At 42.3% G+C, this 115,343-nt stretch carries 90 protein-coding genes and 1 other RNA gene (2 of these 91 running past the window's edge); 44 read left to right on the top strand and 47 right to left on the bottom strand.

The window, feature by feature from the left end:
• The 4 genes in view from FRX45_RS02860 to FRX45_RS02845 are tightly spaced (at most 23 nt apart) and all read left to right on the top strand, a layout consistent with a single transcriptional unit that may run on beyond the window.
• Positions 1–72, top strand: the 3' end of a protein-coding gene (locus tag FRX45_RS02860) for a DUF1553 domain-containing protein (protein ID WP_152266868.1). The gene continues 3,132 nt to the left of window position 1, outside the view; 72 of the gene's 3,204 nt are visible here — the last part of the coding sequence; its start codon lies beyond the left edge, outside the window; it ends in the stop codon at positions 70–72.
• A 23-nt stretch (positions 73–95) separates the two neighbouring features.
• Positions 96–1,562 (top strand): DUF1501 domain-containing protein, encoded by a 1,467-nt coding sequence (locus FRX45_RS02855; RefSeq protein WP_152266867.1) that lies wholly within the window; start codon positions 96–98, stop codon positions 1,560–1,562.
• 19 nt (positions 1,563–1,581) lie between these two features.
• Complete coding sequence (locus FRX45_RS02850; protein ID WP_152266866.1) at positions 1,582–2,694, top strand: NHL repeat-containing protein; 1,113 nt, start codon at positions 1,582–1,584, stop codon at positions 2,692–2,694.
• Between the two features lie 17 nt (positions 2,695–2,711).
• Positions 2,712–4,094: a c-type cytochrome domain-containing protein gene (locus FRX45_RS02845; RefSeq protein ID WP_152266865.1), complete on the top strand. Its 1,383-nt coding sequence runs from the start codon at positions 2,712–2,714 to the stop codon at positions 4,092–4,094.
• Between the two features lie 310 nt (positions 4,095–4,404).
• Here the strand turns inward: FRX45_RS02845 and FRX45_RS02840 are convergent, their stop codons facing one another.
• Positions 4,405–4,788 (bottom strand): DUF3037 domain-containing protein, encoded by a 384-nt coding sequence (locus tag FRX45_RS02840; RefSeq protein ID WP_152266864.1) that lies wholly within the window; start codon positions 4,786–4,788, stop codon positions 4,405–4,407.
• Positions 4,766–5,563: a HipA family kinase gene (locus FRX45_RS02835; RefSeq protein WP_152266863.1), complete on the bottom strand. Its 798-nt coding sequence runs from the start codon at positions 5,561–5,563 to the stop codon at positions 4,766–4,768. The genes FRX45_RS02840 and FRX45_RS02835 overlap by 23 nt, the downstream gene beginning before the upstream one ends.
• Before the next feature lie 277 nt (positions 5,564–5,840).
• Between FRX45_RS02835 and FRX45_RS02830 the strand changes: the two genes are divergently transcribed.
• Together FRX45_RS02830 and FRX45_RS02825 are read left to right on the top strand one after the other, a co-directional pair.
• The gene (locus FRX45_RS02830) at positions 5,841–6,575 is read left to right on the top strand and encodes a class I SAM-dependent methyltransferase (RefSeq protein ID WP_152266862.1); all 735 of its coding nucleotides are present in this window, start codon (positions 5,841–5,843) and stop codon (positions 6,573–6,575) included.
• A gap of 294 nt (positions 6,576–6,869) precedes the next feature.
• Positions 6,870–7,508 carry a hypothetical protein gene (locus FRX45_RS02825; RefSeq protein WP_152266861.1) on the top strand — a complete coding sequence of 213 codons (639 nt, stop codon included), beginning with the start codon at positions 6,870–6,872 and terminating at the stop codon, positions 7,506–7,508.
• A 43-nt stretch (positions 7,509–7,551) separates the two neighbouring features.
• Here FRX45_RS02825 and FRX45_RS02820 read toward each other — a convergent pair whose 3' ends face one another.
• Positions 7,552–8,925, bottom strand: a complete 1,374-nt coding sequence (locus tag FRX45_RS02820) for a Gfo/Idh/MocA family protein (RefSeq protein WP_152266860.1) — start codon at positions 8,923–8,925, stop codon at positions 7,552–7,554.
• Between the two features lie 641 nt (positions 8,926–9,566).
• Positions 9,567–10,103 (bottom strand): hypothetical protein, encoded by a 537-nt coding sequence (locus tag FRX45_RS02815; protein WP_152266859.1) that lies wholly within the window; start codon positions 10,101–10,103, stop codon positions 9,567–9,569.
• A 123-nt stretch (positions 10,104–10,226) separates the two neighbouring features.
• Between FRX45_RS02815 and FRX45_RS02810 the strand changes: the two genes are divergently transcribed.
• Positions 10,227–10,406, top strand: coding sequence for a hypothetical protein (locus tag FRX45_RS02810; RefSeq protein WP_152266858.1), 180 nt, complete (start codon positions 10,227–10,229; stop codon positions 10,404–10,406).
• A gap of 11 nt (positions 10,407–10,417) precedes the next feature.
• Here FRX45_RS02810 and iolE read toward each other — a convergent pair whose 3' ends face one another.
• The 8 genes from iolE to iolB form a co-directional block, all read right to left on the bottom strand.
• Positions 10,418–11,320 carry a myo-inosose-2 dehydratase gene (iolE, locus tag FRX45_RS02805; protein WP_152266857.1) on the bottom strand — a complete coding sequence of 301 codons (903 nt, stop codon included), beginning with the start codon at positions 11,318–11,320 and terminating at the stop codon, positions 10,418–10,420.
• A 4-nt stretch (positions 11,321–11,324) separates the two neighbouring features.
• On the bottom strand, positions 11,325–13,187 hold the full coding sequence (iolD, locus tag FRX45_RS02800; protein ID WP_152266856.1) for a 3D-(3,5/4)-trihydroxycyclohexane-1,2-dione acylhydrolase (decyclizing): 1,863 nt from the start codon (positions 13,185–13,187) through the stop codon (positions 11,325–11,327).
• A 32-nt stretch (positions 13,188–13,219) separates the two neighbouring features.
• Positions 13,220–14,170 (bottom strand): class II fructose-bisphosphate aldolase, encoded by a 951-nt coding sequence (locus FRX45_RS02795; RefSeq protein WP_152266855.1) that lies wholly within the window; start codon positions 14,168–14,170, stop codon positions 13,220–13,222.
• A 77-nt stretch (positions 14,171–14,247) separates the two neighbouring features.
• On the bottom strand, positions 14,248–15,858 hold the full coding sequence (locus tag FRX45_RS02790) for a sodium/sugar symporter (RefSeq protein ID WP_152266854.1): 1,611 nt from the start codon (positions 15,856–15,858) through the stop codon (positions 14,248–14,250).
• A gap of 114 nt (positions 15,859–15,972) precedes the next feature.
• A complete protein-coding gene (iolG, locus tag FRX45_RS02785; RefSeq protein ID WP_152266853.1) occupies positions 15,973–16,992 on the bottom strand; it encodes an inositol 2-dehydrogenase in 1,020 nt (339 codons plus the stop codon).
• A gap of 172 nt (positions 16,993–17,164) precedes the next feature.
• On the bottom strand, positions 17,165–18,631 hold the full coding sequence (locus FRX45_RS02780) for a CoA-acylating methylmalonate-semialdehyde dehydrogenase (RefSeq protein WP_152266852.1): 1,467 nt from the start codon (positions 18,629–18,631) through the stop codon (positions 17,165–17,167).
• 183 nt (positions 18,632–18,814) lie between these two features.
• The gene (gene iolC, locus FRX45_RS02775) at positions 18,815–19,831 is read right to left on the bottom strand and encodes a 5-dehydro-2-deoxygluconokinase (protein WP_152266851.1); all 1,017 of its coding nucleotides are present in this window, start codon (positions 19,829–19,831) and stop codon (positions 18,815–18,817) included.
• Between the two features lie 10 nt (positions 19,832–19,841).
• Positions 19,842–20,717, bottom strand: a complete 876-nt coding sequence (iolB, locus tag FRX45_RS02770; protein WP_152266850.1) for a 5-deoxy-glucuronate isomerase — start codon at positions 20,715–20,717, stop codon at positions 19,842–19,844.
• Positions 20,718–20,847: 130 nt separating this feature from the next.
• Between iolB and FRX45_RS02765 the strand changes: the two genes are divergently transcribed.
• A complete protein-coding gene (locus FRX45_RS02765) occupies positions 20,848–21,876 on the top strand; it encodes a LacI family DNA-binding transcriptional regulator (RefSeq protein ID WP_152266849.1) in 1,029 nt (342 codons plus the stop codon).
• A 55-nt stretch (positions 21,877–21,931) separates the two neighbouring features.
• On the opposite strand, the gene FRX45_RS02760 is transcribed toward FRX45_RS02765, so the two are convergent.
• The 13 genes from FRX45_RS02760 to FRX45_RS02700 form a co-directional block, all read right to left on the bottom strand.
• Positions 21,932–22,369, bottom strand: a complete 438-nt coding sequence (locus FRX45_RS02760) for a DUF5004 domain-containing protein (RefSeq protein WP_152266848.1) — start codon at positions 22,367–22,369, stop codon at positions 21,932–21,934.
• Between the two features lie 488 nt (positions 22,370–22,857).
• On the bottom strand, positions 22,858–23,619 hold the full coding sequence (locus tag FRX45_RS02755; RefSeq protein WP_226804895.1) for a 3-keto-disaccharide hydrolase: 762 nt from the start codon (positions 23,617–23,619) through the stop codon (positions 22,858–22,860).
• 12 nt (positions 23,620–23,631) lie between these two features.
• Positions 23,632–24,729, bottom strand: a complete 1,098-nt coding sequence (locus FRX45_RS02750) for a Gfo/Idh/MocA family protein (protein ID WP_152266847.1) — start codon at positions 24,727–24,729, stop codon at positions 23,632–23,634.
• Positions 24,730–24,820: 91 nt separating this feature from the next.
• Positions 24,821–25,987 (bottom strand): glycoside hydrolase family 172 protein, encoded by a 1,167-nt coding sequence (locus tag FRX45_RS02745; RefSeq protein WP_152266846.1) that lies wholly within the window; start codon positions 25,985–25,987, stop codon positions 24,821–24,823.
• Between the two features lie 78 nt (positions 25,988–26,065).
• Positions 26,066–28,687, bottom strand: a complete 2,622-nt coding sequence (locus tag FRX45_RS02740) for a GH116 family glycosyl hydrolase (protein WP_152266845.1) — start codon at positions 28,685–28,687, stop codon at positions 26,066–26,068.
• Positions 28,688–29,367: 680 nt separating this feature from the next.
• Entirely contained in the window at positions 29,368–30,201 is an 834-nt protein-coding gene (locus FRX45_RS02735) for an endonuclease/exonuclease/phosphatase family protein (protein ID WP_226804893.1), read from the bottom strand.
• Positions 30,202–30,217: 16 nt separating this feature from the next.
• Positions 30,218–31,984 (bottom strand): RagB/SusD family nutrient uptake outer membrane protein, encoded by a 1,767-nt coding sequence (locus FRX45_RS02730; protein ID WP_152266844.1) that lies wholly within the window; start codon positions 31,982–31,984, stop codon positions 30,218–30,220.
• 22 nt (positions 31,985–32,006) lie between these two features.
• Entirely contained in the window at positions 32,007–35,594 is a 3,588-nt protein-coding gene (locus FRX45_RS02725; protein WP_152266843.1) for a TonB-dependent receptor, read from the bottom strand.
• 168 nt (positions 35,595–35,762) lie between these two features.
• Positions 35,763–36,992: a FecR family protein gene (locus FRX45_RS02720; RefSeq protein WP_152266842.1), complete on the bottom strand. Its 1,230-nt coding sequence runs from the start codon at positions 36,990–36,992 to the stop codon at positions 35,763–35,765.
• Between the two features lie 97 nt (positions 36,993–37,089).
• On the bottom strand, positions 37,090–37,683 hold the full coding sequence (locus FRX45_RS02715; RefSeq protein ID WP_152266841.1) for an RNA polymerase sigma-70 factor: 594 nt from the start codon (positions 37,681–37,683) through the stop codon (positions 37,090–37,092).
• A 213-nt stretch (positions 37,684–37,896) separates the two neighbouring features.
• Complete coding sequence (locus FRX45_RS02710; protein WP_152266840.1) at positions 37,897–38,988, bottom strand: DUF3810 domain-containing protein; 1,092 nt, start codon at positions 38,986–38,988, stop codon at positions 37,897–37,899.
• A 162-nt stretch (positions 38,989–39,150) separates the two neighbouring features.
• On the bottom strand, positions 39,151–39,570 hold the full coding sequence (locus tag FRX45_RS02705) for a bactofilin family protein (RefSeq protein ID WP_152266839.1): 420 nt from the start codon (positions 39,568–39,570) through the stop codon (positions 39,151–39,153).
• 19 nt (positions 39,571–39,589) lie between these two features.
• Entirely contained in the window at positions 39,590–39,988 is a 399-nt protein-coding gene (locus FRX45_RS02700; protein ID WP_152266838.1) for a hypothetical protein, read from the bottom strand.
• 125 nt (positions 39,989–40,113) lie between these two features.
• Between FRX45_RS02700 and porW the strand changes: the two genes are divergently transcribed.
• The 4 genes from porW to FRX45_RS02680 all read left to right on the top strand — a co-directional run bounded on the left by porW (position 40,114) and on the right by FRX45_RS02680 (position 47,502).
• Positions 40,114–43,101, top strand: coding sequence for a type IX secretion system periplasmic lipoprotein PorW/SprE (gene porW, locus FRX45_RS02695; protein WP_152266837.1), 2,988 nt, complete (start codon positions 40,114–40,116; stop codon positions 43,099–43,101).
• A 114-nt stretch (positions 43,102–43,215) separates the two neighbouring features.
• Positions 43,216–45,609, top strand: coding sequence for a penicillin-binding protein 1A (locus tag FRX45_RS02690; RefSeq protein ID WP_152266836.1), 2,394 nt, complete (start codon positions 43,216–43,218; stop codon positions 45,607–45,609).
• 47 nt (positions 45,610–45,656) lie between these two features.
• Entirely contained in the window at positions 45,657–46,790 is a 1,134-nt protein-coding gene (locus FRX45_RS02685) for a glycoside hydrolase family 76 protein (protein ID WP_152266835.1), read from the top strand.
• Between the two features lie 43 nt (positions 46,791–46,833).
• Positions 46,834–47,502 carry a YdcF family protein gene (locus tag FRX45_RS02680; RefSeq protein WP_152266834.1) on the top strand — a complete coding sequence of 223 codons (669 nt, stop codon included), beginning with the start codon at positions 46,834–46,836 and terminating at the stop codon, positions 47,500–47,502.
• Positions 47,503–47,630: 128 nt separating this feature from the next.
• Here the strand turns inward: FRX45_RS02680 and FRX45_RS02675 are convergent, their stop codons facing one another.
• The gene (locus FRX45_RS02675; RefSeq protein WP_152266833.1) at positions 47,631–47,912 is read right to left on the bottom strand and encodes a hypothetical protein; all 282 of its coding nucleotides are present in this window, start codon (positions 47,910–47,912) and stop codon (positions 47,631–47,633) included.
• Between the two features lie 275 nt (positions 47,913–48,187).
• Here FRX45_RS02675 and FRX45_RS02670 point away from each other — a divergent pair, with 275 nt between their 5' ends.
• Positions 48,188–48,766 carry a DUF4142 domain-containing protein gene (locus tag FRX45_RS02670; protein ID WP_152266832.1) on the top strand — a complete coding sequence of 193 codons (579 nt, stop codon included), beginning with the start codon at positions 48,188–48,190 and terminating at the stop codon, positions 48,764–48,766.
• A gap of 58 nt (positions 48,767–48,824) precedes the next feature.
• On the opposite strand, the gene FRX45_RS02665 is transcribed toward FRX45_RS02670, so the two are convergent.
• The 4 genes from FRX45_RS02665 to FRX45_RS02650 form a co-directional block, all read right to left on the bottom strand.
• Positions 48,825–50,183 carry an MATE family efflux transporter gene (locus FRX45_RS02665; protein ID WP_152266831.1) on the bottom strand — a complete coding sequence of 453 codons (1,359 nt, stop codon included), beginning with the start codon at positions 50,181–50,183 and terminating at the stop codon, positions 48,825–48,827.
• 200 nt (positions 50,184–50,383) lie between these two features.
• Positions 50,384–51,043, bottom strand: coding sequence for a fructose-6-phosphate aldolase (fsa, locus tag FRX45_RS02660; RefSeq protein WP_152266830.1), 660 nt, complete (start codon positions 51,041–51,043; stop codon positions 50,384–50,386).
• Positions 51,044–51,108: 65 nt separating this feature from the next.
• Positions 51,109–51,207: signal recognition particle sRNA small type (ffs, locus tag FRX45_RS02655), an RNA gene on the bottom strand.
• A 182-nt stretch (positions 51,208–51,389) separates the two neighbouring features.
• Positions 51,390–52,682 carry a type IX secretion system plug protein gene (locus tag FRX45_RS02650; protein ID WP_152266829.1) on the bottom strand — a complete coding sequence of 431 codons (1,293 nt, stop codon included), beginning with the start codon at positions 52,680–52,682 and terminating at the stop codon, positions 51,390–51,392.
• A 43-nt stretch (positions 52,683–52,725) separates the two neighbouring features.
• Here FRX45_RS02650 and FRX45_RS02645 point away from each other — a divergent pair, with 43 nt between their 5' ends.
• Positions 52,726–53,961 carry an ABC transporter permease gene (locus tag FRX45_RS02645; protein ID WP_152266828.1) on the top strand — a complete coding sequence of 412 codons (1,236 nt, stop codon included), beginning with the start codon at positions 52,726–52,728 and terminating at the stop codon, positions 53,959–53,961.
• 26 nt (positions 53,962–53,987) lie between these two features.
• On the opposite strand, the gene FRX45_RS02640 is transcribed toward FRX45_RS02645, so the two are convergent.
• Positions 53,988–54,668 carry an ATP-binding cassette domain-containing protein gene (locus tag FRX45_RS02640; protein ID WP_152266827.1) on the bottom strand — a complete coding sequence of 227 codons (681 nt, stop codon included), beginning with the start codon at positions 54,666–54,668 and terminating at the stop codon, positions 53,988–53,990.
• 370 nt (positions 54,669–55,038) lie between these two features.
• Between FRX45_RS02640 and FRX45_RS02635 the strand changes: the two genes are divergently transcribed.
• Positions 55,039–55,629 (top strand): Uma2 family endonuclease, encoded by a 591-nt coding sequence (locus tag FRX45_RS02635; protein WP_152266826.1) that lies wholly within the window; start codon positions 55,039–55,041, stop codon positions 55,627–55,629.
• Between the two features lie 175 nt (positions 55,630–55,804).
• Here FRX45_RS02635 and FRX45_RS02630 read toward each other — a convergent pair whose 3' ends face one another.
• From FRX45_RS02630 to FRX45_RS02620, 3 genes are all read right to left on the bottom strand, one after another.
• Positions 55,805–57,166, bottom strand: coding sequence for an aminotransferase class III-fold pyridoxal phosphate-dependent enzyme (locus FRX45_RS02630; protein ID WP_152266825.1), 1,362 nt, complete (start codon positions 57,164–57,166; stop codon positions 55,805–55,807).
• A gap of 267 nt (positions 57,167–57,433) precedes the next feature.
• Entirely contained in the window at positions 57,434–59,032 is a 1,599-nt protein-coding gene (locus FRX45_RS02625) for a DUF4832 domain-containing protein (protein ID WP_193311559.1), read from the bottom strand.
• A 21-nt stretch (positions 59,033–59,053) separates the two neighbouring features.
• Positions 59,054–60,283 carry a M14-type cytosolic carboxypeptidase gene (locus tag FRX45_RS02620; protein WP_152266823.1) on the bottom strand — a complete coding sequence of 410 codons (1,230 nt, stop codon included), beginning with the start codon at positions 60,281–60,283 and terminating at the stop codon, positions 59,054–59,056.
• A 329-nt stretch (positions 60,284–60,612) separates the two neighbouring features.
• Between FRX45_RS02620 and FRX45_RS02615 the strand changes: the two genes are divergently transcribed.
• The 5 genes from FRX45_RS02615 (at position 60,613) to FRX45_RS02600 (ending at position 65,778) form a co-directional block, all read left to right on the top strand.
• Complete coding sequence (locus FRX45_RS02615; protein ID WP_152266822.1) at positions 60,613–60,849, top strand: hypothetical protein; 237 nt, start codon at positions 60,613–60,615, stop codon at positions 60,847–60,849.
• Between the two features lie 37 nt (positions 60,850–60,886).
• Positions 60,887–61,219: a hypothetical protein gene (locus FRX45_RS02610; RefSeq protein WP_152266821.1), complete on the top strand. Its 333-nt coding sequence runs from the start codon at positions 60,887–60,889 to the stop codon at positions 61,217–61,219.
• A 261-nt stretch (positions 61,220–61,480) separates the two neighbouring features.
• Positions 61,481–61,603 (top strand): hypothetical protein, encoded by a 123-nt coding sequence (locus tag FRX45_RS23685; protein WP_262884195.1) that lies wholly within the window; start codon positions 61,481–61,483, stop codon positions 61,601–61,603.
• A gap of 338 nt (positions 61,604–61,941) precedes the next feature.
• Positions 61,942–64,596: a CehA/McbA family metallohydrolase gene (locus FRX45_RS02605; RefSeq protein WP_152266820.1), complete on the top strand. Its 2,655-nt coding sequence runs from the start codon at positions 61,942–61,944 to the stop codon at positions 64,594–64,596.
• 348 nt (positions 64,597–64,944) lie between these two features.
• A complete protein-coding gene (locus tag FRX45_RS02600; RefSeq protein WP_152266819.1) occupies positions 64,945–65,778 on the top strand; it encodes a PIG-L deacetylase family protein in 834 nt (277 codons plus the stop codon).
• A gap of 41 nt (positions 65,779–65,819) precedes the next feature.
• Here FRX45_RS02600 and FRX45_RS02595 read toward each other — a convergent pair whose 3' ends face one another.
• Both FRX45_RS02595 and FRX45_RS02590 read right to left on the bottom strand, forming a co-directional pair.
• Positions 65,820–67,448, bottom strand: a complete 1,629-nt coding sequence (locus FRX45_RS02595) for a hypothetical protein (RefSeq protein ID WP_152266818.1) — start codon at positions 67,446–67,448, stop codon at positions 65,820–65,822.
• A gap of 154 nt (positions 67,449–67,602) precedes the next feature.
• Positions 67,603–68,475: an AraC family transcriptional regulator gene (locus tag FRX45_RS02590; RefSeq protein WP_152266817.1), complete on the bottom strand. Its 873-nt coding sequence runs from the start codon at positions 68,473–68,475 to the stop codon at positions 67,603–67,605.
• A gap of 386 nt (positions 68,476–68,861) precedes the next feature.
• Between FRX45_RS02590 and FRX45_RS02585 the strand changes: the two genes are divergently transcribed.
• From FRX45_RS02585 to FRX45_RS02505, 17 genes are all read left to right on the top strand, one after another.
• Complete coding sequence (locus FRX45_RS02585; protein ID WP_152266816.1) at positions 68,862–69,500, top strand: RraA family protein; 639 nt, start codon at positions 68,862–68,864, stop codon at positions 69,498–69,500.
• Positions 69,397–70,281: an SDR family NAD(P)-dependent oxidoreductase gene (locus FRX45_RS02580; RefSeq protein WP_152266815.1), complete on the top strand. Its 885-nt coding sequence runs from the start codon at positions 69,397–69,399 to the stop codon at positions 70,279–70,281. The genes FRX45_RS02585 and FRX45_RS02580 overlap by 104 nt, the downstream gene beginning before the upstream one ends.
• A 38-nt stretch (positions 70,282–70,319) precedes the next feature.
• On the top strand, positions 70,320–71,306 hold the full coding sequence (locus tag FRX45_RS02575; RefSeq protein ID WP_152266814.1) for a DMT family transporter: 987 nt from the start codon (positions 70,320–70,322) through the stop codon (positions 71,304–71,306).
• A gap of 44 nt (positions 71,307–71,350) precedes the next feature.
• Positions 71,351–72,472 (top strand): mandelate racemase/muconate lactonizing enzyme family protein, encoded by a 1,122-nt coding sequence (locus FRX45_RS02570; RefSeq protein WP_152266813.1) that lies wholly within the window; start codon positions 71,351–71,353, stop codon positions 72,470–72,472.
• Positions 72,473–72,506: 34 nt separating this feature from the next.
• On the top strand, positions 72,507–74,867 hold the full coding sequence (locus tag FRX45_RS02565; protein WP_152266812.1) for a hypothetical protein: 2,361 nt from the start codon (positions 72,507–72,509) through the stop codon (positions 74,865–74,867).
• 468 nt (positions 74,868–75,335) lie between these two features.
• Positions 75,336–78,383, top strand: a complete 3,048-nt coding sequence (locus tag FRX45_RS02560; protein WP_152266811.1) for a SusC/RagA family TonB-linked outer membrane protein — start codon at positions 75,336–75,338, stop codon at positions 78,381–78,383.
• 137 nt (positions 78,384–78,520) lie between these two features.
• Complete coding sequence (locus FRX45_RS02555; protein ID WP_152266810.1) at positions 78,521–80,107, top strand: RagB/SusD family nutrient uptake outer membrane protein; 1,587 nt, start codon at positions 78,521–78,523, stop codon at positions 80,105–80,107.
• Positions 80,108–80,213: 106 nt separating this feature from the next.
• The gene (locus tag FRX45_RS02550) at positions 80,214–83,018 is read left to right on the top strand and encodes a hypothetical protein (protein ID WP_152266809.1); all 2,805 of its coding nucleotides are present in this window, start codon (positions 80,214–80,216) and stop codon (positions 83,016–83,018) included.
• 70 nt (positions 83,019–83,088) lie between these two features.
• Entirely contained in the window at positions 83,089–85,209 is a 2,121-nt protein-coding gene (locus tag FRX45_RS02545; RefSeq protein ID WP_152266808.1) for a hypothetical protein, read from the top strand.
• Positions 85,210–85,269: 60 nt separating this feature from the next.
• Positions 85,270–86,655, top strand: coding sequence for a GH39 family glycosyl hydrolase (locus FRX45_RS02540; RefSeq protein WP_152266807.1), 1,386 nt, complete (start codon positions 85,270–85,272; stop codon positions 86,653–86,655).
• Positions 86,656–86,691: 36 nt separating this feature from the next.
• Entirely contained in the window at positions 86,692–87,552 is an 861-nt protein-coding gene (locus FRX45_RS02535; RefSeq protein ID WP_152266806.1) for an amidohydrolase family protein, read from the top strand.
• The gene (locus FRX45_RS02530) at positions 87,552–88,547 is read left to right on the top strand and encodes a zinc-dependent alcohol dehydrogenase (protein WP_152266805.1); all 996 of its coding nucleotides are present in this window, start codon (positions 87,552–87,554) and stop codon (positions 88,545–88,547) included. Before FRX45_RS02535 ends, FRX45_RS02530 begins: the two co-directional genes overlap by 1 nt.
• Before the next feature lie 19 nt (positions 88,548–88,566).
• Positions 88,567–89,718, top strand: coding sequence for a mandelate racemase/muconate lactonizing enzyme family protein (locus tag FRX45_RS02525; RefSeq protein WP_152266804.1), 1,152 nt, complete (start codon positions 88,567–88,569; stop codon positions 89,716–89,718).
• A gap of 76 nt (positions 89,719–89,794) precedes the next feature.
• Positions 89,795–90,475: an RraA family protein gene (locus tag FRX45_RS02520; RefSeq protein WP_152266803.1), complete on the top strand. Its 681-nt coding sequence runs from the start codon at positions 89,795–89,797 to the stop codon at positions 90,473–90,475.
• A 13-nt stretch (positions 90,476–90,488) separates the two neighbouring features.
• A complete protein-coding gene (locus FRX45_RS02515; protein ID WP_152266802.1) occupies positions 90,489–91,196 on the top strand; it encodes a PIG-L deacetylase family protein in 708 nt (235 codons plus the stop codon).
• Positions 91,193–91,999, top strand: coding sequence for a hypothetical protein (locus FRX45_RS02510; RefSeq protein WP_152266801.1), 807 nt, complete (start codon positions 91,193–91,195; stop codon positions 91,997–91,999). Before FRX45_RS02515 ends, FRX45_RS02510 begins: the two co-directional genes overlap by 4 nt.
• A gap of 18 nt (positions 92,000–92,017) precedes the next feature.
• Positions 92,018–93,622 (top strand): SLC5 family protein, encoded by a 1,605-nt coding sequence (locus FRX45_RS02505; RefSeq protein ID WP_152266800.1) that lies wholly within the window; start codon positions 92,018–92,020, stop codon positions 93,620–93,622.
• 96 nt (positions 93,623–93,718) lie between these two features.
• Here FRX45_RS02505 and FRX45_RS02500 read toward each other — a convergent pair whose 3' ends face one another.
• The 6 genes from FRX45_RS02500 to FRX45_RS02475 form a co-directional block, all read right to left on the bottom strand.
• Complete coding sequence (locus tag FRX45_RS02500) at positions 93,719–95,842, bottom strand: M56 family metallopeptidase (protein ID WP_152266799.1); 2,124 nt, start codon at positions 95,840–95,842, stop codon at positions 93,719–93,721.
• A 17-nt stretch (positions 95,843–95,859) separates the two neighbouring features.
• Complete coding sequence (locus FRX45_RS02495) at positions 95,860–96,240, bottom strand: BlaI/MecI/CopY family transcriptional regulator (RefSeq protein WP_152266798.1); 381 nt, start codon at positions 96,238–96,240, stop codon at positions 95,860–95,862.
• A gap of 184 nt (positions 96,241–96,424) precedes the next feature.
• Positions 96,425–98,098 (bottom strand): T9SS type A sorting domain-containing protein, encoded by a 1,674-nt coding sequence (locus tag FRX45_RS02490; protein WP_152266797.1) that lies wholly within the window; start codon positions 98,096–98,098, stop codon positions 96,425–96,427.
• 465 nt (positions 98,099–98,563) lie between these two features.
• Positions 98,564–100,774 carry a sodium-translocating pyrophosphatase gene (locus tag FRX45_RS02485; protein ID WP_152266796.1) on the bottom strand — a complete coding sequence of 737 codons (2,211 nt, stop codon included), beginning with the start codon at positions 100,772–100,774 and terminating at the stop codon, positions 98,564–98,566.
• Between the two features lie 70 nt (positions 100,775–100,844).
• Positions 100,845–102,362, bottom strand: coding sequence for an NAD(P)H-hydrate dehydratase (locus FRX45_RS02480; RefSeq protein ID WP_152266795.1), 1,518 nt, complete (start codon positions 102,360–102,362; stop codon positions 100,845–100,847).
• 128 nt (positions 102,363–102,490) lie between these two features.
• Entirely contained in the window at positions 102,491–103,654 is a 1,164-nt protein-coding gene (locus tag FRX45_RS02475) for a serine hydrolase domain-containing protein (RefSeq protein ID WP_152266794.1), read from the bottom strand.
• A gap of 73 nt (positions 103,655–103,727) precedes the next feature.
• Between FRX45_RS02475 and serA the strand changes: the two genes are divergently transcribed.
• Positions 103,728–104,966 carry a phosphoglycerate dehydrogenase gene (gene serA, locus FRX45_RS02470; protein WP_152266793.1) on the top strand — a complete coding sequence of 413 codons (1,239 nt, stop codon included), beginning with the start codon at positions 103,728–103,730 and terminating at the stop codon, positions 104,964–104,966.
• 153 nt (positions 104,967–105,119) lie between these two features.
• Here serA and FRX45_RS02465 read toward each other — a convergent pair whose 3' ends face one another.
• The gene (locus FRX45_RS02465) at positions 105,120–105,668 is read right to left on the bottom strand and encodes a hypothetical protein (protein ID WP_152266792.1); all 549 of its coding nucleotides are present in this window, start codon (positions 105,666–105,668) and stop codon (positions 105,120–105,122) included.
• A gap of 111 nt (positions 105,669–105,779) precedes the next feature.
• Here FRX45_RS02465 and FRX45_RS02460 point away from each other — a divergent pair, with 111 nt between their 5' ends.
• Positions 105,780–106,829, top strand: a complete 1,050-nt coding sequence (locus FRX45_RS02460) for a phosphotransferase enzyme family protein (RefSeq protein WP_152266791.1) — start codon at positions 105,780–105,782, stop codon at positions 106,827–106,829.
• A 125-nt stretch (positions 106,830–106,954) separates the two neighbouring features.
• Here FRX45_RS02460 and FRX45_RS02455 read toward each other — a convergent pair whose 3' ends face one another.
• The 4 genes from FRX45_RS02455 to FRX45_RS02440 all read right to left on the bottom strand — a co-directional run bounded on the left by FRX45_RS02455 (position 106,955) and on the right by FRX45_RS02440 (position 110,571).
• Positions 106,955–107,461: an FKBP-type peptidyl-prolyl cis-trans isomerase gene (locus FRX45_RS02455; RefSeq protein WP_152266790.1), complete on the bottom strand. Its 507-nt coding sequence runs from the start codon at positions 107,459–107,461 to the stop codon at positions 106,955–106,957.
• Positions 107,462–107,513: 52 nt separating this feature from the next.
• Positions 107,514–108,032, bottom strand: coding sequence for a hypothetical protein (locus FRX45_RS02450; RefSeq protein ID WP_152266789.1), 519 nt, complete (start codon positions 108,030–108,032; stop codon positions 107,514–107,516).
• Between the two features lie 123 nt (positions 108,033–108,155).
• Complete coding sequence (ctlX, locus tag FRX45_RS02445; protein WP_152266788.1) at positions 108,156–109,058, bottom strand: citrulline utilization hydrolase CtlX; 903 nt, start codon at positions 109,056–109,058, stop codon at positions 108,156–108,158.
• A 58-nt stretch (positions 109,059–109,116) separates the two neighbouring features.
• Entirely contained in the window at positions 109,117–110,571 is a 1,455-nt protein-coding gene (locus FRX45_RS02440) for an arginine deiminase family protein (RefSeq protein WP_152266787.1), read from the bottom strand.
• 181 nt (positions 110,572–110,752) lie between these two features.
• On the opposite strand from FRX45_RS02440, the gene FRX45_RS02435 reads away from it, so the two are divergent.
• The 5 genes from FRX45_RS02435 to FRX45_RS02415 all read left to right on the top strand — a co-directional run.
• Entirely contained in the window at positions 110,753–111,223 is a 471-nt protein-coding gene (locus FRX45_RS02435; RefSeq protein ID WP_152266786.1) for a hypothetical protein, read from the top strand.
• A gap of 63 nt (positions 111,224–111,286) precedes the next feature.
• Positions 111,287–111,805: an azurin gene (azu, locus tag FRX45_RS02430; RefSeq protein WP_152266785.1), complete on the top strand. Its 519-nt coding sequence runs from the start codon at positions 111,287–111,289 to the stop codon at positions 111,803–111,805.
• 213 nt (positions 111,806–112,018) lie between these two features.
• Complete coding sequence (locus tag FRX45_RS02425; RefSeq protein ID WP_152266784.1) at positions 112,019–113,245, top strand: trans-sulfuration enzyme family protein; 1,227 nt, start codon at positions 112,019–112,021, stop codon at positions 113,243–113,245.
• A gap of 58 nt (positions 113,246–113,303) precedes the next feature.
• Positions 113,304–115,112 (top strand): serine hydrolase, encoded by a 1,809-nt coding sequence (locus FRX45_RS02420; RefSeq protein ID WP_152266783.1) that lies wholly within the window; start codon positions 113,304–113,306, stop codon positions 115,110–115,112.
• Between the two features lie 170 nt (positions 115,113–115,282).
• Positions 115,283–115,343 carry the beginning of a GNAT family N-acetyltransferase gene (locus FRX45_RS02415; RefSeq protein WP_152266782.1) on the top strand. Its footprint extends 410 nt past the window's final position, so 61 of the gene's 471 nt are visible here — the first part of the coding sequence; it begins with the start codon at positions 115,283–115,285; its stop codon lies off the right edge, out of view.

Genomic DNA, 115,343 nt, shown 5'->3' with positions numbered 1-115,343 from the left:
CAGGCATTGGCTGCAACAACGGTAGTAGTGAGTACTATTATGAACTCCGATGCATTTATAACCAAAAGATAACGGTTTGCTGTAAACGAAATGATATGAATAAAGAAATTGAACAGCTTGTAGCCAGCCATCTCAACCGGCGGTCTTTTCTGTTAAAGGCGTCACTGGGATTGGGCTCCGTAGCCTTAGGATCGCTTTTAGCAGGGCAGGATGTTTTATCGCATAAGGCAAAAGCTATTGCGGGGGCCAGCGGTATAACAGGTATGCCCGATATACCTGCAAGAACCAAAAGAGTGGTATATCTTTTTCAAAGTGGCGGTCCCTCTCAATTTGAGACTTTCGATTATAAACCCCTGCTTGAAAAAATGCACGGACAGGATTTACCCGACTCCGTTAGAAAGGGGCAAAGGCTTACGGGCATGAGTGCACAACAATCTGCACTGCCGCTGGTGGGTTCCTCTTTTCAATTTGCACAGCGCGGGCAAAGTGGTGCGTGGGTAAGCGAACTTATGCCGTATACCGGCGCCGTAGCGGATGATCTGTGCTTTATTAAATCCATGTATACCGAACAGATCAACCACGACCCGGCTTTAACTTTTATGCAAACCGGTAACCAGTTGGCCGGCCGGCCCAGCATAGGATCATGGGTGCATTATGGCCTGGGATCTGATAATGATAACCTGCCCGCGTTTATTGTACTTGTTTCAAACAATGCACCAAAGGATCAGCCTTTGTATGCCCGGCTTTGGGGCAATGGGTTTCTTCCTTCCAAATACCAGGGCGTGCAGTTTCGTTCCGGCGCCGATCCCGTGCTTTATCTCAATAATCCCAAAGGATATGAGGCTGCTGACCGTCGTGAAATGTTAGATGCATTGAAAGCGTTAAATCAATCGCAGTTGGAAACCTTCGGTGATCCCGAAATCGGTAACCGTGTAGCGCAATACGAGATGGCATTCCGCATGCAGGCTTCCGTGCCTGAGATAACGGATATGAGTGACGAGCCCGATTGGGTGTTTGATCTGTATGGTCCCGACTCGCGTACGCCCGGCACCTATGCCGCCAATTGTTTGCTGGCAAGAAGACTGCTGGAAAAGAATGTAAAATTTGTTCAGTTGTATCACCAGGGATGGGATAATCATGGCAATTTGCCTTCGGCGCTTACCCAGCAGTGTAAAGCTACCGACCAGGCGTCGGCAGCGTTGGTAAAGGATTTAAAACAAAGAGGTTTATTAGATGATACATTGGTGATATGGGGCGGCGAATTTGGACGAACAAATTATTCACAGGGAAAACTCACCAAAGATAATTATGGCCGTGATCATCATCCCCGCTGCTTTACCATGTGGATGGCGGGAGGCGGTGTGCAACCGGGTTTGACATTTGGTGAAACCGATGACTTTGGATATAATATTGTGAAGAACCCGGTGCATGTGCACGATTTCCAGGCCACCCTGTTGTATTTAATGGGTGTAGACCATGAGAAACTTACATATGAAGCCGAAGGTAGAAGATACAGGCTGACGGATGTGGAAGGCAAAATTGTAAAAGCTATTATTGCATAAATCTTTTAATTATATCTATATGTCAGACCATAACAATTATCCCCGGAGACAATTTATTAAAAAGACCTCACTGCTTACCGGCGCAGCTATTGCAGGATTTAATATTATCGGCAAAGCCAGCCCGGCCAGCGATAATATTGTTGGTCATGGAAATTTCAGGTACCGTGTAAACAAAGCATGGGGAAACCTTGATCCCGCAAAAACACCGGTGCTGGATTGCCACGAAATGGTAAATGATTCAAAAGGCCGTCTGGTGATGATAACTGATGAAGTAAAGAACAATATTATCATCTACGACAGATCGGGCAAGCTGCTTGATACATGGGGCACACGATACCCCGGGGGGCACGGACTTACCTTATCTGCCGAAGGAGGTGAAGATTTTCTTTTTATTACCGATTGCGGGTATTTTCTGGGAAAGGATAATAAATGGCAGTCCCAGTCGGGCAGCGTATTTAAAACCACAGCAGATGGTAAGCTTGTATTTGCATTAGGACATCCGGCTACCATTGGCATATATAAAAAAGATGAACCTTTTAAACCCACGGAAACAGCCGTTGCGCCCAATGGTGATTTTTATGTAGCGGATGGTTACGGATCGGATTATATCATTCAATACGATCACAACGGAAAATACATCAGGCATTTCGGCGGACATCATAACAGCGATGCTGATCATAACCTGAACAACGCTCATGGTGTGGCTGTTGATTTGCGTGATCCTGCATCACCCAAACTTATTTGTACTTCACGCAATGACAATGCTTTCAAATTTTTTACATTAGACGGTCACTATATCGAAACGGTTAAATTGCCCGGAGCCTATGTATGCCGCCCGGTGCTGGACGGCGAAAATATTTATGCCGGCGTATGCTGGTCTAATTTCAGGGACACCGGAAAAATGGATGGCGGCAAATCGGGATTTGTTACCATATTAGATAAAAACAACAAAGTGGTTTCCAATCCCGGCGGAACACAGCCCGAATATAAAAATGGTGTACTGCAGCCCATGTTTGCAGATGGAAATATTTTTTATCACGGTCATGATGTTTGCGTGGATGCAGATAAAAATGTATACATATGTCAATGGAATGCCGAAAAAACCTACCCGGTTAAATTAGAGCGGATATAGCAAATACTATTTTAGAAATGCGTACAGACTGGTCATTGTTTTTTGGCAGCTTTCATCCACTGATCGTTCATATTCCCATTGGTATTTTATTGTTTGCGGCATTGCTGAATAGTATAGCAGCGTATAGAAAAAATAAGACGCTGGAATTTTCCGCTGGTCTTGCTCTGCTGGTTGGGTCGCTGGGTTCCGCACTGGCAGCAGTATCCGGTTATCTGCTTTCTGCCAGTGGCGGATACGATGCAGACACATTGTTCTGGCATCAGTGGATTGGCATTGCTTTGGCGATCATAAGTTTTTGTGCATGGTGGATTAGAAGAAATCAAAAAAAAGATATTTTTCTCCTCAAAACAAAGCTTAGCACATGGCTGCTGTCTTTGTGTGTATTATTAATAATTGCAGGCGGTCACCTGGGTGGAACGCTCACGCATGGAGAAGGATATTTAACGGCGCACATGCCTTCGTTTCTCAAATCTCTTTTCCCTGCTACACCGCGTGAGCAACTGCAAAAACTTCCCCCGCAACTTGACTCGGTGCGGATCTATACCAACATCATTCAACCGATCCTTCATGCTAAGTGTGTGAGCTGTCATAATCCGAACAAACAAAAAGGCGATCTTGTTTTAAATTCAGCCGAAGGTATCATGAAGGGAGGTAAAAGTGGCAATACCCTTGTGCCGGGCGATATTGACAAGAGCGAGCTGATACACCGGGTAACTTTAGATCCGGACAATTCTAAATTTATGCCCGCCAATAACCAACCGCCACTTACCACTGTTGAGTTAGGGTTAATGAAATGGTGGGTAGCTTCGGGCGCCGATTTCAATAAAAATATCGCTGAAAGCAAATTAGATGAAAAGACAAAATTTCTTTTTGCTTTTTATCTTGGCTTTGATGAAGAAAGCAATAAGGAAATTGTTTTGCCCGAAGTAGCTCCTGCCGATTCCGGTATCGTGCGGCAGTTAAAAGAAATGAAATTAATTGTTCGTTCTCTGGCTGCACAAAGTAACCTGCTGGATGTTTCTTTTGTAATGGTTCAGAAAAGCAGCCCTGAACAAAAAAAGAAAATCTTACAAAAACTTTTATCCGTAAAGGAACAGGTGTATCGCCTTGATGTAAGCAATTGCGCACTTGGCAATGAAGAAATGAAAATGATTTCCGGTCTTCCAAATCTTAATAAATTAGAATTACAAAAAAACAATCTCACAGATGAGACTGCAGCACCACTGAAGGCTCTGCAACAACTGGTTTCTTTAAACATCGGGCAAAACGCCATTACAGATAAAAGTATTGCTGTGTTTAAGCAAATGACAGGCTTGCAAAAGATCAATCTCTGGCAAACGCAATTTACGGAAGAAGCTGTGAAAAAACTGCAGGACGATGGGGTAGTGGTAGAGCGGTGAGAGGATAGGTTGCATGTTACAGGTTGCAGGGAAAACCCGTTTCAATGTTGGGTTTATACTTTACGATCTGTGGTTTATAGTGAGTGGTGAGTAGTGAATTGTGAGATGTGAAAAGTGAGAGGTAAGTGGATAGGTTGCATGTTACAGGTTGCAGGAAAATCCGTTTCAATGTTAGATTGTAGTTTACAATTTGTGGTTTAGGTAAGTGAGAAGAGGTAAAACGCGGAAGAAGGATTTAGCTCATCGTTAGTATGCTTTAGCCGATAGCTGACGGCTGAAAGCTGACTGCTCAGGAGACATATGAGATGAGTTACAACACCAATTGGTTAAATAATCTTTCAAGCGCTTCTTTGGGGTTTGTGCAAAAACCGGGATGAACTTTAGAGCTTTGTACAATAGTGCTTCTTGTTGCCGTAAGCCAGCGAAAGCGGGAAGCCATATCTAATCCTGCGATAGGTCCGCCATCGGCAGCACCCATACAAATCCTTTCAAAAGAACGGAGATGTGCTTCCACCTCTTCGATATCTGTTTTGCCGGATAAAGCACGCAGGCGTTCCTCGTTCAGATGGAACATGCTTTGTAAAAATTTTTGTTTGGAAGCGTACAGAATAACGCCCACGTTCAAAAATTCTTCACGCTCCACCCTGGGCACGATTCGAATAACGGCGTACTCAAATAAGTGATTGTCTTGCATGCTGCGCTTCTTTTACAAATATTTCTGAATGATGAAGTCGTGTTGTTAAAAATTGAATGTATACCTGTTTTTTTTCGACCGCGGATCCGGGTGAAGCTCCTGTTATCAGCCATTCATCCGGAATAAGCTCAACAATAGAACGGATCCGTTCAGGGGTTAGCATGGAGCGGAATATTTCATTTACAGATTCCAGTTCGCTTGCCCACGGCAGTAATACATGATCTTTGACCTGTGTAAATGGCCGAACAGCCTGTTCCTCCCAATTATCCCATGAATGATGGAAATAAAGAGCAGCCCCATGGTCAATCAGCCATAATTCTTTATACCACATCAGCATATTGGTATTGCGGGAGGTGCGGTCTACATTTGTTATGAGGCTGTCTAACCAAACAATTTGTGAGGCAAGTGTTGCATCAATTTTTGTAACAGCCGGATCAAAGGCGATAGCGCCCGAAAGATAATGAAGGGCAAGATTAAGCCCCTCGCTGAATTTCAGCAGGTCCTGTATCTCTTCATCGGGTTCTGTGCGGCCAAAAGCTTCATCAACATTTGCAAAGACAATTTCAGGCACTTTTAATCCCAATGCACGCGCAATTTCACCGCCAAGCAGTTCGGCTATAAGCGCCTTAATACCCTGTCCAGCTCCACGAAACTTCAGCACATACAAAAACCCGTCATCCGCTTCGGCAATAGCAGGTAAGGAGCCGCCTTCCCTTAAGGGTGTAACATAACGGGTAACATTAACCGTTCTTAATTGTGGTGATGTATCATTCATCTGCAAAATCTGCATTTATATCTTTCGCTCTATATTACATTATTAATGTATGAGCCCTGAAATTAATCCTTTTTTTGGGAAAAATATTTTGAAGCAGGTCATTATAGTGGGCGGTAACAATGATAGAATTAAGGATGCTGTCCTGTTGTTTACTTAACTTACCAATTTTACACGCTATGCTGTAAATAAAAGGTAACTGCCTGTGAAAAAGCAGGCTTTCAGATAATTTTAGCTCGTTCTGTTTACAATACGGAACTTTAACCTTCAACTACCATGTATGAAATTAATATGGCTGTTATTAACCGTTTTCAATTTGTTTTGTACAACAGGTTGCAGGTCCCAGCAAAAACGGGCGGAGGCAAAACCAGTAAATGATGCGGTATACACTTATGGTGATACTACTGCAGACGGTATAGGAAAATATTACTTAAGCCGGGAGATAGCTCATGTGATGGGTGCTGCAGGTTCGGCATGGCTGGAAAGAGAAGACCGGCAGCAGGAAGAAAATACAGCGCTGGCTATTGCAAAAATGGATTTATCTCCTTCAGCAATAGTTGCCGATATAGGCGCCGGCACCGGTTATTATAGTTTTAAATTGTGTGAGAAATTACCGCAGGGTAAAGTATATGCCGTGGAGATCCAGGACGAAATGATTGCCGCGCTTGAAAAGCGAAAAGCGGCCTTGCGTAACCGTAATGTAGAAATAATAAAGGGAAGCGTGATGTCGCCTAACCTGCCCGATCATTCGGTAGATCTTGCCATTATGGTAGATGTATACCACGAACTGGAATATCCGTATGAAATGTTGCAATCCATAAAAAAGGCATTAAAAAAAGATGGCAAAATTTTACTGATCGAATATCGCGGCGAAGATCCCGCGGTACGCATTAAGCCCCTGCATAAAACCACTGTTGCGCAGCTTAACAAAGAATTGGCGGCCAATGGTTTCAGCTTATATTATAACGGTAATTTTCTGCCTATACAGCATTTCCTGCTGTATGAAAAGAAATAAAAGTGCGTTGTTTACTTTAATTGTTTGCCCAAACCTTTTCCCGAAAAGATTCGTATACATAATATTAGAAGAACGAAAAGACTGTATAGAATTTTGCACACTGCAATAAGTATTTGCTCTTACAAACTGAATATTTTTAATCGTTTAATGCATATGCTTTAGCAATAATGTATATTCATATTATATATAAAAACGATTTGGCTTAGTTTTTGAATACTCTGAAACAATTCGTCACAACAAACAGGAACCATCCTCTATAATTTGCTTTTACATTAAATCACAAACTGCGTTCATATGCGATTGGGTTTACGCTGCATTTTGAAAAGCCATGCCTTCCTGTTTATTCTTTTGTCGTTTTCCTGTAACAAGGAAATTGACCAGCCTGTTCAGCCCGACCGCGAAATAACCGGTGAATGGATATTTATGTCGAACACGGTCTCAACCGAAACCATTACAACATATACCGTTGACAGCATTGTGTATAAAAATAAATTAACTGCTGATTATATTACCTACAACAATAACGGGAATGTAATTATAACGGAAGGCAATATAACGGGCACTGATCTCAGGTTTGATGTAATAACAACTGCTTATTTTTCATTTTATCTTGGGGAGGACAATGAGGAAGATAGTGTAGAAACACCATTCACTAATTATATGGATTCTGCCTACCAGTGCCAGAAATTATTTCAGCGTATAGGAGAGGATTCTGTTTACTTCCCCAACGGAATTATCATGCAGTTGCCTGATATTAACGGGGATGAAACAACATCAATGAATTTACCCCAGGGCGGAAGTATAAGACGATTTGACAATTCATTATTAATAGCCACTACTTCACTACGTGATTCCTCCTATGAGGAAGACGGTACAATTTATTATATCACTAAAAAGGAAAAGGTTGATATGGCTTTTGAGCGGCAACGCTGATCTTTCAAAACCAGCATGACGCAATAATTTTCCTGCACTGCTGCTATACTTTTCCCGGTGAAGGATGTATCCACGGCTCCCGGTATGGCCTTTGTAATAGTTTAGTAGCTTCCGCATCGCCCACAATCAGCTTTTTTACAGGATCGTAAATGAGGGGGCGTCCGAGCTTCATGGAAAGGTTGGCGATGATGCAACTTGCCGTAGAAATATGGCCTTGTTCAATATCGGCTATGGGTCTGGTTTTGTTGTCAATGGCTTTTAGAAAATCCAGCATGTGCAAACGTGTAGCCGGAGCCGCATTCAGTTCAATATCGGGTTCTGTAAGGTCTTCAGGATATTTTTCCTTTTCGTATACCACATCCTTATGAATTTTTTCGCCCTTGCCCTGTGGTATAAAATCATATTGCATGGTACTGGCACACAAAGTGCCTTTTTCGCCGTACAGCTTAAACGACCAGGGATATTCCGGATCAGCAGGCGTGCCCCAGCTCCGGTGCTGCCACACGCAGTTAAGCTCATTGTATTCAAAAATAGCCGACTGGGTATCGGCAATATTGCTTTTACCGGTTTTATCAACATATATGCCCCCGGTTGAACTAATGCGGTTGGGCCAGCCTAATTTCAGCATCCACCTAACGGTGTCGAACATGTGAATACACATGTCGCCCATAATGCCGTTTCCATATTCCATGAAGGTGCGCCACCAACGTACATGCGGCAATCCGTCGTAAGGACGCATGGGGGCGGGGCCTGTCCACATTTCGTAATCAAAAAAGTCAGGCACCGGTTGCACGGGAGGATTGCCATTATTACGCATGTGGTAATAGCAGCACATTTCTACATGCGATATTTTTCCCAGTAAGCCGGTGTCTACTATATTTTTCTTTGCATCAATCAAATGCGGTGTGCTTTTGCGCTGTGTGCCCACCTGCACAACGCGGTTGTGTTTACGCGCTGCAGCCACCATGGCTTCTCCTTCCATAACATCTACGCTTATGGGCTTTTGAACATACACGTGGGCGCCGGATTGTATGGCCTCAATGGCCTGCAGGGCATGCCAGTGATCGGGGGATCCGATCAATACGATCTCTGGCTTTTGTTCAGCCAGCAGCTTACGGTAATCACCGTACGTAGCCGGCTTTTTATGATTGGATTGCCGCTGGCTCACCATTTCTGCGGCTTTCTCTAATTGGTGTTTATCCGGGTCGCACAATCCTACTACTTCAACGGGCGCAACCTGCATCAGCCGGAACAGGTCACTCTTACCATACCACCCGGTACCGATCAGGGCTACACGCCGGGGTTTTGCTGAAGGGGACACTAAAAAATCCATGCCATTGGCCTGAAGAGAAGCGAGGGCAAGGGCTGCAGAAGTGCCGCGAATAAACTGACGGCGGTTAAAATTGTGCTGGCTCATATAAGAAATATTAGAATTAAAATGCAATAGCTTAAAGATAACAAGCTTTATCGTTTTTTCTTTAGTTGTTTCCGTCATTTTGAATAAGTCACCCGGTTATAGGGTTGAGGATAATTTTACACGCATGAAAAATTTGCAGAGATGGTGCTTTATAAAGGGATATTGTAAGCTATGTGCAGGTCTGGCTAAGCTGTATGCGTGGCGTCAGAGCAAAACCCCGACGAAACCCAAAATAAAATAAATAAGCCATAGCCGCTTGTATCGGATGACTCGGAGACATAGGTGACTCACAACATTTTTATCCCACGAGACTACAGAGTCCCACGGAACATGCTTCATTGTACAAAAAAATCGTGCAATCATTAACGCTTTTGTTATTATACCTAACCATTTGCCTCTTATATGGCAAATGAAAAGCGGGTGTAAAGCAGATCCGGTTCAAAGAGATTTTTTGAAATTTACGGGCAACGTAAAAAAGCGCCGCTGTACGATGTCTCCGGCTTCGTTACTTCTATGTTCTTCCTGGACTTTGTCCCGGTAATACAATTTTCCCGGATCGCCGTAGGCAATAATAAATAAATGCGTGGCGAGCCTGCCTGACGGCAGTCAGAGGATGCCATGCATCGCAATAGCTGCATTAACTATTTATACCTGATAATTTTATCCTGCTCAAGTAAAGCGATAAATTTTTTTGTTGTTTTTTCTATAGCCATGGAAATACCATATTCTCCATATGCTTTCATGTTGGCCCTCCATATGGGACGCTTTTCTTTTTTGTCAAATAATTTCAAATCAAAAGCGCCTGCCATAGAGCCTTTCCCGGTTCCAAATCCAAGTCTGCCGTCAACCAATGCTTCTGTTTGCTTTATGACCAATACAACATCGGCTTTATGGGCGTTGATTTTATCATCTATTTCTTTTTGTGTTTCCAATGAAAGCCTTCCTTCCACATGTACTTCAGTGTTTGTGCCTCTTTCTGTAATGGCTTGTTTTATTTTTTCGGCAAAACCTTCAATAAATTTATCGGCTCTCGGGGAACCGTTAATCAGGATAAACATCCTGTTATAAGGACCCTTTACATTATTGCTTTCACCGGATTCTATCGAAGCAGTTGTACATCCACTGAAAAGAATAATGATTAGCCCGACGCATAGGAATGTTGTACAATTTTTTTTCACATCGATCATGTTTAGGGTTAAGGTAGCAGAGGATAAAGCCAATAAGTATTTAGTGTTACAATAGGATTATAGCCCAATATAAATGAAACCAGCCTTTTTGTATGTAAAAGGTTCAATCATTCAATGCCAGGTGGACTACAGTATATCCAACGCGATGTAAGTTTCAGACTTCGTAGCCGCGATATTCTTACGAAATGGTGTCCCGGTAATACAATTTACCGGATCGCAGGAGGCGATAATAAATGGGTGGCGAGCCTGCCTGACGGCCGTCAGGCAGGCTCGCCACCCATAGCTAAATTGTAATGAGATATGTTTTACAAGCCTGTTACTTTTCTTATATACTGCCTCGCTATCAACGCATACTCCAGCGGGTTAGCTTTGGCGGGGTCCTGCTCGGCTTCCACCACCATCCAGCCTTTGTAATCGCTTTTTTTGATAGCAGCAGCTAATGCCGGAAAATCAATACAACCTTCCTCATCGCCGGGCACGGTAAATACACCATCTTTCACGGCATCTAAAAAACTCATACGCTTATCTTTTACCTGCTGTAAAACTTTTGGGCGGATGTCTTTCAAATGTATATGCGCGGTGCGTGATATAAACTGTTCAAGACAGGCAACAGGATCTTCGCCCGCAAAATAAAAATGGCCGCAATCGTAATTCAGGTAAACATTTTCAGGGCCGGTTTCATTCAGCATCCTTTCCGTTTCCTCACGCGTTTGTATGCAGGTGCCCATGTGATGGTGAAAGGCTAATTTAATACCCCGGTCACGGGCTATTTTGCCCAATTCGTTTAAGCCATAAGTAAAGTTCTTCCATTCTTCGTTGCTGTTCAGCATGCCCTTGCCTTCCAGCACCGGAACATCTTTCTTTCCCTGGCAGCTATTGCCGGTTTCTCCGCCACCAATTACTTTGGCGCCCATCGTTTCTAAGAAATCAAGCAATTGCGTAAAGCTTTTTTTGTTCTCTTCCAGCGACTTAGTTGTTAGCTCATAACTGTTCCACTGGTTGCAAATTTGCAAACCTCTCAGGCTGAGCGCTTTTTTTAAAGTGGCAATATCGCGTGGAAATTTGTTGCCTACCTCACAACCGGTAAAGCCCGTCAGCGCCATTTCGCTGATGCATTGCTCAAAGGTATTTTCAGCGCCCAGTTCGGGCATATCATCGTTGGTCCAGTTAATGGGGGCTATGCCCAACTGTATGTTCTCAAAGTTCATATGATCAGAATATGCGTTGTTGTTTTTTGTTTTCTTTATAGGTTTCATAGGCCTTTTGTACCGAAGGCGATGTGGATACTTCAGCAACCGGTACTTCCCACCAGGCATTGTATCCTTTTACGGTACGGTGCAAATGCGTTTCAATATAAATTACGGTTGTGCGTTGCTGTTGGGTTGCCGATGCTAACGCGGCTTTCAGTGAAGCTGCATCCGTAGCCTTTATTACCACAGCGCCCAGACTTTCCGCATTTTTAGCAAGGTCCACGGGTAATATTTCACCGCTTAGCTGCCCCGACTGATCCTCCCTGTACCTGTATTTGGTTCCGAATCTTTCGCTGCCTATACTTTCCGACAATCCGCCGATACTGGCATACCCGTTATTGTTCAGCAGTAAAATGGTAAAGCGTACGCCTTCCTGTATGGATGTAATGATCTCGTGGTTGTTCATCAGGTAGCCGCCATCACCGCAAATAACATATACTTCGCGTTCAGGCGCCGCCATCTTTGCCCCAAGTCCGGCCGCAATTTCATAACCCATGGTGGAGTATCCATATTCGAGGTGGAAACTTTTAGGGCTTGTTGCTCTCCATAATTTATGCAGGTCGCCGGGTGCACTGCCCGAAGCATTGATCATAATATCTTCCCTGTTCATAAAGCTGTTGAGCGTACCAATCACTACCGCCTGGTCAATAGGAGGAACGGTTCCGTTACCTTCCGCGTAAATCTGCGTTACTTCATCATCCCATGCTTTACTCATTTCGGATATCCTTTTCCGGTAGGTATCATCTGCCTTGTAATTCCCAAGTGAAGAAAGCAATTCTTCCAGTGTAACTTTTGCATCGCCGGTTAGCGGGAGGGCATTGTGTTTATGGGCGTCAAATTCACTTACATTGATGTTGATGAATTTAACATCAGGGCTTTTAAAAATGGATTTGGAAGCCGTGGTGAAATCACTGTAACGCGTGCCAATGCCTATTACTACATCTGCTTCATTGGCAATTTCAATGGCGTATTTAGTGCCAGTAGCGCCCAGGCCGCCAACACAATACGGCGCATCATACATTACCGAACCTTTGCCTGCAAATGTTTCACCCACCGGTATACCAGTTTGTGTGGCAAACTGGTGCAGCACATCACTTGCCCCGCTGTATATGGTTCCTCCGCCTGCAACGATAACAGGATTTTTGGACTTGCTGATCCACTCCGCTGCTTTTTTCAACAGGCTGCTGTCCGGCCTGGAGCGGGGGATATGCCACACTCTTTTTTCAAAAAGCGAAGCGGGAAAATCATAGGCATGTGTTTGTACATCCTGTGGCATGGAAAGGGTAACGGCTCCTGTTTCGGATGGAGAAGTAAGCACCCGCATCACTTCAGGCAATGCATAGATCAATTGTTCGGGGCGGTTGATCCTGTCCCAGTATTTGGAAACCGGTTTAAAACAATCGTTCACCGATATATCCTGCGTAACAGCGCTTTCTAATTGCTGCAATACAGGAGCAGGTTCGCGGGTGGCAAAAATATCTCCCGGTAATAATAATACAGGGATGCGGTTGATGGTTGCCAGTGCAGCGCCGGTTAACATATTGGTAGCGCCCGGGCCAATGGACGTAGTACAGGCAAAAGCGCTTAGCCTGTTCTTTACTTTCGCATAGGCAACAGCAGTATGTACCATGGATTGCTCGTTGCGGCACTGGTAATACCTGAAGTCGGGGTTTTCCTGTAAGGCCTGCCCCAACCCGGCCACGTTACCATGCCCGAATATGCCGAAACACCCTGCAAAAAAAGGCTGTTCAACGCCATCGCGCTCTGTGTACTGGTTTTTTAAAAATGCGATGGTTGCCTGCGCAACGGTTAATCTTTTTTTCATGATCGAAATTTTTATCTCTTAATGATTTTAAACTATAAATCACAAATCACAAACTCTAAACTCTTTCCCACCGCTTCCATCAATTCAAACTTCTTCAGCATAAACGCTTTATACGTTTCCATAAATATTTTGCCAGGTGTTGTGGGTGCAAATTCATCCGGGCGGTCGCGGAAAAATTCGCGGTTTACCATTGTCCATAACAATCGGGTATCGGTAGCAATATTTACTTTACAGATACCGAGCGCTATCGCTTTTTTCAGCTCATCTTCCTGCACACCTTTAGCATCTGTTTTTAATTTGCCACCGGCAGCGTTTATCCTTCGCACTACTTCCTCATTTACATTGGATCCGCCATGTAATACCAAAGGAAAACCAGAAAGGCGTTGTTGAATTTCTTTGAGTATTTGCAATTGTAAGCCCTGTCCGCCGGAAAATTTATAAGCGCCATGACTGGTACCTACAGCGATGGCCAAACTATCGCAGCCGGTTTGGTTTACAAAAGTTTCTACATCTTTTGGATTGGTATAAAAAGAATGGGCTGCCTCCACCGTCAGATCATCTTCCACGCCCGCCAGCACACCCAGTTCCGCTTCCACACTTATATTTTTGGCGTGGGCTTTTTCTACAACGGCTTTAGTGCGGCCAATATTCTTTTCCAGATCATCGTGCGAAGCGTCAATCATTACAGAAGTATAACCTCCGCTTTCAATAGCATCCCATATATGCGCTTCATATCCATGATCAAGATGGACAGCATATACGGTTTGCGGATATATTTTCGCTGCCGCCTGTATCATTGCCAGTAGCATGTGTGCATTCGCATAGTCGCGGGCAAAAGGTGTGGTTTGCACAATAAAAGGCGCTTTGGCTTCCTGAGCCGCGGCAAACAATCCATGTATCTCTTCCATAAAAAAGACATTCACCGCCGGCACAGCATATTGCCCGTAACATTTGCTGAATATTTCTTTTGTAGTTAGTAACATTGTTTTATTTGTGATTTATGGTTTATAGTTTGTGGTTACCTAACTATAAACCCTAAACTATAAACTTTCAAATTTGTTTACCAGAACGCCGTATACAAAGCTGCCAGGATACCGCATATGATAGTAGCGCCAACAATAAACGAACGGCTCAGGTTAAACGAAGGCATTTCTATCTCAATCTGTCCCTGGTTGTTTTTGGTTTTTGAAGTGAGGCTAATAATGACCATTACCGCCGATAAGATCAGGAAAGCGATACCCATCCTGTTTAAGAAGGGTATTTCCGGTAACCAGAATTTGAATGCGGTGGATAGCGGTATGGTTAGCAAGGCGGTAGTTAATGCCGCAGCGGAGGTAGCCCTTTTCCAGAACATACCGAAAAAGAATATTGCAAATACACCCGGGGTAATAAAGCTTGAATATTCCTGTATGAACTGGTATGCCTGTTCCAGCACTTTTAGCTGTGGGGCAATCAAAACCGCGATGAGCATGGACACCCAAACGGCGAGACGGCCCACACGGATCAGGTGTTTTTCGGAAGCGCCAGGTTTGATGTATAGTTTATAAATGTCTAAAGTAAAAATGGTGGAGATGCTATTGGCCTTGCCTGCAAGTGATGCTACGATGGCGGCGGTTAGTGCAGCAAAGGCTACTCCTTTTAAACCCATGGGCAATAAGTTCAGCAATACGGGATAAGCATGGTCTGGTTTTACCGTTCCTGCGGCATCAACCATTTCCTGCTGGAACATGCCATTTTGATGCAGTACAAAAGCGGCTATCCCTGGTATAACAACGATCAATGGAACGAGCAGTTTTAAAAAAGCAGCGAACAAAATTCCTTTTCTCGCTGTTTCTAAGTCGGCGCCCAGTGTGCGTTGTATAATATATTGATTGCAGCCCCAGTAGTTCAGGTTGTTGATCCACATAGCGCCAATGATAACAGTTAAACCCGGTAAATCCTTGTAGTACGGATTATCCTGTTTCAGTATCATGTGGAAATGCGTATCGGCCTGTGTTTTTAATGTTCCGAAAGCACTCAGTATATCCGGTTTGCCAAATTCTTTTGCCACCAGGTCAAGCGCTAAATAAGTAGTGATCAGTCCGCCAATAATAAGCACTATTACCTGCACTACATCCGTATACCCGATCACCTTCATGCCGCCAATGGTAATTAAAATGGCGAAAAGCGCTAAAGCCACAACTGCTACATTAAAATTGATGCCGGCGGTTACTTCTAAGGCCAGTGCGCCGAGGTAAATGATGGAAGTGAGGTTAACGAATATGTACAATAATAACCAGAATACCGCCATTGTAGTGGCTACAACAGGGTTATAGCGCTGCCGCAAAAACTGGGGCATAGTATATATCTTGTTCTTAAGATATACGGGCAAAAAGAAAACGGCAACTACGATCAATGCAGCCGCTGCCATCCACTCGTACGATGAAATGGCCAAACCAATAGCAAAACCGGAGCCCGACATACCTATGAAATGTTCGGCCGAAATATTGGAAGCGATCAGTGATGCGCCAATAGCCCAGTAGGTAAGCGAACCTTCAGCAAGGAAAAACCCCGAAGCGGTATTGGATTTGTTGGTTTTCTTTTTATATATCCAATATCCGTAACCACCAATGATGGCGAGGTACAGAAAAAAAACCAGGTAATCTAATGTGTGCAAGCCAGTTTGGTTCATCGTTAGGGATTATTAAGTGAGTGGTGAGTAGTCAGTGGTGAATTGTGAATAGTGAGTTGTGAGTTGTGAATGGTAAATGGCGAGTTCTTTCATCTTTCACTTCACACATTATCATTATATTTTTATTATTTCATCCATCCTCACAGCCCTGTTTTCTTTTAAAGACAAACCTGCGGCAAGTCCTATGGCGGTTGCCATAAGCCCATCGTGCGCATCTACAGGCGAAGCTGTATCGTTTAGCACACAATCTATAAACGACTGCATGCAGGTGCGGTAAGCTTTTTCATAACGTTCCAGGAAAAAGTAGAGTGGTAATGCAGTTTGCCCGCCTTCATTTCCGTATTGCATTACATTATCCGGCGTATTATTTTCTGCTTTTGCCATTCCTTTTGAACCAAATATCTCGAGCCTTTGATCGTATCCGTACACCGTTTTACGGCTGTTATCAATTACACCAATAGCGCCGTTCTCAAATGTAAGTACGATTACGGCTGTATCTATATCATCATACTGTTTAATACGGGGATCTATCAGTGCATCTCCCTTTACAAATACTTCTTTTACTTCACTGCCCGTAATAAAACGGGCCATATCAAAATCGTGGATGGTCATATCAAGAAAAAGACCGCCCGAAATTTTTACATATTCCAATGGCGGAGGTGCCGGGTCGCGGCTGGTGATCCGCAAAATATGTGGTTCACCAATGGCGTCATTCTTTACGAGTGACCCAATCCTGGCAAAATTCGGATCGAACCTGCGGTTAAAGCCCAGCATGAGTTTTACGCCGTTTTCCTTTACCGCTTGTTGGGCAGAAAGAATAGCCGGAAGCGTAACATCCAATGGCTTCTCGCAAAATACATGTTTTTTCGCCTGTGCGGCAGCGATAGTATAAGGCACGTGCTGCGGTGTAGGAGCACAAATAATAACCGCCTCCACATCCGGATGATCAATCACTTCTTCTGCGCGGGTAGTTACCTGTGGTACGCCCAGGCGTTTGGCATATTCATGCGCACCGGGGGAAACATCAGATGCAATGATCACTTCCGCATTTTGTGTATTGTACAGCAGGTTGGAAAGATGTATCTGCCCGATACGTCCGAGCCCGATTACGCCGGTTTTTAATTTTTTTGACATGTTATAATTTGAGATTTAACATTTGAAATTTGATGCCTTTTTGCTATTTCACACCCGCCTGCCCGACTGATCCATTCAGGCGGGGATGACACCACTTGGACGGGGGGAAAGGGCACAAAGGAAGCAAAGTACGCAACGGAGACATTGATGCCTTACCACTTACGACTTCCCACTAAAACTTCCTGGTCCATTCCTTCAGCCATCTTTCGATCACCACTTTGGTTTGTGTAAAAAATTCAATGGCATGTTTACCCTGCCCGTGCAGGTCGCCAAAAAAACTTTCTTTCCATCCACTGAAGGGAAACTGCGCTACCGGCGCCGCAACGCCTATATTAATACCTATATTACCTGCGTCTGCTTCATTTCTGAATCTGCGGGCGTGCAACCCGCTGCTGGTAAATATGCAGGCCATATTGCCATATTTATTTCCGTTTACATAAGCAATGGCTTCTTCAATAGTATTGATATGCACTAAGCTCATTACCGGCCCAAATATTTCGGTGCCCGCTATTTCACCATGAAGAGGGATATCTTCTATAATAGTGGGCTGTATAAAATTACCTTTTTCGTAGCCGGAAATTTTAGCATCTCGGCCATCTAATAATAATCTGCCTCCTTCCTGTATGCCTTTTTCTATAAGACTGTTCACACGCGTTTTGCTATCGGCCGTAATTACCGGCCCCATTTGTACGCTTTCGTCCAGTCCAAATCCGGTACTGCGTTTGCGGCTCAGTTCTACCAGGCTTTCGGTAAAATTGGCATGTTCTCCAACCGTTATAATCGTTGATGCAGCCAGGCAACGTTGCCCTGCACAGCCATATACGCTGTCTACCACAATTTGCGTAGTCATGTCTAAATCGGCATCGGATAAAATGATCACCGGATTTTTTGCACCACCCTGCGCCTGTACGCGCTTGCCGTTAGCGGCGCCTTTGGCATATACATAACGGGCTATAGCAGACGAACCCACAAAACTCACCGCCTTAATACCAGGATGTTCGAGCATGCCGTCTACAACGGATTTGCCGCCATGTATCATATTGATTACTCCGGCCGGTAAATCTAATTTCGCTACCAGTTCCATTACTTTCGTCATGGTAAGCGGCACTTTTTCAGAAGGTTTGATGATGAACGTATTTCCGCAGGCGATGGCATAAGGCAGAAACCAGAAAGGTATCATGCCGGGGAAATTGAAGGGCGAAATGCAGGCACAAACACCAAGAGGCTGGCGGATCATATATTCATCAATGCCCAAAGAAATATCTTCCGAAAAATCGCCCTGCATCAATGCGGGTATGCCGCATGCATTTTCTACATTTTCAATAGCGCGAACCCATTCTGCTTTAGATTCGGCATATGTTTTTCCCGATTCCAGCGTAATGGTTTTGGAAAGCTCATCAATATTTTCTTCCAGTAATCTTTTTAAATGAAAAAGGTACTGGATGCGCTTTCCTGCCGGCAAACGTTTCCATGTGGCAAAAGCATTTTCAGATGACTGAACTGCCGCATCCACATCGGCGGGAGTACCCGAAGGAACCTGGGCAAGCACCTCCTGGCTGGCAGGATTTACTACATTCACATACGTGGTTGCACTGCTGCTTACCCATTGTCCGTTGATATAATTTCTTAATTTTTCCATATTGATTTTATGTTTTTTTAGCTATCAGCTATCGGCAATCAGCTATCAGCGGCATTGAACCCTGTTACCCTTTCACTTACTTCGGAATGCTTTTTCCCCCTGAAACCTGCAACTTGTAACCTGCACCCTGCAACAATCCCCCGCGGTCTGACGCTTCTTCATCGCGTACCGACCACAGCATTTTCACAGCCCACCCCGTTCATCTGTAAATTGCATAACCTCTTCCAGCGTTGGCATAAAGTTAGCGCAACCTTCCCGCGTAACAATAATGGCGCCGCAGGCATTGCCTATGCGCACACTTTTATACAGATCCCATCCACTCAGGTAACCATATGAAAATCCTCCTGCAAAGGCATCTCCCGCGCCAAGCACATTCAATACTTCTACCGGAAAGCCGGGAACCTTCACTTCTGCTTTTCCTTTTTCAAATACGGAAGCGCCGTCTTTTCCTCTTTTCACGATAAGGGTATCAACGCCGGTATCTATGATATTTTGTATGGCTTTGTTAATATTGCCTTTGATTTCAGGAGCAGATATTTGCTGGTGTTTGATGGATACCTGGCTGATATCGGTAAGATAGGCAGCCAGTATTTCTTCTTCAGTACCTATTACTATATTAAACTGTGGTAAGATCGTGCGGATAACTATACCAAAAGCACGTGGGTCGTGCCATTGGTCGGCCCTGAAATCAAGGTCCAATAGTTTTATAACAGCATTTTTCTTTGCCAGTTCCAGGGCATAAAACATAGCGGTACGGCTGGGATCCTTGCTTAAAGCCGTTCCTGAAAAAATGGCCGCTTTAAAATCGCTGAAAGGAATTTTGTCCATATGCTCAATATCCAAATGTATATCTGCGCAGTTGTCGCGGTAATATACCAGTGGAAATTTATCCGGGGGTTCAATGCCAAGTATAACAGCCGAACTTCGGGTACCCTCTATCGTGGGTATAAAATCCGTGATTACATTTTCTTTTTGTAAAAAGTGTTTAATGAAAGCTCCTACCTGGTCGTTACCAATGCCGGTAAGCAGGGCGGTTTTTAATCCAAGTCTTGTTGCCCCTACCGCTATATTGGTTGGGCATCCACCCACAAATGCATTAAATGCCGAAATATCAGTGAAGGGCCTGCCCACATTAGCGGAATACAGATCAATAGAAGACCTTCCAATAGTAAGCAGATCGTATTTTTTTGTCGCATTCATAATTATAATCTCAAATGGTATTGTTCATTTCCGCTGTTACCATCGGAAGCCGTGGGTCCTGTCCCTTCCATGTGCCAAAAATCCATTCCTGCTGGGGGTCGGGGGTATTTGCTAAAGACTGATCGCTGCCCGCAAGAAAGTTTAGATAATATACATTATATCCATGCCCTGCAACAACCGGATGATAACCCTTTGGCACCAGCACCGCTTCGTTATTGTGCACCTTTATTACCTCATCTAATGAGCGGTCATCTGTATATACCTGCTGAATGGCAAAGCCGTTTGGCTTATCTATTTTATAAAAATAAATCTCTTCCAGTTCCGCTTCCAACAGGTTGCCATTGGAATCTACCTTGCGCTCATCGTGTTTATGCGCAGGGTAAGAACTCCAGTTGCCTGATGGTGTATAAACCTCCACGCATACAATTTTATGACAGTTGAACCCCGGTTGAAGCAAACTATTGATTTGACGGTTGGCATTATCGCCTCCCCTGAACTCAATCGTTGCCTCTTCGGGCCGCTTTAAATAAGGAGGATGATCTTCATTGGTAGCTACCCGGCATATAGCTATATCCGTATTAGCGGTTTGCGCGGTAAGCGTAAAATTGGTGTTGCGGGAGAGGTATAAGGTATGGGCAATGCCACTGAATACGTTTTTTCTGCCATTACGGGTTTCCCATTCGCCTTTATTGGAACTTACTTTAAAATTACCGCCCAGTAAAACAATGCAATATTCATAGTCGCCTGTGTCTTCTGAGAATGTCTCATTGTTATCTAAGAGCCTTGTTTCAAAGTTAAGGTAGTTCCAGCCTGCATCCTGTGCAGTGAAATGATGATACCTCCGGTTTCCCGGATCGGGCCTGACAAGCAAATTTTGATGTGGCATCAGTAATTTTTTACTCCGGTAAACTTACCATTATAATTCTATTTAAACGGTTTAAGTGGTTCGCAAACGTTTGAAATTTTTTGAGTTAAGAAAAAAACGGAACTTGGGCTGTGATTAGGTCAACTAAAATATGAATAAGCCCGTTACTATAAAAGACATTGCCAGAAAATTCAGGTGCTCGCCTTCAACAGTGTCGAGAGCGCTGAACAATCATCCTTCTATTAATGAGGATACAAGACGCAACCTGCAGGAGTATGCACAAAAAGTAGGTTACCAGCGTAACCAGGTTTCATTAAACCTGCTCAATACCAAAACAGCAAGCATTGGTGTTATCGTTCCTACCATCAATAATTATTATGAATCGGCCATTATTGAAGGTATTGATGCAGTGTTGCATCCATTGGGTTATACGCTGAATATATGTGTAACCAATGAGCGATACCTGCTGGAATCGGAGTATGTAACAAAACTATTGTCGAACCGGGTGGAAGGTATTTTCCTTTCTGTTTCGCAGGAGACCTATGATTCGGGGCATTATGAGCACCTGGAAAACGTGGGTAAAAGAAATTTACCATTGATTTTTATTGACCGCGACTATGAAGGATTTTCTGCAGGAAGTGTAACCATAGATGATTATCATGGTGCTTTTGCGGCGGTGGAACACCTGATCAGTACCGGGCGCAAGCGTATTGCTCATTTGAAAGGTCCCAATGGAATGGCTGTTACCGAACAGCGGTTCAGGGGATATACCGAATGCCTTACAAAACATGGATTACCTGTGGAGGAAAGACTGATCATCAATACCAATTTTAAAGTAGAAAGCGCATTGGAACCCACCGCTCAATTGCTTGAACTGGATCATCGGCCAGACGCTATTTTTGGCGTAAACGACCAGGTAGCAATAGGGGCTATGAAAGTAATAAGAGAAAAAGGCTGGAGGGTTCCGGAAGATATTGCCGTTGTAGGTTTTGATAACTCTCCTATCTCAGCCTATATTTCGCCTTCGCTTACCTCGGTAGGCAGGCCCGGAAGACAGATTGGAGAAGAAGCCGCCAGGATTTTTTTGAATTACTTAGACGCCACAACTAAAAAAGATGTGCCGGTACATATTGTTTTGCCTTCGGAACTGATCGTGAGAGATTCTTCCCGGGGAATTTGAAGATGTTATAAATGAATACCGCAAAGCGGTTAAGCATTGTGGTATTCATTTTGTTTTAGCGTTGTTTGGTAAAAGTAGAAGTATATTTAAATGAGATTCCATTTTCGACGCCTTCTGAAGTAATGACGAGCGTAGTGCCGTCAAATTTTTCAATAGTTGCAGTCTCGCCATCAAGGGTTATTATGTTTCCCGCTAAGTTCCATGTGCCGGTGTCATCACCCGGTTCCTCGCATTTTGTTCCTGCATCGGTATATAGCACTGTAAAATCTGTTTTTAATGTAACCTGGTCGTCTTTTTCACAAGGCAGCATCATGTCATACAAGTTAAGCGTTTGTGACCCGGTCAAAGCTGTCGTGGCTGTAGCGGCCTTAAGTACATAGGTTCCGGAAATATTTTCTTTTGTAATTTCCGTGGAGGTTTTCTCTTTCTTACAGGCAGTAAAAAATAGAGCAGCAAATAAGATAAGAGAAACTGGTTTTAACTGATTCATCATAGGATTGTTTTTATGCTGAAATAAACCCGTAAAGCGTGTTTTTTATTGTTCAAAATGCTGTAAAATAATAATGGTTAAGGGGTTTTAAAGAAAAGTCAATTTCCTATAACCTGATATTAATTGTGCTGCAGCCTGATCTTTATCATTTTCTTAGAAGGGTTAGTATTTTAGTTTTGCTGCTGAATATAAACGCTGATCTGCGTATGGAAAAACAGTGATACGGCTGTAGGTAAATGGCAAAAGTATTCAGTAATGCAGAATGTCACTCCCTTACGGTAGTGAATAACGGTGATTGAAAAGCATAGTTATTTCTACCGGTATTATGAAGTAAATGCCGACCAGTATAAAATAACATGAGAAAACATCCCTAATCCTTTAAAGGCCGTATCAAACTTTTGATACAGCCTTTTTTAATTTTGAAAAATGAATCCATCGCCTGCTTGTGCAAAAAAACAAATAGCAGGTTTTCTTTATATGCGTTAATGCGATTATAATTCCCTTATTTTAATATTCCTGTAATACGCTTTATTACCATGATCCTGTAAAGCGATCTTTCCTGTTTTTGCTTTTGCATAGTCAGGGTAATCTTTCCATTTTCCTTCCGTTCTTTTTTTATTCCAGTCATCACTGCCCGCTTCAAATTCCACAACTTTCTCTCCATTCAGCCAATGTTCCACATGCCCGTTATTGTAAAGGATGCTGCTGCTGTTCCATTGCCCAACTGGTTTTAATTGTTTTTTATCATTGGCAGGTGTCATGGCATAATCAGCACCCGCTTTCTGCCAGTCTTCCAGCTTTTCCGGAAAGCCAATATCGTCAATTACCTGGTATTCGGGCCCCGTTTCATAAGGCGCTTTGTATTTGGCATCTTCTATTACATGGTACATTACGCCGCTGTTGCTGCCTTTGTCTACTTTCCAATCCCAGGTAAGCTCAAAATTCCCATATGTTTTATCAGTAACCAGGTCACCGCCATGCGCATCTTTTGCTGCGCCCAGGCAAACCAATGCACTGTCCTGCACGGTCCAGTTCTTTACTTCGCCAGTTTTATTATAGCCATGCCAGCCGCCCAGTGTTCTGCCATCGAAGAGGCTTACCCACTCTCCTGATGTTTTTGTTTGACTGGTTGTGGCAGCTGTATCAGGGCTAACCGCTGCAGAACTATCATTTTCGCTGCCGGCATTTCCTCCGCAGGCGATTACTGTTGCAGTGATGCCTATGAATACCAGCCGGTACATTTTACTTTTCATTGATTATATATTTTAGTTGTTCAAAAATACCGTTTTTCCTGTTTGAGCAGAGGTTCGGGCAGCTTCCAGTATACGCACCACAGTAACATTATTGGGTAGCGCGTAGAGTCCGTCGTCTGTTACCGTAATTTTCTTTCTCACTACATCTGACAGGTAAGTAAACGGATTTTCATATACAGGGATATCTTTTGCTGTGTATTTGCGGCTTTGTTCCACTTTGTCATTCTTTTGTTTGATGCGGATATCACTGTTGTTTGCTGTAATTACATATCCTGTATTGCCATACAGTTCCATGTCTTTCCGGCCAAAAGGCCAGTTCCATGAAGCCTGAATGATAGCCTGTGCTGTGGGATATGTTACGATGATGGTTGCTTCGTCATCTACCTTAGGATATACATCGGGTTTAAACTGCCGGGTAACAGCGGTTACCGATAAGGGTTGTTGTCCTTTCATGAGCCATGTCATCAGGTTGGCGCCATAGCATCCAAAATCTATAATAGCGCCGCCCCCGTTTTGTATGGGATCGGTAAGCCAATCTAAAAATTCCCTGCTTACGCCAATTTCCTTCGGACCCTCATGCCCGTGATGAAACACTGCTTTTTTTAAACCGCCTGTATAATTGCTGTCGTTTACCAACTGGTATGCTTTTGCCGTAGCAGGATACCACGAGGTTTCATAATTGGTGAGGAGGTGAATATTATACTTACGGGCAAGTGAATCCATTTGCAAGGCATGCTCCACGCTCACCGCCAATGGTTTTTCCACCATCACATGGATGCCTCTTGGCGCACAGGCCTGCACTACAGCAAGATGATCATAAATAGAGCCGAAAGCAACTACCGCTTCAGGTTTTACCGCATCTAACATTTTACCCAGGTCATTAAACAGCATGTTATTGTCCAGTCCGAATTTCTTTGCAGATTGTTGCAGCAATTGTTTATTGGGCTCATAAACGCCCACAAGCGTAATATCGCTTTGCGGCTTTCGTCCCAGTATCCAGCCGGAATGACCATGCGAGATGCCGGCAACGGCTACACGAACAGGCTGAGCATTAAGGTATGCCGATGCAAGCAGACATATCCAGCAGAAAAGATAACGTACAGTTTTCATGAATTTTTTTTAGTGAGATGTGAGTTGTCAATTGTCAGTAAAGAAGTCAGCCATTAGCAAAATACCTCAGCTCATGGCTGGTAGCTCTTAGCTAATTCACTTCCAGTTCATTTTTTGAAGGAAGTGCCGGAAAATGTGCATGTGGTTCGCGCTGGTACCAGAATGCTACCGAAGCAATATCGGAGTGTTGTGGCAAATAGCGTCCGCCACTGCGCCAGCCCAGGTCCTGTATGGTTACTTTCAGATCCTTTTCAAAACGTACAGGATCCATTATATGCCAGCGGTACAAACCAAAGCGCTGTTGCGACTTATATAGCCCATTGGGTTTTATTACCTGCGATAAACCGGAGTAAGGCGTGGTAAATGCTTCATATTCGTGCTTAACCTTGTTCTCAAAATTATAGGAACCGCAAAAATAATCTTCCGTGCCTGTGCCGCATATGGTAGGGAATTTAGTATCGCCATCCATAAAAAATTTTATTTCGCCTTCGCCCCACCATCCATTATTATTCACTCCCCAGGCCATATATACGCCAACATATTGTCCTTTTCCTTTAATGCCATCCACAATAGTGTAATCGGATGTGTTGTTGGTGTTGGCACGGCGAAACTGTGCATGAAAATAACCTGCGTCTTCAGGTACTTCGGTAAGCGTATAATCTACCTGGTAATACAATACCATATTTTCTGTATTGATATTCTCCATGGTAATTTTGCATTTCTTCCGGAAAGGCATTGCCCAGTAGCAATTAAATGCGCTGCCCGGGTTTACGCATACGGCAAGCGACCTTAACGGCGCATACTCACCCCAGCCCATGCCAAAGAAGTCTCCCGCAGGACATTCAACAGATGCTTCTTTTTCATCGTCCCAGTAAATGCGCAGAATAGAATTGCGCCATACACCGGTGGGTGTCATCCAGATATGTTGTATAGCACCGGGGCCCTCCATTTCGGCAATGGTAATGGTTTCGCCCGCATTGATGATGATGTATGGATTTACCTTCCAGCCCTGTCCAAGATCGCGGGCAGCATTATGTGCGTTGGCGGTGTTGCGCTTGTCTTTATCAGAGGGATTGGCCATGCCGCCCTTTCCTTTTTGGCCTGTAAGGTTTTCCGGACTTATGGAACGCGTTTTCGCATCCGACAGGCGAAAGAGGTTGCCCATATTCATATTCAGCCCATCGAATTTATTGTTTTGAGCAGGGCTGATAATGGCAGCAAAAAGAAAGACAGACAAACAATAAAGCAGTTTTTTCATGACAGATCAGATTGAAGTTTTAAAATAATTTTTTTGCGGGCATTACAGCCTAAAAGACGCATTCCTTTCGTATATCATTTATGCAGTTTTTGCCAGTTTTCCCGAGACCATTATTTTTTCAGCAGGAATGGTGCCATGCAGTACTTTTATGGAAGGCGTTCCATTTTTCAGCGATACATTTCCAAAACCCGTTTCTGTGGAAAGGAAGGAAGTAAAATCGCCGATTTTTGAATCAATATATAATGTACGGTCAACTGCATCAAAGCGTACACCAGTGAGCCCCTGCAATAAACCATAACTGGATAGCGCTCGTCCATACCAGCTTCCGCATTCGTATTCGTTAAAGGGATTTCGGATTTGACCATCATACCGCTGTCGGCAGGTGCGTACAATGTCGAGCCCTTCTTTTACCTGTCCCATCAGCATAAGGTGCGACGCCACCTGGTATTCTATACCCGTCCATACTTCATCACTGTATACAAAAGGAAGTGATAGTTTTCCGCCCTTCGGCCAACTGCATAGTAGCAATCCACCCTCATTGCCTACGGCATAGGAAGGACGTTGCGGATTGGCATGTTCACTCAGGTCTTTTTTAAGGTTGTATTGATGAACGGCGAGCAAATGATTTCTTATCTTTTCTGCATCCACAGGATTATCCAGTCCGCACATTCGCGCAATCCACCCACCCAGTATGCCATCGGAAAGACAGCCCGTCCCGTACTGGTATTTCGGTCCTTCCTTTTCCAGGAGCGCAATGGCTTCGGCTGAGTATTCCCCGCCAAAGGTTTCTTTTGATGCTTTAACGGGGTCGGGTGCATTCAACCCCTTATACCGGATCTTTTGTATAAAATATTCGCCGTTGTACAATTCATTCTCCATGAATTGCTTTCCTTTTTCAAACAGTTTTTGATAAGCGGTAATATTCTGTTTGAGGTGTTTGCCCATTTTGATGAATGCTTCCAGCGCTCCGAGATAAAAACTGGTGCACATGCCATCCGGTCCCCAGAATTCAATATCATAGGTGTTGTGGTGTGGCTCTTCCACAATGCCCTTTTGTCGCGGATCCCAGGTGCGGATGCAATAATCCATGCTTGATTTAACGAGCGGAAACATTTTTTTCAGCCATTCATTGTTTCCATAGATCCGCCATTCACGGTATATTTTCATAATGCCACCCAGTTGCCCGTCGGCTGCAGCATAAAATTGGTGAGTAGCAGGACTGATGGGTATATTGGAACGGAAATTCTGGTGGCCTTCTGCATTCTGGCTCTCGCAAAACTCTGTATGACGCAACGTGCGTTCCAGCGAAGGAAAGAGATGGGCAATAGCCTGGGCGTAATTCCATACATGCGTGCAGGAGCCGTGGCAACATCCGCCTTCATCACCACAACCTTCAAAATTCCACAGCCTGCCATCGTACTGGCGCATAACCGTTGGGGTTTTAAGAATAGTAAGATTGGCAGCTATGGCTTCCATTGCTTCAGGAGGAAGCGTACTGTTGAAGAATGCTTTGGTGAAAAGCGATGTCTTTTTGTATAAGTCATTGTATTCATCTTTCCAGTAAGCCGCTACTTCGTGTATGTTTTTAAAACGGCTGCTATACCAGGGACGGTACACGGTTTGATCATTATTAGCGCTTACACCCAGTTCTGCAGAAGTATTGCAACAATCCGGAGCTGCACAATTTTGTGCCTTGTCTTTATTTACATCACCTATATGCGTATCCGAAAGTGGTACATACCATGCCATCATAACCCTGATCGTTTTCTTTTCACCGGGCTGTAATGTAAACGGTACAAACAATGATGCTCCCGGGGCATCAGCTTCTACCGGCGGGGTGCTTTTTATTTCACCGTTTTTAATGGTGTTCCATATCATCGTTAAGGGATCCCACCATCCGCCACGGAACCAGCAATGATCTGTTACTGTGTTATTATCGTCTGTATAAATGGCAAAATCGCCCTGCAGTTGTGGCTTTCCGGCAGAGCCATTCTGAGAAAGTATAAAGCCGTTCTGTATTTGTTTGATAGCACCTTTTTGATCCTCCGTAAGCATGAAGTTCCGGGAGTTGTAGGAAAAAACCGCTTCTGTTGTTTGCGTTGAATGATTGATAAACTGGTATTCCAATGCGCCTGCGGGTAAACTTGAATTGTCCGCATCGCCTGGTATAAAAGGACTCCAGCCCGTTAGTTCAACCTGCAAAGGGATATCATCGCTTTTAAATTGTATGGTGCTGAAAGGAAAGCGGGGCAAAAATGTAGCTTCATCCAGGCGGGGTAAACCGTAGGTGGTCATAGGTGCGCCATTGCCTGTATTCGGACGTCCGAATATTTTCCATTCGGGTACAGGTCCCTCTATGATCCTGGCCGTTTTTCCTTTTACATACAGGGCGGCAAACATAGTAGGCTCATTAAATAGCTGTGGCCGATGGCGTACCGACAGGTGAGATATAGCCCCCGATCCTTCGATGCAAAACATACCGGCGCCTATGCCGCCTATGGGAAAGGCAATGCGGCGGAGATTGGTGCCGGAGTAGGACTGATTAAAAGCATGATCTCCTTCTTCTGGATCGGTAGCAGCAACAGGAATTTTTTGCTGTATAACTGTTTTGCCAATGGCAATGCCCGGGAGTATGGAGGCACCCAAACCGCTTAGTGTAACGTTTTTAAGAAATAGACGGCGGTTTTTATTTTCTTTCATAATGCAATAATTGAGGTTGGCCTTGGATCTTTCAGAAATGATAAGCAGAGTTCAGAATGTATTTCGAGGTTAGGAGGTGGTTCGGTGCTCAGGGCACTTCGCCGGTCTATAGTAACAGGTAATATTTTATAGCTTAAAGGTATTGCATAAAATATAAATCATAACAGGCGCTTCGTCTTTCAATGCAATAAAGAAGGCGGGCCGGGATTTCCCGCTTAAAGTGGGAGAAGAATCTGTCGCTGCGAGCAAACCATAAATTGCGGAGAGGCAATACAGATGGTTCGTTCCCCACGGCCGCAGGCTGCCAACGGTACATCATGTTGTTGGTTCTTTTTCAACTGCTTGTAAACTATGCTTTTTATCGTGTAGTTATAAACGTTTAGACCCTTACAGGGTCAATACAAAACCTTATACATAAAGTGGCGAACACCCAATGCAGGAAGATCAGACCGCTTTCGGAATGTCCTTTTATTCCTATCCTGAAAGGATACAAGGTCTATAACAAAAGGTGAAAAGTTTTGAGCGACTCCAAAGGACTTGAAGTTTCAAAAACGGAGAGGAATAAGGGTTGGGGACAAGCTGCCGGTAGCAATACATGGAAAACATTCTATGACTTAAAAATATTGCATAAATTGTTTGAGAAAGCATTGTAATGAATGAAGCATAATTACTTCATTCCATCATTTAATCTTAAATTCTGCTATAACAGGTAAATGATCCGATGCATAGGTTTCATTAATGGTTTGTACATTCAAGGTTTCAAAGCTTCCGGCGGGTCTGTACATGATATAATCAATAGTGCTTCTGGGGTTAACCACCGGAATAGTGAGCGGACAATCCGTAATACAGCTCCTGGTAAAGTATTGATCAAGTAAGGCGATGGTTTTACTATCCGGACGTGCATTAAAATCTCCCGCAATAATAAAGGGTAGCTGAAGGGATTCAACTACCTCAATAATTTTTTTTGCCTGCCATAACCGATTGGTCTCATCTTTTGTTGCATCAAGATGCGTGGATGCAAAATGGATATCCTTCTTACCGGGCAGTTTTACTTTTATTATGCCTACTGATCTCACTTCTCCGCTAAAGCCGTTTTGCGGCAGTAGTTCAAAATGCATGGTATCCAAAATAGGAAAACGTGATAATACCGCATTGCCATACTGCCCGCCCCTGTAATCCATGGAACGTGAAAAATAATAATGCATACCTGTTAACCTTCCCAATTCCTGTGCCTGGTTTAAATTTACGCCCGAACGCGTGGTGCGGTTATCTACTTCCTGGAGCGCTACCAGGTCGGGATTTGCTTTAATAATAACATCCGCAATCGCCTGCATATCAATCGTACTGTCTTTTGCTTTAGAGGGCGGGTTAGCATGATGAATATTATAACTCATCACGCGGATCACACCGGAGGGATCGCCTGTTGCGGAAGCGGCGATTTTACTATTACGACAAGCTGAAATGTTGGGCAGTAATATTACCACCCAACATGCATATATTATGATTGATCTCATTTCCATTTTTTATTTTTTACCAGCCTGGGTTTTGACTAAGCTCCGGGTTTAATAACATTTCCTGGGTGGGAAGCGGAAACAGGTAATCTTTTGCTTCATCGAATACTTTTACTATGTTCCCGTTAATAATCACTTCTCCCGAACCATTCTTTAAAGAAATGTCACTACCCAGTTTAAGATATTGAACACCCGGTTGGGTAGGTGGCTTGGTATCTGTATAAAGCACCACGTCTGTATCTGAATCTCCGTCAAGGTCGTACGAACCGGCCCCGGGAAAATATTCTCCGTAATATTGTTCCGCCAGCAAGTGGCCTTCTTTCCAACGCATCAAATCATTCCATCTAAAACCCTCCATCACCAATTCTATTCTTCTTTCTCTTCTTATTTCCAGTATCACGCCTTTATTGTCGCCGCTTACCTGTGCGTATTGTGCAGCAAGATAAGGGTCAGGATTTGCATTTGCCGCAACTATATCAAGATTGGGCATTGCTACCCGATCGCGCAACAGCTTAATAGATCTGTCAATATCATCCTGCGTTATTGTACCTAACTCCGCTTTTGCTTCTGCATAATTCAACAGCACTTCCGCATAACGAAAAATAGGCAGGGGGACAAAGGAACCGTTGATCTTATCACTGGAAGGATCTGATACAAATTTTATAGGTTGATATCCTGTTACCGTAGCACCCAGGTCGGGCGCCAGTGGCACGCTGCGGCCCATCCGGGTATAGCCAGGCGTACGAATGGTTGAAGAAAGGCGTGGATCGCGGTTTTGTACTTCCTCAAAAAATTGGATGGCATTATAGCCGGGCAAATCAGTAAACCTTGAGCCATCTTTCATAAGGTAGCTATTCACCAGTTTTTTTTCCAATCCTGGTTTTCCATAAGATGGTGATACCGTATAATAGTTTACATTATGAACGACCTGAAGATCAGTACTGAATGTTCTGGCCAAAATAATTTCACTTGAAATGGGAGTTGGGGAAGTAAATAAGTCCTGGTATGCTTTATCGGGTGAGCTATTGTAAATGCTGTAATTCCCGCTGGTTATCAATTCATCTGCCGCATCGGCGCTTTGCTGCAGCAGCTCTGTTGCGCCGGTAAGCGCAGTGCCATAGCTGTCTTTTCCAAATGCATCATTAGCATGGTATTTTCTCCAGGTGCCTTCAAAAAGACATACTCTTGATTTATATGCCAACGCTGTCCATTTGGTTACCTGGTCGGTTGATTTACCAGTTGGCAGGTTAGCGATGGCGTAATCCAGGTCGGCGATCACAGAGTCCATAACAAGCATTCTTGAATCGCGTGGTTTTTGAAGCAGTGTAGAGTCATCAGCTTCTATTGCTGTTGAAAACCAGGGTGAGTCTCCAAACCGGACTACCTTATCAAAATAAAAATAGGCTCTAAAAAACTTTGCCAGTCCCACGTACGGGGCTGTTATATTATCTGCTAAATTGCCTTTCTGATAATTCTGCAGAAAGAAGTTGATGTTTCTTAAATCTCCCCAACTCCAGCCACCGCCATTTACCGGAATATTCCTGGTACCCTTTAATTCATCTGTAAGGGTGCTTGTAATAATGTTATCCACGGTTTCATCGTACAAGCTAACGGCTGTGGGAAATATATCATTATAAAAAGAGTTGGTATAAAGTTTTAACTGGTTTTCGCTGCTAAAGCTGCTGTTGGGCGATAGCTGGGAAAGGGGTTCCCTTTGTAAAAAATCTTTATTGCAGGAAACAAGCATTCCTGATATAAGTGACATTATAAAAATTATTTTTTTCATGTAATATGCTTTTAAATGAACACTAAAAAGTGATACCCAGTCCGAAGGAATAATTCTTGAAAAACGGATAATTCCGGGCATCGTTATCACCTCTTCCCCCCGTTGGATCGGCAGACACCTGTTCGGGGTCTACATATTTGGATTCAAATGGAGTTGAAATAAAAATATTCTCTCCACTAAAGTATACCCTCACTTTATCTATATTCCATTTTTGAAGCAGAGATGATGGCAGGCTGTACCCTACTGTCAGGTTTTTCATCCGGATATAGGCTATGTTTTGCATGTATTTTGTATTCACTACCCTTAGCGCCGCATTGCCATCCCTTGCAGCATAACCTCTCAGTTTTGGAAAATAAGCATCCGGATTATCGGGAGTCCAAATCTGTTCCCTGAAATTTTTTGGTATAAAGGAATAATATGGGCGGCCATATACTCCCCAATAAAAATAGGTTTCACTTCCCGGATACCAGTCCTGGTGGCCTACGCCCTGGAAAAATACCGACAAATCAAACCCATTCCAGTTTGCTCCTCCTGTAATGCCAAAAGAGTATCGTGGTAAACTATTACCTATTACACTTAGGTCTCCGTGATCATCAAGCGTATTTTTGCCATCATTAATTATGTTATTGCCATCTATGTCAACAAATTTCAAATCTCCGGCCTGCAGCTTACTGGCATCGCCTGGCGAACGCAACCTGGTTCTGTTAACATAATCCTGGTTTACCTTATAGTTAGCAGCTTCATCATCTGAGAGAAAATATCCATCTACGGTATATCCCCAAAGTTGGCCTATCCGTTCTCCTACATAATAATTATTGAGTAGTTTGGATGGGTTGTCGAACTTCGTGATGTACGATTTCGAATCAGACAAAACGATGCCTGCATTATAAGTAAAAGGTTTTCCGCCTACGTTTGTGCGATCTTTCCATTGAACAGATAAATCAAATCCTTTGGTTTCAAGATCGCCTGCATTTTCCCGTGGTGAGCTTGCTCCAAATACTCCGGGAAGGGTTTTGCCTGCAATAAGCATGTCGAGTGTTTTACGCTCGTACCAGTCAAATGTTACGTTTAGTTGATTGTTAATGAATCCGAGGTCCGCACCAAAATCTACAGAGGTTGTTCTTTCCCAGGTTAGTTTGGGAGAAACCGGACTTCCCACTCTCAGGTATTGCGAATTATTTCCGTTCATTAGCCAGGGCGATAAACCTGTGTTCATTACGGGGATATAAGGATAGTTAGAGCCACGGAGGTTTGTGCTGAGTGATTGATTACCCAATGAACCGTAGGAGCCGCGTATTTTTAATTCGGAAATTACATTCCTCAATGGTGTAAAAAACCCTTCTTCGCTTATGCGCCATCCGGCTGATACCGAAGGAAAAAATCCAAAGCGGCTTCCTTCCGGGAAATGAGAGCTGCCATCATACCTTCCGTTTAATTCCAGCAGGTATTTATTGGCGTAACTGTAATTTATTCTTCCAAAAATGCCTCGCAACGCCCATTCCACCCTGTCGCTTCCCACCTGTTGATCGCTGGTTCCGAGATCAAGCGCATTCAGATCTTCAGACAGTAAATTATTGGCGCGTCCGTTTATGTTATAATATTTCTTCAGTTCCTGGTTGTATCCGCCCATTATTTTTAAGGAATGATTGCCCAGGTCTTTGGTGTAGGTTGCATATGCATTAATTACATGATACTGATCGGTGCTGGACGATTCGGTATAATAATCATTGCCATTGTAATCAATTTGTCCCGGGTAAACAGACCAGGGATTAACAGTGCTGCGATGAAAATTAGAATAAGGATGCAGGTCGTAACTGTAACTGCCCACGATGCTGATATCCCTAACGGGCCGGAGTGTAACACTAACGGTATTGGTCAGGTTATATTCCTGCTCCTGCGATTTGGCTTTCCCATATTGCAGCTCAAGATTTCTGCCATCTGCAATACCGTAATTATTAAGCTGGCTTCTGAATGTAAAAGTGCCATCCGGGTTTACAGGCGAATAAGAAGGCAGGGCATGTACACCCAGGTAAACGAAAGAAGTATTGATGTCGCCGCGTGAGCCGGAGCCCGGGTAATCATAATTATTTGCGGCGAACTGTATGTTGTTGCTGATGGTTAACCAGGGCGTAAGCCGTGCATTTATTTTGGCACGCAGGTTATAGGCGCTGTATTTATCCCTGTTCATCCGCATCATACCAAGTTGCTGGTAATAACGGCCTGAGATCGCAAAATCTATTTTTTCTGATCCCCCGGAAACCTGGAGCGAATGACTCATGGAAGGCATTTCTTCACGGAAAAAATAATGCCACCAATCTGTATTGGCATATCCAACATATTGATCACGTCCGTTACGATTCTGTATAACAACAGACGGTAAAGAATGGTCTGTTTGTCTTTTTTTCAATTCTGCGTAATCATCATCTGTATATCCCGTATAATCGTTTCCGGTGGTAACCTGAAAAGCCTCATCAATCAATTTACCTGTTTCATAGCCATCCGTCATAAATTCATGACTGGTAGTGGGTTTAGCCACAGAAAAATTATTACTGTATGTTACCTGTAGTTTACCCTGTTTGCCCTGTTTGGTGGTAACCAATATTACACCATAAGCAGCACGGGCGCCATAGATAGCGGCTGAAGAAGCATCTTTTAAAACAGAAATAGTGGCTACATCCAAAGGGTTAAGGAGGTTAAGATCACCCGGAACGCCATCAATAAGTATCAATGGGTTGCCTCCGGCAATGGAAGTAAATCCCCTGATATTGAACTTTGCGTTACCTCCCGGGCGTCCATCGCTAAAATTAACATTCAGGTTAGGCACCACACCCTGCAAGGCCTGTCCTACATTACTTATGGGCCGGTCTTCCAGTATCTTTGAATCTATCTGGGCAACCGCTCCTGTTAAATTTGATTTTTTCTGTGTGCCATAACCTACGATCACTACATCATCTAATTGAGCCTGGGCAGCTACCAGAACAATATGCATAGCACCCGTTGCTGTAGCTTTTATTTCCTGGGTTTGATAGCCTATGAAAGACACTACCAGTATTCCCCCATCATCCGGAATTTGCAATGTAAAATTGCCATTTCCGTCTGTAGTGGTACCACGCTCAGTTCCTTTCAATTTTACAGAAGCCCCATTCAACGGATTGCCTTCTGCATCGGTTATCCTGCCCCTGATATCAACGGGTGGCGGAGGAGAAGGCTGTGTTTCAACAGCAGGTGCTGCAGTAGTTTGCTGTTTCAACTGCACCACCACGGTATTACCAACAATGGAATAAGTGAGCGGCTGATTCCTGAAACACATGTCTAATGCTTTCTCCAATGGTACTTCTTTTACCTGAATGGTTACTTTAACCGACAATTGTATCCATGATTCATCAAAAAAGAACCCGTAGCCGGTTTGTTTTTTGATCTCCCTGAATACTTTTGTAAGTGTTGTATTCTTTTCTGAAAGGGTTACTTTCTGTGAAAACCCTTTGGCACTAACCTGAAGAGCGGCTGCCAGAATAAGGATGGCTGTAAGCTTCATAAACAACAGCGCCTGCCTCCCCGGCAGGCAGGTTTTGATTGGTATCCTGTAGTGGATACACGGAACTTTTTGCATAGTTTTGAACAGTTTTTGGTTAAACAATGAGCAGTTCGTCGAAACAATTGCTATCCCGATGCCAATCGGGGTTGATAACCTGAACTTCCGCCGCTCTGACCTCAATTCAGGGCGGCTTTCGTTTGGATCATCCACTATCTTATAATAATGCCCGGACTATTTTACGGGTCAGGGCATTACAATTATTTTTTTCCCTTCTATAGTACAGTGCACTTTACTTTTTTCAAGAATTTTAAGTACCTGCGATGCGTTGGTATTTCTTGATATTTCGCCGCCAAATCTGCGGTCCGGAATTTCACCCCTGTATTCAATATCCACATCATACCATCTTGATATTTGCCGGAAAATGGCTGCCAGGTCAGTATTGCCGAAAGAGAAATACCCGTTCTTCCAGGCCATTACAGCATCCACATCTACTTTGTTGATGATCAGAATATCCTCCGGAAGGCGGTTTTTGATCTGCGCCTGCTGCCCGGGCGAAAGCATACGAAAACTGGCGCCTTTTACTACTTTAACCGAACCTTCCAACAGAGTGGTTTTAATTGTTGTTTCGTCTTCGTAGCTGTTTACATTAAAATGGGTGCCCAATACCTGTATTTCACCCCTGTCTTTGCCTTCACCGGATACTATTTTTACGGTGAAAGGAACTTTTTCTTTTTTCATGATCAGTGGTGCTACTTCAAAATAGGCCTCGCCGCTTATTTCCACTTTTCTTTCCTTGTCTGGAAACGCTGCGGGATAGCGGATAGAAGAGGATGCATTCAGCCATACCTTAGTGCCATCAGATAATACCAGTTGATATTGTCTTCCCCTGGGGGTTGACATCGTATTCAGTAAGAATTCCTGTTTGGCTTTGTCTTCCGCATCATATACAATTTGCCCGCTCCTGCTCATTACTTTTGCTTTGCCCTGTATAGCCAATATTCCATTGCCTGCACTATCTAATATAATTTGTTCTCCATTTGCCAGGGTTAATACTGCTCCGTTAATGCCGGGGGTTAAATCATTGGTGTTTTGGTGAACCGGTGTTTGTGTGATACCTGCTTGATGATTGTTTTTTTGGAAAAATATGAAGTAGCCGCCGCCAAGCAGGGCAACAAGAACTGCCGCTGCAATGCTGCGGTATATCCGGGGTGATACGCGCTTCTTTTCTATACCAAGAACCGGGTTGCCCCGCCTGGCTTCTTTCATCATTGCTTCAAACCTGGCATCCCAGTCGTTACCGCTGCTACCGGTTTTTTCTTTTGCTTTTTGCCAATGGCTTTGCAGTACCGGCATTAATGCATCTATATCTTCTTCTTCACTTGCTTTTTGAAGCAATAGATCCAGTTCTTCTTTAGAAATAGTATTTGCCAGATATTGATCTACTAAGTATTGCCATGTGTTTTTATTTGTCATTTATAATAAATCGTTGGTATGAAACGGGGCCGCTTATATTAAGACGAAATAGTAAACAGGGATAACTATGCTGAAAGAAAAAAATAAAATAAACAGGTTAAACGAGGGATGCAAAAAGAATAAACATGGTTAGTTCCATGTTTTTAACAAGATAGGTGCGGATAAAACGCTGTGCTTCCACTATGTGATTGTTTACTGTAGCCTTGGAAATGCCTAATTGGGCGGCAATCTGGTCATGGGTAAAATCCTGCTCACGGCGTAAATGATAGATCCTGCGCCGTTGTGGTGAAAGTAAAGCGATGGCCTGCCTTAGTTTTTCTTCATATTCTTCCAAAAGTACAGCAGTATCTGCCCTTTCGCCGGAAGCAACCTGGATCTCTTCCCATAAAAATGTTTTCAAATGCGCGTCATTCGCGGCTGAGCGGAGAAAGTCTATGGATTTGTTGTGGGCAATGCGAAAAAGGAATGCATCAAAATTATTAATCTGTAAAATAATGTCCCTGCCGGTCCATATTTTCATGAATGTGTCCATCACCAATTCTTCAGCAACCTGGTCAGACTTTATAAAACGGGAGACATAATAAAATAAGCGCTGGCGATACCTGTCGAATAAGGTTTTAAAAGCCGCTTCGTTTCCTGCAGCAATTTGGAAAAGCAGGGTCTTATCGGTATGTGCAGTTGGTAATGGCAAGCAATAATTCTATTGTATGCAAGTTAAACAATAGTTTCTGATTCATTTGTATATACATAATTCATCTGGCATTGTAGTATAAACACTTTTTTATATTCTAAATAGCTGCAGATAGTTATATGACATAGTAAAACTACATACAGTTTCCGGTAAAATATTTTCGCCTGCGTTATCTTTAAAATAAGTTTTGATCAATAGCTTACTTACAATTTTTTAGCCTCCCGGTTGCCCGTATTTTTTATGCCAGGCAATTACATCGGCCACTACTTCACTGTATGTAGTCATGCCCAATGGCTGATCATTGGCCTCCAAATATTTCCCATATATCCATCTGAATACCGGTTCTGCAGGATTTTCATATTTTTTATAATAGGCCTTAAGCGTTTCTATATCTTTTTTAACGCCCGGATGCAGTAATGCTAAAAAATGATTCGCAGTAACAGAGTCTGTTCTGTATAAATTGCGGTTGGCGTACAAAAAAAGATCGAAATAGGCCGAATACATAAAAAGAGAATCCCCTGAAGCCGTAGCCACTATATAACCGGCAAAGTTGGCTTCATTTTCTTTTGCGTAACCTAACTGGTGCGAAATCTCATGACAGTTAATATAGGGCTGAAGAAATGGCGGAACATCGGTATTAACCTGCGCTTCGCCTGTAAAAGGATTGTAGTAACCCGAAAATCCAAAATAATTTCCTATGAAATTAAAAAAAGATGGCTTTACTGAAGGATGTGAATACCCGAGAAAAGGATATTTTTTTGCTGCCTCTGCAAAAGCTTGATTTGTTTTTATAAACAGATCTTTGGTTGAAGGATAAGATATGCGCTGACGGAGCAAAGCTTCCTTGCAGGCATTTACCTGTTGCAGCAATACATTGTTTATGTTTATTACTTCTTCTTTTGAATATTCTTCACGCTGGAAGTTCATTTGATAATGAATTCCTTTGCGGTCATAATTCAACCCCCACATTAAATTAAAAATAATATAGAGCAGCAAAAAAAAGCTAAAGGTTTTTAGCCAGGCTATTTTGGGAGGAAACCCCGATAGCTTTTCCTTTCGTAATCTTCTTAGCCATTGCGCCGCCTTCCACCAAGCAAATAAAAAAAGAAAACCGTAAAGCACATCACCTGCACTAAAAGGAAGCGGACCAAACAGTCTTCTTAAAAAAGAGCTGATATAAGGATAAATGCCCGAGGTATATGATGATTCAACAATTTCGGGGCTGGAAGCATATAAACGTATGCCCAATGCTATGCATATAAGAATGATAACGGATAGTATACTACACCTGTCGGGTTTTTGCATATTTGCTGTCGCCGGAAATCCTTTTGATATTAAAAACCTAAAAGTAAATTGTTTTTGTATAGCAAATGCATCAGTATTTTATTGAAATAGACAATAAAATCCCTGCACGGTTCGTATGAGTCGTGCAGGGCAAATAAAACATTTTCCGTTTAATGGGAAAAATTATTGTGCGATGGCGTGTTCCTCATCAGCAGGCATTTCTACAACATTGGCCACACTGCCTTCACCAACATGGCATTGGCCATTAAAGCTCACAGTAGGCTCGACCTGTAATTTACCCGCGCTGATATTGCCTTTTATAGCAGCTTTACCCCTGAGGTTCAATAATTCCTTGATGATGATTTTACCGCTAACTTTTCCAAGTATATCGGCCTGTTGTCCTTCAATGTCGCCTTCAACAACACCTTCGGCGCCTATCAGCACTTTTGCAGAACCGGAAATGTTTCCTTTCAGCGTTCCGTCTATACGAATATCTCCGCTGCTTATCACATCGCCTTTAATAATTGTACCGGCGCCAATCAGGCTTGTGCCGGATGAAGAAGCGGGTATCTCGATTTCAGATTTGGATTTTGATGAAAACATAGTTATTGGTTTTAAATGATTAATCTTCGCTTTTTTCTTCTGCGGGAATATTTAACTGGGTTGTATCCATAACCGCCGTTGTATTTCCTTTCAGCACATTTTGTATATTTTCCATGTATTTATCACGGTAATTCATTTGCTGTTCCAGTGAATCAACCTGCATTTTCAGTGTTATCATTTCTCTTCTGTCTGATGCGGTTCCATAACCCGGTACATAATAACGCAACGGCGTAAACACCAGCAAAGCCACCGTTACGCCTACCAGAGCTACAAATATGGTGCATAACGTGATGTAAACACTGAGCCGCGACAGCCGGAATGTAACTACTTCCTCGTAGGTGTCGTCATTCATTACCACCAGCCGGTATCGGTTGCGCAGGTGTTGCAGGGTTCCATCCGTATCAAATATCTTTGCCATTATCAGTTATTTGTGTTAAAAATAACCACTTTGGCCTGGTTGTGGGAACTAAAGCTTGAAAAAATGTACAATTAAAAATAATTTCGCTGAAATTTAGTTTATTATACCGAACGAACTACACATGCATGTCTTATAGTAAATTCCTTTTAACGGTTATACTCACTATTTTATTTTATTGTTGTCATTATTCATCTGTAATGGCACAAAAAGACGCAACCCTTGATGTAAAGAAGCCGGAGAAATACGAAAACCGCATACTGGGATCAGATAAAACCTTTACCACCAAATACACGATACCACGCAGGATCATGCAGGGCATGAGTACACATTATAATTTTTTCTTTAATGCAGATGTCAAACTAACAGAAGTGGTTGCTGGCGCTAAACAGGGTTTTACAGATGATTATACCGAATTATTGCCTTTTTACAATTATACGCTTGAGGCTACGGCATCGCAAAAAACAGAGCTGGATTCCGTACTTCAAAAGTGCAATGCAGGCATTTTACTGCACGACCTGAGAAATGAGTGGATTGATGATATGTATTTTTTGATGGGCAGGGCATATCTCTTCAAAAAGCAATTCGATTCCGCCGGTATAGCTTTTCAATATCTCAATTATTATTTTCAACCTAAAACCGAAGAAGAGCTGGGATTTAAAAAATACATAGGCAGTAATCTTAATGATGAAGGCAATATATATTCTGTTTCTACCAAAGAGAAGACGAGCATTACTTCTAAAATGTTCAGTGAACCGCCACGCCGCAATGATGCCCTTGTATGGCAATTGAGAAATTATATTGAAGACAGCACTTATAACGAGGCTTCAGCAATGATACAAACGCTGAAACGTGATGAACTGTTTCCCCGCAGGTTAAAACCTGCGCTGGAAGAAATGCAGGCTTACCTGTTTTATAAAAATAAAATGTGGGATAGTGCTGCTCACCATTTGATACCTGCATTGGATAATGCTGAAAATATTGGGGAAAAGGCCAGGTGGGAATACCTGATAGGACAGTTGTATGCATTGGGTAAAAAACCAACTGAGGCAGACGCTTATTTTGATCAGTGCATTAAGCATACCATTGACCCGGTAATGGAAGTATATGCAAGGCTGAATAAAATAAAACTGGCCCGTGGCGACAACGAAGAAAAGATCATTGATGAAAATGTGAAGCAATTGCTTAAAATGGCAAGGCGCGATAAGTATTACAACTATCGCAATATTATTTATTATATGGCTGCACAAATGGAAATGCAGCGTAATAATTTTGCAGCGGCTAAAACATATTTGTTAAAAAGTGTTAAGTACAATAATGATAATGTTGATCAGCGCAACCGCTCATTTTTATACCTGGCTGATCTGGCTTTTGAAAAAAAGGAATACGAACTGGCATACAGCGCTTACGACAGCCTTGATATTAACAGCCCGGTAGTGAAAGATGCCGTAGCTATTTCACATCGGAAGGATGCATTAAGCGGGGTGGTTGCCAAATTACAAACCATCAGGGTGGAAGACAGCCTGCAAAAGGTAGCCGCTATGCCGGAGGCCGACCGGGAGAAATATGTAAAAGCTGCCGCCAGGCGTTTGCGCAAAGAAAGAGGATTAAAGGAAACAGATTCACTTAACACGAATACGAACAATCCTTTTGCCAACAAAACAACTACAGATATTTTTTCGGGAAATGAAGGAAAGGGAGATTGGTATTTTGATAACAATTCATTGAAGTCAAAAGGGTTTACAGCTTTTCGCAATAATTGGGGATCGCGGCCAAATGCAGACAACTGGAGACGTATGGCGGATATTACGGCACAGTTTAAAGTACCAGAACCGGGAAAAGTTAACGAAGCCGGCGCAGATGGAAGAGTGAGCGACATAGAAAATCCTGAGGATATCAGTTATGAGGGGCTCATGAAAAATCTCCCGCTTACCCCCGGGGCGGTACAGGTTTCAAACGATAGCATTCAGTCGGCCTTATTTGGGTTGGGCAGGGCATTTAAAGATCAGGTTGAAGATTATGCCGAAGCGATAAAAAATTATGAAGCACTGCTGAACCGTTTTCCCGATACCCGCTACCGGGAAGAAGCCGTTTTTGACCTGCATTATTGTTATACCAAACTGAACCTGCCTGTTAAGGCAAAACAATACAGGGAAATACTTGCTAAAATTGCTCCTCAAAGTAAATACATTGAATATATTGACGATCCCGGGGCTGTTGAGAAACGCAAAACCAAATTAAAAGACGATGCTACCCGGAATTATGAAAAAATATATGATCTTTTCCTGGAAGGCAAATTTGAGGAGGCCATTATACAGAAGGCAAAAGCCGACAGCATTTATGGAAATATTTACTGGACGCAGCAGTTGTTATATATAGAATCTATATACTACATTAAACAAAAAGATGATAATTCGGCCATTAATGCACTTCAAAATCTTATTCATATTGACAGGGAAGCGGGTATCTCCAAAAAAGCGGAGAACATTATCAATGTATTGAAGCGGCGCGACGAAATAGAAAAATATCTCTCCAACTTAAATATAGAAAGAGCAAAAGAAGATTCTGCTGCTGTTGTTGCAGACAAACCTAAACCCAAAACGGGCGTGCAGGAGCAGGTTAAGGCATCCGGCGCACCTAAAGCGCCGGAGGTAGCTGCTGCAAAAGAAACTGTTATCAGACCTTCCATAGATTCATCGGTGTTCAATAAGCCCAAACCCGCACCACAATCCGGCTTCAGCTATAATCCTGCCGAACAGCATTATGTGGCCATAGTGCTCAATAAAGTAGATATTGTATATGGTAACGAAGCTAAAAATGCTTTTAACCGGTATAACCGTGAATCATTTAATGACCAGCCCATAGAGATAACGATATTGCCCTTAGATGATGAAAATAAACTGATGCTGATGTCGGGATTTTCGGATGCAGTTGGTGCATTGGACTATATCAATAAAACAAAACCCGTTGCGGGTGCGCAGGTGGTGCCCTGGTTGGCTGCGGATAAATATTCGTTTATTGTTATTTCTGCAGGCAACCTTGAAGTGCTGAAAAATAATAAGGATCTCAGCGGGTATAAAAAGTTCGTGGAGGCCAATTACCCGGGTCAGTTGTAAGAAATTATCTTAAAATTATATATACAATAAGGATTAACAGGTTAAGCATGGAATTTGCTTTTACATTTGTTGAAGTAACCTGTTTCCGGCCATTATTCATCATAAGTGTAAAATATGACAAAGGCAGTAAAGTATTTCTGGAGAATTTTCTTTATCGGGCTTGGTTTTTCCGTTTTATTCCTCCTGTTGATTTCATGGGGTGTTTTTGGTAAGCTTCCGTCCTTATCCGAACTGGAAAATCCTTCCATTCTTTCTGCCTCGGAAGTATTTGCTGCCGATGGAAGACTTATGGGCAAGTATCTTATAATAGACAGAACCAACGTACCCTATAGTGAAATTTCACCCAATGTAATTAATGCATTGGTAGCTACAGAAGATGAAAGGTTTTACAAGCATTCGGGTATTGATGCAAGGAGCCTGGGAAGAGCCATTTTCTTTTTTGGCAGTGAAGGCGGCGCCAGCACCATCACACAGCAACTGGCAAAGAACATGCTGGGCCAGGGAAGCAAAAACACGATAGCCAGGGTCATTGAAAAATTAAAGGAGATGATCGTGGCTATTAAGCTGGAGCGGAATTTCACCAAGGAAGAGATCCTCGCGCTGTATCTTAATACTGTTGAATATAGTGATCACGTATATGGCATACGAAATGCTTCCCGTACTTTTTTTCAGAAAGATGCATTCAGGCTTAATGTTGCAGAGTCCGCCGTGCTGGTAGGAATGCTTAAAGCAACGGGCACGTATAATCCCCGGGTAAATCCCAAACAGGCATTGGACAGAAGAAATACGGTAATAGATCAAATGGTTCGCAATAACTATTTACCTGCGGCAGAGGCCAATAAAATTAAGCTGGTACCTATAAAGCTCGACTATGAAAAAATGAACCAGAACACAAACCTGGCGCCCTATTTCATTGATGTATTGCGAAATGATATCCGCCAATGGTGTAAGGATCATAAAAATCCCAAGACGGGAGAAGCATATAATATCTATAAAGACGGGTTGAAAATTTATACTACCATTGATCCGCGAATGCAGCTATACGCCGAAATGGCCGTGGCGAGGCATATGCCCAATCTGCAAAAAGTGTTTAACGGGCAAAAGAATATTAAAGACGGGAGCGTATGGAAAACGAAGGATGGAAAGGCTGTACTGGAAAGAGCCATGAAAAACAGTGAACGCTGGCGCAATTTATCGGATGACGGCGTAAAAGAAGCTGAAATCCGGAAATCATTTAATGTAAAAGTGCCTATGAAGGTATTTGCATGGAATAATAAACGGGAAAAAGACACCACGATGACGCCTATGGATTCTATCAAATACCATAAGCAAATGCTGCAGGCTTCTTTTCTGTTAACCGATCCATTAACCGGCGAAGTGAAAGCATGGGTAGGTGGTATAGACTTTAAAACCTATAAATTCGACCACGTTAATTACAATACGAAACGACAGGTTGGTTCTACATTTAAACCCCTGTTGTATACCCTGGCTATTATGAATGGTTATACGCCGGAAACGCCTGTGCCGGTGGATCCTGTTGACCTGGGCGGCAAATTGATCGGCGATACCAAATATTCCGGAACACGCCCATTGAATTATTGCCTGGCGGCTTCTATCAATCCTGCTGCGGCAAATCTCATGAATGTAATAGGTGTAAACAGAACGGTTGATTTTGCAAAACAATGTGGTATAACCAGTAAAATTCCTCCTTATCCTTCGATTGCACTGGGTTCTGCTGATATTTCATTAATTGAAATGGTAAGCGCGTACAGCATGTTTCCCGCGGGAGGAATGAATACCAAACCCATTTATATTTCACGGATAGAAGACCGCAATGGTAACGTGCTTCAATCTTTTACTACTTCGCATACTGAAGTGATCAATGAATCGGATGCTTATATAATGACAAGAATGATGCAGGGCGTGGTTGATTTTGGAACAGGGCGTTCGCTTAGGGGAACCTACGGCATTACCAGCGAGGTAGCCGGCAAAACAGGTACCACAAACAATAATGCAGACGGATGGTTTATTGGGTTTACGCCCCAGTTGCTCGGCGGTGCGTGGGTAGGCGCAGATGATCCTATTTTGCGCATCTCCAATAACTATGTGGGTCAGGGTGCGCAAATGGCCATGCCCATATGGGCCTATTTTTTCCAGGAAGTATATAAAGACAAAACGCTGGGTGTAGACCGTAATGCAAGGTTTGTACAACCCGAAAGTTTTAAAAATGAAATGATATACGACTGGACAGATCCTTCCATGTCTGACACTCCTATACTGGAAGGAGAAAATTCCGGGGGAGACGGCAGTCAGTATATTGATGTGCCGGTAAGTGATGGCAGGGAAAAAGTAACAACAGAGTCGCAGCTCAACGAGGAGGAAAGAAAGATTCTGGAAGAGGCAAAGAACGCGAACAGGAAGAACGATAAAGTGCAACCCGATTCTACAGACAAAAAAAAGAAGGGTTTCTTCAGGAGGCTTTTTGGAGGTAAGAAAAAGAAAGATTAAGCACACCGTAAATTCGCGTTTCCTGTATTATTAGAATTTTAGCAACGATGTATTGTTTCTTCATAAGACCTGTTCGTTTTTTGCTTCTCTTTTTATTGCTCTTTGGTACATGTGCCGGCATATTTGCGCAGGACAATCAGAATAAGCCAGGAAACAAACCCGGTTATTATCAAAAGCAAATGCTGCAATTGCAGCAAAGTATCCGGCACTATTTTTATGATTCCGCATCGGGTTACTACCGCGAAAGCATATACCCGGAGGAGAATAAGAATCCCGCTTCCTACCTGTGGCCCTTATGCGCTTTATTGCAGGCTTATAACGAGATAGATAAAGTAATACCGGCCAGTCAGCATTTATTTGATTCCACTTTTTCGCTTATCCGAAAATATTATGATACTTCAGCTCCCGCTCCGGGCTATGCATCTTATATCCCTGTGCTTGGAGGTGGGGACAGGTTTTACGATGACAATCAATGGATAGGGATTGCATTAATGGATGCATATAAGCGTACAGGCAAAGCTGCTTACATTAAGGATAGTAAAGAAATATACCGGTTTATGATGACCGCTTTCGATACGGCAACGGGCGGCGGTTTATATTGGCAGGAAGGCAAATTAAATTCTAAAAACACATGTTCGAACGGGCCGGGAATTATACTTGCCCTGCAATTGTATAAGGCAACTGGAAACAAAAAATACCAGGACACCGCTTTGCTCCTTTATAACTGGGTGAACAGTTATTTGCAGGCTCCATCAGGATTATACTACGATAACATATCTGCTACGACCTATAAGGTAGATGAGAAAAAATATTCTTACAACACCGGCACAATGATGCAATCGGGGCTCTGGTTATATGAGCTTACCAATGATCCGCAATATCTTGAAGCAGTTATAGCGGTAGCAGATTCGTCCATGCATTATTTTTTAGATTCGGCAAAGTTCAGGGACAGCTATTGGTTTAACGCGGTATTGCTCAGGGCTTACCAGCATTTGCTTTTGCATGTTAAAGATCTAAAATACATCAGGGCTTTCAAAAAATGCACTGATTACGCTTTGCTCCAAAAGAAAAACAGCCAGGGATTAATGGAAAATAAAAAGGTTGTTGATTTGGTTGGGCAGGCCGGTATGCTGGAGATATTGGCCCGGTTAGCCTGGCTTGAAAAGAAATATTCGTTGTAGCGTATCGTTTTTCTGTTGCTGTGCTTTAATCGTTATTCTTCGTATGCGTAGAATTATTTTATTTATGCTTCCCGCTGCAGTTGTGCTTGGTGCGTTGTCATGCAGTTATTCGGCCAAAGCAACCCGGCAATTGTTACAAAAAGCCAAAAGCAGCGGCCCGTTTGATGTAATTATTGTTCCCGGCGTTCCTTTTGAAAACGGCAAATGGAACCGTACGATGAAGGGAAGAATCTACTGGTCTAAATACCTGTTTGATAAAGGGATTGCCAAAAATATCATGTACTCCGGTTCGGCAGTATATACCGCTTATTATGAAGCGGAAATAATGGCGATGTATGCAAAAGCCATTGGCATTCCCGCAAAAAATATTTACACTGAAACAAAGGCAGAGCACAGTACCGAGAATGCTTATTATGGATATAAAAAAGCACAGCAATTGGGTTTTGAACATATAGCGCTTGCTTCCGATCCTTTTCAAACAAAATTATTGCGGCGCTATGTTCGCAAAAAAGTAAATTCAGAGATGAGCTTCATTCCAATGGTGATAGATACTATGAAAGTCATAGAGCCGGCAATGATTGATCCTGATATAAAATACCAGGAAGCCTTTAAACCCAATTTTATTTCAATTAAAGAGCGGGAGAGTTTCTGGAAAAGGTTGAAGGGAACGCTTCGCGGAAATATAGATACAACAGCTTATGGAGCTAAGTAACCAATAAAGTGCAACAGCCAAATTTCGCAATCCGGCAACAATACTTTTATGCGTGAAAATGATCCCGCCGATTGAATAAAAAAAGTGCAACGATATGCACTTTTCCTTATGTCATAGTCGCGCTTTATCTATTCGCGCACTTCGGTTGTGGTTACTTGCTTAACATTTCCATTGTCGTCTTTTATAATAGTGGTTGTTTTACGCCTGGAGCTGTTTCCGCTAAAAAGAAAGATCAGTAGCAGCAAAATAGTGCCGCCGGCAATCCACATCCAGTTTCTGCCAAACCAGGAGCTCACTTCCTGTTCATTTATTTGCACTTGTTCCTGAGCAAAGATCACCATGGGCAGCATGGAAAATAACAACAGGGTTCCAATATAATTGATAAGCCGCTTAAGCATGAAATGTTTCATATAATAGTGTTTTAATGAATAATAACAAACTGTGTCAATAAATGAGCCATCCGTCCATACAGATAAAATAAGTTGCTTATCAGGCTGTAGTGAGTTGTGAAATTCACCTAACTGTGTATGATTTTCCCCGCTTTCACCCAAAATCCGACGACTATTAGTTGCCCGGTGAAATAATACACAGGGAATCTCAATAATAGCATATTGGTATTCATTGTTGCAATGGCACGGAATTTTCGATACCAATACCGGGCTCTTTGATTTTTTAAATCCACGTTATGGAAAGCAAATTATCTATACTCATAACTATTGTAATAGCATTCACTTCCTGCAATAATAATCCGGGGAAGGATATCGCGGAGAAAGCGGATTCAGCGAATACTGCAAATTATGATGACAACCTGAAACAGGATGCAGCGCCTGTTGATAAAAAAAGTGCTGATTTCCTGGTGAATGCTGTGAGTGGAGGCATGACTGAAATGCAGCTTGCAAAACTGGCGAAAGAAAAAGCGATAAGCAGGAACGTAAAGGACTACGCAGATATGATAGTGAATGATCACGGCGTTCTGAACGACCAGTTGCAGGCAATCTCTTCAGGATTACATGTTGTGCTTAAGCCCCCACCGAATGAAGAGATGCAAACGAAATTACAATTGCTGAATAAGCACAAGGCGAAAGATTTTGATAAGGATTTCCTGGATATGATGGTTAAGGGTCATGAAAAAACGATTCAATTATTTGAGCATGCATCAAAGGATGTAAATAATGCAGAGGTAAAAACGCTTATTGACAATGCTTTGCCTCAATTAAATAAACACCTCGATTCTGCCAGGGTACTCAAAAAAATGTATAAATAGAACAACAAAGCACCACAGTTTAAGTCAGATATGCTCTTTGGCCTAACCGATGCAGAAGTCAAATAATTTTCTTCTTCCAGCGCCCGCTTTTAATATACAGGTATGATAAAAGAAACATGGTGCTCCAGTATATCCATTCTGCTGCCCATCCCCATGTAATAGCCATCTGCAATTTTTCCAATACCACATAAGCATATATGCTGTATAGTGCGATAGCGATAAATTCAATAGCAAGATTTATTATTGTATTGCCTGTGCCGGTAACTGCATTAAGCCAAACTGTTGCAAACGACATCAGGATAAGCGCGCTTGAAACGATCCGCAATACGGGCATGGCCGACTGTATAAAATCTTCGCCCTGGCCATAAACCGATAAAAATAAATGTGGAAAAAGATTTAATGCGATACAGGTTGTTACGGCCAGTGCAATGCTAACGTGAACGATTTTATGAATAAGGGGAATTACTTTTTCTTTAAGCCCCTGCCCGATTATATTGCTCACCATGGTATTGCTGGTGGCGGCAAAGGCCCAGGTAAACACTCCAAAAAAGCCAAATATATTGCGCATGGTGTTTGAAATAGCAAGATCGCGTTGTCCATGGTGCTCTATCAGAATATAAAAGAATTGCCAGCTAATAATGCTGATAGCATACTGGAAGATCAGGGGGGAAGACTGCACCAATATTAATTTTGTAACAGGCTTGTCAAAATTCCGGTGCTGATATAAGGAAAAGATTTTGTGGAATCCTTTCCAGTGAATTACGGCAAACACTACAAACATGCCTGTAAATTCAGCAATAATAGATGCAATAGCGGCGCCATTAAATCCCAATTGGGGGAATCCCCATTGGCCGTATATCAGTACATAGTCAAAAAACACGTTAGCAATCGTTTCTGCTACGGTGCCGGCAATAAGGTAACGGCTATGGTTAGTGCCCACTAATAGTGCATTTCGCATCTGGTACAAATACAAAAAAGGAAGTCCCCATATCCGTATCTTCAGAAACCCCATGCACATGTTGTAGGTTTCTTCTGAATGAATAGTAAGCCGGAAAATAACGGGTGCAATAAGATAGGTGGATAGTATGCCAATGCATGCTATGGCCAAAGCAATGAATACGCCCTGTGAAAAGATTTTGCCGATATCGCCTATCCTGTTTTCTCCGGCACGCCGTGAAATTAAAGCTTGCAAACCATTATTCAGTCCAAAGCCAACGCCTGCAAATATCAGGTAGAAAACGCCTGTTATACCGGCCGCGGCCAATTCGCGTTCACCTAAACCACCTAAAAAAATATTGTTGGTAATAAAATTAACCTGGGGCACCAGTAATGCAGCGGAAATAGGCAAAGCGATCTTTAATATCTGCCTGTAAGAAACTGTTAGCCTGAGATCAATATTGTCTGATTTGCCGGACATATATATGTGGGGCGCAAACCTACAGTAAAATAGTGAAAAGAAAGGAGGAGGGAGGGGTGAAACGGTAGCCTGCTGTACCGGCGAACCAGCCACCCGGTTTTAGCTATTCCCCCGGCAGCAATAAAAAAAGCCCGGAATGCGCTCCCGGACTTGTAATTTTTTTTGAACATGCTCACTACTCACTATTCCCCTTTATCCCATCAATGCTGCATTTTTTTGGCATCTTCTAAAAATTTGGCTAGGCCAATATCGGTTAAAGGATGTTTCAGTAAACCTAAAATGGGTTCCAATGGGCAGGTACATACGTTGGCGCCTAATTCGGCTGCTCTTACAATATGCAATGAGCTGCGAATGGAAGCCGCTAATATCTCTGTTTTAAATCCCTGCAGGGCGTATATCTGTGCAATTTGCCCAATCAGTTCCATGCCATCCCAACTGCTGTCGTCTATTCTGCCAATAAACGGAGACACATAATTGGCGCCTGCTTTGGCGGCCAGAATAGCCTGCCCGGCAGAAAATACCAGTGTGCAATTGGTTTTAATGCTATTGTCGGAAAACCATTTTAATGCTTTTATACCATCTTTAATCATAGGTACTTTTACTACTATACTAGGGTGAATAGCCGCTAATATCTTTCCTTCGGCAACAATACCTTCAAAGTCTGTGGAAATTACTTCCGCGCTCACATCTCCTCCGTCTACCAGTTCACAAATGGTTTTATAGTGATTTCTTATAGCTTCATCACCTTTAATGCCTTCTTTAGCCATTAAGGAAGGGTTGGTTGTAACGCCATCTAATATACCTAATTCGTGGGCCTCTTTAATTTGCGCCAGGTTGGCTGTATCAATAAAAAATTTCATAACCTTAATATTTGCTTTGATTCGTTTAAATGTTGTATAAATAAGAGAACGAATATAAGAATAAAAAAAGGCAAGTTACTTACATCGCACCGCTCAACCACCTACCCTTGCTACCTTCCGGTCCTGGGGGAGTTCAGCAGGAGCTGGTCGTATAAGACTTGCCGCTGCAAAGATACGAAGGAAGCACCAAAAGACAAATTCCCAGAAGCGAATAAAATCCGAAATCACTAAATTCGAAATCCAAAGGGGCTGTCAGATCAGCTATGAGCAGCAATTACTGCTTATGTATGACTCCGGAGTAGGATGCAATCTCAAATATTAAATTTCAAATTTCAAATTCTGATTCCTAAAACTGCCCGGGCCGGTTCATCATCGAATTGATTACCGTTACATTCATCAACTGGTCATACCTTCCGCCCAGTTCACGGTAATATACCAATATGCTGTATTGGTTCTCTGTTTCCCATATATTGCCTTCCGTTTCATCTGTAATAAATTTGGGAGGATTGCTTTTACCATCTGCCAGGGCGTAAGCATAATCATAGTAACCCTGTTTAAGTTGCAGCGTGGTCTCGTAGGCGCTTTGTTGCTGGTTCCAGCGCATTTTAGCACTATCGTCCGTTCCATAATTGGTAATTTGCCCAATAAGATACAGATCTTTGGTATACGGTGTATTGGTAGGCGTTTTATATGTAAAATGCACCGTAGCATAATCGCCATTCCAGTAGGGATTTACGTTTTCATTGGTCAATGCCGCATATATGCCATTATAATCTTTATAATAAATATACCGCTGGGTATTACGCGATGGATCGGGTACCACATACAGATCATAAGCAGTATTGGTATTCTCCTGGCGCCTTACCCTGTCACTAAGCAAACGAAAACTGGTAAGGTCGAGCCATCGCCATTCCCGCATGGCGGGCATAATACCATCTTTCTCGGTATTGTATTCATACATATTGTTACGTACAATACTGGGCTTTATATTTTGTATGCGGTTATCCCAACGGTTGTTTTGCAGGATCACCACTTTTATTTGCTGTTGCGGGTAGCTTACATTTAACCTGCCCGCATTTACTGTAAATTGTACTTTCTGGTGTGTTCTGAAAAACTGCTGACCAAAGGGCTGCTGAACCTGCGCCGATACTGCTATGCCCGCATCGGTAACTAAAAATCGCCTGGTGAATGCCAGTTTTGAAGTGTCGCCATCTAAAAAAACCTTTAGTACATAATTTCCGGCTTTGGTGGGCATAATATCCCTGCCCGGAAATACCAACTGGTAATGGGTATACCTGGTAAGCACCTGCGCCGAACGGCGGTAGGTAGATATGCGCTGATTGGTATATCCTTTGGCATAATCAAAATAACCCATTTGCACGGCCGACCAATCCGCATTACGCAATTCAATATTGTAGTAATAGTTTTTGATATCGCCGTCCATGTCATCAAAATCCAGTTGCAGCATATCGCCGCTGTTCAGTTTTATTATGGGGTAAGCCGTTTGATCCCCGTACAGGTTAAGCTGAACGGTTTTGATATTTTTTTGAAATATCTTATCCGGCTCCCGCTGCGCATACAATTTTATACAAAAAAGCAGGCAGAAAACACAGCACGCAACAAAGTAACGTTTATACATCGGCTAATTCTTTTATCTTCACAATTTAGTAAAATCGCAGGGATTGAATATAGCTTCATTTATAGCAAGGCGGATAGCATTTAACAGGGAGCGCTCGTTTTCGCGTTTTATCATCAGGCTGGCAATAGCCGCAACTGCTATCAGCGTGGCGGTGATGATTATGACACTGGCTTTTGTAAATGGTTTCCAGGAAGCGGTTAGCCAAAAAATATTTAGCTTTTGGGGGCACTTGCGGGTACAGCATTATGAACAGTATAAAGCGGCCATTGCGGAAGAATCGCCTATCCTGAAAAATGATACGATTGTTAGTGAATTATATAAAATAGAAGGGGTAAAACAGGTGCAGTCTTTTGCCACCAAGTATGCCATTCTTAAAACCCCGGAATCTATTGAGGGCGTTCTTTTTAAAGGTGTAGGCAATGAATATGATTTCAGCTCCATGCGGCAGTTCCTTACTGCCGGAAGGTGGGTAAAATTCAATGATAGTTCTTACAGCCGCGAAATTGTAATATCGGAGTATACGGCAAAGCAGTTACAACTGAAAGTAAATGACAGGGTATTGATCTATTTTTTTAAAGGTGAGGATCAAAAGCCGCGTCCGGACAAACTGACTATTGTAGGGTTATATAAAACCAATATGGAGGAATACGACAAGTTGTATGCCATTGGTGATCTGACGCTGGTACAAAGGCTGAACGGCTGGGATGGTGGTGAAATAGGAGGGTATGAAATTTTTTTAAAGGATTACCATGCAATGGACCGGGTAAACAATGAAATATTTGAAGCCCTGCCCAGTGAATGGGGAAGCAAAACCATCAGGGATATTTATCCAAATATTTTTGACTGGCTGCAACTGCAGGATGTTAACCGCGATGTAGTGCTTGGCGTAATGATCATTATTGCCATCATAAACCTCATAACCTGCTTAATTATTATGGTGCTGGAACGCACCAGGATGATCGGTGTTTTAAAAGCAGTAGGCGCAACAGACTGGACGGTGCAGAAAATATTTACAATGCAGGGCGTTATCATTACGGCAGTGGGCATTTTCCTGGGATTGGTTATTGGTTTGGGAATTTGTGTATTGCAGCAAAAAACAGGGTTTCTTACGTTCTGGGATGAGAATGCTTATTACATGCTGGTAGTACCGGTTAAAATAATATGGTGGCAGGTGTTGCTTGTAGTTGCTGGTACACTGCTGGTGTGTACACTTACTTTATTAATTCCTTCATTGGTTAGCCGCAGAATACAGCCAGCCAAGGCGGTGCAGTTCAGGTAAAGGCAGCGGGTGTATAGTTATGGAATTTACATGTTATTTCCATACTGCCTGGCGGGGAGATAGCCTGCAGCAGACAGATCATATTCATCATTAACGGGTATTATTTTCCCGGATTTCATCAATAATTTTTTTGTGGCAATATCCAGTACATCTTTATAGTAGTGATCGGTTATTATAAACCCTTTTACTGTTTGCAGTTCCCGTATCTTTTCTTTGATGATCTCCCGGTACGCGGGTTGCACCATGGAGAAAGGTTCATCTAATAAAACAAAAGGATGATTTAAATGAATGATCAGTAAAAATTGCAGGTATCGCTGCTCTCCCAATGAAAGATGACCCACTTTGGTAGTTTCCATATGGTGTACACCGGGTGAATAGAATATTTTATTCTGATCTTCCCCGGCGGGGAAATACAAGGGGATCACATTTCTTACAGTGATATTTTGAGGCAGGAATATTTCCTGGTGGCTATAACTTATTAGTTTCCGGATGATGTTATTCCGCTGAAGCGCATCATTTATCCGTATACTTCCTGATGCAGGTTTTAATGTTCCAAACAGTATATTCAGCAGGGTAGATTTACCACAGCCGTTTCGCCCGAAAAGTCCTGTTATATCACCTGTGCGGCATTCGAAACTAATGTCTTCCAGTATCTTTTTTGTACCGAAGCAATGGCCGATTGCGCTTATGCTTAGCTGATGAGTCATGCGGTTATTAAAAATATAAGCATTGAAAGTATTGCATTGACGACTGCTACCTGCACCATTAATTTATTTTTGGAAAGTCCCGCGTTGGCGTAAAAGTAATATTGGATGTTGTAATAATAACGGTATATGATAAACGAAGCCACCATTCCAAAACTGCAAAAACTGATAATGCTCGCCGATGGACTTTGACCGATTATTAATACAATGAGTGATATAAGCAGGTTGAACTTATTGACGTCTGTATAATATTTTAAAAACAGGAGCAACTTTTGGTTGATTCAAATTGAAATATACTGATCTAAACTATAAAATTTCGGACGACTTCGTAATGCTATCTTTTTTAAAAATAATTTTGTAAATTGATAGCATTATGGAACTACGTGAACCTACTGTAGCTTACGGAAAAAATAAATTAACACCCGAAGAATACTTAGAATGGGAAAGCACTGCCCTCCAAAAGCATGAATATTACAGGGGAGAGCTATTTGCTATGGCAGGAGCCAGCGTGAGGCATAATGTGATAGCAAAGAATTTAATGATAGGTATTGGTATGCGGCTGCAGGGGAAGCAATGCCAGCCTTATGGCAGCGATTTGCGGATTCATATTCCTGAAAACACATTGTTTACCTATCCTGATATTTCAATTATTTGCCGGGATGTAATTGAAGAAGAAACAAGCGATGACTATACCATTGAACCAACGGTGATCATTGAAATACTGTCGCCTTCCACCAAGGGCTACGATCGTGGTGAAAAGTTCAGACTTTACCGTGATATTCCTACTCTTGAAGCATATATCCTGATTGATTCGGAAAGTATTGCGATAGAGGCCTTTCGCATAAACGCCTCCGGTCACTGGGAACTGGAGGACTATAAATCGTTAAATGAAGTACTGGCAATTCCTGTAGTTGATCTTGCCATACCCCTGCACGATATTTATGAAGGAACAAAACTGTTGTAGCTTCATTTAGATTTTGGAGAGGGATGGAATCCCCGTATATACCACAGGTACTTGAAGGAAGTCAGCCTGCCCGTTCAAGGCAGATCATTATCAGCAAATAGGAAAGGATATTGTTTTTTAACGGCCGGCGGTACGCCGGTCGTTTTTTTGTTGTATTTTATATACCTGCTGTCGTTTATAAATAGCAATGCTTATCCGCAATCTTTAATGCTTCGGAAATAATAGTCAGCCCTTCTTCAATTTGTTCAACGGTAATGCAAAGTGGTGGCGCAATAAAAATATAATTCCACCGCACAAAAGTATACATACCAAGTTTTCTCAGGCAGGCGGCTACTTCATTCATTATACTCATTTCTGATGCGGTAGCATTATACGGAGCCATTGGTTCTTTTGTAACCCGGTTTTTAACCAATTCAATACAACCCAATAAACCGGTATTCCTAAAATCGCCAATGCACGGGTGAATAGCTTGCATTTCCTTCATACGCCTGTCTATATACCTTCCCATCTCCGCCGCGTTGGCAATCATGTTCTCGTCTTCATAAATTTTTAATACTTCCAGCGCCGCAGCACAGCTTACCGGGTGCGCGGAATAGGTTAATCCAAGCCATAATACCTGGTCATCAAACCGGGCAGCAATTTTATCGCTCACCATAAGCGCTCCAAGTGGCAAATAGCCGGCCGTTATTCCCTTTGCTGTTGCAATCATATCAGGTATTACACCGTGAGCGTTAACGGCAAACCAATGACCGGTTCTTCCAAAGCCACTCATTACCTCATCTGCAATAAACAGGATGTCATATTTGTCGCAGAGCGCTCTCACCTGCTTCAGGTATCCTTCAGGATATTTGATACAACCCGAAGTACCACTTTCTCCCTCCATAATAATGGCAGCGACGGTTTCAGTACCTTCAAATTGTATTACGCGTTCGATATGGCTTACACATTCACGGCCGCAGGTATCCGGTCCGGGTTGCGACCAGGGACAGCGATAGCAATAAGGATCTTCTATATGAACAATGTTTCCAACCTGTTGACTGTCGTGTGGTAACTTTCTTGGATCTCCGCCAGCACTCATCGCACCATAAGAAGCGCCATGAAAGGCGCGGTACCGGGCCAAAATTTTATGTTTGCCTGTATAGAGTCTTGCCAGCTTTATAGCATTTTCAATTGCTTCCGCACCGCCCGTAGTAAATAAAGTTTTGGTTATACCTGGCGGTGCAATTTCGGAGAGTTTTTTGCCGAGGTCTCCACGTACTTTTGTTGCGCAAGACGGTGTAACATAGCTCACCTGGTTCATTTGCTGCAACACGGCAGCCGCAACCCGCGGGTGCCCGTGCCCAATATTGACATTCATTAACCCGGATGAAAAGTCAAGGTATTTTTTCCCTTCATAGTCATAAAAATAAACACCTTGTCCTTTCTCCACCAGTATAGGATTAATTCCTTTTTGCTTACTCCATGAAAACAGGGTATAATCCAGGTTATCCCGGAGTATATCTGAAGACAGTGTTTGTGGTGGGATATTTTCAGTCATTTTGATTATCTTTTTTTTGTGTGTTAATATCCATACAAAATTAAAGATCAAGCTCTGTACGATGCCTCCTTTTAAAGCTATCTTACGGACATCAAAAATAAATACGCCGTTGACTTCATTTTTTTATAATTCACCTGGTTTTTTTGAAAAATATAGAAGCATCGAAACATAGGTACACATAGTTTTTGGAACAAAACAATATCCTATGCTTTTCTATGATCCTACTGTGTCTATGTGGTGAAAAAAGACATGTAGGGCCTGGCTTAATTAGTTTATTACAATTTCTCCTATCTTATACAATCCTCCCTCCAATTTCCTGCTATCTTTCATGGGCAGCTCAATAGCTTTGTTATGAAAGCCACATTCATCCCGTAAGCCGATGGCTATACCGTAAATGCCTGGTTGCATGTTTTTATTTATAGTAAGGGGGTGCTGTTCGGCAATGATTTCCCCCGGCAGCCAGTTTCGGCAATCCGAACCCGTTAGTTTCTGCACAAACCTTTTTCCACCTGATTTACTGATCAGCGCCACAGACAGGATGAACCTATGATAGGCGGGCGCCACGCCATGATTTTCCCATGTGAGCCGCAAATAATTATGCTCACTGTTTTTGCGCAAGGTATCCGGCAGCATAGCGAATTTGGGGAAATACCAGTAGCCGGCAATGTTTGTTATCTTTTTTGCATAATCGTAATTTTCTTTAAGCCATTCCCGGGGATAATAGTGAAACCCCACAAGCGAAGCATGCGTTTCGTATACCGCTTTCAGCAGACCTTCACCATTATTCCACATATTGCCTTCAACAACATCTCCGTAATGATCCGACTCAAGCACCACAGGAAGTTTTTTGTATGTAGCAGAAAAAAGTTCCGGCGTACGGATGCACGATGGTCCGAATCCCAGGGTTTTATACCACTTCACATTCCCGCTGTCATCCCTGAATCCAATACCGTTTTTTAAGGCGTAGTCAAATATGATATAATCCGATCCGTCATCCGTATCGCGCTGCCCTATTGCATCATCGCTGATGATAAGGGTTGTTTTCTTATACCAGCGTTTATACATGTCAATATGTTGTTTCAGAATCTCTACCGGGATATCCTTCCAGCCTGAATATGCAGTGTGCGCTTCACCCCAGTCGCCTAAGCTGCCAATATCAACATACTCCACCCAGGGTTTGCCATCGTAACGGTTAGCAAATGCTTTATGAAAGTTGTTCAGCTTCTGCATAAAAACCGGGTCATCATAATCCGGCGCCCAGGCTTTTATTTTGAGATCGGGATGATTGACGAAGGTTCCTTTGGCGCCTGCAAGCCTCACCCATTCGGGAGTGGCGTATACGATATTCGTTTCTTTGCAGGTAATGCGAAAGGAAACGGTATGCCCCCATTTTACCCATTTTTGAATAAGGGTATCTATCAATGTCCAGTTATAAACGCCCTCCTTTGGTTCGAGATAGCTCCATGCCAGCCTGAAATAAATATCATTCAATCCCGGGAAATCGGGCAGGGAATCGTTGGGCGCCAGGTGGTTTCCATAGTTTGATATACTATTACTGAAATAATGAACGCTCCATCCTTTGTGCGGATTCGAACAAACTTTAGCCGTATCCCAATATCTTTCGAGATTGAAAAATGTGCGGTTTTTGTAAGTGCCCCTGCCTTTTTCAGGATCCGTACCCAGGGCTTGTGAGAAAGAAAATGAATTGAACAGCAATAATAATAAAGTGAAAAAACCAACTTTTTTTATGATGCTTTTTTTATGCTCAATAGAGAACAGCGTGTTGAAGAGTGCGACGCAATTGGGTCTCATAGTAGCAATACTGTTAGGTTCATCATAAAAACTATCCTCTGATTGATGGTTCATGCAAAAAAAATTGTACATATGCTACCTGTTTTTTAAAAAATAGTCTGTAATTCCCAGCCCAATGCCTTTGCCATAATTATAATAATCGTCTATCGTGAGATATGCTTCATTTTTAATTCTTGATTGTGGTATTTCAAAGGTACCTGAAGAGATATGAAACTCCTTTGCCAGGCAATCGTTCAGCGATCCTGAAAATTCCATAGGAATATATTTTACAGGCCAATACTTATTAAAATGTGGGGTGAGATCAGCTAACATGCCTTCGGGTGTATGCAACAGGTTCATAGCGCCTTGTTGTCCCTGGCTGTGAATATCGAGAGCCAGGTCAATATGTCGTCCTGAACTTCGCCAGCCGCGTATCCATTTTTTTACGCAGGCTGCTTCAGGTTCAACAGGCAGATGAAGGGTATCGGTAAAGTCATCATCCCATTCCTGGTTCAGGTCTTCATAGTTGCCATTGAACCTTGTTATGCCATGAAAAATACCATCAGGATTCATCATAGGGATGATCTTGTAAATTGTAGTCTTTCTTGCAATAGCGGCATTTTCATCATCAGAAAGAAGAAAATTGAGAAGTCCTGATACTACATATCCGCCACAGTATTCACCGGCGTGTTGCAGTGTTGTAATAAACACTACTTTCTTTCCGGCATCCGGAATCGAGGTATCCGTAACCGTTAGTAAATGAATATTTCTGCGCTGCTGGGTTGTGCCTAATGTTTCAATGGTTAAAAATGGTTTGCCGGAAATGGAATCAATCAACGCTGATTCCTGTCCATAAGAAAATGGGTGGGCATACGCTATCCAAACGGAATCTCTGGTAAACAGATTACGGAATGTGAGCGTATGGAGTTTCGTATCGTATTTCACATCCGCTATTCTATCCCAGTTTTTTTGATCATAGGAATAAACAGGCTGGGTGGCTTTGGTATAAATAAGGTGTGGACCACCCCTGTAAATACCCGCCAGGCTATCTAATGTAATGGTAATATCCTTGTTGACTACATTATTGAGTTTGAAATAAAACCAATAGTATTGATCATCGCTGCTGCTTTTTTGTTTCCAGTGTATAGGCCAACCGGAGAGAAAATTCGGTTTTGATTCCCACAAAGTATCAATACTGCCCGAATCAAAATCGCTGCTTACTGCAATAGGGGATGAGTTGGCAGCATGGCTGCTTTTGGCAGACTTACAACCCATACCCGAAAATGCAACAATAATCGTTATGTAAAAAAATACCCTTAACTCCATGGGTCAAATTTATAGGTAATGCATACGCGATTTTTCATCTATTTCAGCTATTCATTATCTTATTTTGTTCAAAATAGTATATAAAACGCATAACCGCGATATGAAAAACACGATTATAAAAATCCATTAAGCGTGTATTTTTTCTATCTTTCGTCTGAAGAGTAGGGAAAAGCTAAACAATGATAAACCCTAATTAAATGAACGCAGTCATTTAAGAGCAGAAGAAAATTGCAATTGCTACTTAAACTGGAAGATATTAAAATGGACAAACCAATGGATAAAGAAACAGTGACTAAAGTATTTCAAGAGTTAGAGGCACAACTTTGAACTTGGAATTCACTAATACTTCGATAATAGAAATCAAAAACATATATAGGAAATCAAGAGAAATCGCATATAAACTTGATGACAGAGAACATCTTGATTTTTGTTTGAGAGAACTACAGGAAGTGTTTGAAGATGAAATAGAAATGTTTAGTGAAAACCCTTCTGATGAGTGGTATTTTGATTCAGCTAAGTCTGAATTATTAGCGGTATTAAATGACTGTAAAAAGGGACATCTATGACCCCCCATAGTAAAAGCAGTATTTAAATAGTTCAAAAATGAAATTCTCTCCTCAAGTGATCATATACGTGGCTGTTAAAAATTATCTCACGGAAGATCAAGCCGAAGTGTTAAAAAATGAACTTGCCAAGAAAAAGGTAATGGGTGATAAGATATTCATGGACACCATTAAAAAGCATTTTGATATTGAATTTTTCAGGACTAAGCCATTTATATGGCAAGATATATGGCTCTATAATTACCTAATATACGAATTAAGAAACACGAAAATGCCAAAACGTGGTTTGATTGCCAAATATGAAAAGGAAATTATCATACCACAGGAGGAAGTATTAGAAGAAGCAAGAGAACTTGTGGTAAAGCTAAACTAAGGTTTCATGTTGCCATTTCTTTAAAAAAAAGAGCCTCCCAGTATATAATTTATTGTTGATGAAACGGTATGGGAGCTATGGATAGCTGTTTGAGCAAGATTTTCGAGGTTCTCAACCAATGTGTATATCTGTACAGGGAATTCAGATCAGCGCCGGATTGCATATCCGGTTAGCGATTATCATCAAAAGCCGTCCTTTCTGCAGTTTTCGATATTTATGCGATTAAATTATAGTTAACTATAAAAACATCGCCTCTATTTTATGCTTAACGATAAAAAAGCAAGTTTTCCGAAGTCGTTTGTAGAAGCGTATAAGCCATCAGGGACTGCTGTTATTCACCGCGACAATTATATGGAATGGCTGAAACCACGGTCGCAGGAATAATGAATGTTTATTGCAAAGGACTTCTCTGTATAAAAAAATCGCTGAAAATAGAATACTCTTCTGGCATTGCCGAATAGCATTGCCGAACGTTGAAGAGTGCGACGCCAGTCCGACCAGAGTCATCCGGGCGGGCAATTGGGCTTCATAGTAGTAATACTGCCTGGCTTATAGTAATAAATATGCTTGGATTGATACTTCCCCTCATAACGTAAAGACAAAATAGGTTACTACTTTGTCCAAATTGATTAACAGTTGATATATTGATACGTTTAATTTTGATTAGGTGAAATATGGAACGACGAGTAGAAGAAAATTAAACATTATCAAACAATTTCTATATGCCTGTAAGGTTTACTTTGCTGATTACCTGTTTTGTTTTTAGTACATATACTTATTCGCAGCAAAACATTAAAATGGCTGTAAATGGGCTTAACCGGTTGCAGACTATAGATGGCATAGGCGTTAATATCAATTCGCGGAGTTGGAAAGAGGATGAGCTGAAGCCTGCTATTGATTTGTTGGTTGACTCCATGCAGGCAAAAATCTTTCGTGTAATTGTAGAAACACCAAAAGAATGGGAAGATGTTAATGATAATGACGACCCGTTTGTATATAACTGGAAATACTACGACAGCCTTTATGCAACAACAAAGTTTACCAGCGTATGGAAAACAATCGCCTACCTCAATAAAAAAGGCATCTCTCATAATATCATGATCAACCTGATGGGATATCTCCCCGCATGGATGGGAGGGGAGACGGTAGATCCCAGGCAGGAAGATGAGTTTGTAGAAATGTTTGTTTCTTTTTTACAGTATGCCAGGAATAACCAACATTTAAAATTTGGACTGGTAGCCCCTTTTAACGAATCTGATATTCAAAAAGAAGGTCCAAGGCTCAATGAATTCAGGTATGTGGCCATCATGAGAAAAATTATAATGCGGGTAAAGCAAAGCGGGATGAATGATATCCGCTTTGTTGGCCCGGATGCGGCCGGAATGAACAATAGCGTTGACCGCTATATCCCGGAAATGATGAAGGATTCGCTCATCATGTCCCGCATCAGCCGCTTTGCCGTTCATAGTTATAGCGGTTATTATGCTCCTGTAGATTCCCTGATAAAGCACTCTGAATTTCCTGATAAAAAATTCTGGGTTACCGAATGGAATGCATGGAGAGATGGATTGGATGACGGCATTATGACTGCTTATAATTATCAGTTCGCGGCGCAATGCATGGGATATTTGCTGGATCTGCTGAAGAATGGCGCGGCCGCGGCAATGGTATGGGAAGGGTATGACAGTTATTATGATCATCACGCGCCCAGCCTGTTTAGCTATTGGGGAATATTGGGATACAATAAAGAAAATAAAACCTATACTCCCAGAAAACATTTTTTTGCCATCTCCCAAATATCAAAATATGTAACCCCCGGTTCATGGCTGATAGAATTGCAAAGCAGCGATAGTAAAGCGCCTGCGCTTGCTTTCTTCAATCCCTCGCGGAATGCACCTGTAATAGTTGGGCTTAATCCATACAATAAGGCAGCGAAGATTGAAATATCATTGGATAATTTTCCGGGTATTGAATCGGTGCGGCTCATTTTTACAGATAGTCTTAATAATCTCAAAACTCAAAAAACATATTTGCCTGGTAAGAATGGAAAATTAAAAATAGTAGTTCCGGCAAATTGTATATACACACTGGTTGCTGAACCTGCTACTACTTCGGGTGCAGGAACACTCAACAACAAATTAAAAGAGAAAGGATGGTATGCGGGCGACATACATATGCACAGGAATTGCGGTGGAGGCACTCCCGTATATTCAGTAGATTCTTTAACCGCTGCTATGAAAAAGAATGGACTGTCGGTTATTTCCGTGCTTGCAGATATGGGGAATGGTGAAGTATACAACGCCGAAACAGATCTGAAACTGGTTACAGGTAAAGACGCGGCACAATCCACTCCCGAAGCCATTGTTCGCTGGGATGCCGAATGGCACTGGGATGCAACGTATACGAATTTCGCTAAACAGGCATTGGGCGGACACCTGGTATTGCTTGGGTTAACGCAGGCGGAACAAATGTGGGCGGAATCTCCCTATACAATATTAGAATGGGCCAAAAAACAAAACGCGGTAAGAGGCTTCGCTCACCTGGAATATCTCAATGAAAATATACCTGCGGAGCTGAACTGCTGCATTCCTGTTGACCTGCCGGTGGAAGCGGCATTAAAGAATATTGATTTTGTTTCAACAGATGTTTTTGGATCGTATTCTCCGAATGGCGGATCATATTTTGGGAAACAATCTCTCGATGTATACTACAGGATGCTCAACTGCGGTATCAAGCTGGGGCTTGCTGCGGGCACGGATTTTCCATGTAATAATTTTGAGCCGCTGGGAACCGTACGAACTTACGCCCATGTTAATACCAATCTCACTTATAACAACTGGATTGAAGCGATACGCGAAGGGAAGACGGTCATATCAAGGTTGGGTGATAAAGAATTTATCGATTTAAAAGTGAATGGTGATCAAGCACCCGGTGCGTCAATTCAGTTTCCTGGAAAGCAAAAAATAAATATTGAAGTTACATGGAATACGGAGAACGGTTCAAAAGGGGAAATTGAAATATTATGTAACGGAAAAGTTATTGCAAATGCCGCAGGTGGTGCTGCTACTCCCGGCAAACCTTTTGCGCTGAAAACAAGCTATGTGGTTGATAAAAGCTCCTGGATTGCCGCCAGGCGGGTAAGCGGAAACGAATATCATACGCATACCTCTCCGGTATATGTATATATTGGTGGCGAAAATATCATGGCGGACAAAGAAGATGCGATGTATTTTGTGAGATGGATAGATCATATATTAGCCAATATTGCTAATGAAGGAAAATGGAAAAAGTTTTTTCCTGAAACACTTGACCAGGTGAGGATGCATTATCAGCAGGCGAGAGATTACTATACCGGTATTATGAATACCGGCAGGTGATTGGATAATATGAAATTTTGCAATAACATACATACCTGTATAAAAACATGCAGTAATTCAGCGTATAGACCCCTCGTGCCTCGGGGTGGCAAGCAACAGGAGGATGATTGAGCTGTGGCAGAAATGTTCAGTAATGTATATTGCCGAACTTCTTCAATACAGATTATAGTAGCACCACAGCTTGTCATTCCGACTTTGGAGGAATTTATGTTGCACTTATGCTAAAATATGTAGAGATGCCTTCGCGACCTCAATGCCTAACGCTATAAATCAAAATAAACCTATGTGTTCCTGCGATCCTGCTGTGTATGCGATAAAAAAATATTCGTCAATTCATAACTAAAACAAATGAAAAATTATTTCCTGTATGCGGCATGTATTCTATTTTTTAGCTGTGACAACAAACAACAATCCTCTTCAGAAACTACAACAGAAAATAACGCTACACATAAAACAGTGATGGCAGTGTTTGCGCATCCCGATGATGAGATTGACGTGAGCCCATTGCTTACAAAGCTTGCATCGCAGGGACATAAAGTGTATTTAACGATTGCTACCAGGGGCGATAGGGGCGTTAGGGAACATGCTAAAATACCGGCGGGAGATTCGCTTGCCAATGTTAGGGCCGGGGAAACGGAATGCACGTGCAAAACGCTGGGTATAAATCCACCCATTATGCTTGGTTTGGGAGATGGCAAATTAACCAACTGGAATGCGCTTTCCATTTTAAGGGAAAGATTAGACAGCGTCTTTACTATCTATAAACCGGATATCGTTATCACATGGGGAGCCGAGGGTGGTTCAGGTCATCCCGATCACAGGATGGTTGGCGCGGTGGTTACCGAAATTTTCCAGTCCGGCCAGTCTTCACATTTTGAAAAATTATTTTATACTGCCATTCCAACAGAACATTGGAGAGATGAACCTGCGTATAAGTCCCAGATATCAATGGATTATCACAGGGGTTATAAATCAGTAGAGAAAAAGTATTTGCCTATTCGTATATGGTGCAGCAAAGATGAAAATAAAATCGCAAGAGAAGCCATGCGTTGCAACACCTCTCAGTATCCTCCTGAAGAATTAGATGATAATGAACTTTGGATGAATAATATGAATAAGGATACTGTTTATTTAAGACCTTATACGAACGCCGGTTACGTAAGTAATGATATTTTTAAGTAACAGAAATACACTATCCTATTTCCAATAACTGAACGCCACGATCATTCTATAATGATTTGCCCTGCCTTTGCCCTGTTGACCGTTACAGCGTAATCTCCACCTCCAAGTGACCTTATTGAATAACCAGTGTTTTTGTTTTGATCAGCAATACGCTGCCCGTTTAGCAAAATCTTTGCGGGTTTGAACGACAGGCGCAGGAATTCTGTGCCATTTTCATCAGTTGCAGTATATTGAATTTTTTTAGCTTCATACAATACGTCTTTTAATATACCCTGCGAGTACAATATGTGGTTTTCATGTGTTGGCGCCCATTCAGGAATAGCAGCTAAAGCATGATAAAACATTCTGGGTCCTTCTCCATAGCAATCCGACCACCAGCTCGAAACGCCCTTGCTTACGGGGCTTTCAAATGCAAGTCCTGTTGAATCGCTGCAATAGGTAACCCAGTTTAAAGAACGATAGGCTTTTTCCTTATATGCGGTATCTCCCGAAACAGCATACCATTTGGCACATTCCGCGGCATACCGCGCTGTTTGATAATCCATCTTTGGCAAAAAATCATCCTGCTCACCTACAAGGTTAGCTCCCCATTGCGTGGCAGGTTCACCTTCCACACAACGCGTTACAAAATTGGTTTCCGTCCATTGTATCATTTGAGGCACATGTGTTTTCCATTCCGGATCGAATGACGGATTATCCAGTATATATAATGCCGTATTACTTTTGCCCATATTGCTTTTATAGGCATTGCTTTTTATATCGGTATCCGTATGCCCGTCGGCCCAGTATCCTGTTTGCATGGGAAACCGGAGCATAAAATCCCTCACTTTATCCATCGTGCTGCTGTACGCTGCTGTGTTACCCATTTTTGCTTTTACCAGGTGCTCAAGAAGAGAATAGGCGCCTATCCAGTTGGCGCCATATGGAGCCGTTACTTCACCTGTATTCATTACCACGCGATAAGGCCAAACTGAGCTATCCGCGTTTCCTGTTCTCGCCTTGTTTGCAAGGGTATTGGCAATGCCAATCGCTGCTGTTTTATATTTTTCCTTACCTGTATATAAATAAAGACGATAAAATGCTAACCCCATATCTCCCGCATGGTCAACCTGCACTTCATGTAATACAAAACGTTTGGCAGCGTCAAAGCCTTTAAATTCCATATCGCCGGCGTTGGTAGTAGTGTATGGAAAATTCGGCCAGGCAAATGTAGCAGGTGTTATGCCATGATCAATCGCATACTCCGCAAGCTTTTCTACAATATGCATTACCGTTGTATCGCCGGTATACGCGTAATACAGATGGGCCGATTCGAACCAGTTAGGGATTTTTTCACCAATATCATTCATCCATGCGTCAGGTTCCTGCAGAATTTTTCCATTGCCTACTTTGTAAGCGCAGTAAAAATAATATTGCGGATACTGAGATCTCGGTGGTGGTCCGGGACTATACGGCACGGATGTTTTTATAAAGTTCCACCGCTGCCTCAGAAAGATATCATAAGCCCGGGATTGTGGCCGGATCCACGAAATTAGTTTTAATTGATCATCCAAAACAACTTTATGAGTAGCTATCGAGTCGGGCTTGTTTGAGTAGCGGTTTGACTGGCGCTGTGCGCACAGGGAACTTGCGATTAAGCAATTGATAATAAAGAGTGTTGTTTTATTCATGTGTAAAATCTTGAAGGATTTTTTGAACTCAAACAAACTTATTACAATTGTCAGGTTATTTTCTACCTGATTTGGTACAATCGTTAGCTTATTTTGTAGCAGATTGTTTTAAGCAATCGTATTCTTAAAACACGGATAATAAATGGCAGGGAAGTTATGCCGGTTGATACGCAGCTATTTTCTGATAATTCATCCTATACGTTTTGGGTTGACAATCTTTGAATTTTTTAAACTGCCTGTAAAAAAATGGAATGCTCTCAAACCCTGAAGCGTAGCATATTTCACTTATTTGTTTATCGGTTTCAATAAGCAGCTTGCATGCGCGGCTAATTTTATATTCATTCAAAAATTCAAAAAAAGGTTTTTTCATGGTTTTACTGAAATACCGGGAGAAATACTCTTCACTCATGTTTAGCCTGGAAGCAATATCTGCAAGAGAAACCTGCTCCTGGTAATGCGTTTGAATATAATTGTAAACGGTATTGATGCGAGTTTTATCTGTGTCATCAAAATCGCAGGTGAACTCCTGTTCACATAAAAACCTATACTCCTGGTTGTGGGAGAGATATTCAAGCACCTGTAACAAAATCATCAGCTTTTCAAACGGGGATGCATTTAGCAGATCATAGAATTTTTGTTTAAGTTCCGAAGCCACTTTGTTGTCAACTTTTATCCCTTTATTCATCAGCGCAGACAGATTCCTTATCCCTTCAAATTCGATGCTCTGCATCCAATTTTTGTCAAAAAATTCTTCCTTCAGATAAATAACGATAGCGTTTACCGGCTGTTCCTGATCGGTAGTAGTATTCCAGGAATGCGGTAAGTTAGAGCCCAGCAAAACAAGATCCTCTTCATAAAAATTCTCAATGGAATTACCCACATATCTTACGCCTTGTCCGCTTAATATAAAGGTCAGTTCAAGTTCAGCATGATAATGCCAGGGATAATAGAACTCCTTACTGGTTTTTTGGAATTCAACTTTGAACAATTTAGATTCCGATGGTATAGGTTTATAGTGAGGCTTCATTTCTTAAATATATGGTAATTTGTATTCTTTTTCTCAATTTTTCTTTGTATCGCGACAAGATAAGGTAGTAATTGGATAAAATGCGATAATAGATGATTTCTGAAAACAGTTGCTATTTGTACAGATTTGGCAAAGGAGCCCAATCCTTCATTCAACATGATGTACCACTTTAATTTGGAAAAAGCATTCAGCGGTGGGTTAATGTATAATGGCTTATTTGTTCGTTACTGAGTTTGTTTTTTTAAGTCATACAAAATAGGGAAAGGATTGGTCAATATCAGATAAAACGCCCTTCGTATATAAAACTAAATTTGTTAATGACAAAGGTTGCTTAAACTTGAACTGACAATGAACCGGGAATATCAAATTATAAATACTATCTAATTATGAAAGGACTGTACGTAGCTGTAGTATGTGACATACTCGATGAAATGGGTTATCGCAACCAGGCTATGCATCAACGATTGAGACCGCTTTTACCAGATATAAGGAATTGTGGGTTTATTGGCAGGGCAAAAACATTGAAATGGAAAGAGGTTAATAGCGTGGATGAGGGAAATCCTTACGGGTTGGAAATTGAAGCTATGGATTCGCTTATGGAAGGCGATGTTGTTGTTCATTCTACTGATCATAATGGTACAAATGCGCCCTGGGGTGAACTAATGTCAACTATTGCAAAACGGAAGGGGGTTGCCGGTTGCGTTTGCGACAGTCAGATAAGAGATTGTATTAAGATCATTGACATGGGTTTTCCGGTATATTATGCGGGGATAAGACCTCTGGATTCAAAAGGACGGGGCCTTGTTATTGATTATGACGTACCCGTGCAATGTGGTGGAGTATTGGTTAATCCCGGCGATTTGATTTTTGCCGATTTTGACGGCATTGTTGTTATACCAAAAATGCTTGAAAATGAAGTAATTGGAAAAGCCAAAGAGAAAGTTCTTGCTGAAAACTTATCAAGAAAAGAACTGCTTAATGGAAAAACACTCAGTGAAGTATTCGATAAATACAAAGCTTTATAACTTAATCATTATGAATCTGCAAAATCGTTCAGTTGTAATAACAGGATCGGGTTCGGGCATAGGAAGGGCCTGTGCGTTTGAGTTTGCAAAAGAAGGCGGCAGTGTAGTTGTAGCCGATATACAGCTTGATGCCGCAGAAGAAACCGTGCGTCAAATAGCAGCAGCAGGTGGAAAGGCTTTTGCCTGCCAGGTTGATGTTTCAAAACCGGAATCTGTAACCGCACTGGTTAATAAAACCATTAAGCTGTGTGGAAAGATTGACGTACTAATCAATAATGCAGGTATTCAGGTAAACAAAACAATCGCTGATACTTCTTTTGAAGAATGGAACGCACAAATGTCGGTAAACGTTGGCGGTGTTTTTCTTTGTTCCAAATTATTTTTACCGTACTTAAAAAATACTCAAGGTAATATTGTGAATATGTCTTCTGTGAATGCATATTATGTTGAGCCTTCGTGTGCAGGATATTGTTCCACTAAAGCCGCTATCATCGGGCTAACCAAAGCAATGGCTATTGACCATGGCCCGGAGGGGATTCGTGTTAATTGCATTTGTCCCGGATATATTGATGCCGGACTGGCTGAAGGTTATTTTCAAAGTCAGGCAAATCCTGCTCAGGCTCGTGCTGAAGCAGGGAAATTACATGCATTATGGCGAATCGGGAAACCGGAGGAAGTTGCACAGGTTGCAATTTTCCTGGCAAGCGATCGTGCTTCTTTTGTAACTGGCTCCGCTTATATAGTGGATGGTGGTTTTGGTTCCGGCCTGCCGCCTAAATAATGACAATTTTTACAGCAAAATGATAACTTAAAAGGAGTATGCTCAAAATTCAAAAAACCCGGGATTGGTTATTAGTCATCTTAGTTAATTTTATTTGGGCAACTCAGGTACCTGTTATACGATTGATTGGAAACAAACTTGGCCCTATGACTGTCGCCTTTGTTCCAATGCTAATAAGCACTTTACTGTTTATCCCTTTTTTATGGGCCGAGAATAGAAAAAGAAAAGATTCCGGCCGGCGTACATGGAAAGACCTGAGATATTTTATTTTACCGGGGTTGGTAGGCATATTTTTAATGCAATACCTTTATACACTCGGTTCTACATTAACACTGGCATCCAACGCTGGTATAATTACTTTAACTATCCCGGTTCTGGTAGTCATCTTCGCCTCTGTTTTGCTGAAAGAAAAATTAAACATTGTACGAGTAATAGGATTTATAATTGCAATTGCCGGTGTGTTGTTAACTTCTTTACCTGATATTAAGGGAGCTAGTTTTTCAGAAAGTATATATTTTAAAGGCAATCTTATTTTTCTTTTGGCATGTAGTTGCGCTGCTTTTTTTAATACCTACAGCAAGTTGCTGGTTGACAAAAAATTTACAGAACTTGAAATACTGGTATATAGTTCATTGGTTGGCAGTATAGCATGCATTCCTTTGTTAATTTGGGTGGAACCATTTAGTTTTTCCGAAATTATCCATTCCGGCAGAATAGCCTTTTTCGGTTTGCTGCAGTTGAGTTTGATGGTGTATGGTGTATCCATGCTGCTATTTTTTTATATACTAAAACGCATGGATGTTTCCCAGGCAATACTAGGAAACTATTTATTACCGTTTTTTATTTCCCTGCTTGGAATTATTTTGCTGAATGAAAAGATTACTGCTTTTATGCTTACCGGTGGCATAATTATTTTTGCTGGTACGCTTATGGTAACGGTTTACGAAAAGCAGCTTTTGTCGTTATTCAACGGAAGAGGTAAAAACGGACTAATTGAAGCTGAAGAGGTTCAGAAAACATCTTAATACCGGATGCAATATTAAAATAATCAATAAACAAAATATAACAAATGAAAATTACAAATGTAACAGCTACTGTTCTTCGCCTGCCTCAAATTTCAAGTGCTGCAGACGGAACGCAGGATGATTTGATTATTACAGTAGAAACGGATGAAGGGATCACCGGCTATGGTGAAGTTGATACAGCGCCTTATGTGGGCAAAGCGGTAGTAGATGCTTACATGTCTCATGGAACCTGCTATGGGCTTCGGGAAGTGATAATTGGAACAGACCCGTTTGACTATGAACAAATATGGAACGATATGTGGTCGAAAACGTATTACTATGGCCGCAGCGGACCTGTAATGCACGTAATGAGCGGTATTGATATGGCGATATGGGATATAATGGGGAAGGCCGTAGGGAAACCCGTTCATAAATTATTAGGGGGTAGTTATGCAGATAAAGTAAGGGCTTATGCCAGCGCCCTGATGCCTGATACGCCTGACGAAGTAAAGAAAATGACCGGGGAATATGCATCGCAGGGTTATACAGCTATTAAATTTGGATGGGGCCCTTTGGGCTATGATGTTCATAATGATATTGAGTTAATCAAAACTGCACGAAAAGCAGCCGGGGATAAGGTGGATATTATGATAGATATTGGAAAACGTTACCGCTTAAAAGAAGCGATATATGTTGCTAAAGCATTGGAGCAGTTAAATATTTATTGGCTCGAGGAACCATTGCCCGCCGAAGATTATATTGGTTACAAAAGACTCACGGAATCAACAACGATGCGAATTGCAACAGGGGAAGAAGAAAGCGGCCGATTAGCTTTTGCCCGGCTGATAAACGAAACACATATTGATGTTGTGCAGCCGGATATGTCGCGTTGTGGCGGATTAACGGAAGCAAAAAAAATTGCTATGATGACGGCTGATGCTAATGTCCTCTGTGTGCCGCATGCTTTTAAAACGGGAGTACTGGTGGCAGCTTCTATACAATTTATCGCCTCTGTTCAGCATGCCCCATTTCTTGAATTTTCTGTAACCGAATCTGCTATCCGGAAGGAATTATTGCTTAATCCATTTATACAAAAAGATGGATTTGTTGAAGTTCCCCAAACGCCGGGATTAGGTATAGAATTGAACCCGGAAGTTATTCTGAAGTATGGTGTAAATATTAAATAAATGCACTGTTTTGAACAGGAAATATAAGTATTGCATGCCTGAAAAAATAAATTATAACGGTTGGCCAAATTGTATAAGGCTTAGTAATGATGAAATAGAATTAATCGTTACTACCGATGTTGGCCCCCGGATAATGAGATTTGGATTTATTAATGGGCAAAATTTGCTTTACCCTGTGCCTGAACATGCTGGTAAAACTGGTGGTGAGGAATGGCGCATTTATGGCGGACACAGGTTATGGCTCGCTCCGGAAGCATTGCCATTCAGCTACAATCCCGACAATGATGAGGTTGAATTTGAACTGCAGGATAAACACATTAAACTAATACAGGCAAAGGAAGCTATTACAGGTATTGTGAAAGAAATAGAAATCACTTTATCGCCGGATAAAAATGAGGTGAAGGTTTTACATCGCCTGATAAATCAAAATTTGCGGGAAGTGGAATTAGCTGCATGGGCTATTACGATGCTTGCCCCTGGTGGAAGAGCAATTATACCCCAGGAACCTTATGGTGAAGGGGATGATTATTTGTTACCATCCCGTTCTTTAGCGCTTTGGCAGTATACAAAAATGAACGACCCCCGCTGGATTTGGGGTGAAAAATATATTCAGGTTAAGCAGGACCCATTGTTTACTTCAGAACAAAAAATTGGTGTAACAAACAAACAGGGATGGATAGCTTATTACCTTAAAGGCGAGGTATTGATAAAAAAATTTGATTTTGATCCCGCTGTTGTATACCCGGATTATAATTGTAATAATGAAACATATATTAGTGCAAACTATCTTGAAATTGAGACGCTTGGTCCCTTAACAAAGTTAGCTCCTGGCGGTATGGTAGAACATACGGAACATTGGCTCCTGGCAAAAGCAACAGCAGATGAAACTGACAAATCTATTGATACTAACATTTTGCCAATAGTCAGTTCCTTTCAAATGAAAATGATTATTTCGATAGTAAGCGCTTTTATTTTTTGGTGCTTTTTACCTTACGGGGCTATAAGCCAGCCCAAAAATGCTGGTGCTGCCGTAAGCCTGCAATTTGACGGAGCTAAAAGGTTGCAGCAGATAGACGGTATTGGAGTGAATGTTAATACCCGTAGCTGGAATGGTAAAGAGCTGGAGCCTGCTCTTGAACTTTTGCTCGACTCCATGCATGCAACAATTTGGAGAGTTATTGTAGAAACAGTGGAGAAGTGGGAGGAGGTTAATGATAATAGCGATCCCTTTACATTTAATTGGGATTATTACAACAAACTTTACGGAACGCCAAAATTTCAAAAAGCATGGGATATGATTCAATATCTCAATGAGCGTGGAATAACAGATAAATTAATGGTCAATTTTATGGGATTTGCGCCTGAATGGATGGGTGTAAAAGTGATTCAACCAAAATATGAGGACGAATATGTAGAGATGATCCTTTCTTTTTATTATTATGCGATTAAAACCCGGCATTTAAAATTTGGTCTTATCGCACCTACTAACGAGTCAGACCATCATAAATACAGCGAAGGCCCACATTTAAACGGAAAACAGCATGCACGTATCATTCAAAAATTAATAGTACGGATGGATGCACTGGGTCTGGGAGACATTCGTATTGTTGCTCCGGATAATGCCGGCATGGAAAGCAGTTTAAATGAATTTGTACCTGCACTTATGGCTGACTCAATTGTGATGTTGCGAATGGCTCATTTTGGATTTCATAGTTATAACGGATATTACCCGGGATTAAAGGAGTATCTTCTTAAATCACCTTATCCCAAATCCAGCTTTTGGATAACGGAATGGAATGCCTGGTGCAATGGTTGTGATGATGGGATACTGGGTGAATACAATTATGATTATGCCCGTAAATCCGTGTATTTTCTTTTAGATATTTTAAAGAATGGAGCCAGTGCCGCGCTTGCATGGGAAGGCTATGATAGTTATTACGAACACCATGCGCCGAGTTTATTCAGCTATTGGGGGTTGCTTGCTTATGATGCTGAAACCAGAACATATCATCCCCGGAAAACTTTTTATACTATTGCCCAGGTTTCAAAATTTGTTCCTCCGGATTCATGGCAGATATCGGTTTCAGCAAATCCCGGCAGCCTTATGGTTTTGTCGTTTTATGATTCTGCTTCAAATAGAATAACCATTGTTGGAATCAACAATAAAAATCATCCTGTTACATTAAATGGGTCATTAAAAAACTTACCTGCCATCAGTAGTTTTGAAATGTATTATACTGATAGTGTTCAAAATTTACATAAAAATGATGATGTAGCAGTATACGATAATGCCTTTACTGCCACTGTTCCTTCAAATAGTGTGTATACTTTAACCGGATTGGGAAAGAAAAATGATGTAGCGGAAAATGCGATGAAGCCGGAGCCGGCGAATTGATATGCAAATGATGTACATGTACACCTCAATTGTGGAGATGACAGCATATTATAATGGAATTCCTTTTTCATACACGACCTTTATACAGTGCAGCAACGGTACATAAAAGGCAGGAACATATATAGCGCCAATTGTGGCCCAATCCGGTAAGTGAGCACCCGGCAAAAGCTACTCTTCATGAAAATTTTCAATGGAATTATCTGCATATCTTACCCCCTCACCGCTCATAATAAAAGTCAGCTCCGGTTCTGAATAATAGTGACAGGGATTACTGGTTTTCTGAAATTCAACTTTGAACAATTTAGATTCCGCTGCAAAAGAAAAGCAAGATAGGATACGGAATAAACAAGATTGTGTAATGATGCTGTTTGCTCAGTAAATATTTTTGTAGTATAAAATCGGAACATAGTTTATTTGTGCCGGTTTGAATGATGTTATAAAGTAAATACACAAAACAAAACAATTGCTATGAATTTAAAACTATTAGCATTTCCAGCTCCACAAAAAGCATTTCTATTGCTGTTGCTTTTTCTTTTTTTGGCAGGTGGCGTTTTTGCTCAGGTAAATTTTACGCTTACGGGTAAAATCACTGATGGAGAAACACCATTAGCAAATGTGTCTGTTCAGGTTAAAGGTACCGGTTCAGGCACAAAAACCAATGATCAAGGAATGTTCAGCATCAGTGTTGTGAAAGGTCAGGTACTTGTTTTTACGTATGTTGGATACGAAACCCGGGAAATGGTAGTGGGTAACCAGCGGGATATTATGCTCAGCCTTACCCAAACCGAAGCCAATGTACTGGATGATGTGGTAGTGGTTGGATACGGCACAACAAAAAAAGTTAACCTCACAGGATCAATTGCCACCGTCTCTTCTAAAGATCTGAAAGGCAGACCAATCAGCAACTTGTCATCTGCTTTGCAGGGTACTATGCCAGGGGTAACAGTTACTGTAAACAACGGGCAGCCCGGAAACGATCAGGGTACCATAAATATCCGTGGTATCGGAACCTTAGGTAATAGCGATGCCATGGTTTTGGTAGATGGGGTGGTGTCGAGCATGAATGATATCAATCCGAATGATGTAGAATCTATCACTGTGCTGAAAGATGCTGCTTCGGCTTCTATTTATGGATCAAGAGCTGCTAACGGAGTAATACTGATTGTTACAAAAAGCGGAAAGAAAGGGGAAACAGTTGCTCATTACAACGCAGATATCGGCAAGCAGGCAATGACGGTGCAACCTGATTTTATTGATTCATGGCAGGCGGCAACACTATATAATGAGGCTTTGGTAAACGAAGGCAAATCTCCAAAATACACTGATGCTGAAATTCAAAAATTCAAAGATGGTTCTGATCCCGAACGTTATCCCAATACCGACTGGTATGATCTGTTCTGGAGGGGTAACGGGCTGCAGCAAAACCATTCCCTGGATGTAAGCGGTGGCGGCGAAAAAATGAAAAGCTACCTGTCGGTGGGATATTTTTCCCAGAATGGCATTGTAGAGGGTTCTTATTTAAAACGGTACAATACGCGGTTTAATACTGAATATAAAATAAACTCCCGCATTAAACTAACCGGCAATATCGCTTATTCGAATCAGGAATTCAGGGAGCCGGTAAGTAATATTCACGGCTTGGATTTTGGCCAGTTAATGGCAACGCTTCTTCAAACAGGCAGGGTGGTTCCGTATAAGATAAATGGCTACTATGGCTATAGCGATGAGGGCAACCCTGTTGCCGTATTGGAAGGGGGGTCAAATAACCTTAACAAGATGCATCGCCTGTCGGGAGTTTTTCAGGCCGACATTGAGATCATTAAAGATCTGCATGTGAAGCCCATGCTTGGTTATACCGGTAATTTTATCCGGGCAAAATCAAGGATCAATGACCTGCAATACTATGATGTATTTACCGGTGCACCAACGATTTGGGAAGGTCCGAACATCGTGGCATCCAATAGCAGCTTTACAGACAACCTAACCCTGCAAACATTGATAGAATACAGCAAAACGCTTGGTGACCATGCGTTTAAAGTGCTGGGCGGATATTCAAGCGAGCAGAACCAATCCGATTATTTATTTGGCAGCAGGCGCGGGTACCTGAATAATGCACTGGACCAGTTGGATCCTGGGCCACTGGCAGGTATGCAGAATGCCGGTAACGCATCAGAATATGCTTTGGAATCGGCGTTCGGGAGGATTAACTATTCCTTTAAGGACAGGTACCTTGTAGAGGGAAATATCAGGTACGACGGCTCATCCCGTTTTGCTCCAGGCAACCGCTGGGCAACATTCCCTTCTGTATCTGCGGGTTGGCGTATTTCTGAAGAATCATTTTTTGAGCCGCTCAGGCATATTTTTTCAGAGCTGAAGATCAGGGGATCATGGGGTATGCTGGGTAACCAGAATATCGGCACATATCCTTACCAGGCTACAATCTCAACAGGCTATAATTATATATTCGGAGGGCAGATTGCTGATGGCATTGCTCCAGGTAAGGGCGTTAATACCAATATTAAATGGGAAAGCACCACCACCAAGGGCATAGGATTAGATGCCGTTTTACTGAATGGAATGGTAACCTTTACCGGTGATTACTTTATACGCAATACTTCAGATATACTGTTGAGTCTTCCCGTAGCAAGCACTTTCGGTTTATCTGCCCCGGTGATAAATGCAGGTAGTGTGCAAAATAAAGGAGTTGAGCTGAGCGCAGGGTATCATTTTAGAAAACGCGATTTCAGCTTTGATGCGAATGCCAATTTTTCTGTTATAAAGAATGAGGTAACAGATTTAGCCGGTACCGGTCCTTTCCCCAATGGTTCTACTATACAAGGCGTAGGGTTACCGATTAATTCTTTATATGGCTGGGTAGCAGATGGACTATTTCAGTCGCAGGACGATATAGATAAACATGCAGATCAGAGTGGGATGGGCGGACCTGTTGCCCCGGGCGATATCAAGTATAAAGATCTGAATAATGATAAAGTGATTGATGGCAACGACCGGCATTACCTCGGTACCTATTTCCCTAAGGTAACCTATGGTCTTAGCCTTTCTGCGAGATATAAAGGATTCGATGCTGTCTTATTCCTGCAGGGAGCGGGAAATGTTAAGTCATACGTATCTGGTCGTATATTAGGTTCACTTTATGATAAGAACGGAGATCCAACAAGTATCTGGCTCGACCGCTGGACACCAGACAATGCTGACGCGAGTTTCCCCAGGGTATGGAACTCCAACTCACAGAATGATCCCGGGTTAACGCCTTCCTCTTTCTGGGTACGCAGCGCAGGTTATCTAAGACTTAAAAATGTACAGGTAGGCTATACAGTAACATCGAGGATGTTATCAAATGCAGGTATCGGATTACGTGTTTTCTGGACAGCCAGGGATCTGCTGACATTCACCAAATTTTACAAATGGGTAGACCCTGAAGCACCTATAGGCGGGAACAGCTACAGTTATCCAATGGTGAGAGTAAATTCGGTTGGTGTCAATTTAACATTCTAATGCCGTGCCTGACGTGAAACCTGAGAAGATAGAAGTGAGACGTCAAACGTGAAACATTTCTTTCACCTCTCTCTTCTCACTTTTCACGATATAAAATTTGATTTACTTAACACTACTTCATTACTAATAATATTGTTATGAGAAATAAATTAATTATAATAGTTATCCTCTTGTCGGTATTAGCCGGTTCATGTAAAAAAGATTTTTTAGACCGGCAACCGCTTAACGAGTATAGTGAGGCAACCTTATGGACCGGGGTAGGTGATGCTACTGCCGCATGCAATGCCTGCTATTCGGGTTTTGAAAATGGACAAAGGGTCACTTATATGGATGATGCGAGCGACAATGGTCATAATCCTTATCCCTGGGAAGGATGGCAGCAGTATGGGAATATGCAGCTTCTTTCACCCAATAATGCAGGCAGCCAGTACAGCTTTGCTACTATCACACAATGCAACTGGTTTTTGGCGAGTATTGACAAAACGCCCATGGACCAGGCACTGATAGACAGGATGAAGGGTGAAGTAAGATTTCTAAGAGCTTACCAGTATTTTGTAAGATCACAGTTGTATGGCGATTTTCCACTGATAACAAAATTGCTTACGCCCGAAGAAGCCAATACCATTGAGCGGACGCCGAAGGCCCAGGTAGTGGATTTTGTATTGCAGGAATTAGATGCCGTGAGCCAAATATTGCCCAAGTCGTACGATGGAGACGATCTTGGCCGCATTACTAAGGGGGCCGCATTGGCGTTAAAAGCAAGGGTAGAACTTTTTAATAATAAGTTTACCGAAAGCGCGGCAACAGCTAAACAAGTAATGGATCTTGGCGCATATTCATTGTTTACCGACTACCAGGAACTTTTCAGGATGAAGAATGAATATAATTCTGAAATTATTCTTGACAGGGCTTATACTGAATCCAACCCGAATCTTACTATTGGGTTAATGGTTTTAGCTCCTGAGTCTACGCCGGGCGGAGGATGGAGTTCTGTAAATATCAATCAATCGCTGATTGACACTTATGAAATGAGCAACGGTAAAACAATTGATGACCCCACATCTGGTTTTAATATTGATAAACCTTTTGTGAACCGCGACCCCCGATTGCTGCAAACTGTGATCATACCAGGCGCTGAATATGCCGGCATCATCTTTAATCCTTTTGACCCTAACTCACTCGACTATTGGCCCACGTATAATTATACCGGCTATGTTGGCAGGAAATATATACATTTCAAATCCGATTACGCGGATCTGTACAGAGCAGGTTTGAATATACCCCTTATACGCTACGCCGAGATATTGTTAACCTATGCGGAAGCAAAAATAGAATCGAACCAGATAGATAATACTGTTTATAATGCTATTAACGAGGTACGTTCACGTGCCGGGATGCCCGATGTTGATCAGGCCAAGTATGCTACGCAGGATCAACTGAGAACACTTATCCGCAGGGAGCGCAGGGTGGAATTAGCCATGGAAGGTTTACGCTGGTTTGACATTCAACGATGGAAGATCGGTGAGCAGGTAATGAATGGCCCCGTATATGGAGCCCGCATTAGTGAAATAGATGCCAACGGAAATGTAACCTATACTTCTACCGAGCATATTAAGATCGAGGACCGGGTATTTGATCCCGCGAAAAATTACCTTTGGCCTGTTCCTCAGGGGCAAAGAGATCTCAACAAAAACCTGTCACAGAATCCCGGATATGGTAATTAGTTGTCAATAAGAAAAAGCATAGATTGGCAGGCAATTTTCATAATTTTTAGCAGGTAACGGCACGGAGAACATTATGCACAGGATAACACATTTCGCAATTGGGGCTATGATTATACTGGGAATAACAGGCGGGACCATAGCGTCTCAGCCTGCTATTACCCCGGAGCAATCCGGTAACATAGAAAATGTAAAAGTCATTCTTTCTTTTGGCTATACGGCGCCTTCCCGTACAGCCCGTTCTGTACAATTGATCAGCGGCTCCCCGGGCCTTACCGTTTCAGCACTTTCGGGTAAGGGAATTGAAAAGAACGATGAAGTAGCAACCATATCTGTGCTCAATTGTGGAGCAGGTGATACAGACGAATTGATAGCGGATATAAATTGGCCAACACCTTCCGCACCGCTAAGGAAGTTAGCCGGTTGGAAGGATGGCTATTCAGTGAATGACGATGCCATGTGGGGATACCTGATGATACATGGTTCGCCCGGACAGTCAGCGCGTTTAAAAGATGATCCCTGGAATAAACCTGATGCGCCTTTACTTACCGTTCAATTAGACAAGGAAGGCGCACAGGGTTTTACTATAGGATTGGAGCAACTCATCAGGCATGGCGCTATGTGGCTCCCTGAACAGGATGTGTTTATTACATTGGCTGATAAGCCTGTTGATTTTAAAATGCATATCGCTTCATTGAAAGGACAGCGAGTACTCAATGCCGTTGCAGAACAGCCAGACGCGTCATTAGAAGCGTTCAATAAGCTGTGGCCCGATTTTGGTAACCCGCTGCAATGGGATAAATCCTGGCAAACCAGGTGGATGGGCACAACAGGGCATCTTACCGTAACAGCCGCCGCCCATGGGTCTGTTTATAAATTTGCTGTTGACAGGTGGGGTAATATTCGGCCGGACTTTGCTTCTCCACATAAATTCAGGCTTGACCTGCTGTGGCCGGAAAGCCAATGGAAACGCCAGCGTATAATGGATGGACTGCCGGTTATTGTTACCAATCTTGAAAGAAATGGCCAGCTTGCTGAAATAGAACAGTTTGCCGCGCCCCTGGTTGATTTGTCTACTACCATACGTGGTTATATACCCAGTGTAATGTTTACCAAAGTAAGCATATCGGGAAAAGCCGGGGCATTTAATTTCGGTATTTCGCTGCACAATGAATTAAAAGATCACGAAGTTGAGGCCATACAAATTCAGGACAACTGGGCCATTACTGATAAACAAACGGGCAATATTTTTTTGTTGCTGGAAACAGGAAAAGGAATTACGGTTAAAACGGGCGATGCCATATCAAACAAAAACGGGCAACAAATTGAATTAACCATTTCCGGTGATCTTTCAGAAGGGGAAACTGCGGCGTTTGTAGCGAAGCTGCCTTCACCTGCTATTGTTTCATCCGAAAAAACAAGAATAAGTAATCTCGGTTTTGCCGCAGCAAAGAAAAATATAACGGACTATTGGGAAGGCTGGATCAGTAAGGGCGCTCATTTTGAAGTGCCTGAAACAGCGGTGAACCAACTGTTCCGCGCTAATATCTGGCATTCTCTTATTTTACCCCGCCACACACTAGATATAGATGGAAAAGATCACATGGATTTGCCTTATGCTAATACAGCATACGGACAAAGAAATGCGGATTGGCCCATTAACCAGGCGGTGTATGTAGATTATATGATCTATGGTTTACGCGGCTACGAAAAAGTTGCGCAGGATGAATATGCGGCCATGTTTAAAAGTCAGCTACAACCGGATGGACGAATAGGCGGGTTTGCCAACTGGGGCGTGTATTCGCCGGGGCAATTATATGCTATTGCACAAAATTTTTTGTTATCCGGTAACAGGGAACAGTTTGAACAACTGCTTCCGAATTCCCTGAAAACGCTCGACTGGTGCCTGGCCCAGGTGGCTAAGGCCAATGAAGGAGTCAATAAAACAGGGCTGATCCTCGGGCCACTTAATGATCTTACCAATGCGGAAAGAGAGTGGGCTTTTAACCAGGCATATTATGTGGGCGGATTAGAAGTATTTGCGAAAGCGCTGTCTGCGTTTAACCATCCCCGTGCCGGAGAAGTAAGCAACATAGCATCGAAAATGAAAACAGATGTGGTGAAGGAGTTTGCCCGCAGCAGTGTGAAGTCGCCGGTAGTGCAATTAGAAGATGGTACATGGATCAACTATGTTCCAACCGATGCCCTAACGCACCGCCGTATGATGGATCAGTGGTATCCAACCGATGTAGATACCGGCCCTCTGCATCTCACGCGCTTGGGTGTTATTGATGCCCGTAGCTGGCTTACAACTGCTATGCTGCACGATCATGAAGACAATTTGTTTTTTAAAAACCAGGGCGCGGCAAATGAACCGGTATATGTGCAGCAGGCTACTGCTTATTTGTTAAGAGATGAACCCAAAGCGGTTATCCGTGCGTTTTATAGTTTGATGGCCTGCGGGTTCTCGCATGAACAGTTCACTTCATTGGAACATCGCTGGGCCTGGGGCCAGTACTATGGGCCACCGAGTACGGATGGCGCATGGTTTGAAATTTACAGAAGGATGCTCATTAATGAGTGGGGAGACGATACGCTGATGATCGGTCAGGCTATACCGGGGGAATGGCTGGAGAATGGGAAAAAAATTGAGGTGAAGAATGCGCCAACATATTTTGGAAATACATCTTTTTCTATTGAGGGATTAAACCCGGATAATGAAATTAAAGCAACGGTTGAAGCGCCTGATAGAAATGCGCCACAGCAGTTGCTTGTTCGTTTTCGTCATCCTTCGGGGAAACAGATCAAATCTGTAATGGTAAATGGTAAACGCTGGAAAAATTTTGATGTTAAAAAAGAATATGTCAGCATACCTGCACCCTCGGGGAAATACGTCATTTCAGCCAGGTATTAAAGCGATTTAACTTTATTAATTGGTGCGTTATTTAGTGATATAATTAATTGTCTATTTATTAATACTTCACATGGATAGAAGAGGTTTTTTGAAGCTTACCTCTGTTGGTTCTGCGGGCATAACAACAGAACAATGGTGGGGCGGAGATGGAAATATTATGAGTGCCGCACAGGCCGATGATAAGGCTTCTGATGTGATGATTGACCCAATTGTTCCCATAAGGTTTTTTACCAATCGAAAAGATAAGATACTGCAGCAACTTATAGAACTTAAAAAAGTTTATGGTTTAAAAAGATTTCTTTTTGCTGCACCAATGGAGGATATAAGATTAACCGGTTTTCCAGGCCGGGAAGTATATCAGCAAATCGGAGGTACCATACTTGAAGCAAAACAGGCGCTCCGGTCGTATGGCATTAGTATCGGTTGGTGGTGTGCTCCTTCAATTCGCTCCGGTTACGACAGCCGGTTTCAATATATAACAGATTTAAGTGGGTTTGTGTCAGATAGTTCACCCTGTCCGCTTGACCATTTATTCAAAGAAGAGTTTAGTAATAATATTGCTTTAGTTGTAAATATTGCCAGGCCTTTTGTGGTTCAGTTTGAGGATGATTTTGAACTGAGCTGGCAGCCGAACTGGCGGCCTCCCAATGTAAACTTTGGCTGTTTCTGTCCACTTCACCTGGCTGAATTTTCTAAACGACAGGGACGGTTATTTAAACGGGAGGAACTATTGGAGCTGTTTAAGAAGAGCGATGACGCAACGGTGGACCTTCGGCGGAGTTGGGCCGAATTAAGCCGGGACAGCCTGGCAGGATTTGCAAAGTTGATAAGAGAGAAGGTAGATAAGGTGGCGCCTGAAACCCGGATTTCTCTTTGCCAGGCAGGTGTTTCCGATTTTGACGGAGATTTTACCGAATCTGTTACGCGGGCTTTTGCCGGAAACACCAGACCAATGGTTAGGCTCTACGGATCAAGTTATTCTTCCGATGAACCGGTTTCATTACCCGGAAGTATTTTTCATGCATTATACAGCCGGCAACACCTTCCTGCAGATATAGAATGTTTGCATGAATCCGATACCTATCCTCATACGCGTTTTTTTATGTCGGCCGCTAAATTGAGAAGTTTTATGACAGCGGCATTCGCGTATGGGTTCAACGACTCCTTACTCTATGCAACCCAGTACTTAGATAATTTATTGGAAGAAAGCGGGTACCTGGAAATGTTTAAAAGGGAGGTAAAACGCTTTTCAAAGATCAAAGAAGAGGTTGCGAATGCACCGGTTGCCGGATGTGAAATAGTGCATCTTCCCTTCGCTCATACAGCAGTGCCATACAGGAGTGGAACGCCGGGTGCACCCCAGAATCCGTGGATCAGTGTGCTGGGAAGATTTGGAATACCATACACTTCAAAGAATGGAAAAGTTAAAGTGGTATCCGGTGCGTCTTTGAAAATCATGAACGATGAGGAAATTAAAACCCTGCTCCATTCTGCTGTTTTACTGGACGGTTATGCGGCTTATATACTTTCACAAAAAGGATATGGAAAATGGATAGGAGCAGCAATTGCGCCTGGTAAAGATCCTAACTTTTGTTTTGAAGGCATAAGGAATATCAGTATGCATAAGAACTTAAAAGGAGAATTAATGTACAATCTCATTTTTTTTCCGGGAAGTAGTAGTGAAGGAGGAATTTTTTATGAATTAAACCCCGATCCTAAAGCAGAAATCATTACAGATTTTTTGGATCCGGAAGAAAAACCTGTAATTCCCGGCTTTATACGATTTGAAAATGAATGGGGAGGCAGGGTAGCTATTACGGCTTTCGATTTACATCAAAATAAGTCTTCTGCTGTTTTCAACTACAAGAAAAAAGAACTGCTGCGGGAGACTATAGAATGGTTGGGAAAAGAACAATTGCCCGTATTTATTAACGATCATCCCAATGTTTTTTGCATCTGTAATAAAAGTGACTCCGGCAAGTATTTAATTGTTACAGCAATTAACCTAAGTTCAGATGGAGCTGATTCACTATCCATTCATGTGCCAACGGGATGGGAAAATGCTTTTGTCTTTCAATTGCAGACCCAAGGAAATTGGATGCCGGTATCTCCAAAGCGATTCGGCAGAACAATGAAATTAAACGCAACATTTAATTTAATGGAGCCTGTAGTTCTTAAAATAACGAAATGAATAAAGTAATATCATAATAACATTGGATTTTTTATCAATACTATATAATATAGAAATATCATGTTGAAAATAAGCTCCCTTATTTTATGCATATTTATCCTGGCAGGAAGTCATTCATGGTCGCAGGTTACCAATGTTAAGGTAGATTTTGGCAAAGAGCTGGGTCCCATGAAAATGGAACAAATGGCGCTCGGGCAGGGCGGCTTATCGGAAGAGCCTATGCTGGCCAGCCGGGTAACGGAAATAAGAGCATTGCATCCTGCTATCATCAGGCTGTTTGTTAGTGAGTACTATGATGTGATTCCTGAGAAGGGAAAGTATCATTTTACCACGCTTGACAGCATGGTGACCAACATCCTGCAAACAGGCGCCAAACCTTTTATGAGCTTTTGTTTAAAGCCCAAATTGTTTTTCCCTGTTATAGACCAGGATATTGTTGAGCCCAATGATTACGCGGGTTGGGAACAATTTGTATACGATGTAGTGAAACATTATGTGGATAAAGGAGCAGGCATTACCTATTGGGAAGTAGGTAACGAAGTGGATATTGGTGAAGACGGTGGTACCCCTTACCGTTTTAAACCGGAGAGTTATGCCCGGTATTATAAGCATACTACCGCTGCTATTCTTCGTGCCGATCCGAATGCGAAAGTTGGAGGGCCGGCGCTGGCATATTATAAATCGCCAATTCTTCCAGAGTTACTCCGGGTTTGTTCGGCTGGAAAACTTCCTTTAGATTTTGTTTCTTTTCATAACTATAACAATAGCCCAACAGCCATTCGCGGACAAATAGAATATATAAAAAAGCTGCTTAGCGGGTTTCCTGATTTAAAAGCGGAAACCATCATGAATGAATGGAACATGGATCTGTTCAATCCTCCGCTTGATCCCAGGTTTCAGCCCTGTTACGTAGCCGAAACCATCTGGCAAATGAAAGATGTGGGGTTGGACTGGTCTTGCTATTACCAGATTCGCGACTGGTATGTGTCGTATGAAACATTCTCCCGGATCCACTCTCCGGAGGGCACAGCCTTTATGACGAGATGGTGGAACAGGCAGGCGCAATTCAGCGGATTGATTGACTATCAAAACCAGCTAAGACCTGCATATTATACCTTTAAATTGCTGTCGAGGATGGCAGGCAATAAATTAGCGGTCAGTTCCTCAAACGATAAAGTGCATGGTTTTGCAACGCATGATCCTAAGTTGAGAATGCACAACATGATGCTTTGGAATTTTTCGGATCAGACAACAACCGTAAAACTAAGTCTGAATGACCTTCCGAAGGATATGCGGGTTCGTCATATTGTATTAGATGCAAGTGGCGCCGGGTTGGAAGAAAATCAGCGCTTGCGCCCTGAGCCTTTTGTTCAGATCAAAAAAGGCACGCAATCGTTAACCTTAAAATTAGAACCCTGGGCCGTTCATTACTGGTCGCTCGAGTAACAGCTTTTCTGTAAATTGATTATATTGAATTAGTTTATGATCGTAGATATCCATACACATGTTTTTGATGCCGGGCTGCATTTTGGGCCAAAGCTCCACGCCGATCTGGCGCGCTGTGCTGTGGATCCTGCAGTATGGGGAAATGTGGAAGAAAGACACCTTGAAACGACTGAGGCGGCGGATGTTGCTATTGTATTTGGGCTGCAGGCATCGCAAACAGATTGGAATATTCCCAATGAAATGGTGTCTTCACATGTGCTCCGTGCGCCAGAAAGATTATTGTTTTTTGCTTCTATTGATCCTGCGCAGGCAAATTATATGCAGGAGTTGGAGAAATGCCACCAGGAGTTGGGGGCGGTGGGCGTTAAGCTGGCGCCACTTTATCAGGATGTGCATCCACAGGATCCAAGGTATTATGATATATACCGGTATTGTGTAAAACATGGTCTGCCCATCCTTTTTCATGCGGGCACCTCCTTCATTAGCGGCACACGGCTCGACTATTCACGTCCTGTTCATTTTGATTCCGTAGCGGTTGATTTTCCTGATTTGAAAATGGTGCTTGCGCACCTTGGTCATCCCTGGGAAGGTGAAACCATTGCGGTTATCCGCAGGCATGCGAATGTATATGCAGATATATCGGCATTATACTACCGGCCCTGGCAATTTTATAATTCCATGCGGTTGCTGGTGGAGTATGGAGCGCAGCACAAGGTGTTGTTTGGTTCCGACTTTCCATTTACCACCACGGGTGATTCATTAGAAAGGATAAGGAACCTTAATTATATTATCGCCCAAAGCGGTTTGCCTGCCGTGCCGTCGGAGGCCATTGAAGGCATTATTCATCGCAATACCCTGGAATTGCTTGGACTTCCAAATCCAACCTTATTAAAATAATGGCGCATTCTCATTCATACATGAAGTCGTTGCAATTACAAGGCCTGAACAAATTGGTAAAGGTTGAGCTTCCCATTCCTGTTCCCGGGCAAGACGAGGTATTGATTAAAACTGAAGTTGCAACCATTTGCACTTCGGATTTACATGATATAAAAACCAATGCATTCGGAATAAAGTATCCCCGTGTGATGGGGCATGAGGGTTCAGGCGTTGTAGTTGCCTGCGGATCGGGTGTAACGGATTATACACCGGGAACACGTGTGGCCGCTCATCCTGTGGTACCCTGCAGGGCTTGTTCCGAATGTGAGAGAGGACTGGAGCATCTTTGTTTGCATATGAGCCATCTGGGTATTGACCGTGATGGCTGCTTCGCGGAATATTTTGTTCAGCGTGCAGACCGGGTGCGTCCGCTACCAGATAATATATCTTTTGCTTTGGGTGCGCTTTTGGAGCCGGTGGCCGTTTGCCTGGAAGCCATATCCCGGTCGAATGATATAAAAGGAAAAACGGTGCTGGTGGCTGGTGATGGACCTTTTGGGAATATTATCGCACGCCTGGCGCAGAGGGCGGAAGCAGCCCGTGTGCTGGTTTCAGGCCGTGAACCTTTCAGGCTTAAGTTGATACCAGGAGTGGAAATCGTTGATGCCGTTCAGGCAAAATCTGTTGATATCGCCATATTGGCCGTGAGTGCTGCTGAGGCAGTTTATACCTGTTTGCAGGCGCTTCGGCCCCGCGGCCGGCTGGTTATTTTCAGTGCTGTTCAGGAACCTGTTGCGCTGAATCTTTTTAATATTCATGTTTCAGAATTGGAAGTTGCTGGCGCATGCAATGATGAAAATAAAATAGATGAATCACTGCAATGCCTGACCGAAGAAAGACTGGCGCTGGAAAATATCATTACCCATCAAATTCCTTTTGACCGTTGGGAAGAGGCTTTTGAATTGGCCCGGAATGGACATAACAAGGCATTAAAAGTTGCCCTGGTGTTTGATTAATTAAGTTTTAAAAGTACATATGAAGATTACCAATGTAGAAGCATTTATCCTTCAGTCGCCATTCGAAATCACTAACCCGGCTGGAAGCGATGAGGCAAGGGGTGTAAAGCATTGTTTGTTGCTAAAGGTGAGCACAGACGAAGGCATCACGGGCTGGTCAGATGTCGAAACCTCGCCGCATGTTGGAGAGGCTGTGGTTAATGCGCCCGAAAGTGGCTCCGGCGTATTTGAAGGATTGCGTGCCCTGGTTATTGGTGAAGATCCTTTTGATGTGGAGCGGCTGTGGGACAAAATTTACAGGGGTACTATTTATTTTGGAAGAAGGGGAGTAGCTATGCAGGTATTATCCGGCTTTGATATTGCCTGCCATGATATTATAGGCAAAGCCATTAACCGCCCTGTTTATAAAATATTGGGTGGTGCAAGAAGAGATAAAGTTCGTGCGTACGCTTCCACGCTCTTTCGGCCAACTGCTGATGCGATGAAAGCGGCCTGTGAATTTTATATGCAGCGCGGTTTTACAGCAGTTAAATTCGGATGGGGTGTATTTGGACAAAATGCAAAACAGGATATTAAATTAGTGGCAGCGGCAAGAGAAGCGCTGGGGCCGGACATTGAATTGATGATAGATCCCGGGTGGATGGTGAACCGGAGCGCTTACGATGCTATTGAGCTTTGCCGTGCGCTGGAACCCTATAATATTTTCTGGCTCGAGGATTTCCTGCACCCTGAATCATACGATGGATATGGAAAGGTAAAAGCTGCCGGTGTTAAAATACGACTGGCGGCGGGGGAGCAGGAAGCTACTGCGTGGGGGTTCAGGGAACTGATCCATCGTGGAGGAATTGACGTTGTGCAGCCCGATCTTTCCCGTTGTGGAGGATTTACCCAGGCAAGAAAAATTATGTGGGAGGCGGAACATGCAGATGTGGATGTTTGTCCGCATGCCTGGCTTACAGATCTGTTAACAGCGGCGAGCCTTCATCTGAATGCTGTTCTGCCCAGGTCTTTATTTCTGGAATACAATGTAAGTGATAATCCTATGCTCCGGGAAGTTATTCAAAATCCTGTTCAAATGGATGCGGAAGGATATATTCCTGTTCCGCAGGGTGCGGGTTTGGGCATTGAAATAAATGAAGAAGCGCTAAAACATTTTTGTATAAACCTTTAATCAATTAAACCGGGGTGCTTAAAAACATTGCGGTATTTTATTAAACGCTGAAACAGCTCATCAAATATATTTTAACATGGAAACAAAAACCAGACTTTACACCGACGAAGAGAAATTTAAATGGATAAAAGAAAACCTCTATGTAGCTATTGTTTGCGATGTACTGGATATCCTGGGATACAGGAACCAGGCAATGCACCAGCGTTTAAGACCGCTTGATGCAGAAAACAGTACGATGGTTGGCCGGGCAAGAACCTATCGCTGGATGGAAACAGATTATATTGAAGACGATCCGTACAGTTTGGAGATCGAAGCAGTAGATTCGCTGAAAAATGGAGATGTGGTGGTGCACTCTACAGACTTTGCGGGCACCAATGCACCATGGGGTGAATTGATGAGCACTATTGCCAAACGCAATGGAGCGGTGGGTTGTATATGCGACAGTATGATCCGCGATTGCAAAAAAATTATTGAAATGAAATTCCCCGTTTTCTATGTCGGCATTCGCCCGTTAGACAGCCTGGGAAGAGGACGTGTAATGGCGTATGATGTGCCTGTACGTTGCGGCGATGTAGTGGTAAATCCCGGCGAACTTGTTTTTTCCGACTTTGATGGAGTGGTGGTGGTTCCCCGTGAAATAGAAGATAAAGTACTTGATATGGCGTATGAAAAAGTATTTAAGGAAGATCAGTCAAGAATAGATTTGCTTAACGGCGATTCACTGAGAGCGGTATACGACCGTTATGGTGTGCTCTAATCAATAATCATATATGAATATTCTTTGTGTAGTTGCCCACCCCGATGATACGGAGATCCTTTGCGCGGGTACGCTTATCCGTTATGCTAAAGAAGAACATCATGTTACTATAGCTGTATTTACGGATGGCAGTATGGGTGACGCGGTAATAGCACCTGCCGAACTGGGAAAGATAAGGGAAGCGGAAACCCGTGCGGCAGCGGCTGTTATTGGTGCAAAGGTAATTTGGGGCGGAGTGATGGATGAGCATGTTTTTCCCGACCGGGAACAAAGGCGCATTATGATTGATATATTAAGGGAGGCGGATCCGGATGTTATTTTTACCCATTCGCCCAACGATTATCATCCGGATCACCGGTATGTGGGGCAATTGGTGTTCGATGCGTATTTTCAAAAGGGGTTGCCGCATATTCCCGATCAATCCCTGCCTGCCTGCCGCTTCGGCCAGTCGCAATTATACTTTATGGATAATCTTGGGGGAATAGGGTTTCTGCCAACCGAATACGTTGACATTACGAAAGTATTTGAAACAAAAAAGAAAATGCTGGCTTGTCACAAGAGCCAGTTTGAAGCCATGCAACAATTGGCAAATACAAATTTGTTTGATATGATTGAAGTGCAGGCACGATTTAGAGGATTGGCTGCCGGCTGCCGGTATGCAGAAGGTTTTACGCGTATGGATGCGTTTCAGCGGGGATTGACAAGCCGTATTTTACCATGAATTTTACTTTCGTCAAATGGAATGACTGGGATGCGGTAAAATGCAGCGTTAATCAATACGAATTAATAGCAGGCACATCCGCCGGCCCGCGCATACTTTCGGTTAGCCATGGGGGTAATCGCAATCTTTTGTACGAAGACTTTACTAATTTTCGGGTTGACGAATGGCGCATTTACGGTGGTCACCGGTTTACGGTTGCACCCGAAAGTGCTGATAGCTATTACCCGGATAATGAACCCTGTGATGTTAAAATTATTGACTCAAAATTGCAGGTCTCAGCTAAACAAAAACCAGACGGCACAAGGCTTTCTATCGTAATCGGTAGCGGGGTGGGGGAAGAAGGATTTGAGATACAGCATATACTTGAAAATAATGGAAAAGAAGAATGGTCGGGAGCGTTGTGGGCCATTACCTGTGTTCCGCGTTCAGCTCAGTTGCTTGCTTCCTGTACTGCCGAAGATATTCATTTCTGGCCCGGAACCGATCCGGCCCAATGGCAACAGGTAAACAACCGAATGACGTTAAAGTCCGGAGATTTCAGGGGGAAAGCCGGATGGCATAGCGAACACCCCTTGCTTACTGCTGTTCAGCAACAGGGAACATTGATCATTGACAGCCCCGGTTTATCCATTCCTGAAGCATGTGTTGATTACGGGTGCAATACAGAAGTATTTGTTTGCACTGATTTTATGGAGTTGGAAACATTGAGCGAAAGAATATTTGTTGTACCAGGTGAATCTGCCTATCATCTGCAACGCTGGCGATTGCAGGCGTTCACAAAAAAGGAGCTTTATAACACTTAATAGCTTATCCGTATTCTTATGGAAAATTTTCATCTTTCGTTGCTGGATATACTGATCATTGGTGGAGAAACATTGCTGGTGGTTATTATTGGGTTAATGGCAGCCAGGAAGGTGAAACGAACTACCGAAGGATACTTCCTTGCATCCGGAAATATGCCTTGGTATCTCATTGGGGCTGCATTTGTATCCACATCTGTATCGAGTGAACAGATTGTGGGCACAATTGGAGCTACCTACAAAGGAGGACTGGCAATTGCAAACTGGGAATGGTGGGCGTTGCCTACTTATTTATTGATGATGATCTTTTTTATCCCCCTGTATTTGCGGAATAAAATAATGACGGTTCCCGATTTGTTAAACCGGCGTTTTGGGCCCGCTTGCGGCGCTATTTATAGTTTTGTAATACTGATCGGTTATGTTTTTGTTTTTCTCCCCCCTGTTATTTATGGCGGCAGCATTACCCTTAGTGAGCTAACCGGGTGGAACCAGGGGTATGTAATGGCAGGTATTGTGCTGGTAACCGCGAGTTATACATTGTTAGGCGGGTTGAGTTCTGTAATGTGGACGGATGCCATTCAGTGCGTGATGCTGATAGGAGGGGGTGTGATTTTTTATTTTGTTGCGCTTGACAAAATTCCGGGCGGCTGGGATGCAATGGTTGCCGCGGCGCCAGAACGGTTTCATCTTTATCAGCCTCCTTCCGATGCCGAAGCGCCATTTGCCGGACTGATCCTGGCATCATTTGGCGTTTTTTTATTTTACCAGTCTTCTAACCAGGTAATGATCCAGCGCATTCTTTCGGCCCGCAGTACCTGGGATGGAATGATGGGGCTTATTTTTTCCGGATTCATTAATATTATCCGTCCATTAGTAACCTGCCTGCTGGGTTTGATCGTATATCACTGGTTAGATGTTATGCAACAGGGGCCTTCCTTATTGCCGGATAGTCAGGATCGTGCGTTTCCCGTAGCGCTGGAACTTTTTGCCCCGTCGGGATTGAAAGGTGTTATACTGGCTGGTTTTTTTGCAGCGGTAATGTCCACCGTAAGTGCGCTTTCCAATTCCATTGCCACTATTTTTTCATTAGATGTATACAAAAAATTTATCCGGAAAAATGCCAAAGACAGGGAACTGATCATTACCGGGCAGGTTTCAGGAGGCGCTGCTTTATTGGTATCTTCTTTGGTTGCTCCTTTGGTGGGCAGTATCGGATTGTTCAAATATTTTCAAACAGGTGTTACCTATATGGCTACTCCGTTTATCTCTGTATTGCTAATGGGTATCTTTTGGAGGCGTACCAGTTATGCCGGAGCTGTTGCGGGTTTAATTGGAGGTGTCTTTATTCAGATCATACTTGCGCTGGGCTTAATGGCTGCGGATATACAGCTCCATTGGTTATATGTTGGCGCTATCGCACAAGCACTAACTATGCTGCTGATTATGATAGTTTCATTAAGAACTACGCCACCCACTAACGAACAGGTAAAGCCTTTTTTATGGCGGATATCCTGGGTCAGTACTTTGGAAGAAGGAGCCCAAAAAAGGCCCTGGTGGCAAAGTATTAAACTATGGCTGATACTGTATGCAATAGCCTGGTGTTATATTTATTGGCGATTCTGGTAAGGCATTGAATATTTATTGATATTTTTTTATACTGTGGAGACATAGTCTCCAAAGAACATAGTAAGTGCGAAGTCTCCAGACTTCGCACAGCGGTTTTTATAATGAAATAACCTGTTTTTGATTTTTCCTGGTATTAATGGAGCGGTGAACAGGTTTTTGTTTGTTGGACTTGCTATTATCAGGTGGCGCAATGGTGAATGTGAATGCACGATTTCGGGGATGGCTGCGGTTTCTTCCTGTTGGATTTTCAGCTAATTCTTTTTCTGCATTTGTTACTACCTCAATAGTTTTCTGTAGGTCGCCCGGTATGGCAGGATGGAAATTGACACGGTTATCAACACGTACAATAAATTCATATGAGGCCGTACTATTTTTTTCATCTGCATCGGCTTCTTCTTTTGTCTGTTCTAACCATATTTGTTTTTGCTTTTCAGCCAGTTCAGCAGATGCTTTCCGTATGCTGTCTAATTTTAATTTTTCTTCAGTAAACATCTTTTTTGTATCCGGCAGTATTGCTTTTAGCTGTTTAAAAAATAAAAATTCAGCGCGTTTTTCTATAGCGCGACCTTTATTGGATCTGTTGTTGGTTTTTTTTTCAACAGCTCTGCGTTTGGCCTGTATATTTTCAATGCCGTTTTTATACTGAAGCTGTACATCGTTAAAATGTTTCAATAAAGCCTGTAATTGTTCCTGGTTCAGCAATTGGTTTTGAAGGATTTTTATTTTAGAAGCATCCATAAATGGTGTAAGATCGTTTAATGATATTTTGCTGTTCAATTGCTCCTTTAGGTCCGAATAAACATTCAGCCATTCCGGGGTATTCCATTTGGTATCATTGTCTGTAAAATCATGTGGAACATATAATGAAGGATTATCAAATAGGTTTGGCGACAGATCCTGGTTCAAAGAAGGAAAAGGTGACACGGTTACGCCAAATCCGTCTTCTCTTACAGGAGGAGGCGGGGGTGGGGTGGGTGGCAATAGCATTTTACCATCTGCCAAAACAGGAATATCATTTTTACTTTGGGCGGCTGAATGGGTAGGTTTTTTATTTTTATTACTATTTACGCCAGGCATGTCTTTTACGCGTTCTTGCACATGGACTGTTTTATTTTCACGTATGCCCGTAGAGGCGCCAGGGTACTGATCCTTTAGTTCGGCTTCATCATTAGAAGCATCTTCAGCCCGGCTTGTTAAATTGTTTCGTGAAGAAGGAGAAAGCCACGCCACGGATATCATTATAAAAGCCATCAAAACAAGCGCTAATAATTTTTGCCCATAGTTAAAATTGGTAGTGCCTACGTTCATTATCCTTTTTATTCGCCCCAGCAACTGATGGCTGTTTTTTCCCGTAGCGGCTATTGCCAGGGGTTGTATTCCAACTCTCAATTGCTCCAGCGACAGCAGTGCAGAGGCATAGCTATGCGGATCGAAACGGTGCTGCAGCACAAAATCATCACAACAATGTTCCCTTTCTTTTTTTAATGATTTACCCAAAAGATGAACAAATGGATTAAAGAAAAGAATGGTTTCAATTACGGATGCAATAATATTAATGAGATAATCATTCCGTTTAATATGCGCCAGTTCGTGTAAGATGATGGATTCTACCTGTTGCGGGCTAAGATGATTAAACGCTGCTAATGGAAGTAGAATAACAGGTTTAAAAAAGTTTAAAGTGGCAGGAACACTGATATACTGGCTAAGGTGGATCTGTACTTTTTTGACAATACCGATCCTCCGGGCATATTTGTTTACCAGGTCAATCCAATGTTCGTCTATTTGGAGTAAACCTTTTGTTTTTAGTTGCTTAGAATACAAATAGGCGTTTATTAATTTTACCGAGAGCAGCAACAATACAATAAGATAAGCTGCTGAAATATAAGGAAGGTATTGATTGGCAAAGTCTCTTAAACCGTTGTAAGAAAACAGGATATCTGTGGAATAAGATGTTGCAATATTTGTATTTGCTGCCAACCCGGATAAATAGTCGTTTAACTTTATTGCTTCACTGTATTTGTTTGCCAGCGTTATACTAAACCATCCGAATGACCCCAATAGCAATAGTGAAGCTATAAAATGTTTGCGGGCAGGAAATATATTACGATGCACACTGCATATTACCTGGTAAAACAGCCACAACAGGGCCGATTGCCATATGCTGGCAGCTATTGTCCACCCAAGGGCAATTAAAAATGGTGATTGATATATTGAAGTCATTTGGAACGCTTTTTATATTACTTTTTCAGCGCGTTGAGTAATTTTTGTATTTCTTCCAGTTCATCGGGGCTGGTTTTATGATTGCCTAAGGCCTGCATTACCAATTGAGCCGATGAACCTGAAAAAAGATTATCTATCATTTTGCCTACAAAATGTTTCTGTGTTTTTTCGCGGCTTACTACCGGTTGATAAATATGCGTTTTAGAGGAATCGTTCCTGCTCACCAATCCTTTTTCATGCATGATCTGCAACAGTTTAAGGGTAGTGGTATATCCCACATCTTTACTGGCAGATAAAATTTCATGTACTTCTCTTACTGTTGCATTTTCCTTAGCCCATAGTACCTGCAATATTTCAAGTTCACTTTCTGTAGGCCTTGTTGTTTTTTGTTGTGCCATGTATACGATTTTTTTCGTAACCGAATATACGATTTCATTCGTAACTAAACAAGCAAGTCATATATTTTTTACAATAATTTTAGAAGGAAAAAGGTGAAAGTGGGCATACAGCATCTGAATAAAGAAAGGTCAAAAATGAAAGCATGCTTCCATTTTTGACCTGTATCTGAACTTTGAAGTTGGTTTATTGTTTCAATAATTTAATTACGTCAATGGTGCCATCCTTATTTACTACCTGCAATAAATAGATACCTTTTTGAACACGTTGTATATTCAGCGAGAATGTGCCGCCCTGGTTTTGTGATGGTACATATTTCATTACGGTTTGTCCGTTGCTGGCCACTACGTTGACCTGTGCTACCGCTTTGCCACTTTGGATATTCACCTGACTGGTAGCAGGATTAGGATATGCTTTTATGGCTACCGCATTCCCGTTGCATTGTATTCTTATAGCCTTAATATCAGTGCTGGAATGTTTGCCGTCAAAATCTACCTGTGTAATGCGGTAATAATTAATACCGCTAACAGGAGCTTCATCCTTGAACCTGTAAGTATTCAGGCTATTGCTGTTACCAACAGCACCAACGCGCCCGATAGCGGTAAATTCATTTCCGTTGATGCTGTGTTCTATTACAAAATGGCTGTTGTTTTGCTCCATACCAGTTTGCCATTCCAATAATGCCTTGCAGCCTTCTGCTTTAACGGTAAAGGCGCTGAAGGTAACGGGCAGAATTACATTATTGGTGCTGCCGATGGCAATTGCGGTAATTAACTGTTCGGCAGGAATAGTGCCTTGTAGAGTAGAGCCCTTAGTTAATCCGGAGGCACCAGCGCTGCCACTGAGGTTTAACCAACTTAAAGTAAGCGGATCATATCCTATTAACCGTAGCTCACCGGGCTGTAAACCGGGGTAATCACTTAAATCGGGAATCGAAACGGTAATGGTCTGTGGATTTTTCATTGCTGTAGCGCCTTCGTAATCCTCTGTACCCAAAACCACAGTCCGCTGGTAATGCCAATCCCAAAAACCGGCTTTAACAATTGCAACCACCTGATCTGGTAAATTGATTGTCGGGTTGTGATCTTTCTGGGTGGGATCTTGTGTTGCAGGCAAATTAGGGTCCTCGTTTACCCATCCCACTGTAAGAGTGGAATCTGCATCGTTGAATATGCCCTGCCTTCTTAACTGGTGAACTTCGCTGCCGTTACCGACCGGAAATGTAAAGTCGCCATTATGTCCCCGGGGTTGCGGATTTGATGCATAATTAATTTCACTTACAAACCCATCAACATGTTGTGCATCTGTTGAGCCGCCTTCATAAAAAGCATTGTTTACAAATACTATAGCGCCGTTTACAGGGTTGTTTCTTAAAGTTGTAGTAATACCATTGTTAAAATAAAGCGCTTTTGCAATCATAATGCCGCCGGGCGATTGTCCATAATAAGGTGCATCTGGAAAACCGCTATTGAAGTTGGTAATGCTCATAACATTAGAGGCACCGATGTTAAAACGAACGGTATCAAAAGAAATAGTACCGTTCGTGCCGGAAATTTCATTATTTCCCTGAAACAAAAAATAATCGGTATTGTTACCAGGGGAGCCATAGACCCCAGGTGCTATTCCTTCATTAAACTGGGTTAGCCAGCCGCCAGTTACTTCAAATTTTGCATTAAGATGATTATAACGCACCATAGCTCCAGCGTTTCGCCACGCTTCTCCGCTAACAAGAACGTCAACATTTAATACAGGATCATATCGAATGCCTGCAGCATAATTAGTATCCTCAATATTATATTGCTGCCCTACCCCAATTATTGAAATTGCGAGATATATAAAGGAAAGTAAAATTGATTTCATGAGAAATAATTTATGTACACTTAATAGAAGGTTTTAAGGAACAATGTCAATATTAGCGAGGCAGATCAAGGGATAGTGGAAGTAATGCAAAATGTATATGCACCGGAACTAAATACTACACTGGGTTTTAAATGGGTATAATAGGGGTGATTTTACAGAAAGGATATTGTACTTTCAATAGGTAGTTAATGTTGAGAAAAAGTGAAGATACTAATCTTCTTGAATCAAAAATAAATGTACAGTAAAATTTCTATGAAAATTATTGCGTATAAGTACGCAGAAATGAACAATAAAGGTTGAAAAGTAGTATATATTTTTTTAGAAACTTTATGTGGAGTTGAATATCAGGCAGTAAGAGCTATGTGCTCTAAATTACCTCATGATAAATTATCTGTTAGAAGTTGCCCGAAATAAAAAAGCCGGGCATTTCTGAAAAAGCCCGGCTGAATAATATGTAATGAGTGACTATGGTATAACCTGACTTGTGCTCGTTGTAATTACCTGTTCGGTTGGCTGCTTTTTTTCAATAGTAGCCTGTCCTGTTTTAGTATTGTATATTTCTGCCAGTGTAGGGGCTATTACCAGCGAAACAATAGACATCAATTTTATCAGGATATTCATAGATGGGCCGGAAGTATCCTTGAACGGATCGCCCACGGTATCTCCGGTAACAGATGCTTTATGCGGTTCAGATTTTTTGTAAAACATTTCACCATTGATCTCTACGCCTTTTTCAAAAGATTTTTTGGCATTGTCCCACGCGCCACCGGCATTGTTCTGAAACATCCCCATCAGCACGCCGCATACCGTTGCACCTGCTAAAAAGCCGCCCAAAGCTTCTGGTCCTGCCAAAAAGCCAATGATCAGCGGAGAAATAATGGCAATAGCACCGGGCAGCATCATTTTTTTTATTGAGGCTTCCGTAGAAATAGCCACACATTTATCATATTCAGGTTTTCCGGTACCTTCCATAATTCCGGGTATGGTGCGAAACTGGCGGCGAACTTCTTCCACCATGCTCATTGCCGCTTCACCAACCGCACGTATTGCAAGAGACGAGAATATGAATGGTATCATTCCTCCAACAAAAAGAGCAGCCAATACCTTAGCATTGTAAATATCAATGCCATCTATTCCGGCCACGCCTACAAAAGCCGCAAACAAAGCCAATGCCGTTAAAGCTGCCGAGGCAATGGCAAATCCCTTTCCGGTAGCTGCCGTGGTGTTACCTACAGCATCCAGCACATCTGTTTTTTCACGTACTTCTTTAGGTAATTCACACATTTCCGCTATACCGCCTGCATTATCTGCAATGGGTCCAAATGCATCAATGGCCAATTGCATAGCAGTAGTTGCCATCATACCTGCTGCAGCTATAGCTACACCATATAAACCGGCAAACTCATGAGAACCCCATATACCGCCTGCCAATACCAGTATAGGTAGAAATGTAGATTCCATGCCTACTGCCAAACCGCCAATTACATTGGTAGCATGGCCGGTAGACGATTGACGTATTATAGACAGTACAGGTCTTTTGCCCATTGCTGTATAAAATTCTGTAATAATGCTCATTAAAGCGCCCACTACAAGCCCTACAGCAATAGCGCCCAATACACCCCATTTGGTAAATTCATGTCCGCGGAGCGACATGGTTTCCGGTAAAATATAATATACCAATCCAATAGAAGCCAGTGCTGTGAGTATGATAGAGCCCCAGTTCCCCATGTTCAGGGCCTTCTGAACGGTATCCGTATTAATTCCGGCTTTATCACTTACTTTAACAAACCATGTACCTACAATGGAAAAAATGATACCAACCGCCGCTATCAACATGGGTAGTAATATAGGTGCCATCCCTCCAAAATTATCAACCGAAATCGTTTCCTGCCCTAACACCATGGTTGCAAGTACCGTTGCCACATAAGAACCGAATAAATCCGCTCCCATGCCTGCGACATCACCTACATTGTCGCCTACATTATCAGCAATGGTTGCCGGGTTACGCGGATCATCTTCCGGAATACCTGCTTCTACTTTTCCTACCAGGTCTGCACCCACATCTGCGGCTTTGGTATATATACCGCCGCCTACACGCGCAAATAATGCAATACTCTCGGCACCCAAAGAAAAACCCGTGAGAATTTCAATGGCTTTTACCATGGCAAGGTTATATTCCGGTGTTGCCGGCGTAATACCACTTACAAAGTGCAGGTATAAAATAATGAATACGCTTCCCAATCCTAATACAGCTAAACCTGCCACACCAAGGCCCATAACCGAACCTCCTGTAAACGAAACCGATAGTGCTTTGCTCAGGCTGGTTTTAGCAGCCTGGGCGGTGCGAACATTGCTTTTGGTAGCGATGCGCATACCTATATAGCCGGCAGTAGCGCTAAATACGGCGCCCAAAATAAAAGCAATAGAAATAGACCAGTGGGAGTGGGGGTTTGCCTGTGCCATAACTCCCAAAAGAATAGCAACAATAACAACGAAATAGCCTAATATCTTCCATTCCGCTTTTAAAAAGGCCATGGCTCCCTCCGCAATATAATTACTGATTTCCTTCATGCGGTCGGAACCCGCATCCTGCTTAACAACCCAATTGAATTTTACAAAAGTGTAAAGTAATCCGAGTACCCCCAGAACGGGTACGAGATAGAACAATTTGTCCATAATTGTTAAGTTCTTGTATGTTATGTTTTTGGGACGGCAAAAATAGGGGTTTCAGGCTGAAAAATACCATTTAGGTAAAATAAACACCGGTTTTTATATCTGCGAAAGCCGCTGGCATACTTTCGATAATATCTCCCGCTACAAGCGCTTCCTCCGTTTGTTGTTTTGCAGCTATATCTCCTGCCAGCCCGTGCAGGAATACCCCGGTTAAAACAACCTGTTCAGCATTGTTATACTGTGCGTATAGCCCTAATAATATACCTGTAAGCACATCACCACTGCCTGCAGTGGCCATACCGGGATTGCCGGTTGGATTAAAAAATCCTTTTCCACCAGGTGTGGCTATGAATGAATAATTTCCCTTTATTACAATATATACCTGTAGTTCTTTGGCCTTTTGCAATGCCAGCTCAAGCCGTTCAAAATCATTTTTGGTGGTTCCAAACAGCCGTTCAAATTCTTTTGGATGAGGAGTGAGAATGGTATGCTCCGGTATTTTTGAGTATAGCCGGGGGTTAGCCGATAGCAGGTTCAAACCATCGGCATCTATGATCAGTCGCAGGGGTCTTTTATCCAGCAGGGTTTCCAGGACAGTTGCTCCCGTTTCATGCTGTCCAAGTCCTGGGCCAATGGCATAAGCATTATATTCGGCTTTTAGCGTGAGGGAAGTATGATACTTTTCATTTGTGCCGGTTACACACATGGCTTCAGGAACGGTGGATTGTATAATGGTATACCCGCAGGCAGGAATATAGCAGGTAAGCTTACCTGTTCCGCTGCGGATACAGGCTTTAGCTCCAAGCACAGCAGCACCCATCATGCCATGGCTGCCGGCAATCAGGGCGGCGTTTCCATAGGTTCCTTTGTGAGAAAATTTTTTTCGGGGTTGAATGAAGGAATGGATGCTTTGCTGCTCAGTAATTTCAAAATCCGCGGCTGTATTATTATAATATTGCTGGTTCAGGCCGATATCCATGATGTGAATATTTCCTGTATAAGCAGCATTTTCTGGCAGTAAAAACGCCAGTTTCATTACCTGGAACGTTAATGTAGCTGTGGCATGGACAATGGCGTTTTCTTTTGAACTTTTATCTGCGAAAAGGCCGCTGGGTATATCAATGGCAATAACAGGAGCCCCGGAACGATTAATATGGGTAACCAATGCTGCCGGCAAGATATCCAAAGGACGATTGAGCCCATTACCAAACAATGCATCTATAACAATATCGGATGAGGGGATGACAGGAAATGCACTTTCCCTTTCCAGCAGTTCTATCTGAGTTGTGGATGCCTGTAGTTTTTCCAGGTTGGTGAGAAAATCGGTGGAGCTTTTTCCGGTGTTTCCCAGGATAAACACCTGTACTGTATTTTTTTTAAGGATAAGCAACCGGGCTATAGCTAAGCCATCGCCGCCATTGTTGCCGGGACCGCAAAACACCATATATTTTTGAGGAGCCGGTATATTGGAAGCTATCCAGTCACAGCAACATGTAGCGGCTCTTTCCATCAGATCAACAGAGTTTACCGGTTCATTTTGTATGGTATACTGATCCCATTGCCTGATTTGTGCAGCAGAAAATAGTTTCATGAAAAAGTTACTTGGAACGGTAAAGTTAGGGATTTAACAAAGCCGAAATGAAGCCGTTAAGTTTCAGGTTACAGGTTTCAGTTCTCAGGGTGTGCATGGAACTTGTACCCTGTAACAACCCTGTATATCTACTCCTCCGTATCTTCGTCCGTAGCATAATCTCCAAAAGCAGGGAAAAGTTTTTTTGCCATGTAGATATTACGGTTGTATTTATTTCCCAGTATTATAATAGTAGCCGAATCTTTGAGTATGCGGGCAAAAACAGTATTGTTGCCATGCCACCATCCATTGTGGTAAATGATCTTTTCGTTGTTGGGGTATTCCAGCATTCTCCATCCCAATCCATAGTTTTTTATACCTTTCTTTTCATAGCTGTAACCTGCATAGGCCGAATCGAGAGTAGACTGTTTAAACAGGTTGCCATAACTAAGGGCTGTTTCCCATTTTAATAGATCGCGGACAGTACTGTAGATATTTTTATCACCATATACAGCATCTAAAAAAGTAAATGCCTCCTGTTTGTTTTTATAATTATAGGAAGGAAGGGCTCTTGAAGAATCAGACATGGTAAATACATAACTATTGGTCATGCCCAGCGGTGCAAAAAAGTTTTCATAGATAAATTGCGGGTAAGGCATGCCGCTTACCTTTTCTATAATGAGCGCCAGTAATGCATAATTGGTATTGCAGTAGTGAAATGACCTGTCGGGCCTCGCTACCTGCAATTTATCTTTGTTGGTAACCAAAAATTGCAGTACATCTTCATTATACACGACTTTTTTTCTGTCCCAGCCTAATTGTTCCATTACATGAACATAATTTGGCAAGCCACTCCTGTGATTCAATAAAGTTTTTACAGTAACGCCTTCATAGGGAAATCCCGGCAGGTAAACAGAAGCTTCATCACCGATCTGCAATTTGCCCTGTTCCCAAAGTTTGAGTACAGCCATAGCTGTAAAGGTCTTTGATACAGAGGCCAGGTGGAGGGCGCTGTTGGCATTCAGAGAATCTTTACCGTTGATATGACCGTAACCGGCATATTTTTCAAAAATGATCTCACCTTTTTTGGCTACAAGAAATTCTCCGCTGAAATGGCTTCTCTCCAGTATATCCTTGTAAAACTGTTCCGAAGCATTGTAACAACGCTTAAATTCTGCTTCCGAAACGACGGGCGCATGCACTACAGAATCCTTTTCGGGAAGTGGCTGAGGCTTATTTTTTTTGATGGTGGAATAGTAACAACCGGGAGCAAAAAAGGAAATCAGTAAAATATAATAAACAAAATTTTTCATCGGGATTGATTGGAAAAGAACGTTGAAAGGCAATTACTTATTATTTTCGCACTGCAATTTTATAAATAAAATTATGAACGACAAAAAACGGACCAGTTATCCCAAAGAAAAAATTAACATTTTATTGCTGGAAAATATAAGTGAACAGGCAGTACAAAATTTTAAAAAGGCAGGATATACTTCTATCAAAAGAATAGGCGGGGCATTACCGGAAAAAGAACTCATAAAAGAAGTTAAAGAAGCCCATCTGCTGGGCATTCGTTCCAAATCGCAAATAACACCTGCAGTGCTCAACGCTGCCGGCAAGCTTCAGGCTATAGGCTGTTTTTGTATTGGCGTAAACCAGGTTAATCTTAACAAGGCTACAGCAAACGGCGTATCTGTATTTAATGCACCCTATTCCAATACACGATCGGTGGCCGAACTGGTTATAGGGCTGTCGGTTATGCTTATACGCCGGATTCCGGATAAAAATAAGGCCGCACATGAGGGAACGTGGCTAAAAGAATCGAAGGGAAGTTATGAATTGCGGGGTAAAACACTGGGCATTATTGGTTATGGAAACATTGGCGCCCAGGTAAGTGTACTGGCAGAGGCTTTGGGCATGAAAGTAATTTTTTATGATATTGCTACCCGGCTCCCCCTGGGCAATGCTCAATCCCGGAAGAGCATGAAAGAGGTTTTACAGGAAGCCGACATTGTAACCCTGCATGTACCGGAAACAGCGCAAACCAAAAATCTGATCAGCGCCGCTGTATTTAAGCATTTTAAAAAGGGATCTATTCTTATCAATTATGCCCGCGGGCAGGTAGTAGACCTGGACGCTTTGGCCCTGGCATTGCAAAACAATCAGCTTTCAGGCGCGGCTATTGATGTGTATCCTGTGGAACCTGAAAAAAACGGCGATGCATTTCACACGCCATTGCAAAACCTGCCCAATGTTATTCTTACCCCCCATATAGGCGGTTCCACTGAAGAGGCGCAAACAAATATAGGCGAAGACGTAAGCCTGAAACTGATCAATTTCCTGGAAACAGGTATTACTACAGGTTCGCATACTGTACCTGAACTGGCGCTGCCATTGCAGGAGGGAGCGCACAGGATACTGCATATTCATAAAAATGTACCGGGTGTTTTATCACAGATCAACACGCAGTTGTCTTCTCATCACATTAACATCCTGGCGCAGTATCTTAAAACCAATGATGAAATAGGATATGTAGTACTCGATGTAAATAAAAATCTTTCCAAAGAAGCTATGAGTTTACTGAAAAGCATTAAGGAAACGATTAAGGTAAGGGTGTTGTATTAGAACTGTGGGTTTCAGGTACAGGTTGCAGGGAGAGTAACCATTAACGATAGGATGAATACTTGAAAGATGAGGTGTCAGTTGAAGGATTTGAAGTTTAAGATTTGAGATTGCATTTTCCTTCGGATTTTCCGTTTCGAATTTAGCATTTGAAATTTATTTGGTTCTTGCGATTTGCGGTTTAGTGCTTTTCTCTTTCATTTCTTTTAATAATTTTTTTGCCCTGCTGGCAAATGCTGCTGTTTGGTGCGGCAACTGGTCGTCTATAAGTAGTTTTATTTCAGGAATAATTTCGGGGTATTGTTGGGTAAAACGGCTAAGAATGGCTAAAGAAAAAGCTTTTACCGCAACTGCTTCTTTTGGATCTGCTACATATGTAAAACAAATATCCAGTACATCTCCCTGAATACGCTGAGGGATATCAATATCCTGTAATAGCCTCATGGTATTTCTTTTTACAGCATTGTGAATACCGGGCTTTTTTAAATTGAGAATGATCTTTTTCAAATGTTTTTTTACCAGGTGAGGATGGGCAGCCACGCAATAGCTTAATGGCCATGCCGCTCTTTGCGCCACGCAGTATTCATCATGCAAAAAAAGTCTTGCCAATTCATCAAAGCGCTGCTGGTGATTGCTTATATAGGTAACTATTTTAGAACATTGGTCTTTTGAATGTTCTTTAAGGATTGCATCTCTCAGTTTCATATATGCGTAAGTGCTTCAATTTACGGAAACGTTTGTGTGAAATTTAAGGTTTAAGATGTAAAATAAGCAGTCTGTTTTGTTTTTCGTATACCTTTAATCAATTTCAAACAAATGTTACAACAGGTATTACAAACATACGGTTTGGATTTTTCGGCATTGGAAGTAAAGTCCTTTGGATCGGGGTTGATCAATAATACATGGAAGGTTAGCCGGTATGATAATGATACATCATACATATTACAGCGTATTAACCATCATGTATTTAAATCGCCGGAGGATATAGCGCACAACATCCGTATCATTGGTTCTTACCTCGCTGAACATCATCCTGACTATTTTTTTGTGAGAAACTTATATACCAGTGATGGTGCTGATATTTTTTTTATGGAGGGGGAAGGCTATTTTCGCCTGGTTCCTTTTGTGAAAAAATCACATACCGTTGATGTGGTTCAAACTCCCCAACAGGCTTTTGAAGCTGCAAAGCAATTCGGGCGATTTACACATTTGCTGAATGGTTTTCCGGTGGATGAACTAAAAGTTACCATCCCCGATTTTCATAACCTGAGTCTTCGTTATCAGCAATTTCTTCAGTCGTTGCAATCGGGTAATTCCTTACGCATTGAAAAGGCAAAAGAGGAGATCAATTGGTTAAAAGCATACGATTATATCGTAAAGCGGTTTGATGCCATGAAGCAAAATCCTGATTTCAAATTACGGGTCACGCATCATGATACAAAAATCAGTAATGTTTTATTTAATGAACAGGATAAAGGGCTGTGTGTAATAGATCTGGATACCGTAATGCCTGGTTATTTTATCAGCGATGTGGGTGATATGATGCGTACCTGCCTTTCGCCTGTGAGTGAAGAAGAAAAAGATTTTTCAAAAATTGAGATCAGGGAGGAATATTATAAAGCCATTGTTCAGGGTTACCTGGAAGGGATGGAAAATGAACTCAGTGCAGCAGAAAAAGCAGCTTTTTTTGATGCAGCCTGTTATCTGGTTTATATGCAGGCCCTGCGTTTTATAGCCGACCACCTTAATAACGATGAATACTACGGCGCAAGGTATGAAGGACATAACTTCATCCGTGGCTGCAACCAGATTACCCTGCTAAAAAGATTGCTGGAAAAAGAAGACCGGCTTAGAAGTATTGTTTGAGGAATAATATCGGTTTATCCGTTGATCAGTTAATCACCTGAAGTACTAAAGCCCGGCACTGCTGCCTTTCCCGGACAGTTATCCTTGAGATGATGCTTAGCGCTATCCTACCACTTACCACTCAATTAATGACACCCACAGCCATCGCCGCAGCTATTGTTGCCGTGTGTATGCGCATCATGCACATGCCCATGTGATAATTCTTCCGCAGTAGGCTGCCTGATGTTTTTTATAGTTACACTAAAATGTAAAGTTCTTCCCGCCAGCGGATGGTTGCCATCTAAAACAATTTTATCGCCATCTATATCGGTAACTATTAATTCCAGTCCGTCAGACGATTGTACCATTGTTCCCAGTTGAATCTGCTCAGCACCCTCCGGAAATTGCTCACGGTTTACTTCAAACACCAGTTCGGGATTAAATTCGCCATATGCTTCGCCCGGAGCTAATGTTATCTTTTTTTCTTCCGCTATTTGTAAGCCGCTCAGGGCATTTTCCAGGGTTTCTAAAATATTACCATGCCCGTGCAAATATTCCAATGGTTCAAATTCAGTATTACTGTCAACTACAACTCCTGTTTCATCGGTGGCATTATATTGAATGCTTACTATCTTGTCTTTTTCAACTATCATTGTTACTAATTTTTATAAAGATAAGTGCGCTGGCGAAAATCATAAAATAATATCAGGATGCAACAGCAGGAAATGTAATCTTTCTGGCAAGCCAGCTATCTTTAACTTTAATGAGCCAGTTGCTTTCCATCTCTCTTTTTGTTAATACCGTATTGTTAAAATACAGGCTATCTGCGGTAATAAAGTTATTTTCCACTGCATAAGCCAACTGGTTCATCGGCAATAACTGTATCTTATCCTTTATTACAAAAGCCAGTGTTTGCCTGTCAAATAAAGACAGGTTAAATTGTTTTTCTATTTCTTTTATCATTCTCACCGAGCTGTCGGTACTGCATCCGCTTACATGTGTATGGGTCTCATCGGCCATCAGTATAATAAATTGGCCAAAAAAAACAGTAGCGAAATTTTTCACGCCTGCTCCATGCGCATGCCATTGTTGTGAAAAGCTGTTCAGCATATCTTCAACGGTCAATACCTCAGACAGCGAAAACGGGCGGCTGCCCTGGTATATCCATACTCTTGACAGGGGATCAAAGTCTGCAGGAAGCAGGTGCTTATATTCTAAATTCATGCTGCAAAAATACGATATTCTGAAAAGAAAGAATGCCATTAAAAGTGTAACGATCAGTATATTTTTCCGCAGCGTATAGTAGTTCCTGTATATATACGATTTAATTTGTTTGGTATGAGGGGGTTACAAAAAAACTTCTGCTATCATGCATCTTGCGCTTCCTCCGCCATTGGCTTCAATGGCATCAAGCGGTGAATGAAGTATGGCATTGTATTTTTTAAGCTCCTTAATTTGTTGTGCAGATAAAGATTGATAAGCCTGCGAAGACATGATTAAAAATTTCTTCTCTTTCCTGTTTTGCACCTGCAGCATATTACCTGCAAAATGATTCATTTGCTTCATGTCTATAGAGATAATTTTTTTAGCAGTCATATTAATAGCAGAAATTACACTTTCTCTTTGCTGTAAATTTGTTATACTTTCTAAGCAAATAACAACATACTGCTCTGCCACGCACATCATTACGTTGGTATGATAAATAGCTTTTCCACTTTCATCAAAAGCCTCAAATGCTACCGGCAAAAATTTCATAGAACGGCAAAATTCATCCAGCACATCAATATCGGTTCTTGGTGAAAGACAGGCATAGGCAATTTTAAACCCGCGGTCCAGCACCAGGCTGCCTGTACCTTCGAGAAAACGGTTGTTTTTTTCGTGGTGCGTAAAATCTACAACTGTTGAAGTATTGAATTTCGCTTTCAAACTTTTTATAAGCTGCGGTTTTCGTTCCTGCCGGCGGTTTAACGCAAACATAGGATAAAGGCAAATGGTTCCCCTTTCATGAAAAGAAATCCAGTTATTGGGAAATATGGAATCGGGTGTATAGGGGAGGGGCGTATCATTAACCACGGTAACATCAATGTCGTTATCTAACAGTAATTGTACAAAATCTTCAAATTCTTTTAATGCTTTTGCCTGCGCATCTTCATCATCAGCGCCAAGCTGGAAAGTATTGTTCTCCGCCGTTTCCTGGTTAAAGCTAAAATTAACCGGCCTTATCATTAACAGGTGCGATGTAGTTTGCATTTTGTTGTTGCTTAATTAGTACCTTATACCCCCATGCCTATACCCCATACCTTATGCCTCACCCCTCAATATCATCCCTCACGAGTGGCATGCTCATGCAATGAAATCCCCCTCTTGCTCTGGATAATTCTGCAGATGGAATTAATATTAGAGTGTTCTCTACCTTATCAGGTGTTATGGCGCCCTTTTCTAATGCCTCAATCATGTCTTTCGCCTCTATTATTTTAAAACCGCGTTCCCGAAAGGCATCAGTAGTTTTATCGTTGCGGTCGTATCCCAATACAACGCCTTCTTTAAGCGCCAGCAGGTTGCAGGAGTCTGTCCATTGCTCCCGGCTGTCATAAGGGAACCTGTTATTGCCGGAATAAATAAACTGTACTTTATCATTGCATTTTAAATCATTGACGCTTATATCGGTTAGCAGGTCTTCAAGGTTGTCTATATAAACCGGCTTGTCTGTATTGTTTTTATGGAATTGTATAATGCGCAAGGAGTCGTCTTTTTTAGGGGAATCAAGAATTCTTTGCACCGGGTCAGCAGCTTCCTGGCGGATAGTGGCTTTGGAAAAAGCACCAAGCATTACCCATATATTCCTTTTTACCTGGGTAAACAGGGTATCAATATGCATATAATCCCTTTTTCGCGGGATTTTTACAACACTTATTTTGCTTACGAGTTCTTTCTTAAATAAGATAGTAATTACCTGGTGCGCAGCTTCCATGCTGGTGCGTTCACTAACGCCTACCAGCAGGTGATCAGGACTGACTACCATTACATCGCCACCTTCGAGGGTTACTTTTTTTTCTTCACCATCGCGTGGCATTAAAAAGTGGCGATGGGTATCTGCCAGTTCAATAATATTGTGCTGGTAGCCCGAAAACAGCGGGTGATTATAAAATATGTACTTCGCAAGCAGCGCCTCCCGTATCCGGGCTTTTTTTGCCGGTTTGTTCAGCAGTATATGATCTTTGATCACTATGCCGATATCTCTTGTAAAAATAAAATTCGGAATAGGAGGAAAGATCATGGTTTTATCGGGCAGGCTTCCTGTAATAAATACTTTAGCCAATATTGCCGGTTCCAGTTGAGCCAGCGCTTTTTGCATGAGATAAGAACAATTTTCGATCGCACATACCGATGCAGATAATTTTTCTCTAATGGTTGTATTATCGAGTATATCAGCGAGCAGGTTCTGTAATTCCACCACCTTATCTGAGCGAAAGAAATCCGGATGTTCGGGCTTGTAGAAATTCCTGTTGTTTTCCGGATCATCCGCCTGGCTTAATTTCCCTTTAATTTTTGCGGGATCAAGAAAATATAAAAGCAATTTTGTATAGTAATCGTATTCCTTACGCCGGATGGTATCCAAATGTACAATGTCTTCAAAAAGCCAGTCCTGCGCTTTGGAAGGCACAACCTTTCCCAAACCGCTATCGGGCGTATGTACCAGCACGCTTCGCAAAGTACCTATCTCTGAAGTAATATGAATTTGGGTAGAATGATTGATGCCCATAAAATGAATATAAAAGTAAGTTTTTAAGCTGTGCGCAAAGGATGGACTAACTGTATATTTGCTGTTAAAGTGATCTTTCTTTCCGGATTTAATGCCTTTTTAAACTCCCGGGAATAATATTTGTCTTATTTACCAAATGTAACAAACACTTATTTTACTTCGTTAACTTAAAAATCATTTTATGAAAAGATTGTTTTTACTTTCGGCGCTGGCACTTTTAATTTTTTCTTCCTGCAAGAAAGAAGTTACCGAAGTGCAAAAGGTAGACCAGGCATTTTCGGCAGTATATGATATTGCACCGGGCGATTGGACAACTACGAATGGCGGGGAAAGTTACTCTGCCGAACTGGATATTCCTGAACTGGATAATGTTGTTTACCAGGATGGAGCGGTATTGGTATATCTTTCTTTTTCCGGTACTTCCTATTATGAAGCGCTACCGCAGGTGTTTGATGGCATTACTTATGGCGCTGTTCATGGAGAAGGGTATATTAGTATTGATATGAGCGCATTATCGGGCAATCCGATCAATCCTCCCGGACAAACTGTTTCAGCGAAAGTTGTTCTGATTGATGCAACGAGGTTAGCATTACACAAAGATGTAGACCTGAAAAACCTCCAGTCGGTACAGAGGGCTTTCAATATACATTAATTTCTACTATTTTGTTTTTTGTTCTCGATTTGCGCTGTACCTTTGCAAAAAATTTTAAATATCATGAAAATTATTAAGTATGTATTGATTGCCGGCGTGGTTAGCCTGGCTGCATGCGGCGGTGGAGATGAATCATCAAAAACGTCTGAACAACCGGCTGCTGAAGAACAAAAAGCTGAAACACCTGCTGCAACACCCGCAGCCGAAGGCGCAGTGCTTGAAATTACAGGAAACGATGTAATGAAATTTGATAAGACAGAGCTCAGGGCTAAGGCCGGTCAAAAGGTTACCCTTACCCTTCATCATGCTGGTAAACTGGCCAAAGAGGCAATGGGGCATAATATTGTAATCTTAAAACCTGGTACAGATATCGCTGCATTTGCTGCGAAAGCAGTTGATGCAAAAGCAAATGATTATTTCCCCGAATCAGAAGCGGCAAATGTAATTGCACATACCAAAATTATTGGTGGCGGCGAAAGCGTTACCATTGAGTTTACTGCTCCTGCTGCAGGCACTTATCCCTTTATCTGCAGTTTCCCCGGGCACTATGGTTTTATGAAAGGCGATTTTATTGTAGAATAATTTTTGAAATGATTTTAAAACCCGGTCTCCGGGTTATACAAACCCACTGACACATGCAGTGGGTTTTGTTTTAAAACCTGTATTGCAGCATAATTTATTTTTGATTAGCTCATATTAATTCCCTGTTACCTGCCTAATGGTTTACTTCCGCTTTTCACGTATTTTTGACAATAGTTTAACCAACGGAATGGTTATCTGTAATTCAGGTTTAATATGTCAGACAAAGATTTTCCTTATTCAGGTTTTAGTTCATTAGCCATACATGCCGGCCACCAGCAGGATCCGAACTATGCTCATCTTACCCCGATATACGCCACTTCTACTTTTGTATACGATGATGCCGAACAGGGTATGCGCCGTTTCAGCGGTAAAGAACAGGGCTATATATATACCCGCTGGGGCAATCCCACTTTTCATGAAGCGGAAGAAAAGATCGCCGCAATGGAATCTTTTGGCGTTACAGACGAGCATGGCGATCCACTGATTTTAAAAGCCTATTTACAGGCCTCAGGTATGGCAGCCATCAGCACGTTAATGATGAGTACTTTAAAAGCCGGTGATAAAATTTTATCGCATTATTCACTTTACGGAGGCACGCAGGAGCAGATGAATACACTGTTACCCGCATTTGGTGTAGATGCAGTAATTGCCGACCTGCGCGATCTTACTATTGCAGAAGATATGCTGAAGAAGCATCCGGCAATTAAAATGATTTATATTGAAACACCGGCCAATCCTACCATTCAGTGTGTAGATATTGAAGCATTAACGCTACTGGGTAAACAATATGGAAAGGTCATCGCCTGCGATAATACTTTCGCTACGCCCTACCTGCAGCAACCTTTTAAGTATGGTGTTGATTTTGTGATCCATTCTACTACTAAATTCCTCAACGGGCATGGCACTGCCATTGGTGGCGTGTTTATGAGCAGGGATGTTTCCTTTATGAAGGGTAAGGCGTATAAAGTGTATAAAGCTTTGGGCGGAAGCAGCAGTCCTTTTGATGCTTTTTTGCTGGTGAACGGTATGAAAACCCTGGAGGTAAGAATGGAAAGGCATTGCAGCAATGCGGAAAAGGTGGCGGCACTTCTTAATACACATAGCGCTGTGGCCTCGGTAAATTATAACGGGCTAACCTCGCATCCCGACCATGCGGTAGCTAAAAAACAAATGCGCCATCCCGGCGCCATGATGAGTTTTGAGCTTAAAGGTGGTTTACAGTCTGGCATAAGCTTCATGAACAAATTGCAGTTGTGCACCCGAACCGTATCGCTTGGTACCTGTGATACTTTATTATCACACCCCGCATCTATGACACATTACAGTGTACCTAAAGAACAACGGGAACGGTATGGCATAACCGATGGTTTGATCCGCATGAGCGTGGGTATGGAAAATATTGAAGATATTCTTAGCGACCTGGAGCAGGCTTTGAAATGATTTTCTTTTGTGTTTGTTTTTGAGCGTATCGTAATTATTTGTTACAAAACTTACTGTTATGAAAAGACTGATCCCTCTTTCCTTCATACTGCTTTTTTCTGTATTTGTCACTGCGCAAAGAAGTAAAATAGAGCCCGATAAGCGGCTTTCCGGCTTGGATACGTCCCTTGAAAAGCTGCTGAAAGACTGGAATGTTGCGGGATTTGCCGTAGCTATTGTAGAAAAAAATAAAATAGTTTATAGCAAAGGATTTGGCTATCGGGACTATGCCGCAAAAAAACCGGTTACACCCAATACGCTTTTTGCTATTGGCTCCTGCACTAAAGCTTTTACTGCTGCTTTGCTGGGCATGCTGGAAAAAGATGGAAAGCTATCACTGGATAAAAAAGCAACGGAATACTTACCGGCATTGCATTTCTTTAATAACGATATGGATGAAAAGATCACCGTGCGTGATATGATGACACATCGAACAGGCTTACCCCGTCACGATTATTCGTGGTACCTGTTCCCTACTGCCTCGCGGGACAGTTTACTACAGCGCATACAATACCAGGAGCCCAATACAGGTATAAGAGCAGCATGGCAGTATAATAATTTCATGTTCCTTACCCAGGGTATGGTCACTGAAAAAATAACCGGCAAATCATGGGAAGAAAATATAAAGGAAAAAATATTTAGCCCTCTTGGTATGAGCCGCTCCAACCTGAGTGTAAAAAATATGGAGAACGGCGATGACGCTTCCCTCGGCTACAGCTTAAAAAAAGACAGCAGCATTAAAAAGCTTGATTATTTTAATATTGACGGCATGGGGCCGGCGGGTAGCATTAACAGCAGCGTTACAGAAATGGCCAACTGGGTAATAACCTGGATAAACAACGGAAAATTCAATGGTAAAGAAATACTCCCTGAACCATATGTAACAGAGGCTGTCAGCGCTCAAATGGCCATCGGTGGGGCATTGCCGGAAAAAGAAAATCCGGATATTTATTTTTCTAATTACGGACTGGCATGGTTTCTCAGTTCCTACCGCGGGCATTACCGCGTAGAGCATGGAGGTAATATTGATGGCTTTTCAGCGAGCACCAGCTTCTTTCCTTCCGACAGCATTGGAATTATTGTGCTCACCAACCAAAATGCGTCTCCTGTACCTTCTGCTGCACGTAACCTTATTGCAGACCGTATGCTGAAGTTGCCATACAAGAACTGGAGTAATGATTACAAAATGGTGGTGGCGAAATCGGCGCTGCGGGAAAAGGAAGCCCAAAAAACCAAAACATCCAATCGTATAGCAGGCACTAAACCATCTCACCCTCTTAAGGATTATGAAGGTGTATTTAATAATGCCGGTTATGGCAACCTTGAGATATACAAGAGAAATGATTCTCTTTTTGCCAGAACAAGTAAAGATTCTTTGTGGCTGCGTCACTATCATTACGATGTATTTGAAACAAAAGGTTTTGATAAAGAGGAGGGATTAGATACTTCTTCAGGAGGTACGGTTATAAATTTTACAACGAGGGATGATGGTAAGATTGGGAGTTTGAGTATGACCCTGGAATCTTCCCTGAAACCAATTGAATTTGTGTTTAAGCCCCAAGCCAAATCCATAAGTAAAGATGAGCTTCAAAAATATGTTGGTGAATATGAGCTGGGTGGTATGACGACAAAGGTTTATCTTAAAGGAGAAACTTTATTTGTATTTGTTCCCGGTCAGCCCGAATATGAAACGATTGCATTGGGTGATCATACCTTTAAATTGAAAGTGCTTGAAGGATACAGCGTTAAATTTGACGTGACGGATGGCAAAGTAACAGGCATGAATTTTATTCAGCCCAATGGTACTTTTAGAGCGAAACGGAAATAGGGAGGGGAGGTGAGTAGTGAGTGGTGAGAGGTCAGTGGTGAGAGGTGAAAGGTCAGTGAAAAGGCTTATCGTTTCACGTTTATCGTTTCACGAGGTGAGAAATGAATGGTGAATGATGAATTGTCAGTAGTGGGTAGTGAGTGTCAACTCAACCAATCAACTAACTAAGCATGAACATAGCTATAAGACCCGCAATAAAAGAAGATTGTACAAGATTGATGGAGCTGGTGC

Source organism: Agriterribacter humi, from assembly GCF_009192765.1.
Taxonomy (GTDB): domain Bacteria; phylum Bacteroidota; class Bacteroidia; order Chitinophagales; family Chitinophagaceae; genus Agriterribacter; species Agriterribacter humi.
The sequence above is the reverse complement of the archived record's forward strand: the minus strand, read 5'-3'. Positions and strand labels throughout refer to the sequence as shown.

What these genes read in the sequence shown, in the direction of transcription:
- FRX45_RS02490 (WP_152266797.1), bottom strand. Translation starts at nt 98,098, where the DNA reads ATGAAATCAATTTTACTTTCCTTTATATATCTCGCAATTTCAATAATT.
- FRX45_RS02465 (WP_152266792.1), bottom strand. Translation starts at nt 105,668, where the DNA reads ATGAAACTGAGAGATGCAATCCTTAAAGAACATTCAAAAGACCAATGT.
- FRX45_RS02545 (WP_152266808.1), top strand. Translation starts at nt 83,089, where the DNA reads ATGGATAGAAGAGGTTTTTTGAAGCTTACCTCTGTTGGTTCTGCGGGC.
- FRX45_RS02835 (WP_152266863.1), bottom strand. Translation starts at nt 5,563, where the DNA reads ATGAATGATACATCACCACAATTAAGAACGGTTAATGTTACCCGTTAT.
- FRX45_RS02505 (WP_152266800.1), top strand. Translation starts at nt 92,018, where the DNA reads ATGGAAAATTTTCATCTTTCGTTGCTGGATATACTGATCATTGGTGGA.
- FRX45_RS02670 (WP_152266832.1), top strand. Translation starts at nt 48,188, where the DNA reads ATGGAAAGCAAATTATCTATACTCATAACTATTGTAATAGCATTCACT.
- FRX45_RS02590 (WP_152266817.1), bottom strand. Translation starts at nt 68,475, where the DNA reads ATGAAGCCTCACTATAAACCTATACCATCGGAATCTAAATTGTTCAAA.
- FRX45_RS02750 (WP_152266847.1), bottom strand. Translation starts at nt 24,729, where the DNA reads ATGAAAACTGTACGTTATCTTTTCTGCTGGATATGTCTGCTTGCATCG.
- FRX45_RS02720 (WP_152266842.1), bottom strand. Translation starts at nt 36,992, where the DNA reads ATGACAAATAAAAACACATGGCAATACTTAGTAGATCAATATCTGGCA.
- FRX45_RS02610 (WP_152266821.1), top strand. Translation starts at nt 60,887, where the DNA reads ATGAAATTCTCTCCTCAAGTGATCATATACGTGGCTGTTAAAAATTAT.
- FRX45_RS02435 (WP_152266786.1), top strand. Translation starts at nt 110,753, where the DNA reads ATGAAAAGATTGTTTTTACTTTCGGCGCTGGCACTTTTAATTTTTTCT.
- FRX45_RS02600 (WP_152266819.1), top strand. Translation starts at nt 64,945, where the DNA reads ATGAAAAATTATTTCCTGTATGCGGCATGTATTCTATTTTTTAGCTGT.
- FRX45_RS02425 (WP_152266784.1), top strand. Translation starts at nt 112,019, where the DNA reads ATGTCAGACAAAGATTTTCCTTATTCAGGTTTTAGTTCATTAGCCATA.
- FRX45_RS02700 (WP_152266838.1), bottom strand. Translation starts at nt 39,988, where the DNA reads ATGGCAAAGATATTTGATACGGATGGAACCCTGCAACACCTGCGCAAC.
- FRX45_RS02440 (WP_152266787.1), bottom strand. Translation starts at nt 110,571, where the DNA reads ATGGGCATCAATCATTCTACCCAAATTCATATTACTTCAGAGATAGGT.
- FRX45_RS02820 (WP_152266860.1), bottom strand. Translation starts at nt 8,925, where the DNA reads ATGAGCCAGCACAATTTTAACCGCCGTCAGTTTATTCGCGGCACTTCT.
- FRX45_RS02625 (WP_193311559.1), bottom strand. Translation starts at nt 59,032, where the DNA reads ATGAACCATCAATCAGAGGATAGTTTTTATGATGAACCTAACAGTATT.
- FRX45_RS02650 (WP_152266829.1), bottom strand. Translation starts at nt 52,682, where the DNA reads ATGTATAAACGTTACTTTGTTGCGTGCTGTGTTTTCTGCCTGCTTTTT.
- ctlX (WP_152266788.1), bottom strand. Translation starts at nt 109,058, where the DNA reads ATGCAAACTACATCGCACCTGTTAATGATAAGGCCGGTTAATTTTAGC.
- fsa (WP_152266830.1), bottom strand. Translation starts at nt 51,043, where the DNA reads ATGAAATTTTTTATTGATACAGCCAACCTGGCGCAAATTAAAGAGGCC.
- FRX45_RS02755 (WP_226804895.1), bottom strand. Translation starts at nt 23,619, where the DNA reads ATGAAAAGTAAAATGTACCGGCTGGTATTCATAGGCATCACTGCAACA.
- FRX45_RS02530 (WP_152266805.1), top strand. Translation starts at nt 87,552, where the DNA reads ATGGCGCATTCTCATTCATACATGAAGTCGTTGCAATTACAAGGCCTG.
- FRX45_RS23685 (WP_262884195.1), top strand. Translation starts at nt 61,481, where the DNA reads ATGCTTAACGATAAAAAAGCAAGTTTTCCGAAGTCGTTTGTAGAAGCG.
- FRX45_RS02735 (WP_226804893.1), bottom strand. Translation starts at nt 30,201, where the DNA reads ATGAGATCAATCATAATATATGCATGTTGGGTGGTAATATTACTGCCC.
- FRX45_RS02840 (WP_152266864.1), bottom strand. Translation starts at nt 4,788, where the DNA reads ATGCAAGACAATCACTTATTTGAGTACGCCGTTATTCGAATCGTGCCC.
- FRX45_RS02525 (WP_152266804.1), top strand. Translation starts at nt 88,567, where the DNA reads ATGAAGATTACCAATGTAGAAGCATTTATCCTTCAGTCGCCATTCGAA.
- iolB (WP_152266850.1), bottom strand. Translation starts at nt 20,717, where the DNA reads ATGCCACATCAAAATTTGCTTGTCAGGCCCGATCCGGGAAACCGGAGG.
- FRX45_RS02585 (WP_152266816.1), top strand. Translation starts at nt 68,862, where the DNA reads ATGAAAGGACTGTACGTAGCTGTAGTATGTGACATACTCGATGAAATG.
- FRX45_RS02495 (WP_152266798.1), bottom strand. Translation starts at nt 96,240, where the DNA reads ATGGCACAACAAAAAACAACAAGGCCTACAGAAAGTGAACTTGAAATA.
- FRX45_RS02510 (WP_152266801.1), top strand. Translation starts at nt 91,193, where the DNA reads ATGAATTTTACTTTCGTCAAATGGAATGACTGGGATGCGGTAAAATGC.
- FRX45_RS02630 (WP_152266825.1), bottom strand. Translation starts at nt 57,166, where the DNA reads ATGACTGAAAATATCCCACCACAAACACTGTCTTCAGATATACTCCGG.
- FRX45_RS02740 (WP_152266845.1), bottom strand. Translation starts at nt 28,687, where the DNA reads ATGAAAGAAAATAAAAACCGCCGTCTATTTCTTAAAAACGTTACACTA.
- FRX45_RS02725 (WP_152266843.1), bottom strand. Translation starts at nt 35,594, where the DNA reads ATGCAAAAAGTTCCGTGTATCCACTACAGGATACCAATCAAAACCTGC.
- FRX45_RS02730 (WP_152266844.1), bottom strand. Translation starts at nt 31,984, where the DNA reads ATGAAAAAAATAATTTTTATAATGTCACTTATATCAGGAATGCTTGTT.
- FRX45_RS02685 (WP_152266835.1), top strand. Translation starts at nt 45,657, where the DNA reads ATGTATTGTTTCTTCATAAGACCTGTTCGTTTTTTGCTTCTCTTTTTA.
- FRX45_RS02520 (WP_152266803.1), top strand. Translation starts at nt 89,795, where the DNA reads ATGGAAACAAAAACCAGACTTTACACCGACGAAGAGAAATTTAAATGG.
- FRX45_RS02485 (WP_152266796.1), bottom strand. Translation starts at nt 100,774, where the DNA reads ATGGACAAATTGTTCTATCTCGTACCCGTTCTGGGGGTACTCGGATTA.
- FRX45_RS02850 (WP_152266866.1), top strand. Translation starts at nt 1,582, where the DNA reads ATGTCAGACCATAACAATTATCCCCGGAGACAATTTATTAAAAAGACC.
- FRX45_RS02570 (WP_152266813.1), top strand. Translation starts at nt 71,351, where the DNA reads ATGAAAATTACAAATGTAACAGCTACTGTTCTTCGCCTGCCTCAAATT.
- FRX45_RS02705 (WP_152266839.1), bottom strand. Translation starts at nt 39,570, where the DNA reads ATGTTTTCATCAAAATCCAAATCTGAAATCGAGATACCCGCTTCTTCA.
- porW (WP_152266837.1), top strand. Translation starts at nt 40,114, where the DNA reads ATGTCTTATAGTAAATTCCTTTTAACGGTTATACTCACTATTTTATTT.
- FRX45_RS02575 (WP_152266814.1), top strand. Translation starts at nt 70,320, where the DNA reads ATGCTCAAAATTCAAAAAACCCGGGATTGGTTATTAGTCATCTTAGTT.
- FRX45_RS02605 (WP_152266820.1), top strand. Translation starts at nt 61,942, where the DNA reads ATGCCTGTAAGGTTTACTTTGCTGATTACCTGTTTTGTTTTTAGTACA.
- iolE (WP_152266857.1), bottom strand. Translation starts at nt 11,320, where the DNA reads ATGAACTTTGAGAACATACAGTTGGGCATAGCCCCCATTAACTGGACC.
- FRX45_RS02780 (WP_152266852.1), bottom strand. Translation starts at nt 18,631, where the DNA reads ATGGAAAAATTAAGAAATTATATCAACGGACAATGGGTAAGCAGCAGT.
- FRX45_RS02845 (WP_152266865.1), top strand. Translation starts at nt 2,712, where the DNA reads ATGCGTACAGACTGGTCATTGTTTTTTGGCAGCTTTCATCCACTGATC.
- FRX45_RS02825 (WP_152266861.1), top strand. Translation starts at nt 6,870, where the DNA reads ATGCGATTGGGTTTACGCTGCATTTTGAAAAGCCATGCCTTCCTGTTT.
- FRX45_RS02475 (WP_152266794.1), bottom strand. Translation starts at nt 103,654, where the DNA reads ATGAAAAATTTTGTTTATTATATTTTACTGATTTCCTTTTTTGCTCCC.
- FRX45_RS02535 (WP_152266806.1), top strand. Translation starts at nt 86,692, where the DNA reads ATGATCGTAGATATCCATACACATGTTTTTGATGCCGGGCTGCATTTT.
- FRX45_RS02665 (WP_152266831.1), bottom strand. Translation starts at nt 50,183, where the DNA reads ATGTCCGGCAAATCAGACAATATTGATCTCAGGCTAACAGTTTCTTAC.
- FRX45_RS02560 (WP_152266811.1), top strand. Translation starts at nt 75,336, where the DNA reads ATGAATTTAAAACTATTAGCATTTCCAGCTCCACAAAAAGCATTTCTA.
- FRX45_RS02635 (WP_152266826.1), top strand. Translation starts at nt 55,039, where the DNA reads ATGGAACTACGTGAACCTACTGTAGCTTACGGAAAAAATAAATTAACA.
- FRX45_RS02460 (WP_152266791.1), top strand. Translation starts at nt 105,780, where the DNA reads ATGTTACAACAGGTATTACAAACATACGGTTTGGATTTTTCGGCATTG.
- FRX45_RS02540 (WP_152266807.1), top strand. Translation starts at nt 85,270, where the DNA reads ATGTTGAAAATAAGCTCCCTTATTTTATGCATATTTATCCTGGCAGGA.
- FRX45_RS02455 (WP_152266790.1), bottom strand. Translation starts at nt 107,461, where the DNA reads ATGATAGTTGAAAAAGACAAGATAGTAAGCATTCAATATAATGCCACC.
- FRX45_RS02640 (WP_152266827.1), bottom strand. Translation starts at nt 54,668, where the DNA reads ATGACTCATCAGCTAAGCATAAGCGCAATCGGCCATTGCTTCGGTACA.
- serA (WP_152266793.1), top strand. Translation starts at nt 103,728, where the DNA reads ATGAACGACAAAAAACGGACCAGTTATCCCAAAGAAAAAATTAACATT.
- FRX45_RS02795 (WP_152266855.1), bottom strand. Translation starts at nt 14,170, where the DNA reads ATGTTACTAACTACAAAAGAAATATTCAGCAAATGTTACGGGCAATAT.
- FRX45_RS02680 (WP_152266834.1), top strand. Translation starts at nt 46,834, where the DNA reads ATGCGTAGAATTATTTTATTTATGCTTCCCGCTGCAGTTGTGCTTGGT.
- iolG (WP_152266853.1), bottom strand. Translation starts at nt 16,992, where the DNA reads ATGTCAAAAAAATTAAAAACCGGCGTAATCGGGCTCGGACGTATCGGG.
- FRX45_RS02790 (WP_152266854.1), bottom strand. Translation starts at nt 15,858, where the DNA reads ATGAACCAAACTGGCTTGCACACATTAGATTACCTGGTTTTTTTTCTG.
- FRX45_RS02420 (WP_152266783.1), top strand. Translation starts at nt 113,304, where the DNA reads ATGAAAAGACTGATCCCTCTTTCCTTCATACTGCTTTTTTCTGTATTT.
- FRX45_RS02830 (WP_152266862.1), top strand. Translation starts at nt 5,841, where the DNA reads ATGAAATTAATATGGCTGTTATTAACCGTTTTCAATTTGTTTTGTACA.
- iolD (WP_152266856.1), bottom strand. Translation starts at nt 13,187, where the DNA reads ATGAAAAAAAGATTAACCGTTGCGCAGGCAACCATCGCATTTTTAAAA.
- FRX45_RS02550 (WP_152266809.1), top strand. Translation starts at nt 80,214, where the DNA reads ATGATTATACTGGGAATAACAGGCGGGACCATAGCGTCTCAGCCTGCT.
- FRX45_RS02620 (WP_152266823.1), bottom strand. Translation starts at nt 60,283, where the DNA reads ATGGAGTTAAGGGTATTTTTTTACATAACGATTATTGTTGCATTTTCG.
- FRX45_RS02595 (WP_152266818.1), bottom strand. Translation starts at nt 67,448, where the DNA reads ATGAATAAAACAACACTCTTTATTATCAATTGCTTAATCGCAAGTTCC.
- FRX45_RS02690 (WP_152266836.1), top strand. Translation starts at nt 43,216, where the DNA reads ATGACAAAGGCAGTAAAGTATTTCTGGAGAATTTTCTTTATCGGGCTT.
- FRX45_RS02745 (WP_152266846.1), bottom strand. Translation starts at nt 25,987, where the DNA reads ATGAAAAAACTGCTTTATTGTTTGTCTGTCTTTCTTTTTGCTGCCATT.
- FRX45_RS02555 (WP_152266810.1), top strand. Translation starts at nt 78,521, where the DNA reads ATGAGAAATAAATTAATTATAATAGTTATCCTCTTGTCGGTATTAGCC.
- azu (WP_152266785.1), top strand. Translation starts at nt 111,287, where the DNA reads ATGAAAATTATTAAGTATGTATTGATTGCCGGCGTGGTTAGCCTGGCT.
- FRX45_RS02450 (WP_152266789.1), bottom strand. Translation starts at nt 108,032, where the DNA reads ATGAATTTAGAATATAAGCACCTGCTTCCTGCAGACTTTGATCCCCTG.
- FRX45_RS02500 (WP_152266799.1), bottom strand. Translation starts at nt 95,842, where the DNA reads ATGACTTCAATATATCAATCACCATTTTTAATTGCCCTTGGGTGGACA.
- FRX45_RS02710 (WP_152266840.1), bottom strand. Translation starts at nt 38,988, where the DNA reads ATGCAAAAACCCGACAGGTGTAGTATACTATCCGTTATCATTCTTATA.
- FRX45_RS02480 (WP_152266795.1), bottom strand. Translation starts at nt 102,362, where the DNA reads ATGAAACTATTTTCTGCTGCACAAATCAGGCAATGGGATCAGTATACC.
- FRX45_RS02765 (WP_152266849.1), top strand. Translation starts at nt 20,848, where the DNA reads ATGAATAAGCCCGTTACTATAAAAGACATTGCCAGAAAATTCAGGTGC.
- FRX45_RS02760 (WP_152266848.1), bottom strand. Translation starts at nt 22,369, where the DNA reads ATGATGAATCAGTTAAAACCAGTTTCTCTTATCTTATTTGCTGCTCTA.
- FRX45_RS02810 (WP_152266858.1), top strand. Translation starts at nt 10,227, where the DNA reads ATGCCAGGTGGACTACAGTATATCCAACGCGATGTAAGTTTCAGACTT.
- FRX45_RS02565 (WP_152266812.1), top strand. Translation starts at nt 72,507, where the DNA reads ATGCCTGAAAAAATAAATTATAACGGTTGGCCAAATTGTATAAGGCTT.
- iolC (WP_152266851.1), bottom strand. Translation starts at nt 19,831, where the DNA reads ATGAATGCGACAAAAAAATACGATCTGCTTACTATTGGAAGGTCTTCT.
- FRX45_RS02675 (WP_152266833.1), bottom strand. Translation starts at nt 47,912, where the DNA reads ATGAAACATTTCATGCTTAAGCGGCTTATCAATTATATTGGAACCCTG.
- FRX45_RS02855 (WP_152266867.1), top strand. Translation starts at nt 96, where the DNA reads ATGAATAAAGAAATTGAACAGCTTGTAGCCAGCCATCTCAACCGGCGG.
- FRX45_RS02515 (WP_152266802.1), top strand. Translation starts at nt 90,489, where the DNA reads ATGAATATTCTTTGTGTAGTTGCCCACCCCGATGATACGGAGATCCTT.